The sequence below is a fragment of the Paenibacillus sp. TAB_01 genome, from assembly GCF_043945595.1.
In the GTDB taxonomy this organism is placed as follows: domain Bacteria; phylum Bacillota; class Bacilli; order Paenibacillales; family NBRC-103111; genus Paenibacillus_S.
Window position 1 is genome coordinate 527196 of sequence record NZ_JBIFNP010000002.1, and the last position, 115343, is coordinate 642538.

General features: G+C 49.0%; 97 protein-coding genes and 4 pseudogenes (2 of these 101 cut by a window edge). 16 read left to right on the forward strand and 85 right to left on the reverse strand.

The genetic code is table 11. The features are described 5' to 3' along the window. The 8 genes from ACHHV8_RS35815 to ACHHV8_RS35850 all read left to right on the forward strand — a co-directional run. Positions 1-1682 carry the 3' portion of an FG-GAP repeat domain-containing protein gene (locus ACHHV8_RS35815; RefSeq protein WP_395164189.1) on the forward strand. 1147 nt of this gene lie to the left of the window's left edge, so the window shows 1682 of its 2829 coding nt (coding positions 1148-2829); the start codon falls outside the window, past its left edge; it ends in the stop codon at positions 1680-1682. A 172-nt stretch (positions 1683-1854) separates the two neighbouring features. Then, positions 1855-2115, forward strand: a complete 261-nt coding sequence (locus ACHHV8_RS35820; RefSeq protein ID WP_395164190.1) for a hypothetical protein — start codon at positions 1855-1857, stop codon at positions 2113-2115. 81 nt (positions 2116-2196) lie between these two features. Next, a complete protein-coding gene (locus ACHHV8_RS35825) occupies positions 2197-2448 on the forward strand; it encodes an acyl carrier protein (RefSeq protein ID WP_395164191.1) in 252 nt (83 codons plus the stop codon). A 6-nt stretch (positions 2449-2454) separates the two neighbouring features. Beyond that, a complete protein-coding gene (locus tag ACHHV8_RS35830) occupies positions 2455-3003 on the forward strand; it encodes a hypothetical protein (protein WP_395164192.1) in 549 nt (182 codons plus the stop codon). Then, positions 2957-3652, forward strand: coding sequence for a class-II aminoacyl-tRNA synthetase family protein (locus tag ACHHV8_RS35835; RefSeq protein WP_395164193.1), 696 nt, complete (start codon positions 2957-2959; stop codon positions 3650-3652). Before ACHHV8_RS35830 ends, ACHHV8_RS35835 begins: the two co-directional genes overlap by 47 nt. 75 nt (positions 3653-3727) lie before the next feature. After that, entirely contained in the window at positions 3728-4645 is a 918-nt protein-coding gene (locus tag ACHHV8_RS35840; RefSeq protein WP_395164194.1) for a hypothetical protein, read from the forward strand. Positions 4646-4820: 175 nt separating this feature from the next. Continuing rightward, the gene (locus tag ACHHV8_RS35845) at positions 4821-5975 is read left to right on the forward strand and encodes an MBOAT family O-acyltransferase (RefSeq protein ID WP_395164195.1); all 1155 of its coding nucleotides are present in this window, start codon (positions 4821-4823) and stop codon (positions 5973-5975) included. A 417-nt stretch (positions 5976-6392) separates the two neighbouring features. Then, the gene (locus tag ACHHV8_RS35850; RefSeq protein WP_395164196.1) at positions 6393-6521 is read left to right on the forward strand and encodes a hypothetical protein; all 129 of its coding nucleotides are present in this window, start codon (positions 6393-6395) and stop codon (positions 6519-6521) included. Between the two features lie 41 nt (positions 6522-6562). Here ACHHV8_RS35850 and ACHHV8_RS35855 read toward each other — a convergent pair whose 3' ends face one another. Next, on the reverse strand, positions 6563-6901 hold the full coding sequence (locus tag ACHHV8_RS35855; protein WP_395164197.1) for a hypothetical protein: 339 nt from the start codon (positions 6899-6901) through the stop codon (positions 6563-6565). Between the two features lie 312 nt (positions 6902-7213). Between ACHHV8_RS35855 and ACHHV8_RS35860 the strand changes: the two genes are divergently transcribed. Further along, the gene (locus tag ACHHV8_RS35860) at positions 7214-8182 is read left to right on the forward strand and encodes a sugar phosphate isomerase/epimerase family protein (RefSeq protein WP_395164198.1); all 969 of its coding nucleotides are present in this window, start codon (positions 7214-7216) and stop codon (positions 8180-8182) included. A gap of 86 nt (positions 8183-8268) precedes the next feature. Here the strand turns inward: ACHHV8_RS35860 and ACHHV8_RS35865 are convergent, their stop codons facing one another. The 3 genes and pseudogenes from ACHHV8_RS35865 to uvrB form a co-directional block, all read right to left on the reverse strand. Continuing rightward, positions 8269-8484 (reverse strand): hypothetical protein, encoded by a 216-nt coding sequence (locus ACHHV8_RS35865; protein WP_395164199.1) that lies wholly within the window; start codon positions 8482-8484, stop codon positions 8269-8271. 477 nt (positions 8485-8961) lie between these two features. Further along, positions 8962-11845, reverse strand: a pseudogene (uvrA, locus tag ACHHV8_RS35870) (excinuclease ABC subunit UvrA). A 168-nt stretch (positions 11846-12013) separates the two neighbouring features. Then, on the reverse strand, positions 12014-14011 hold the full coding sequence (uvrB, locus tag ACHHV8_RS35875; protein WP_395164200.1) for an excinuclease ABC subunit UvrB: 1998 nt from the start codon (positions 14009-14011) through the stop codon (positions 12014-12016). A gap of 261 nt (positions 14012-14272) precedes the next feature. Here uvrB and ACHHV8_RS35880 point away from each other — a divergent pair, with 261 nt between their 5' ends. Continuing rightward, on the forward strand, positions 14273-15064 hold the full coding sequence (locus tag ACHHV8_RS35880; RefSeq protein ID WP_395164201.1) for a flagellar motor protein: 792 nt from the start codon (positions 14273-14275) through the stop codon (positions 15062-15064). Continuing rightward, positions 15048-15821: a flagellar motor protein MotB gene (locus ACHHV8_RS35885; RefSeq protein WP_395164202.1), complete on the forward strand. Its 774-nt coding sequence runs from the start codon at positions 15048-15050 to the stop codon at positions 15819-15821. The genes ACHHV8_RS35880 and ACHHV8_RS35885 overlap by 17 nt, the downstream gene beginning before the upstream one ends. 127 nt (positions 15822-15948) lie before the next feature. On the opposite strand, the gene ACHHV8_RS35890 is transcribed toward ACHHV8_RS35885, so the two are convergent. From ACHHV8_RS35890 to ftsE, 6 genes are all read right to left on the reverse strand, one after another. Then, positions 15949-16491, reverse strand: a complete 543-nt coding sequence (locus tag ACHHV8_RS35890; RefSeq protein WP_395164203.1) for a hypothetical protein — start codon at positions 16489-16491, stop codon at positions 15949-15951. Continuing rightward, positions 16488-17252 (reverse strand): hypothetical protein, encoded by a 765-nt coding sequence (locus ACHHV8_RS35895; protein ID WP_395164204.1) that lies wholly within the window; start codon positions 17250-17252, stop codon positions 16488-16490. Before ACHHV8_RS35895 ends, ACHHV8_RS35890 begins: the two co-directional genes overlap by 4 nt. Positions 17253-17431: 179 nt before the next feature. After that, a complete protein-coding gene (locus ACHHV8_RS35900) occupies positions 17432-18877 on the reverse strand; it encodes a S41 family peptidase (protein WP_395164205.1) in 1446 nt (481 codons plus the stop codon). Between the two features lie 92 nt (positions 18878-18969). Further along, positions 18970-20223, reverse strand: coding sequence for a murein hydrolase activator EnvC family protein (locus tag ACHHV8_RS35905; RefSeq protein ID WP_395164206.1), 1254 nt, complete (start codon positions 20221-20223; stop codon positions 18970-18972). Positions 20224-20268: 45 nt separating this feature from the next. Continuing rightward, positions 20269-21186 carry a permease-like cell division protein FtsX gene (gene ftsX / locus ACHHV8_RS35910; protein ID WP_395164207.1) on the reverse strand — a complete coding sequence of 306 codons (918 nt, stop codon included), beginning with the start codon at positions 21184-21186 and terminating at the stop codon, positions 20269-20271. Further along, positions 21176-21862, reverse strand: coding sequence for a cell division ATP-binding protein FtsE (ftsE, locus tag ACHHV8_RS35915; RefSeq protein WP_395164208.1), 687 nt, complete (start codon positions 21860-21862; stop codon positions 21176-21178). The genes ftsX and ftsE overlap by 11 nt, the downstream gene beginning before the upstream one ends. 238 nt (positions 21863-22100) lie before the next feature. On the opposite strand from ftsE, the gene ACHHV8_RS35920 reads away from it, so the two are divergent. Then, positions 22101-23618, forward strand: a complete 1518-nt coding sequence (locus ACHHV8_RS35920; RefSeq protein ID WP_395164209.1) for a VanW family protein — start codon at positions 22101-22103, stop codon at positions 23616-23618. A 707-nt stretch (positions 23619-24325) separates the two neighbouring features. On the opposite strand, the gene ACHHV8_RS35925 is transcribed toward ACHHV8_RS35920, so the two are convergent. Further along, entirely contained in the window at positions 24326-25801 is a 1476-nt protein-coding gene (locus tag ACHHV8_RS35925) for a sensor histidine kinase (RefSeq protein WP_395164210.1), read from the reverse strand. Then, positions 25798-26481: a response regulator transcription factor gene (locus ACHHV8_RS35930; RefSeq protein WP_395164211.1), complete on the reverse strand. Its 684-nt coding sequence runs from the start codon at positions 26479-26481 to the stop codon at positions 25798-25800. Before ACHHV8_RS35930 ends, ACHHV8_RS35925 begins: the two co-directional genes overlap by 4 nt. A 197-nt stretch (positions 26482-26678) precedes the next feature. Between ACHHV8_RS35930 and ACHHV8_RS35935 the strand changes: the two genes are divergently transcribed. The 3 genes from ACHHV8_RS35935 to ACHHV8_RS35945 all read left to right on the forward strand — a co-directional run bounded on the left by ACHHV8_RS35935 (position 26679) and on the right by ACHHV8_RS35945 (position 28717). Continuing rightward, the gene (locus ACHHV8_RS35935) at positions 26679-26978 is read left to right on the forward strand and encodes a hypothetical protein (protein ID WP_395164212.1); all 300 of its coding nucleotides are present in this window, start codon (positions 26679-26681) and stop codon (positions 26976-26978) included. Positions 26979-27077: 99 nt separating this feature from the next. Continuing rightward, entirely contained in the window at positions 27078-28136 is a 1059-nt protein-coding gene (locus ACHHV8_RS35940; protein WP_395164213.1) for an FAD:protein FMN transferase, read from the forward strand. Next, a complete protein-coding gene (locus ACHHV8_RS35945; RefSeq protein ID WP_395164214.1) occupies positions 28133-28717 on the forward strand; it encodes a ferric reductase in 585 nt (194 codons plus the stop codon). The genes ACHHV8_RS35940 and ACHHV8_RS35945 overlap by 4 nt, the downstream gene beginning before the upstream one ends. Before the next feature lie 79 nt (positions 28718-28796). Here the strand turns inward: ACHHV8_RS35945 and argH are convergent, their stop codons facing one another. The 12 genes and pseudogenes from argH to ACHHV8_RS36005 all read right to left on the reverse strand — a co-directional run bounded on the left by argH (position 28797) and on the right by ACHHV8_RS36005 (position 44123). After that, a complete protein-coding gene (gene argH / locus ACHHV8_RS35950; RefSeq protein ID WP_395164215.1) occupies positions 28797-30212 on the reverse strand; it encodes an argininosuccinate lyase in 1416 nt (471 codons plus the stop codon). 184 nt (positions 30213-30396) lie between these two features. Beyond that, positions 30397-31632 carry an argininosuccinate synthase gene (locus ACHHV8_RS35955; protein ID WP_395164216.1) on the reverse strand — a complete coding sequence of 412 codons (1236 nt, stop codon included), beginning with the start codon at positions 31630-31632 and terminating at the stop codon, positions 30397-30399. A 25-nt stretch (positions 31633-31657) separates the two neighbouring features. Further along, a complete protein-coding gene (gene argF, locus ACHHV8_RS35960; RefSeq protein ID WP_395164217.1) occupies positions 31658-32611 on the reverse strand; it encodes an ornithine carbamoyltransferase in 954 nt (317 codons plus the stop codon). Between the two features lie 87 nt (positions 32612-32698). Continuing rightward, a complete protein-coding gene (locus ACHHV8_RS35965; protein ID WP_395164218.1) occupies positions 32699-33895 on the reverse strand; it encodes an acetylornithine transaminase in 1197 nt (398 codons plus the stop codon). Positions 33896-33944: 49 nt separating this feature from the next. After that, entirely contained in the window at positions 33945-34736 is a 792-nt protein-coding gene (gene argB, locus ACHHV8_RS35970; RefSeq protein WP_395164219.1) for an acetylglutamate kinase, read from the reverse strand. Between the two features lie 212 nt (positions 34737-34948). Beyond that, a complete protein-coding gene (gene argJ, locus ACHHV8_RS35975; protein ID WP_395164220.1) occupies positions 34949-36175 on the reverse strand; it encodes a bifunctional glutamate N-acetyltransferase/amino-acid acetyltransferase ArgJ in 1227 nt (408 codons plus the stop codon). Between the two features lie 26 nt (positions 36176-36201). Further along, the gene (argC, locus tag ACHHV8_RS35980; protein WP_395164221.1) at positions 36202-37251 is read right to left on the reverse strand and encodes an N-acetyl-gamma-glutamyl-phosphate reductase; all 1050 of its coding nucleotides are present in this window, start codon (positions 37249-37251) and stop codon (positions 36202-36204) included. A 309-nt stretch (positions 37252-37560) separates the two neighbouring features. After that, on the reverse strand, positions 37561-38424 hold the full coding sequence (locus ACHHV8_RS35985; RefSeq protein WP_395164318.1) for a YitT family protein: 864 nt from the start codon (positions 38422-38424) through the stop codon (positions 37561-37563). Positions 38425-38659: 235 nt separating this feature from the next. Next, positions 38660-39780 (reverse strand): annotated as a pseudogene (prfB, locus tag ACHHV8_RS35990) (peptide chain release factor 2). 134 nt (positions 39781-39914) lie between these two features. Then, positions 39915-42419 carry a preprotein translocase subunit SecA gene (secA, locus tag ACHHV8_RS35995; protein WP_395164222.1) on the reverse strand — a complete coding sequence of 835 codons (2505 nt, stop codon included), beginning with the start codon at positions 42417-42419 and terminating at the stop codon, positions 39915-39917. Between the two features lie 194 nt (positions 42420-42613). Next, on the reverse strand, positions 42614-43156 hold the full coding sequence (gene hpf / locus ACHHV8_RS36000; RefSeq protein ID WP_395164223.1) for a ribosome hibernation-promoting factor, HPF/YfiA family: 543 nt from the start codon (positions 43154-43156) through the stop codon (positions 42614-42616). Positions 43157-43535: 379 nt separating this feature from the next. Next, positions 43536-44123, reverse strand: a complete 588-nt coding sequence (locus tag ACHHV8_RS36005) for a peroxiredoxin (RefSeq protein ID WP_395162872.1) — start codon at positions 44121-44123, stop codon at positions 43536-43538. Between ACHHV8_RS36005 and ACHHV8_RS36010 the strand changes: the two genes are divergently transcribed. Continuing rightward, a complete protein-coding gene (locus ACHHV8_RS36010; protein WP_395155790.1) occupies positions 44087-45538 on the forward strand; it encodes an IS1182 family transposase in 1452 nt (483 codons plus the stop codon). The genes ACHHV8_RS36005 and ACHHV8_RS36010 overlap by 37 nt on opposite strands. Before the next feature lie 198 nt (positions 45539-45736). Here ACHHV8_RS36010 and ACHHV8_RS36015 read toward each other — a convergent pair whose 3' ends face one another. From ACHHV8_RS36015 to ACHHV8_RS36315, 61 genes and pseudogenes are all read right to left on the reverse strand, one after another. Next, the gene (locus tag ACHHV8_RS36015) at positions 45737-45934 is read right to left on the reverse strand and encodes a cold shock domain-containing protein (protein ID WP_025847772.1); all 198 of its coding nucleotides are present in this window, start codon (positions 45932-45934) and stop codon (positions 45737-45739) included. Between the two features lie 313 nt (positions 45935-46247). Continuing rightward, a complete protein-coding gene (gene fliT / locus ACHHV8_RS36020) occupies positions 46248-46613 on the reverse strand; it encodes a flagellar protein FliT (protein ID WP_395164224.1) in 366 nt (121 codons plus the stop codon). A gap of 21 nt (positions 46614-46634) precedes the next feature. Continuing rightward, the gene (gene fliS / locus ACHHV8_RS36025; RefSeq protein WP_395164225.1) at positions 46635-47009 is read right to left on the reverse strand and encodes a flagellar export chaperone FliS; all 375 of its coding nucleotides are present in this window, start codon (positions 47007-47009) and stop codon (positions 46635-46637) included. 22 nt (positions 47010-47031) lie between these two features. Next, complete coding sequence (fliD, locus tag ACHHV8_RS36030) at positions 47032-48561, reverse strand: flagellar filament capping protein FliD (protein ID WP_395164226.1); 1530 nt, start codon at positions 48559-48561, stop codon at positions 47032-47034. A 39-nt stretch (positions 48562-48600) separates the two neighbouring features. Further along, a complete protein-coding gene (gene flaG, locus ACHHV8_RS36035; protein WP_395164227.1) occupies positions 48601-48972 on the reverse strand; it encodes a flagellar protein FlaG in 372 nt (123 codons plus the stop codon). A gap of 218 nt (positions 48973-49190) precedes the next feature. Further along, a complete protein-coding gene (gene rfbH, locus ACHHV8_RS36040) occupies positions 49191-50552 on the reverse strand; it encodes a lipopolysaccharide biosynthesis protein RfbH (protein ID WP_395164228.1) in 1362 nt (453 codons plus the stop codon). A 22-nt stretch (positions 50553-50574) separates the two neighbouring features. Beyond that, positions 50575-52221, reverse strand: coding sequence for a glycosyltransferase family 2 protein (locus ACHHV8_RS36045; protein WP_395164229.1), 1647 nt, complete (start codon positions 52219-52221; stop codon positions 50575-50577). 17 nt (positions 52222-52238) lie between these two features. Beyond that, entirely contained in the window at positions 52239-53708 is a 1470-nt protein-coding gene (locus ACHHV8_RS36050) for a methyltransferase domain-containing protein (protein WP_395164230.1), read from the reverse strand. Between the two features lie 290 nt (positions 53709-53998). Beyond that, positions 53999-54874: an NAD-dependent epimerase/dehydratase family protein gene (locus ACHHV8_RS36055; RefSeq protein WP_395164231.1), complete on the reverse strand. Its 876-nt coding sequence runs from the start codon at positions 54872-54874 to the stop codon at positions 53999-54001. Further along, a complete protein-coding gene (neuC, locus tag ACHHV8_RS36060) occupies positions 54874-56046 on the reverse strand; it encodes a UDP-N-acetylglucosamine 2-epimerase (protein WP_395164319.1) in 1173 nt (390 codons plus the stop codon). The genes ACHHV8_RS36055 and neuC overlap by 1 nt, the downstream gene beginning before the upstream one ends. 6 nt (positions 56047-56052) lie before the next feature. Further along, the gene (locus ACHHV8_RS36065; RefSeq protein ID WP_395164232.1) at positions 56053-57093 is read right to left on the reverse strand and encodes an N-acetylneuraminate synthase family protein; all 1041 of its coding nucleotides are present in this window, start codon (positions 57091-57093) and stop codon (positions 56053-56055) included. Beyond that, on the reverse strand, positions 57065-58843 hold the full coding sequence (locus ACHHV8_RS36070) for a thiamine pyrophosphate-binding protein (protein WP_395164233.1): 1779 nt from the start codon (positions 58841-58843) through the stop codon (positions 57065-57067). The genes ACHHV8_RS36065 and ACHHV8_RS36070 overlap by 29 nt, the downstream gene beginning before the upstream one ends. Positions 58844-58866: 23 nt before the next feature. Further along, complete coding sequence (gene rfbG / locus ACHHV8_RS36075; RefSeq protein WP_395164320.1) at positions 58867-59934, reverse strand: CDP-glucose 4,6-dehydratase; 1068 nt, start codon at positions 59932-59934, stop codon at positions 58867-58869. Continuing rightward, positions 59928-60701, reverse strand: a complete 774-nt coding sequence (gene rfbF, locus ACHHV8_RS36080) for a glucose-1-phosphate cytidylyltransferase (RefSeq protein ID WP_395164321.1) — start codon at positions 60699-60701, stop codon at positions 59928-59930. The genes rfbG and rfbF overlap by 7 nt, the downstream gene beginning before the upstream one ends. A gap of 126 nt (positions 60702-60827) precedes the next feature. Next, a complete protein-coding gene (locus ACHHV8_RS36085) occupies positions 60828-62681 on the reverse strand; it encodes a tetratricopeptide repeat-containing glycosyltransferase family 2 protein (protein ID WP_395164234.1) in 1854 nt (617 codons plus the stop codon). Between the two features lie 65 nt (positions 62682-62746). After that, positions 62747-64465: a flagellin N-terminal helical domain-containing protein gene (locus tag ACHHV8_RS36090; protein ID WP_395164235.1), complete on the reverse strand. Its 1719-nt coding sequence runs from the start codon at positions 64463-64465 to the stop codon at positions 62747-62749. A 167-nt stretch (positions 64466-64632) separates the two neighbouring features. Beyond that, positions 64633-64860 carry a carbon storage regulator CsrA gene (gene csrA / locus ACHHV8_RS36095; protein WP_395164236.1) on the reverse strand — a complete coding sequence of 76 codons (228 nt, stop codon included), beginning with the start codon at positions 64858-64860 and terminating at the stop codon, positions 64633-64635. Positions 64861-64864: 4 nt separating this feature from the next. Next, positions 64865-65317: a flagellar assembly protein FliW gene (gene fliW / locus ACHHV8_RS36100; RefSeq protein ID WP_395164237.1), complete on the reverse strand. Its 453-nt coding sequence runs from the start codon at positions 65315-65317 to the stop codon at positions 64865-64867. Positions 65318-65396: 79 nt separating this feature from the next. Next, a pseudogene (locus tag ACHHV8_RS36105) lies at positions 65397-65977 on the reverse strand (DUF6470 family protein). 12 nt (positions 65978-65989) lie between these two features. After that, a complete protein-coding gene (gene flgL, locus ACHHV8_RS36110) occupies positions 65990-66904 on the reverse strand; it encodes a flagellar hook-associated protein FlgL (RefSeq protein ID WP_395164238.1) in 915 nt (304 codons plus the stop codon). A 42-nt stretch (positions 66905-66946) separates the two neighbouring features. After that, the gene (flgK, locus tag ACHHV8_RS36115; protein ID WP_395164239.1) at positions 66947-68557 is read right to left on the reverse strand and encodes a flagellar hook-associated protein FlgK; all 1611 of its coding nucleotides are present in this window, start codon (positions 68555-68557) and stop codon (positions 66947-66949) included. 32 nt (positions 68558-68589) lie between these two features. Further along, positions 68590-69090, reverse strand: coding sequence for a flagellar protein FlgN (locus tag ACHHV8_RS36120; RefSeq protein ID WP_395164240.1), 501 nt, complete (start codon positions 69088-69090; stop codon positions 68590-68592). 36 nt (positions 69091-69126) lie between these two features. After that, on the reverse strand, positions 69127-69420 hold the full coding sequence (gene flgM / locus ACHHV8_RS36125; protein WP_395164241.1) for a flagellar biosynthesis anti-sigma factor FlgM: 294 nt from the start codon (positions 69418-69420) through the stop codon (positions 69127-69129). 626 nt (positions 69421-70046) lie between these two features. Continuing rightward, positions 70047-70859, reverse strand: coding sequence for a ComFC family protein (locus tag ACHHV8_RS36130; protein ID WP_395164242.1), 813 nt, complete (start codon positions 70857-70859; stop codon positions 70047-70049). 56 nt (positions 70860-70915) lie between these two features. Next, complete coding sequence (locus ACHHV8_RS36135; RefSeq protein ID WP_395164243.1) at positions 70916-72418, reverse strand: DEAD/DEAH box helicase; 1503 nt, start codon at positions 72416-72418, stop codon at positions 70916-70918. Between the two features lie 75 nt (positions 72419-72493). Continuing rightward, entirely contained in the window at positions 72494-72802 is a 309-nt protein-coding gene (locus ACHHV8_RS36140; RefSeq protein WP_395164244.1) for a hypothetical protein, read from the reverse strand. A gap of 31 nt (positions 72803-72833) precedes the next feature. Continuing rightward, a complete protein-coding gene (locus tag ACHHV8_RS36145; RefSeq protein WP_395164245.1) occupies positions 72834-73232 on the reverse strand; it encodes a glycosyltransferase family A protein in 399 nt (132 codons plus the stop codon). A gap of 110 nt (positions 73233-73342) precedes the next feature. After that, positions 73343-74068, reverse strand: coding sequence for a response regulator (locus ACHHV8_RS36150; RefSeq protein ID WP_395164246.1), 726 nt, complete (start codon positions 74066-74068; stop codon positions 73343-73345). 3 nt (positions 74069-74071) lie between these two features. Further along, positions 74072-75226: a sensor histidine kinase gene (locus tag ACHHV8_RS36155; protein ID WP_395164247.1), complete on the reverse strand. Its 1155-nt coding sequence runs from the start codon at positions 75224-75226 to the stop codon at positions 74072-74074. Positions 75227-75347: 121 nt separating this feature from the next. Continuing rightward, the gene (locus tag ACHHV8_RS36160; RefSeq protein ID WP_395164248.1) at positions 75348-77975 is read right to left on the reverse strand and encodes a stalk domain-containing protein; all 2628 of its coding nucleotides are present in this window, start codon (positions 77973-77975) and stop codon (positions 75348-75350) included. 173 nt (positions 77976-78148) lie between these two features. Then, on the reverse strand, positions 78149-79354 hold the full coding sequence (gene metK / locus ACHHV8_RS36165; protein WP_395164249.1) for a methionine adenosyltransferase: 1206 nt from the start codon (positions 79352-79354) through the stop codon (positions 78149-78151). Between the two features lie 206 nt (positions 79355-79560). Next, positions 79561-79827, reverse strand: a complete 267-nt coding sequence (locus ACHHV8_RS36170; protein ID WP_395164250.1) for an alpha/beta-type small acid-soluble spore protein — start codon at positions 79825-79827, stop codon at positions 79561-79563. Between the two features lie 86 nt (positions 79828-79913). Beyond that, positions 79914-80507, reverse strand: a complete 594-nt coding sequence (locus ACHHV8_RS36175) for a hypothetical protein (protein WP_395164251.1) — start codon at positions 80505-80507, stop codon at positions 79914-79916. A gap of 90 nt (positions 80508-80597) precedes the next feature. Then, the gene (locus ACHHV8_RS36180; RefSeq protein WP_395164252.1) at positions 80598-83999 is read right to left on the reverse strand and encodes an S-layer homology domain-containing protein; all 3402 of its coding nucleotides are present in this window, start codon (positions 83997-83999) and stop codon (positions 80598-80600) included. Between the two features lie 467 nt (positions 84000-84466). Further along, positions 84467-88270 (reverse strand): S-layer homology domain-containing protein, encoded by a 3804-nt coding sequence (locus tag ACHHV8_RS36185; RefSeq protein WP_395164322.1) that lies wholly within the window; start codon positions 88268-88270, stop codon positions 84467-84469. Positions 88271-88483: 213 nt separating this feature from the next. Further along, complete coding sequence (locus ACHHV8_RS36190; RefSeq protein WP_395164253.1) at positions 88484-89593, reverse strand: MraY family glycosyltransferase; 1110 nt, start codon at positions 89591-89593, stop codon at positions 88484-88486. A 128-nt stretch (positions 89594-89721) separates the two neighbouring features. Beyond that, on the reverse strand, positions 89722-90465 hold the full coding sequence (locus tag ACHHV8_RS36195) for a WecB/TagA/CpsF family glycosyltransferase (protein WP_395164254.1): 744 nt from the start codon (positions 90463-90465) through the stop codon (positions 89722-89724). After that, complete coding sequence (gene csaB / locus ACHHV8_RS36200) at positions 90462-91595, reverse strand: polysaccharide pyruvyl transferase CsaB (protein WP_395164255.1); 1134 nt, start codon at positions 91593-91595, stop codon at positions 90462-90464. The genes ACHHV8_RS36195 and csaB overlap by 4 nt, the downstream gene beginning before the upstream one ends. After that, entirely contained in the window at positions 91565-92665 is a 1101-nt protein-coding gene (locus tag ACHHV8_RS36205) for a DUF5693 family protein (protein WP_395164256.1), read from the reverse strand. The genes csaB and ACHHV8_RS36205 overlap by 31 nt, the downstream gene beginning before the upstream one ends. A gap of 13 nt (positions 92666-92678) precedes the next feature. Next, positions 92679-93635, reverse strand: coding sequence for a DUF5693 family protein (locus tag ACHHV8_RS36210; protein ID WP_395164257.1), 957 nt, complete (start codon positions 93633-93635; stop codon positions 92679-92681). A gap of 17 nt (positions 93636-93652) precedes the next feature. Beyond that, entirely contained in the window at positions 93653-95359 is a 1707-nt protein-coding gene (locus ACHHV8_RS36215) for a phospho-sugar mutase (RefSeq protein WP_395164258.1), read from the reverse strand. A 24-nt stretch (positions 95360-95383) separates the two neighbouring features. Next, positions 95384-95815: a 3-hydroxyacyl-ACP dehydratase FabZ gene (gene fabZ / locus ACHHV8_RS36220; RefSeq protein WP_395164259.1), complete on the reverse strand. Its 432-nt coding sequence runs from the start codon at positions 95813-95815 to the stop codon at positions 95384-95386. A gap of 153 nt (positions 95816-95968) precedes the next feature. Further along, a complete protein-coding gene (locus ACHHV8_RS36225; RefSeq protein WP_395164260.1) occupies positions 95969-96502 on the reverse strand; it encodes a CDP-alcohol phosphatidyltransferase family protein in 534 nt (177 codons plus the stop codon). A 114-nt stretch (positions 96503-96616) separates the two neighbouring features. Continuing rightward, the gene (locus ACHHV8_RS36230; RefSeq protein ID WP_395164261.1) at positions 96617-96850 is read right to left on the reverse strand and encodes a DNA-directed RNA polymerase subunit beta; all 234 of its coding nucleotides are present in this window, start codon (positions 96848-96850) and stop codon (positions 96617-96619) included. 29 nt (positions 96851-96879) lie between these two features. Then, on the reverse strand, positions 96880-97758 hold the full coding sequence (locus ACHHV8_RS36235; RefSeq protein WP_395164262.1) for a flagellar hook-basal body protein: 879 nt from the start codon (positions 97756-97758) through the stop codon (positions 96880-96882). Further along, on the reverse strand, positions 97755-98642 hold the full coding sequence (locus ACHHV8_RS36240) for a flagellar hook-basal body protein (RefSeq protein WP_395164263.1): 888 nt from the start codon (positions 98640-98642) through the stop codon (positions 97755-97757). Before ACHHV8_RS36240 ends, ACHHV8_RS36235 begins: the two co-directional genes overlap by 4 nt. Positions 98643-98802: 160 nt before the next feature. Next, the gene (mreB, locus tag ACHHV8_RS36245) at positions 98803-99801 is read right to left on the reverse strand and encodes a rod shape-determining protein (protein WP_395164264.1); all 999 of its coding nucleotides are present in this window, start codon (positions 99799-99801) and stop codon (positions 98803-98805) included. A 192-nt stretch (positions 99802-99993) separates the two neighbouring features. Continuing rightward, the gene (gene spoIIID, locus ACHHV8_RS36250; RefSeq protein WP_094014845.1) at positions 99994-100281 is read right to left on the reverse strand and encodes a sporulation transcriptional regulator SpoIIID; all 288 of its coding nucleotides are present in this window, start codon (positions 100279-100281) and stop codon (positions 99994-99996) included. 287 nt (positions 100282-100568) lie between these two features. Continuing rightward, positions 100569-101297: a peptidoglycan DD-metalloendopeptidase family protein gene (locus ACHHV8_RS36255; protein WP_395164265.1), complete on the reverse strand. Its 729-nt coding sequence runs from the start codon at positions 101295-101297 to the stop codon at positions 100569-100571. Positions 101298-101464: 167 nt separating this feature from the next. Continuing rightward, the gene (gene spoIID, locus ACHHV8_RS36260) at positions 101465-102514 is read right to left on the reverse strand and encodes a stage II sporulation protein D (RefSeq protein ID WP_395164266.1); all 1050 of its coding nucleotides are present in this window, start codon (positions 102512-102514) and stop codon (positions 101465-101467) included. Positions 102515-102677: 163 nt separating this feature from the next. After that, positions 102678-104003, reverse strand: a complete 1326-nt coding sequence (gene murA / locus ACHHV8_RS36265; protein WP_395164323.1) for a UDP-N-acetylglucosamine 1-carboxyvinyltransferase — start codon at positions 104001-104003, stop codon at positions 102678-102680. A gap of 291 nt (positions 104004-104294) precedes the next feature. Further along, complete coding sequence (locus ACHHV8_RS36270; RefSeq protein WP_395164267.1) at positions 104295-104546, reverse strand: DUF1146 family protein; 252 nt, start codon at positions 104544-104546, stop codon at positions 104295-104297. Between the two features lie 34 nt (positions 104547-104580). Next, positions 104581-106932, reverse strand: coding sequence for a S8 family peptidase (locus tag ACHHV8_RS36275; protein WP_395164268.1), 2352 nt, complete (start codon positions 106930-106932; stop codon positions 104581-104583). 580 nt (positions 106933-107512) lie between these two features. After that, the gene (locus tag ACHHV8_RS36280; RefSeq protein ID WP_395164324.1) at positions 107513-108988 is read right to left on the reverse strand and encodes an NADH-quinone oxidoreductase subunit N; all 1476 of its coding nucleotides are present in this window, start codon (positions 108986-108988) and stop codon (positions 107513-107515) included. Positions 108989-109031: 43 nt separating this feature from the next. Continuing rightward, entirely contained in the window at positions 109032-110660 is a 1629-nt protein-coding gene (locus ACHHV8_RS36285) for a complex I subunit 4 family protein (RefSeq protein ID WP_395164269.1), read from the reverse strand. Further along, entirely contained in the window at positions 110650-112545 is a 1896-nt protein-coding gene (gene nuoL, locus ACHHV8_RS36290; protein WP_395164270.1) for an NADH-quinone oxidoreductase subunit L, read from the reverse strand. The genes ACHHV8_RS36285 and nuoL overlap by 11 nt, the downstream gene beginning before the upstream one ends. Before the next feature lie 126 nt (positions 112546-112671). After that, on the reverse strand, positions 112672-112986 hold the full coding sequence (nuoK, locus tag ACHHV8_RS36295; RefSeq protein ID WP_395164271.1) for an NADH-quinone oxidoreductase subunit NuoK: 315 nt from the start codon (positions 112984-112986) through the stop codon (positions 112672-112674). Between the two features lie 2 nt (positions 112987-112988). Then, positions 112989-113512 (reverse strand): annotated as a pseudogene (locus ACHHV8_RS36300) (NADH-quinone oxidoreductase subunit J). Continuing rightward, positions 113512-113955, reverse strand: a complete 444-nt coding sequence (gene nuoI / locus ACHHV8_RS36305; protein ID WP_395164272.1) for an NADH-quinone oxidoreductase subunit NuoI — start codon at positions 113953-113955, stop codon at positions 113512-113514. The pseudogene ACHHV8_RS36300 and the gene nuoI overlap by 1 nt, the downstream one beginning before the upstream one ends. Before the next feature lie 130 nt (positions 113956-114085). Then, on the reverse strand, positions 114086-115117 hold the full coding sequence (gene nuoH / locus ACHHV8_RS36310) for an NADH-quinone oxidoreductase subunit NuoH (RefSeq protein WP_395164273.1): 1032 nt from the start codon (positions 115115-115117) through the stop codon (positions 114086-114088). Next, positions 115117-115343, reverse strand: partial view of an NADH-quinone oxidoreductase subunit D gene (locus tag ACHHV8_RS36315; protein ID WP_395164274.1) — the end only. Its footprint extends 874 nt past the window's final position; only the last 227 of its 1101 coding nucleotides appear in the window; its start codon lies beyond the right edge, outside the window; the stop codon is at positions 115117-115119. Before ACHHV8_RS36315 ends, nuoH begins: the two co-directional genes overlap by 1 nt.

Sequence of the window (115343 nt, forward strand, 5' to 3'; positions counted from 1 at the left end):
CCGCCTTCGCCGGAGAATCGCCGAACTCGTTTTACTCGAGCGGCACGCGGCTGATCAGTGACGGGAAGCCGGTCCAGCTGGCCAATTATCCCGATTACCGGTCGCTCGGCGATCCGATCCAGCTGCCTTACCGGGCTTATCCGGCGCTCGCCGACCTGAACGGCGACGGCCATGCCGACCTAATCGCCGGCTCCGCCGACGGCACGGTCTCGGCCTACCTGAGCCTCGGGGCCCAGCAGGGCGCTTATGCCGGGCAGCAGCTTCCCGGACCGGCGCCGGACGCCTTCGGCAAGCGCGAAGCGGTGCGGCTGACGAACGGACAGCCGCTGAAAACCGATGCGTACGCCAGCGTCGCTGCGTACGATCTCAATGGCGACGGGCGGCCGGATCTGCTTCTCGGCCGCTCGGACGGCACGCTGGCCGTTGCCTACGGCGCAGCCGGCGGCTCGTTCGATCCGCCCGCCCCGCTGACGGCTGGCGGCAAGGCCATTGCCGGGGCTGCGCCGATTGCCCCGGCCGTGGGCGACGTCACCGGCGACGGCATTCCCGACTTGATCGTCGGGGACGCCGCAGGCGCGGTGACGCTCTACCCCGGCCGCACAGCCGCAGGCGCGGCGGGCACCGGCTCCGGCTCAGCGGGAGCGCAGGCTGCCTTTGATCCGGGCCGTCAGCTGTTCCAGCTGACGGCACCTTTCGCCGCGCCGTCGGTGCACGACGTGAACGGCGACGGCCTGCCAGACTTGGTGGTCGGCAACCTCGAGGGCGACCTGCACGTCTATGCGCAGCAGACCGACGGATCGTGGCAGCCTTCGGGCGTCATCGAAGGCGCCACGCTGAACCAGCTCGGCAATCACGCCCTCGTCGGCGGACACAATTCTGTGCCGCTGTGGTACGACCTGAATCATGACGGCAAAGACGACTTGATCGTCGGCCAGCTGGAATTCGGCATGCCGACGACCGTCGATGACCCGAAATTCCCTTATGCCGAGCAGTTAAAGGCATTTATTCAATATAATAAGGATCACAGCCTGGAGCTGTATCCTCATGTATTCGTGCATAACTTCACAAGCGACCAGCAGGAGAAGGAAGAGCTGGAGCTGCAGCAGAAATCGTTCGACACGCTGGGCATCCCATGGCATATGCCCGGGACCAATCAGCATACATGGCGGATCAACAATCCCGATCCGACACAGACGCTGCGCAACGAGAAAGAAACCGGCATTTGGTTCAACCTCGGCTTCCGCCCGGCCAATATTCCGAACGAGCCGCGGCTCGGCGTCCAGTATAACTGGGGATTGCCGTTCCTCATGTCGGATCCGAAGACGGGCAAGCCGGCCGATCCGCCGATGCTGCTCTCAACGCCGGCTCCGGTGCTGAGGCTGGATCCGCAGTACTCTACGGAGGACTTGTTCCAGTCCTATATCGATAATGATTTGCCGATCGATTATTTCGAGCATATCGAGTATCATTTCCCGACACGGGTGAACGAGCTGCTTGAATTTGTCAAATATCTCGATACGGTCCGCAACCAGAACAGCTATAATTTCATGACGGAGAGCCAGCTTTCTCGTTCCGTGCTTAATGCCTTAACGACGCGCGTCGAGGTGTCCCGTCCTTGGCTGTACGCCCTGTGGCGACCGGGCCCGAAGCTTACTCGGCCTGCACAGCTCGCCGTCTATTAAGATCAAGCCGGTAACGGACGGCGTTCCCGTCCAGGCCGCCGAGTATAAAGGCACGCTGGGCCTCGTTATCGAGCGGGGACAGGCTTATGCCGACCGCCTGCCGGTAACGGACTCGGACGTGTACGATCTGAGAGGTAGCAAGCTTTATTTCGGAGTTCCGCAAGCTACGAGCGTGCAGTTTAAGCTTGCGCCCGTTCACGACCCTGTATCCGGTCCGCGCCTTCTCCGGTCTAATGTCCCTTACTCGCTCTCGAAGCAAAAGGATCAGTGGACTGTGGAGCTTCGTGCAGGCGGCATGCAGCAAGTTCAGCTGTGGAGCGATAAGCCCCTCACCATTGAGGGCGACGAGCTTCAGGTAAAGCATGATGAAGCTGCACAAACGTATACGATTACCCACTTCGGCGCATCGGCCAAGGCAACGATCCGGTTCTAATTCATGAACCGGCCCGTTCCTGGCCGTTCGCCTTTTGAACCCTAGTAGGACGAAATTTAGACAAGTCGAGGAGGAACTCTCATGCAAGACCTGCTTCAACAGCTCGAAGACCACATCCGCAGCCGGTATGAAATCGAAGCGGACGATGACGATTTTACGGTTGATGTCCATTTGTTCGACTATGGCTATATCGATTCCATCGGCGCCACGGCCTTGATCGCCCATATCGAGAAAACATACGGCATCCAAGTGACCAACCAGGATCTGATGCTTTATTCAATGAACACTGTGCGTGAAATCGCTGATTTCATCCAACAAAAGACTGCGAGGTAATGAATTATGGAATGCGTCATCTCCCTGGAAGGACTGGCCTCAAGCCAGCACGGTCAAGTTAAGTACGCCGCCGCTTTTATCGACGAGCATATCCGGGACATCCGGCTTGAGCATGAGCAGCTTACCATCGTCCACGAATCTCCGAAGGGCAATGAAGCCATTGAAGCGCAGGTGCGCCGTCTGATCGAACGTTTTTCCCATGGCGATTTCGGGTTTAAAGAGAACATTTTGTTCGAGCACAAGGTAGATACCCCTTATGAAGGAGATATCATTGCGGAGCTGGTCGACCGTAAAATCATCAAGGTGCTGGAGCCCGGATTATTTATTTTCCGCGAGCCTTTCTCGAGCCTGATGCGGTTTCTCGATTATTCGTTCGTCACCAAGATCGCCGGCCGTTTCCAAGGGGTAACCGAGGAATCTTATCCGGCTGTCATTCATGCCGACACGCTGAACAAAACGAACCATTTCACATCGTTTCCCGAGCATATTCATTTCTTGACGCATTTGCGTGACGAACCTGGATATCATCGAATCGTTCTCCCAGACGATCCGTGACGCCGGAGGATGGAAGCAGGAGGACGCGCTGGACTTAAATGCCGCGATGCCGAAGCCGAAATTCACGATGAACCCTTCGACCTGCTACCACTGCTATGAAGGTCTGCAGAACGAGACACTGGAAGGCGACGGCATCATCGTGACCGCCATTTCCAAATGCCATCGCTTCGAATCCCGCAACCATACGGATTTCGGGCGTCTGCTCGACTTCAGCATGCGGGAAATTATTTTCGTAGGGAAACCGGATTTTGTTAAAGAAAACCGTCTCCGCTCCATTGAGTATTTGAAAGAGCTTGCTGTGGAATGGAATGTGGACAGCATGCTGGAAATTGCGAACGATCCTTTTTTCACCAACGATTTTCAGGTCAAAGCTTCCTTCCAGCGTAATCAGGAGATGAAATATGAGCTTCGTTTGACGATCCCGCACGTAAAAAAATCGATCGCCTGCAGCTCGGTCAATTTTCACAGCAACACGTTCGGCAATGCTTTCAACATCCAGATGGGCAAACGCAAAGCCGTTACCGGCTGCGTAGGCTTCGGCATTGAGCGTTGGGCGTTCGCTTTCCTTGCGCAATACGGCTTGAATGAACAAGCCTGGCCGCAAGCCTTCCGCGAGCAGTACCATGCCTGGCAGCAAAAATCACTGTAAGCCTGATCGAGCGCTTAATGCCCGTTCGTTTTCCAAGCAGCAATACTAGAAAACAAGATAAGATGTGGTATCCTTATGAAACTATTCGCATGGCTGCGCCGCAACAGCTTCGTGCTGCTGCTGCTGGCCGTCTTTATTTGTTCGGACCTCGCCATCGCTTACTGGAATCCCATGGTGACGTCGCGGCGCTTTTACAAGAACGATTTCACCAAAACGCTCTATCACCATCAATGGACCGGCCATGGTCCTGTTTTCTTCGGCAACTCGGCGGTTACAGGCGCTTATATCGAGGAACAGTCCCGTTCCGGGTTGATCGAGATGGGGCTCTCCTACGGTAAATTGACGGACCTGCAGGCGATTCTGGACCGTCAGCTTTTTCATGTAGAGCAGGAGCTTGTCGTCGGGATAGACGTGCACACGATGATCGACAGCCTGGAGACAGATCCTACGTATCAATGGTTCAAGCCATGGTACCAGCCTTACGTCTATACTTACCGCGATTATTTCCGCGATTCCGGCACCGAATTTGTCAAGAGCTTGTATAAAGGCGTCATGGACCGTAAACCCGACGAGTTATTCGCTTATGTACCCCGTTGGATCGACAAGGAGCTTTACCCCGGTCAGATTGCGCCTGACGAGCTGGAGAAGAAGTGGGATGAGTACGATAAGCGGTTTGGCTGGATGACGCAGCAGGACTATAAGGACAATCTGCAGGCCGTCGATTACATGATCCGTTATGCGGAAGAACACCAATTAAAGCTGCGTGTCATCTGGATGCCGTGGAACAAAGGCTACGCGCTTCCCCGCTATATGCCCGGACTGCAGGAAGAAGTCAACCGGCGTCTGGCCGCACATCATATACCGGTGCTGAACTTGCTTCAATCCTACGATGCACGCTATTTCCACGATCTTGTCCATTTGAGCCGTGAGGGAGGCGCTCCCGTATTTACGAAGGAGGTGGACGCATGGCTCCAATCGCTCGCAAAATCCTAGAAATCTTGATTTATACGGCGATGCTGATCATGGTCCTCGTGTATTTTACCGGCAAAGGGCTGTTTATCTACGAGGGATTCTAGCGGCGGATTCGCAAACCTGACCATCGGTCCTGCAAACGATCTGCTCTTCTCTCCAAAAGACTGTCGCCATCTTGTCACAAGGGAGTTTCGCTATGTGGTATTTGAATATGAACGCAGTCATGGCCATGAGCGGCATGATTCTCGTTCTGGCTTTGACCCGGTGGTGGCCGCACAACAAGCGGGTGCTGCTGCTGGCGTTCAACCTCTGTTTCCTGCTGGTGTTCAGCAAGAAGCTGTTTGTCTTTTATCTTATCTATACGCTGGTCAACTATATCGGATTTCTGTTTCTTCGCCGTGTCACCAAATGGCGTCTGGGCTGGTTTATTACTTCGATCGTGCTGAACGTCGCGGCCGTCTCCTGCCTTCGTTTATTCGGAATGAACATACTCGAAAATCCCTTGTTCGATACGGTCATCCTGCTCGGACTCATCTATAACGTGCTTAAGGTTATCGATGCATACTATTTCGCCTATTTCTTTGGCAGGGATGCCCAGGCCAAGGCTATCGATTATGCCAATTTTATTTTGTTCGTACCTACCTTCACGTCGGGGCCGATTCTGAAGTTCAAAGATTTTATGGCGGATACGCGGCAGCCGTACCGGCTCAATGCCGCTCAAGTTGAGGATAGCGTCAAGCGGATTATTAAGGGGATGTTCAAGAAGATCGTGCTGGTCACCTGGATGCAGGATCTGTTCAACCATATGCAGGCTCAGGAGCTTCATACGCACCAGTCGCTCTTCCTGATGATCTGGTTCTATGCGCTGATCTTCTTCGACTTCTCCGGTTATTCCGACATTGCCATCGGCTTCGGAAGGCTGATGGGCTACAATATGCCGGAGAACTTCAAAAAGCCGTTCCAATCGCCTACGTTAACTCAGTTTTGGCGCAATTGGCACGCTACCTTAGGGGATTGGTTTCGAGAGCATATCTTTATGTTCTTCTCCAGACAGGCGCCAAGCCGCTGGACCGCGGCGGGCTTGTCCGTGCTCATCATGGTGCTGATCGGCCTATGGCACGGCTTCAGCTGGCTTTACTTTCTGTACGGCCTATACCATGGGATCGTCATGGCGCTGGAGAATTTGCTCGGCAAATCGACCGTCAATAAGAAAAAGGTATCCCGCGCTTACTTCTTCAGCCGTTGTCTGCTGACCCAAGCCATCGTTACTTTCTCTGTCATCGTATACAGCGGCAGTGAAGAGACCGTATTTAAAATTTACCGCGGCCTGTTTCACTGGCCATGGGCTTGATCGCCAAAAGAGTCTTTCTTCCGTCAGGGAGGAAAGACTCTCTTTTTTTAGTGCAAAGCCAGACTAATAAGAAACCGGCCGTCTTCACAAGCCCATATCGCAGGGACACGGTCATTATGCGAGACGAGATGACGGTATACCCATTTCCCTATGGTGCATCTAACGCACCAACTGCGCATAAACGCAGACCGCTCTGAGCCTGAGCTTCTGTCATCCTGCTTACGCAGAATGCTTGAAGGTAGGCTAGAGCGGCTCTATAAGCTTCGCAATACTTGGGAGCCTTACGCTGCTGCGTAAGCCTGAAAGGCTGCTTTCCCGGTCCCAGGTACCATCGTTATGTTCCAAAGCCAACTTGCTTGCTCCTAAAAATTAAGCGTATAAAGCTAGACACTTTGTGGCTTGAGTCGATGAGTATAAATGAGCTTCCATTCCGACAATCTCGATCCGTTCCAAGGCCTGTATGTCAAAACCGCCACCCGGTTCCATGCTTCCTTGCGAGGCACGCAGCGTTTGAATCAGCTGTGGGATCAATTTATGATCACTTGAAATAAAAGTTACCGGGATCTCCTTATCGTTAAAGCAAATTCTCACGCTGATTCCCCCTTATCCAATTCTTTTACCGCTTCCCCTTCCCCCAACGACTGAACCGGGCCTCGGATGACGTTGCCGACCCGCTCCTGCATCCAGCCTTGAACGGCCGTGCATTGAATTTGGTTGTTGCTTGCTGAGATGAACAATTCGCCGACGGGTTGATACACCTGGTTGTCGTCCTTCTTATGGACAAAGACACTGCCCGATTTACTATCGATATTGAGCGAAATTTGATTGGACAATTCGACCAAGCATGTGGACTTTTTAAAGTGATTGGGGAAACGAAGCCATTTTCCTGTAGTGGTTTCAACAATTTGAGTATCTTTGCTATACATATTTGATCCGCCCTCTCTTCAAAAAGTAGGTACCTTCCGCACGTTACCGACGCTTGAATCCCGGCAAATGGAATCGTTCCCTCGCTTTCTATTTTTTTTCGCGGCACTGTCTTTAGTGTATCTCTTTTGTCCTGCAAAGAAATGGGAACGATGTCGAGAGGGACTGTCGAAGCCCAAATTTTTTCAATATTTGCGCCGCATCCTTGTCCTGTCCTCATCTTGCACTTTGAGTTGTCCCAAAACAATGATATAATTTGGTGGAGTCGCGTTTACGTACACGCGTACATTTTCTACATTTTTCGGAGGTGTCGTATGAAGTTAGGCGTATTTTCTGTATTATTCGGACAAAAGCCTTTCGAAGAAGCATTGGATTACATCGCATCCAAAGGTTTGGATGCCGTAGAGCTTGGAACAGGCGGCTATCCGGGGAATGCTCACTGCAATCCGGAGGTGCTTCTGGCTGACGACAGCAAGCTGAAAGCGTTCAAGAAAGCCGTAGAATCCCGCGGTCTGATTATCAGCGCACTGAGCTGCCATGCCAACCCTCTGCATCCACAAAAAGCGATTTCAAAGGAACATCAAGACATTATTCTTAAAACCATCGAGCTGGCTGAAAAGCTGGAGGTTCCTGTTGTGAATACCTTCTCCGGCTGCCCTGGCGACCATGAGGATGCCAAATATCCGAATTGGCCGGTAGCCCCTTGGCCGCCCGATTATCAAGAAATTCTGGACTGGCAGTGGTCTAATAAAGTTATTCCTTACTGGACTGAAACCGGTAAATTCGCTTCCGACCGCAATGTAAAAATCGGCCTCGAGCTCCACGGCGGCTTCTCCGTACATACTCCGGCGACCCTGCTGCGTCTGCGTGAAGCAGCCGGCGAAGTGATTGGCGCCAACCTTGATCCTAGCCATATGTGGTGGCAGGGCATCGATCCGGTTCAAGCCGTACAAGTGCTTGGCCGTGCCGGTGCCATTCATCACTTCCATGCCAAGGACACGACGATCGACCCAGTGAACGTCAACAAACACGGCTTGACCGACATGCAGCCGTACACGGCGATGCTGGACCGTGCTTGGCAGTTCCGTACCGTGGGCTTCGGCCACGATCTGAAGACTTGGGCCGACATCATCAGCGCACTGCGTCTGGTCGGCTATGACTATGTCGTCAGCATCGAGCATGAGGACGGCCTGATGTCGATCGACGAAGGCTTCACGAAAGCCGTTCAAAACCTGCAGCAGGTTTTGATCAAGGAACCGCTTGGCGAGATGTGGTGGGTGTAATCCCTCCCCGGCCCGGCCATAGAAAAAACCCTTAAACCAACAGGTTTAAGGGTTTTTTGCCGATTCAACAGGAAATCCGATCCTGTTTATATTTTATCCACCCAGTGCATGACCATGACGACATCCATGATCAGAAATACGATCAAGCTCACCAATCCGAAGCCGATAGCAAAAGGATTCTTCTTCGCTGCTGCCAACAAACGGACGACACCGATCGCAATGACAATCGTAAACAAAATAACAAATATGTCAAAACCGTCAAAATTACTCGTTGCTTGTGCTGCCTCAGCCGCCAAAAACATCGAGAGACCTCCTTTATTATACAAAAATGCTTAACTTCTATCTTATCCTGAGTAGCTGTGAACTTCAAGCTGTAAAGCCCAAGTGTAACAAGTTTGTCAACTTTTGCCGTGAATATGCATAGGAGGGATCGATTACCTTATAGTTCTACTTCGAATAGAAGGAATCCTCCCGATAATTATAATCAAGCGTGCAACGGTTATCCATGTCGGCTGAACGGTTTCTTATCGGTCGAACAGCTGTTTCGCAAACCTTCCACGTAACTATAAATTGTCCATCTCTTCAAAAATTTATAACTCCCGTCCCAGAATTTCAATGCTAGACATCCTTCCGCGTCAGCGTGATCGGCCGGTTAGCAAGAAGCGAGAGCAGTCATTCAACACGCGCGATCCGGCAAAAGAACCCTGCTCCCCGTCAACCGGCGGAGCAGGGCTTGCTATTGTTGCACCATAGGCGGCATCCCGCCCGGCCGCCATTCGTTAAATAACGCTTTGCTCCATCTGCTCCAGCCGTTTCGCATAATCCTTGGATCGGACGGTGTCTCTCTCCAAGATCGGCTTCAGGTAACGGCCGGTGTACGAGCCCTCTACCTTTACCACATCCTCCGGCGTCCCTGTAGCTATAATCGTACCGCCCTTGCTGCCGCCCTCCGGCCCAAGGTCGATGAGATAATCCGCTGTTTTGATCACGTCCAGATTGTGCTCGATAACAAGCACGCTGTCTCCGTTCTCCACCAGCCGGTGCAGCACCTTCAACAACCGGTCAATATCGTGGATGTGCAGACCGGTTGTCGGCTCATCGAGAATATAGATCGTTTTGCCGGTGCTCCGGCGATACAGCTCGGCAGCCAGCTTCACGCGCTGCGCTTCTCCGCCTGAGAGCGTCGTCGCGGGCTGGCCTAAATCCATATAGCCCAAGCCGACGTCCAGCAGGGTCTGCAGCTTCCGGTGAATGCGCGGAATGTTTTTGAAAAACTCGCACGCATCCTCAATCGTCATACCGAGCACCTCGGAGATGCTTTTTCCCTTATAGTGAACTTCCAATGTTTCACGGTTATACCGCTTGCCCTTGCACACCTCGCACGGCACATACACATCCGGAAGAAAGTGCATCTCAATCTTAATAATCCCGTCTCCACGGCAGGCCTCGCACCGGCCGCCCTTCACGTTAAAGCTGAACCGGCCCTTCTTGTAGCCGCGGACCTTCGCTTCATTCGTGTTGGAGTACAAGTCTCGGATATCGTCGAATACACCGGTGTAAGTGGCCGGATTGGATCGCGGCGTCCGCCCGATCGGGGACTGGTCGATATCAATGACTTTGTCGACAAGATCCAGTCCGACAAAATCGCGGTATTCGCCCGGACGCACCTTGGCTCCGTTCAGCTCCTTGGCCAATGTCTTGTACAAGATTTCATTGATCAGCGTACTTTTGCCGGATCCCGAGACGCCCGTTACACATGAAAATACGCCTAATGGAATTTTCACACTGACATTGCGCAGGTTGTTTTCTTTGGCTCCCTTAATCTCTAGCCATTTGCCGTTCGGCTTCCGGCGCTCCGGCGGAACGGGGATGAACTTCCTGCCGCTCAAATATTGCCCCGTCAACGATTCCGGGTCACTCCATAATTTCCTTCGGCGTCCCCTGAGAGACGACCTTGCCGCCGTGAATACCGGCCCCCGGCCCGATGTCGATAATGTAATCGGCCGCCAGCATAGTGTCTTCGTCATGCTCTACGACGATAAGCGTATTGCCCAGGTCGCGCATGTGCTCCAGCGTCTGAATCAAGCGGTCGTTATCCCGCTGGTGCAGACCGATACTCGGCTCGTCGAGAATATAAAGGACGCCCATCAGGCTTGAGCCGATTTGGGTTGCAAGGCGGATACGCTGCGCCTCTCCGCCGGAGAGCGTGCCTGCAGCCCGGTGCATCGTCAAATAATCCAGGCCTACGTTGACAAGGAACCCCAGCCGCGCCTTGATCTCTTTCAAAATCAGATGAGCGATCTGCGTTTCCCGATCATTGAGCTCCAGCGATTCAAACCATGCCTGCGAATCGCCAATGGACAGCGAGGTCACATGCGCAATATTTTTGCCGTTAATCGTCACCGCCAAGGTTTCCGGCTTCAAGCGCTGCCCCTTGCACTTGCTGCACGGCTTGGAGCTCATATACGTTTCGATATGCTCCCGAATCCCTTCAGAGAACGTATCGCGGTACCGGCGCTCCAGATTATGAATGATCCCTTCAAAAGCAACCAGCGCTTCCTTCCGGTGACCCATATCGTTCTCATAGCGGAACCGCACCTTCTCGCCGCCGGTACCGTAGAGCAGCTTTTTCATCTGGTCGGCCGTCAGCTCGGAAACCGGCACGTTCCGCGGAATGCCGTAGTGCTCGCACACCGCAGCGAGAAACTGCGGGTAGTAATTCGACGTGCTTCCCGCCCAAGCTTCAAAGGCCCCTTCCTCGATCGACAGCTTCGTGTCGGGAACGAGCAGGTCGGGATCGACAATCATTTTACTGCCCAAGCCGTCGCATTCCGGACAAGCCCCGAAAGGGCTGTTAAAGGAAAACATTCTCGGAGCCAGCTCCTCAATGCTGAAGCCGCACTCCGGGCAGGCCAGGTTTTGGCTGAACAGCAGCTCTTCCTTCTCCATCACGTCCACGATAACGCGCCCGTTGCCGAGCTTTAATGCCGTTTCAAGCGAGTCCGCCAACCGGGACTGCACATCCGGCTTAATGACGATCCGGTCGACGACGACTTCGATGCTGTGCTTCTTGTTCTTGTCTAGCTCGATGGTATCCGAAATATCTCTTACTTCGCCATTCACGCGAACGCGAACGAACCCCTGCTTCTGAATATCGGCCAGCAGCTTGGAATGCTCGCCCTTGCGTCCAGAAATGACCGGACCCATAATTTGCAGTCTCGTCCGCTCCGGGTATTCCATAATCCGGTCGACCATTTGCTCCACGGTCTGGGATGTGATTTCAATCTTATGATCGGGACAATGAGGGCGCCCAATCCTCGCAAACAACAAACGCAAATAATCGTAAATCTCCGTCACGGTACCTACCGTCGAACGCGGGTTCCGGCTGGTCGTCTTCTGGTCGATGGAGATCGCCGGGGACAGCCCCTCAATGGAATCGACATCCGGCTTGTCCATTTGCCCCAGAAACTGGCGCGCGTAAGCGGACAGCGATTCGACGTACCTTCTCTGGCCTTCCGCATAAATCGTATCAAACGCGAGCGAGGACTTCCCCGAGCCGCTGAGGCCCGTCAGTACGACGAAACGGTCGCGCGGGATCGTCACATCGATATTTTTCAAATTGTGCGCTCTCGCGCCCTTGATAACAATATTGTCTCTTGCCACTTGCTTTCCACCATCCTCCATAATAAAACGGTCCATCGGCTCTCCCAGGTTACCTAATTGCTGATCGGTACCGCTCCCGTTCCTTTGTATATGAACATCCGCGGGGTTGTCATACTTCGCAAGAGAAGCAAGCCGCGGATGTTTGCACATTATGATTCAGTATATCCATTAAAGGTCGGCTTTTAACTCCAGCACGGCATCGCGCAGCTCCGCCGCCCGCTCGAACTGCAGATTTTTCGCCGCCTCCTTCATTTCTTGTTCTAAACGTTCGATGAGGGACATCCGGTCCTTCTTCGACATCTTCACTTCCTTCACATCGGTCAAATAATCCGCCTTCGATTCGGCTACCTTCACCGCCTCGATTACATCGCGAACCTTCTTCTGGATCGTCTGTGGCGTGATCCCATGCTTCTCGTTATAAGCAAGCTGGATTTCGCGGCGGCGGTTCGTCTCCCGGATCGCTTTGTCCATCGAGTCGGTAATTTTATCACCGTACATGATGACCCGCCCGTTCGCGTTCCGCGCGGCCCGGCCGATCGTTTGAATCAGCGAGCGCTCGGCGCGCAGGAAGCCTTCCTTATCCGCATCGAGAATCGAAACCAGCGATACTTCCGGCAAGTCGAGACCTTCCCTCAGCAGGTTGATCCCGATAAGCACATGAAACACGCCCAGCCTCAGCTCGCGCAAGATCGCCATCCGCTCCAAGGTCTTAATATCGGAGTGCAAATACCGGACCTTGATCCCGACCTCTTTCAAGTAATCGGTCAAATCCTCGGCCATCTTCTTGGTCAGCGTCGTCACCAGCACCCGCTCATCCTTACGGATGCGGTCATGGATCTCGCCCAGCAGGTCGTCGATCTGCCCTTTGGTCGGTCTGACCTCGATAATCGGATCGATCAAACCGGTCGGACGAATGATCTGCTCGACCATCACCGGGCAATGCTCCAGCTCGAACGGCCCCGGCGTCGCCGAGATAAATACCGCCTGATTCACCTTCGCCTCGAACTCCTCGAAGCGCAGCGGACGGTTATCCATCGCGGACGGTAGCCGGAAGCCGTGGTTAACCAGCACTTCCTTCCGCGCCCGGTCCCCATTGTACATCCCCCGGATCTGCGGCAGCGTCACATGGGATTCGTCCACCATCAGCAGCATATCGTCCGGGAAATAATCGAACAGCGTGTAAGGCGTAGCCCCGCGCTCGCGGAACGTCAGCGGTCCGGAATAGTTCTCGATGCCGGAGCAGAAGCCCATCTCCTGCATCATCTCAATGTCATAACGGGTCCGCTGCTCCAGCCGCTGAGCCTCCAGCAGCTTGCCTTCTTCCCGCAGCTCGGCCAGGCGCTCCTCCAGCTCGCGCTCAATGTTCACAAGCGCCCGTTTCATCGTATCCTCATGGGTGACGAAGTGAGAGGCCGGGAAAATAGCGATATGCTCCCGCTCGCCCAAAATTTCGCCGGTCAGCACATCAATCTCCGTGATGCGCTCGATCTCGTCGCCGAACAGCTCGACGCGGACCGCCTGCTCCCCGTGGGAAGCCGGGAAAATCTCTATTACATCGCCGCGCACGCGGAACGTGCCGCGGACGAAATTCATATCGTTGCGCTGATACTGGATATCGATCAGCCGGTGCAAAATGTCGTTGCGCGATTTCTCCATCCCGACGCGCAGCGACAAGACCAGGTTGCCGTATTCGATCGGCGAACCCAAGCCGTAAATGCACGAGACGCTGGCCACGATAATAACGTCGCGGCGTTCGAACAGCGAGCTCGTCGCCGAGTGGCGCAGCTTGTCGATCTCTTCATTGATGCTCGAATCCTTTTCAATAAACGTATCCGAAGACGGGATGTAGGCCTCCGGCTGGTAATAATCGTAATAACTGACGAAATATTCGACCGCATTGTTCGGGAAAAACTCCTTCAGCTCGGCACACAGCTGCGCCGCCAGCGTCTTGTTGTGAGCTATGAGCAGCGTCGGCCGGTTCAGTCTCGCTATGACCTGAGCCGCCGTAAAGGTTTTACCCGTGCCCGTTGCGCCAAGCAGCGTTTGATACCTCTGCCCCGTCTGAATCGAAGCGACAAGCTGCTCGATAGCCTGGGGCTGATCCCCCTGAGGAGCGAAGTCCGAGACCAGCTCGAACGGTTTATAACTCATCGGTACTTCGTTCATTTCATCACCCGCCTATTGAAAAAGATCATCTTCTATAAACTTTTACACTCAAATGTCCGATAAATACTATGCGCGTATCGACGCAGGTTGACTCCGTTCGACTTTTTCCTCTATAGGAATATTTGTTCCCATTTATTATACCTTTTTTCACCTTTTGTTGCAAACGGATATCGCTTCCACAGCGCCTGATTTGCAAGAATCGGCATGAAGGCATAGACGCGTCGGCGTCATTATTTTACTCATTGTAGGGGTGGTACGAAGGTGGATTTAACAACGATTATCGGTCTCGTAATAGGCTTGGGGGCCTTGATAGGCGGTTATATGTGGGATGGCGGCCATATCAGCGCCCTGATCGTCCCGAGTGCGATGCTGATTATATTCGGAGGCACGATCGGCGCCATTGCGATCAGCTTCCCTATGTCCCGCCTGAAAGAAATCGGCAAAGCGCTCAAAATGGCGTTCACCGAAACAAAGCGCGATCCGCGTTCGACGATTGACGAGCTGGTGGATATGGCCAGCATCGCTAGAAGAGAAGGCGTGCTTGCCTTGGAGCAGCGGGCTCAGGAGCATCCGAACAACTTCCTGCGCGACGGTTTGATGATGGTCGTTGACGGAACCGATCCCGAGCTCACCCGGCAAATTCTGGAGCTGGAGATGGATGCGCTGGAGCACCATCATGAAGGCTGGGCCAAAATTTTCGAAGCCGCCGGCGGCTTTGCCCCTTCCATGGGGATCATCGGTACGGTTATGGGCTTGATCCACGTTCTCGGGAACCTGTCCGATCCAAGCACCTTGGGACCGGCTATCGCCGTAGCCTTTACAGCTACGCTGTACGGGGTATCCTCGGCCAACGTCGTCTACCTGCCTATCGCGCAAAAAATCAAAATTCGCAGCAAAGAGCAAATTTCCGAGATGGAACTGATGCTCGAAGGCATCCTGGCGCTGCAGGCGGGCGAAAATCCGCAGCTGATCAAAAAGAAACTGAATTCCTTCGTGCATCAGGACCATAAGAAAGCGGAAAGCGAAGGTGATAACGGTGGCGAGGAAGTCTAAAAATCACGGCAATCACGAGAATCATGAACGCTGGTTAATTACCTATGCCGATTTGATCACGCTGCTGCTTATTTTTTTCGTTATTATGTACGCGATGAGCAAAATCGATAATGAAAAATACCAGGTTTTGGCGCAGGCGCTCAGCTTCGAGTTTAAACAATCCGAGTCCGTGCTTCCCATGGGCGAAGGCGTGCTGGGCCGCGTAAGTACGGCAAAAGCCCTAGACGGGGAAAAGACCCAGGACGACGAGAAGGACAAGAAAGAGAAGGAAGAAAAGGAAGAAAAGGAACAGCGCGAGAAGCAGCTGGAAGACTTGCTGAAGAAGGTCCAAACCTATATTGAGCAAAATAACCTGCAGGCGCAGGTTGCGGCAGCCAATACGCCGCGGGGTGTGGCCGTCACATTAAACGACCTGTTCCTGTTCGATCTCGGCAAAGCCGATCTGAAGAAGGATGCCTACCCCATTCTCGATCAGCTCGCCAGCTTAATCCCGACATTGAACACGACGATCAGCATCGAGGGCCACACCGATAACCTGCCGCTGGCTACCGGTTCGATTTACCGGGACAATTGGGGCTTATCCAATGAGCGCTCCTTGTCGGTGCTTCGTTACTTTATTAACAAGGAAGGGCTCGATCCGAAAAAGTTCATCTCTACCGGCTATGCGGATACCCGCCCTGTCGCAGACAATAACAGCGCCGAAAACCGGGCCAAAAACCGCCGCGTCGAAATCGTTGTGCTGCGGGAACCCAGTTAAAACGGCAAAAGCTGTGCAGACGCGCTCGAATTCGAATGCGTCAGCACAGCTTTTTTTAGATTGTAGGCAGCACAATTGCAGAACAGCAGGCTCTTTCTTATAGACAGCTGCTCAGTTGCCAGCCTTCTTACATCGGCTTCGTGCCTGTAGATGAAGGTTTGGTAAGTACGCCGACCAACTTGCGGCTCAAGTATGCAAAGAGATGCGTCTGGCGTTCCTCGGCATAATACATGGCCTCCTGATCGGGAGCCAGCAGAATGCCGAGCTGGTGATGCTCGTCGGAGAACAGCGCATGCTTCACGAATTTGCTCTCTCCCGCCAAGTTCAGCACCTCCAGCTTGCAGAAGGCGGAGTTCAGCTGCATCGCCTGATGAAGCTCACGCTTCGTGTGCACCGGCACGCCATTCACCTTGTGAATGATTTCACCGGCTTCCAGCTTCAGCCCTGCGGCTGCGCTGTTCCGCAGCACCGCCAGTATCTTCAAGCCTCGCTTATCATGGACGAACGCAGGGCTTCGCTTCGCCTCATCCCATCGGCTGTACACCAGCAGACCCTCGTGCAGCACAATGCACAAGAGCGAAGACAATATCATCAGCACAGGGACCAGCTTGGCGAGAATGGCCAGCAGCAGCACGGCTGCGGCATATACAGCCAGCAGCTTGGCGCTCATGCGCGCCTTCTCCTTCGGCAGCCGGGACCGGCGTGATCTCGGCGAAGCCGATCATGACCGGGAAGCCCACGATCGTCCAGCCTCCGCTCCAGAGATCCCCGCCGAGCAGCGGCGTCCAGGGCAGCGGCGAACCGGCCGCTCCCTGCATAGGGACGAGCAGAAACAGCGTCAACGGCCAAAATCCTTGCAGGTGATAGCCGCCGACGATTTTGCCGCGCTTGCTCTCGTAAAACATCGGCGTCGCGATTCGCGCCCCCTGCTGGCGGACGAACAGCGCCTCCACCAGGTGGAGGACCGGCGACGAGCGCAAGCAGCGCCGGCATGTTCAGGCCGCGCAGCGCGTCGGCGAACCATGCCCCCACGCCGCTGGCGCCAGCGCTCCACTGCGGGAACCAGCCCAGCACGGCTTGGGCCGCTCCCAAGAGACCGATAGCATACGCCCAGCAGAAGAATCGGACGCGGAACAGAATCAGCGCCAGCGATACGATCCAGAGCAGAATAATCGCCTCTGCCTGAATTGTCGCTCCGACAACGGCCATCAGGACGGAAGCCGCGATTCCTCCGATCCAGCCCCACAGGACCGTGCGCCACGTTTCGGACAGCAGCGAATGAAGCTTGGTATGAAACAGCTTGCGTTCAAATAAAATTTGTCTGCGGTACTGCAGCACAATAAATAAAATACCTATGTAGTAAAACGGATGCGAGAGGAGTTGAAGCAGGGCTTGGAGCCCTTTTTGCGCAACATCCATAAACAAGGTCATCGGACCGCTCCTTCCGGGATTTTACGGCTGTACACACAATTTTAACGCTGACTGCAAAAAAAGATTAGAAAAGCCGGACAAAGCCAGCCTTTCTAATCTTTTCGACGTACTGCCTGCGATTTCCTTCCAAACCCCCAACTTTCCAGTAAAAGGCAGGCGACGCCTTCGGAAACGCAGCCTTATTTCGAAAGCTGTGCTTGAACTTGCTGCACAGCCGCTTTCAGTTGCAAATCATTTTTCGGATCCTTGATCTCGGTCAGGATCGCTTTCTCCAGACGGTTCGCTGTCTCCACGTCCACCTCGCCGGTCATCGGAAGGCTCTGCGTCCGCTGGAAGGCCTTGACGGCCAGCGCTGTCTTTTCGCTAAAGTAGCCGTCCGTCCGATCGGGGCTCAGACCCAGGCCTGCGAGCATAATCTGCAGGTTCTTCACGTCCTCGGAGTTCGAGTCCGGCTTCAGCGTCCCCTTCTTGGTCAGCGGAGCGACTTTGAAATAAGCCGGCTGCTCCACCGGAACGTCTGCCTCGATCCCTTTCTTATGAATCCAGGTGCCGTTCGGCGTCAGCCATTTATACACAGTCATTTTAATGTTGCTGCCGTCACCCATTTCCTTCTCGAAGGTGACCTGCACGGTGCCCTTGCCGTAGCTCGTTTCACCGACCAGCTTGCTTCCCGCCGAATCATGGAGAGCTCCCGCCAAAATTTCCGATGCGCTGGCGCTGCCTTTGTTGATCAGCACGGTGACAGGGTAATTTTTGCCGGTGCCTTGGGAGTTCGTCGCTTCAATCTCGCCCTTGCGGTTCTCGATTTTCACGATCGGCTTGCCCTTCTGCACGAACGGCTCGGCAATCTCTACCACGGCGGACAGCAGGCCGCCCGGATCGTTGCGCACATCGATAATCAAGCCCTTCATGCCTTTGGCTTCCAGGTTGGCCAGCTCTTCCTTGAACCGCTTGGCGGTATTGCTTGAGAACTGACGGATTTCGATTTTGCCGATGTTGCCGGACATCATTTCCGCATAGACGGTCTCGACATCAATGTCGTCGCGTACGACGATCATCTGAATCGGGTCCTGCGTGCCCGGTCTGACGATTTCCAGCTTGGCTTGCGTTCCTTTCGGTCCGCGGATTTTCATGATCGCCTGATTGAGCGTCAGCCCGTCCAGCTTCTCGCCATTGACCGATACGATGACGTCCTTCGCATGCAGCCCCGCCTTCTCGGCCGGGGAGCCCTTGATCGGCGCCACGATCGTCACCTTGCCGTCGTCGGAGGAAACCTCAGCTCCGATTCCCTGGAATGAGGACGTGATGCTCTCATCAAACTGCTTCGCCTCATTCTGGTCCATGTACACCGTGAACGGGTCATCCAGCGTAGACAGCATGCCGTTGATCGCTCCGTTCACGACCTTCTCCTTGTCCACATCGGACAGGAACTTGCCCTCGATCAGCGAGTACGTCGTTGAGATCTTGTCTAAATCCTTCGTGGTCAAGCCCGATTTCGCAGCCGCCGCGCCTTCCTTGCCCGCCACCGCAAAAATGGACGGGTTCACAATCGTAAGCGTCATGATGCTGCTGGCGAACATAGCCAACAAAATAAATGCCAAAACCGTACGACCTTTAAATGTCATTGCTTCTTCCACACCGCCTTTATCCACTCGTCCCTATGAGGTCAACGCCCATTTGTATTATATGACAAGCTATTAGAAATTATTAACAGCGGTTAGCGCAAGTATGGTTTCGGATCGACCGGTTCCGAATTGATACGCACCTCAAAGTGCAGATGGTTGCCCGTTGATTCCCCTGTAGAGCCGACTTCAGCAACTTTCTGCCCTCTTTTGACGGTATCGCCCTTCTCAACAACCGTACCGCCGTTGCGGATATGCCCATACAGCGTCCAATAGCCGCCGCCATGGTCGATGATAACGGTATTTCCGTAGCCGCTCCACCAAGAGGCGACAATAACTACGCCATCGCCGGCAGCCAAAATATCGGTACCGTTCGGCATGGCCAGATCGATCCCTTTATGCAGCGTCTTCACGCCGGTAAACGGGTCGGAGCGATAGCCGTAGTCGGAGGACATCGGAGCGACTCTCGGAAGCGGATAGCCGAATTTGCCGCCGGATAAAGACGGCGTAATCAGCGGACCGCTGCTGCTTGCGCTGCCCGACTTGCTCTTCGAAGCAGCGGCACGGGCCGCCGCCTCGTCGGCTTCCGCCTTGCGCTTGGCCGCCATAAGCGAGGACTGCTGCTTGGCGAAAGCGATCATTTTCGCTTCCTCGTCATCGGAAATTTTCTCCTGCTCCTGCTGCTTCTGATCCAGGCTCGCTATGAGCACGTGCTTTTCTTTATCTTTTTGCTGCAGATCGGCATTGGCCACGGATTGCTGTTCATACAGACCGCTCAGCTGGTCCAGCTTGCTCTTCGATTGCGTTTCCTTCTCCAGCTTGGAGGTACGGTCTCTCTGATTATCCTCCAAAATGCGCTTATCCTGATCGGCAATCGATTTCAGCGCATACAGGCGGTCCAAAAAGTCGCCGAAGCTGGTAGAATTCATCAGAACGTCCGTATACGAGACCGTTCCGTTCATATACATAAGCCGAAGGCGGGATTTCAGCAATTCGTCGCGGGCTTCAATTTGAGCTTCCACCTCATCGATCTGCTGCCCGATTTCCTTCAAGTCCGCTTTCGTTGTATAAATTTGATCGTTCAAACCGTTCAGCTTCAGGTTGGATTCTTCAATCTGCTTTTGAAGCACTTTCAATTCGGCTTCAGCCTGCTGCTTATCTTTTTGCACTTTATTGATTTCATTTTGAGCACTGTTCGCTTTTTGCTGCGAATCGCCCATTTTTTTCTTCAGATCGTTCAACTGCTGCTCAATCTTCTGCGATCCGGAGACCGCATAGGTCAGCTGCGGTGTTACCAGTGTACCTATCAATCCTGTAGTGACGACGAGAGACAGAAAAGTCTTCTTCAACCTTCGTTTCCTCCCCTTACGGATATTACCATCCTAAACTGGCGGCTAAACACGCAAAAACTTGCGGACGGACAGCATGCTTCCCCAAATCCCTATCATGATGCCGATGCCCAGCAGCAAGCCCGATACGGTCATCGAAATTTGATGAAACGGCAGAAGCTTGATCATCAGCATGCTGAGATCCGTCTGCGTAAAGCTCATCAGCTCATAGTACCCATACAGCAGCAGCGCGACGGGAATCACCGAGCCCGTCACCCCAAGCAGCATACCTTCTATAAAAAACGGCCAGCGGATAAACGAATTCGTCGCCCCGACCAGCTTCATGATGGCGATCTCTCTGCGTCGTGCGACAATCGTCAGCTTGATCGTATTAGCAATGAGGAACATCGCCGTCAGAGCAAGCCCCGCGACCAGTATCAGACCGATATAGCGGACGATTTGCGTCACCTTGAACATCGTTTCCACCGTTCCCTGTCCATAGCTGACCCGATAAATCGGCTTCGCCGGCTTATCCGTGTTGATCGCATTGATCTTCTGCGCAACGGCTGCCACTTCTCTCGGCTCGGTCACCTCTACGGTAAACGAATCGTTCAGCGGATTGTTCTCGCCCTCATAGCCCTCCGTCAGCGACTTTCCGTTCTCGCCCAGCTTGTCCCGCAAATAACTAAGCCCTTCGTCCTTCGAAACAAAAGTGACTTTATCCACCTGCGGCAGCGCGGCGATTTCATTTTGCAGCGGAGCGATCTGTTCCTTCGGTACATTCACATCCAAATAGACCTTGATCTCTACCTGCTGCTCGATCTGCTGCGCCAAGTAGTTAACATTTAATGTAAGCAAAAGAAAGATGCCGAGAATAAACAGCGAGATGGCGATCGAGCTCACCGAGGCGAATGACATCCAGCCGTTGCGGATAACATTTTTGCCGCCCTCCCGCAGGTGGCGCAGCCCTGTGCTAATCCTCATAGCCGTATTCACCCCTTGCTTCGTCCCGCGCAATCTGGCCGTTTTCTATCGCCAGCACCCTTTTTCGCATTGTGTTTACAATTTCTTTATTGTGTGTCGCCATGATGATGGTCGTCCCCCGGAAGTTGATCTCCTCCATCAGCTTCATAATACCCCAGGACGTTTCGGGGTCAAGGTTACCCGTAGGCTCGTCCGCAATAATGACGGACGGGTTGTTCACAATTGCACGCGCAATAGCTACGCGCTGCTGCTCGCCTCCGGACAGCTGTGTCGGCAGAGAGCCGGCCTTATCCCGTAAATGGACGAGCTCCAGCACTTCCTGTACCCGCTTGCGGATCAGCTTCTTCGGCGCTTCGATAACTTCCATCGCGAATGCGACATTCTCTGCTACGGTAAGCTTGGGAAGCAGGCGAAAATCCTGGAAAATAACTCCGATGTTGCGGCGCACATACGGAATCTTGCGCTGCTTGAGCTTCTCCAGATTAAACCCGTTGACAAAAATACTGCCTTTGGTCGGTCTTTCTTCTCTATAAATCAATTTCATGAATGTCGATTTTCCTGCGCCTGAAGGCCCTACGACATATAAGAATTCGTTACGGTCGACTTTAACGCTGATGCCTCTGAGTGCGTGACCCCCGTTAGGGTACGTCTTCCATACGTCATGCATTTCAATCACATTATCACATCCTGAATTTTCTGTAGCTCATATAAGTTCGACATAAACAGGTAAAATCCTTTACTTCTAAAAGAAATTCAACACTTTTTTCACATTTTTCCTTCACAATTTGTTGAAAGAGCCCCGCTCCTTTCGAGGAAAGTTCTGTCTGAAGCGGCATATACATATAAGGTACAGGCAGGGCTTGTCATGAAAATTTGAATGATTTGTTAACAAGCGTCAAAAGGAGACGGATGAGATGGCTCGTCATTCTGTTATATTCCTGCGCCTGCTGGCAGGCTTGCTGCTGGCCGCTGCCTCAGCCTGCGGCACTGTTGCATGGTACGGCATGCAGCGGACGCTACCGGCCGGATTGACTGTCGACGGCTGGCCGATCGGCGCAATCACCATCGGTGCCTTCGAACAGCAGCTGGCTGAGCAGCGGCAGCGGCTGCTCGGCCAGGTTGTGCGCGTCGTCAGCAAGCAGGACGAGCTGCCGCTTGCGCCGGCCGACTGGACGCTGGAGCAGCTCGGTCTCAGCCTCCCGCTCGCAGAGGTGGAGGCGAAGCTGCGGCCGCTGAGCGTCGGCTCGCCCTTTGAGCGGGCGGTTTACCGCTACGGGCTGCGCGGCCAGACGTGGGAGCTTGCGCCGGCGTTCGACGCGGCCAAGCTGCATGACGCGCTGCGGCGGGGCTTCCCCGGCGTCTATGCGAAAGAGCCGGTCGACGCGCAGCGGATCGTCGGACCGCAGGACACGATCAGCTACGTGCCTGATACCGGCGTGCTGCGCATCGACGAGCCGAAGCTCCTCGAGCAGCTGCGCGCGGTACGGCCTACGCTGGGCGCCCTGGCCGCCGTACATGACGGGGCGGCAGCGGATCCCGCTCCGGATGCGGCGGGAGCCCTGCAGCCGATCGCGACCGTTCCGCTGGCGTTCTACCGGCAGAATGCCGCGGTCACCATGCAGACGTTGAAGGCCCAAGGCATCGAGCGGAAAATCAGCGAGTTCACGACAACCTACCCCGCGAACAGCGAAGGGCGGGTGCATAACATTTGCTCCACCGCCGCCTCGATTCAGGATCTGCTGCTCGCTCCCGGCGAGGTGTTCGATTACGCCAAATATATTGCCGATACCGAAGCGAAATTCGGCTTCAAGGAAGCTCCCGTTATTCTGAACGGCAAGCTGGTTCCCGGGATCGGCGGAGGGATCTGCCAGGTCTCCTCTACTCTCTATAACGCCGTGCTGCGGGCGGGACTTGAAATTGTCGAACGGCGCAACCACTCGCTGCCGGTCAGCTATGTCCCGCTCGGGCAGGATGCCACTTTTGCCAGCGGCTATATTAATTTTAAATTCCGCAACAGCACGCCCTACTACCTGCTGCTGCGCACCTCGGCCGATGAGAGCCGGCTCACAGTCAAACTGTTCGGACAAACTCCGACAGATGTGACCTACACCATCGAGTCGAAAACGGTCGAAACGTTGGCACCGCCTGTCAAATATGTGCTGAATCCGACGCTTCCTGCCGGAAAAAGCAAAAAGCTGACTACCGGCAAGCCGGGCTACATCGTGGAGACTTACAGATATAAAAAGCAGGACGGGCAGATCGTCGGCACGGAGCGGATCTCCCGTGACACGTACTCGGCCCAGCCGACCATCTACGAATCGAACCAAGGCGGATCCTCCTCGCCTACTAATCCAGCTCCTGCGCCACAGCCGGGACGCCAGCCGCAGGCGCCGCTCATTGAGGATGGCGTAAGGGGGCCCAGCTTCCCTTAGGCACGGCTTCGCCGAAAGGGCTGCATCCGGTGCGTCAGTTCGAACGGTCGCCATGCCACGCCAGGCATTCGTGCGTGTTGGAGCATCGGTCTCCAACACGCCGCTGCGCGCCGGAAAATAGGCGGCGCAGACGCTCCTTGCCTCAAACGAAATCCTTTCGTTTCGCCGTCTCGCAGCCTCTCACTGAACGCCTGGTTGCGGTTGCCGCCATCGGCGTGGTTCTTAACGCTAAGCGTAACCCTGCTCAACCAATCGCTCTCATCGCATGGCGGTGGCGGGGCTACCCTCACCGCTCCGGCACGCGAAAAAACACCGGCCTTCGCGTTATTCGCGAACTGCCGGTGTTTTTTCTCTGTCGTATCGCTTGCTTGCGAACACGCAGGTGTCCTCTTGGCTCTACGCATCGCTTGCTCGCGAACGCACAGGCGCTTTCTTTTGCCCCACGCATCGCTCTTATTCGAAAACGCGCAGGTGTGCTTTCTTTCCCTGCACATCGCTTGCTCGCACACGCAGGTACTCTCTTTGCCCTACGTATCGCTTCTCACGAACACTCTGGTGCTTTCTTTTCCCCACGTATCGCTCTTATTCGAAAACGCAGGTACTTCTTTGCCCTGAGCCCCTTCGCTCATGACATGCATATTCTTTACCCTACGCACCTCTTGCTCACAAACGCGCAGGCGCTCTCTTTAAAAAAGTACCAAATTCGTTCAAGCCTTAGGCATGCTGACGATAAAGGCACTCCCCTCGCCTACCCGGCTTTTTACCTGAATGCTTCCTCCATGAATGTCCACGATGGATTTGGTTATCGATAAGCCGAGACCTGCGCCGCCGTATTTGCGCGCACGGGACGTTTCGATCCGGTAAAACCGATCGAACAAGTGGGCTAGATGCTCCTCAGGGATCCCCGGTCCGTTATCTTTGACGGATAACCTGATCATTCCAGCTTGTTCATCCTCATCCAGCGCGACCTCAATCCTGCCCTGTGCGGGATCGGTATGCTGAATAGCATTTTGAAACAGGTTCAACACAACCTGCTTGATTTTATCCTGATTGCATACGGAACTTAGCTCGGGATGGACGGAAAAGTTAACTTCCCGGTTCCCGGCCAGCAGCCGAAGCTGCGGCTCCATGTCGTGCAGCATGCGGTCGAATCTTTCCGCCTTCATCTCAAAGGTCGGCGTCCGGTCCAGCCTGGCAAGCATGAATAAATCCTGCACCAGTTTATTAATCCGCTCGGATTCGCCGTACATGCTCTTTAAAGCTTTTTCCAGCTGGTCCGGATGGTTCGCCGCGCCGCGCAGCAATATTTCCAGGAAGCCGTGAATGGACGTTAACGGGGTTCTCAGCTCGTGGGAAGCGTCTGCAATAAACCGCCGCATCTGCTCCTTGGCTTCCTTCTCCGCCTCGAACGAATCCTCCAGCCGCTCCAGCATGCCGTTGAACGAGAGGGACAACCGGTCAATCTCCAGCTGCCCCTGACGGACGGGAAGCCGTTCGTTCAATTTGCCTGCATCAATCTGCTCCACGGTATCGACCATTGTGAACAATGGTACAAGCGTTCGCCTCAGCACCGGCAGGAACGTAACCAGACCGAAGAACATTGCTACCAAGGAAAGCCCGACAAACGTCATCAGCTGGCGAAGAAGCAAATCCTTGAGCGGACCTGTACTCGAGCTCACCTGAAGCATGCCGACGGGCCGCCCCCTCGGGCCTGCGGGCTGAAAAGCAACCAGCTGTTCCTCACCGCTGCTGTCTCTCAGCACCTGATAAGGGATTTTTTTGCCCTGTTGAACCTTTAACAGCTCCTTATATTCCTCTGAGGATAGCTGCGGCCCTTCCCCTGTGCTGTCCGGGGGGCGGGAGATCAGGTTGTAGTTGCCATCCGTATCGATAAACGCAACGGTCGTCTCCGGAATAAACAGCATCGGCCGGTCACGGCGCTGCGGATTGTCCTTATCCCTGTCTTTGTCAAATAGATTCCATGCTTCGCGGGGTAAAGAAATGACCTGACTCTGCATCGTTTCCGCTTTGTTTTTATACAAAAACTGCTGCATAAAGATGTATTGAAACACACCGATCAACAGCAGCAGTCCGGCCAAAATAAACAGCGAACGGGAGAGCAGCTGGTATCGCAAAGATTGCGGCGCAAACAAGCGGACCAGCCTTGTGCCGAACGTTTTCATGATAAATCCACTCGGTAGCCTGCTCCCCGCAGCGTTCGGATCAGCTTGTGCTCCCGGTCATTCAGCTTGTCGCGCAAGGAACGGATGTATACTTCCACGATGTTTTCTTCTCCCCCGAAGTCATAGCCCCATACCTTCTCCAAAATCATCGATTTACTAAGCACCAGCCCGTTATTAATGACCAGAAACTTCAGCAGCTCGTACTCGGTCGGCGACAGCTCCAGCACTTGGTCCCCGTAAGTGATCTCCTTGCGCCGGTCGTCAATTCGAAAAGGCCCCGCCACCACTTCGCCGAATAGATTAGGAAACTGGTTGCGGATTCTGGCGTGAATGCGGGCAAGCAGCTCCTCGAAGCTGAAAGGCTTGCTCATGTAGTCGTCTGCCCCAAGCGTCAGTCCCTTGATCCGGTCCTCTACCTCTTCCTTGGCGGTGAGCATAATGACGGCGATATTCTGGTTCTTTTTCAGCATGCGGCACACCTCGAAGCCGTCCATTCCCGGCATCATCACATCGAGAATGGCAACATGCGGCTGAAACTCTTTGGCCGCCGTAACGGCGGTGAAGCCGTCCGGCGCTGTCATTACCTCAAAGCCTTCGTTCTGAAGGCCAAACTCCAAAAACTGCAAAATATTCGGTTCGTCATCTATTAATAAAATCTTGATTCCTTTTAATTGGCGCATATGTTCATTCCCCTCCGCCCCCTATTGTACCTCATTTTTTCCGCGGCGCATCCCTCTTATCCAAGGTTTCAGCAAACTTTCAGCCATTGCTCAAGTTTGGCTCAGCTTATGGTTACATAATGTTCTCATAAGCACTCTAACTACAATTACAGGCCGGAATCAATCCAGTTTACTTAGGAGAAGGAGTCCGTATTGATATGAAAAAAAGACCGTCCAAATGGCTGAAATGGAACATAGGAGCCTTAGGGCTCCTCGGACTCGTCGTATTATTTCAGGAAGTAAAAGATAGCCCCGCCTTCGAACAGGCGTATGCTAATGCCTCTCCTCTCAAGGAGCAGTCGACGGGCCAGCAAAAAAGCCGCGATCCGGTAATCGGCGAATGGCAGCAGAGCCAAGCCTCCGGTTCCGGAGGAAGACAGGGAGCCTCCGCTCACAGGCACAGGCAGAACGGAACTTCCACGGACCTGAACGGAGGTCCGCCGGTAACGGCAGTATGAACACCAGCCCTGGAGACAGCTCGTCGGCCGTACCCAGTACTCGAACCGGCAGATCCTGATTAGCTTAGGGCACAGCAAGAAAAAAGGAGGTAACTTACCATGGCTTTAGATTCTAACCATCCTTCGCACCGTCTCTTTCATTTTCGAGCCATGAATACCCAAATTGAATTCATGGTTAGCGGGGGGCCGGAGGAGCCGGCTTACTATTACAATCTGGCTTCCGACTGGTTCCGCTATGCCGAGGAACGGTTCAGCCGCTTCCTGGAGAAAAGTGAGCTCAGCCATCTGAACCGTCTGGCCGGAGAAACCTGCCTCATCTCCGAGACGATGCTGGAGGTCCTCACGCTGGCTGATAATTACCGGCAGTTAACCGACGGCATATTTAACCCGCTCATTTATGAGGCGCTCAGCCGGTCGGGGTATGACGATACATTTGATCATATTCGTAATGGAACTGCGCCCAAAGCGCTGTCTTCTGGGCCTCCTGTCGAAACTAAGAATCTTGCATCCCTCAGCATTCAACCGGCTATGCGGTCCGTCCGGCTTCCCGCCTCATCCGGCATCGATCTGGGCGGCATCGTCAAAGGCTGGGCCGTCAAACGGCTGGCCGACTATTTCAAGGACACGCTGCAGGTGCCCCGCGGCCTCATTAATGCAGGCGGCGACCTGACGTTCTGGGGAGGGAGCGCGGAGGACGCAGCTCCATGGACGGTTGAAATCGAGCACCCGTGGCAGGAACAGACTCCCCCCGGACGCATCGTACGGGCCGATGGGGCTGCCGCCACCTCCAGCAAGCTGGGAAGACGCTGGAACACCGATCAAGGCGTCATGCACCACTTGATCGATCCGCGCACCATGCGTCCGAGCGATAGCGATGTGATCCAGTGCACCGTCAGCGGCGGTAAAGATTCGGACACGGTCGCTTGTGAGATTTGGGCGAAGGTTCTCTGCATCCTGGGAACGAAGGAAGGCCTCACCTTGTTAAGACGCAGGGCCGTCCCGTACGAGGCGCTGCTGTTTACGGCCGATCGCCAAACACATTTCTTAGGCAATCCGGATTCGCTCGGGACGATATGGCGGGAAGTGCCCGTTGATCATATCCATATCCATCGCGGTTCGGCGAACTATCCCCGTTATGAAGGAGGGACCAGAAGTTGATTGCTTTCATTGCAGCTCTGCCTTTATGGCAGGTGATCCGTGCGGCCGGATTGGTCTCCTTCGTGCTCCTGACGCTTGGGATCGGGCTTGGAATTAGCCACAGCTTTCCGTTCTGGGGCGGCAAGCTCAAAGGAAGGCTGTATAAGACGCATGTCTATTCAACCAACTCAGGTGTGGCGCTGGGCTTGTTTCACGGCATGGTTACCGTTATTGACACATACGCTCCGTTCAGCTGGAGCGATGTGTTTATCCCGTTTACGGCGCTGCGCTCGCCCATGCTCAACGGGCTCGGAACCCTGGCCGATTACGGCATGCTGCTTGTTATTTTCACCTCGGACCTTCGCAGCAAGCTGAAAAAAAAGCTGTGGTTCCTCATCCACCTGCTGTCGTACCCTATCTTCATGATGGCTTTCATTCACGGGTACTTCCTCGGAACGGATACGCAGTATGCAGGAATCCGCTGGCTTTACCTGCTGTCCGCACTTCTCGTTATCGGGTTGACTTTCATACGGCTTATCATCCCGAGCCGTCGAAGAGAGAATCGGCCTCCTGCAGGCCGCCGTATTTCCGCTTCCCGATAAATACAATAAAACCCGGCGAACCGGGCGTTGAAGACGCCCCGATCGTCGGGTTTTACTTTTGTTTGCTGCGGCATCCCGCTTATTTGCTTTGATTATAATACTGCTCGAACCATGCGTTCGTCTGAACCGCAACCGCCTCGGCACGAACAATAGCTTCGCCGACCTGGTTACTGGCCGTACCGCCGTATACGTTACGCGCATTAACGACCTGCTCCGGCTGCAATACTTGATAAATGTCCTGCTCGAACAGTTTGGAAAACTGGTGGAACTCCTCCAGCTTCAAGTCCAGCAGGAACTTGTGGTTCTGAATACAGTAAAGCACGGTTTTGCCGATCACTTCATGCGCCTGACGGAAAGGCAGGCCTTTGTTGACCAGATAATCCGCGATATCCGTAGCGTTGGAGAAATCCTGATTGACCGCCTGCCGCATCTGCTCCTTGTTCACCTTCATCGTGCTGACCATCGGAGCGAACAGCTGAAGCGCGCCTTGGAGCGTCTTCACGGTATCGAACATGCCTTCTTTGTCTTCCTGCATGTCCTTATTGTAAGCAAGCGGCAGAGACTTCAGCACGGTCAGGAGACCGAACAGATTGCCGTAGACCCGTCCTGTTTTACCGCGCACCAGCTCCGGTACGTCCGGATTTTTCTTCTGCGGCATAATGCTGCTGCCTGTGCAGAAAGCATCGTCAAGCTCGATAAACCGGAACTCGGTACTGGACGACAGAATCATTTCCTCGGAAAAACGGGATAAGTGCATCATGATCATCGACGCGTTGGACAAAAACTCAATGATAAAGTCGCGATCGCTGACCGCGTCCAGCGAGTTCTCATAGACGCCGTCGAAGCCGAGCTGCTGCGCCACATAATGGCGGTCGATCGGGAACGTCGTCCCGGCCAAAGCCCCAGCCCCGAGCGGCAGCACATTGATCCGCTTGTAGCTGTCCTGCAGGCGCTCAATATCCCGCTGGAACATCGAAACGTACGCCATCAAGTGATGGGCGAACAGAATCGGCTGCGCCCGCTGCAGATGCGTGTAGCCCGGAACAATCGTATCGATGTTATTCTTCGCCTGGGTCAGAAGCGCTTCCTGAAGCTTGCTCAGCAGGCCGACGAACTCCACTACGCGTTTGCGCAGATACAAGTGCATGTCGGTCGCTACCTGGTCGTTCCGGCTGCGTCCGGTATGCAGCTTGCCGCCGACCGGTCCTACTTCATCGATCAACGCTTTCTCAATGTTCATATGAATGTCTTCATCGCTCACGGAAAACTCCATTTCCCCGCGGCGGATGATATGCTGCACCTTCAATAGACCGTCCTTGATTTTCTCCACATCGTCCAGTGGAAGGATGCCGCATTTGCCAAGCATCGTCACATGAGCCAGGCTTCCTTGAATATCCTCTTCAGCCAGCTCTTTATCGAAAAGAATGGAAGCTGTATATTCCTCGACCAGCTGGTCGGTTTTCTTCGTAAATCGTCCACCCCAAAGCTTTGACAACGTGTTTGCCTCCTTATTGTGGCTTGTGAGAGGCGGGCTTGAGTTGCAATCCACTCAGCACAAGCTGAAACTTTCTTCGAAATTCGACATCGACCAAACATAGCAAAAGCGACGCAAGCTTTTCCCGGGGTCTGTGCCCCGGAAAAGCCGCTTCGCTGAATGCTTGCCGGCCTCATCGGCGAGATTACTTCGCGTTTTGCTGTACGCCGGAGGATACTTTCAAACGCAGCGCGTTCAGACGGATAAATCCGGCAGCGTCGCCTTGATTGTAAGCTTGGGTAGGGTCCGCTTCCATTGTAGCAATGTCCGGATTGTACAAGCTCACAGGGCTTTGCACGCCTGCGCCGATAACATTGCCTTTGTACAGCTTCAGACGTACCGTACCGGTGACGTTCTTCTGGCTTTCGTCGACCAGCGCTTGCAGAGCAAGACGCTCAGGCGCGAACCAGAAGCCGTTATATACGAGTGTCGCGTAACGGGAGATCAACGAATCGCGCAGGCTCATCACCTCGCGGTCCATCGTGAGCGACTCCATTTTGCGGTGAGCGGTGAACAGAATTGTACCACCCGGCGTTTCATATACGCCGCGGCTCTTCATGCCTACGAAACGGTTTTCCACCATGTCGACACGGCCGATTCCGTGCTTGCCGCCGAGCTCGTTCAAGCGCTCCATCACGGTAAGAGGGTCCATTTTGTCTCCATTTAGGCCGACACAGTTCCCTTTTTCAAAATTCAATTCCACGTATTCCGCTTGGTCCGGTGCATCCTCAGGGTCTACGCTCAACACGAACATATCTTTGTTGGATGTCGCGCTAGGGTCGAACCAAGGATCTTCCAGCATGCCGCTCTCGAAGCTGATATGCAGCAGGTTGCGGTCTGTGGAGTAAGGCTTCGCAGCGGATGCCGTTACCGGAATGCCGTGCTTTTCCGCATAAGCGATCATTTCCGCGCGGCCCGGGAAGGTTTCACGGAATTCCTCCAGACGCCAAGGCGCGATCACTTCCAGCTCAGGCGCCAAAGCAGCCGCCGTCAATTCAAAACGAACCTGGTCGTTCCCTTTGCCTGTCGCGCCGTGTGCGATCGCGGTTGCGCCTTCTTTACGGGCGATTTCGACCATACGCTTCGCGATCAAGGGACGGGCAATACTCGTACCGAGCAGGTATTGGCCTTCATATAATGCGCCCGCTTGGAACATCGGGAAAATAAAATCTTTGGCGAACTCTTCACGGAGATCGTCGATGTAGATTTTCGATGCGCCGGTTGCCAGAGCTTTCGCTTCCAGACCGTCCAGCTCATCCTTTTGCCCGATATCGGCAGTAAATGCGATAATTTCCGCATCGTATGTTTCTTTCAACCATTTTAAAATAATCGACGTATCCAAACCGCCGGAATAGGCCAGTACAATTTTTTGCTTTGCCATGTTCAAGTTCGCTCCTTAGAAAAAATTACATGATTGCTGCCATGATAGCTTTCTGTGCGTGCAGACGGTTTTCCGCCTGATCGAAAATAATCGAGTTCGGCCCGTCGATAACCCCTTCGCTGACTTCCTCGCCGCGGTGTGCAGGCAGGCAGTGCATGAACAGGTAGTCTTTGTTCGCGTAGCGGGTCAGCTCTTCATTCACCTGGAAGTTGGAGAACGCAATTTCGCGCTCCTTCTGTTCTTCTTCAAAGCCCATGCTCGCCCATACGTCCGTATAAACGACATCCGCATCGGCAATCGCTTCCTTCGGATCGTTGCCGACGTACAGCTTGGAGCCAGTCTGTGCGGCCACGTCTCTCGTCGATGCCACTACGCCCGAATTCGGCTCGTAGCCCTGCGGCGAAGCGCAGGCAAAATCCATTCCCAGCTTGGCCGCACCCATCATCAAGGAGTGCACCATGTTATTACCGTCTCCGATATAAGCCACTTTCAAGCCTTGCAGGCGGCCTTTGTGCTCCAGCACGGTTTGGTAATCGGCCAGCGCCTGGCAAGGATGAGAACGGTCGGTCAGGCCGTTAATCACGGGTACCGTCGCGCCGCGGGCCAGCTCAATGACCTTGCGGTGAGCAAAGGTACGGATCATAATCCCGTCCAAATAACGCGACATCACCTGTGCCGTATCCCATACCGTTTCCCCGCGTCCCAGCTGCAGATCGTTCTTGCTCAAAAACAGCGCATGCCCGCCCAGCTGGTACATGCCGACTTCAAACGATACACGCGTCCGCGTAGAAGATTTCTCAAAAATCATACCGAGTGTCTTGCCCTTGAGCGGCTGATACACTTCGCCTTCTTTTTGTTTGCGTTTCAGTTCAATCGCCAAATCGATTAAATATTGAAGCTCCTCCGGCGCAAAATCAGCTATGGAAAGAAAGTCTCTTCCTTTCAGATCGATTGCCAATTGTTGTTCAGTTCCTGCCAAGGATCTCGCCCCTTTCCTGTCGTGCCGGCTTCGCTCTTCAGCAAAGCCGGGGTCACGCAGCTATCAATAGTATTGTTGCTTTATGTTCTAGCCCTGCACAGCCGCAGCCGCTTGTTTGTTCAACAAATCGCTTACGGCCTTCAGACCGTGTGCCAAATCTTCTTTATCGATCAGCAGGCTTGGAGCCAGTCGGATGACATTCGGGCCGGCTGATACGACAAGCACCCCTTGCTCCTGCAGCTCGGCTATCAGGTCTGCTACCGGCTGCGTGCACTCGATACCGATCAGCATGCCGAGTCCGCGCACTTCCTTCACGAGCGGATTGTCCGCCAGCTGCTCCGACAATGTGCTCACAATGTAGTCGCCCAGCTCCTGCGCGCGCTCAGGCAGCTTCTCGGCCAGCAGCGTTTCTACTGTGGCGATTCCCGCCGCCGTCGACAAGTAGTTGCCTCCGAACGTAGAGCCATGGCTCCCTGCGGAGAAAGCCTCGCGCAGCTTCTCTTTCCCCAGCATCGCGCCGATCGGCATTCCGCTGCCGAGGCCTTTGGCCAAGGTGAAAATATCCGGCTCAATGCCGTAATGCTCGAAAGCAAACATTTTACCCGTACGGCCCATGCCCGTCTGGATTTCATCAATAATCAGCAGCAGTCCGTGCTGCTTGCACAGCTCAGCCACCTTGGTGACAAATGCCTGGTTCGCCCGGTTAACTCCGCCCTCGCCTTGAACCATCTCCAGCATAATCGCGCATGTTTTCGGCCCGATCGCCTTCTCAAGCGCCTCCGCATCGTTATAGGGAGCGTACACGAAGCCCTCAGGCAGCGGGGCAAAACCTTCTTTTACTTTATCCTGCCCGGTTGCCGTCAGGGTAGCCAGCGTACGGCCGTGGAACGACAGGTGGAAGGTAATAATTTCGTACTGGTCATTTTTGCCGAGCACCTTCTGAAAATACCGGCGCGCCAGCTTGATCGCCGCTTCATTCGCTTCGGCGCCGCTGTTGCAGAAGAATACCGCATCCGCACAGCTATTATCCGTCAGCAGCTTGGCGAGCTGCTCCTGGTTCGGGATATGAAACAGGTTGCTCGTATGCCAGAGCAGATCGACCTGATCCTTCAAGCGCTCCGCTACCTGCTTGGGAGCATGCCCCAGGTTGGTCACGGCAAGACCGCACATGAGGTCCAAATATTCCTTTCCGTTCTCATCCCACAGACGGCTGCCTTCCCCTTTCACAAATGCCAACGGGTAACGGCCATAATTCGGAAATAAAGAATTTGCTCCTTCTCCCATGTCGATCCACTCCTTTGTCCCTTGTATGATTTATCCGTTATTTCACGATCTATTTTACAATCCGCGTTCCGATTTCCGCGCCTTTGATGACACGGCTGAGCACTTCCGGCTCTGCGCCGTTTACGATAATGACTTCCCGTACTTTGCCTTGAATGCACTGCACTGCGGCCCGCACCTTCGGAATCATGCCACCGTAAATTTCGCCGCTGTTGATCATTTCGTCGATTTCATTCACCGTCACGCTCGGAAGCACGCGCTTCTCTCCGTCCACGACTCTCATGATGCCCGGTACGTCGGTAACGACGATCATCCGTTCAACGCCCAAGTGGGAAGCGACAGCGCCTGCCGCCGTATCCGCGTTAATGTTGTAACGCTGTCCGCCGTCCGCTCCCAAGCCGACCGGCGCGATGACCGGCATATAGCCCATTTTGACAACGCCCTGAATCAGCTCCGCATTGACATGCGTCACGTCCCCGACCAAGCCGACCTCGTTCGCATTCGCTACCGGTACCGCCTGGATGAGCTTGCCGTCTACACCGGACAATCCGAGCGCGCGTGCGCCGGACAGCTGGATTTTACGGACAATCTCCTTGTTGATCTGACCGGACAGCACCATCTCTACGACATCAAGCACCGCTTCGTTCGTCTTGCGCAGACCGCCGACGAATTCCGTCTCAATGCCCAGCTTGCCCAGCGTATCGGAGATCGCAGGACCGCCTCCGTGAACGATGACCGGAATAATAGCTTCATCCTGAAGCCCCTTCAAATCCTGAAAAAATGAATCAGGAAGCGCAGCCAGCGTACTGCCGCCGCACTTCATCACAAAACACATTGCGCTCATGCTTCGCTCCCCTTACGCATAGATTTGACCCTCCCAAACTCCCCCTGCTATGGAAGACCAGGACTCCAAGGGCTCTCACCCCTCTGGACAGACGAAGCTTGGAGAAAAACGGTCTTATTTACATTTGCGGTTTCGAACCGCTTTCGTCCATTTGGAACACATGTATTATATTTTCAGACTTCAAGCAAGCCCTAAAATCATTAAATCTATATTTACGTCCGATAAGCAGCATTAATCCGCACGTAGTCGTACGTCAGATCGCAGCCCCAAGCCGTCGCCGTCTCCGTGCCCATATGCAGGTTCACGTGAATTTGTACCAGCTCAGTTTTCAAGTAGGCTTCTGCAAGATCCTCGTCGAACTTGACCGGTCTGGATTGCTCGAGCACAGTAATGTCGCCCAGACGAATATCGACCGTCTCCGTATTCACCGGATAGCCCGCTCTGCCCACGGCCGCGATGATCCGGCCCCAGTTCGCATCTGCCCCGAAGCAGGCTGATTTAACCAAGCTCGAGCCGATGACGGTTTTCGCAATGGCGCGAGCCGCTTCCTGCGACTCCGCACCCGCCACGTTCACTTCGATCAGTTTCGTCGCGCCTTCGCCGTCGCGGGCGATAGCCTTGGCCAAATATTCTCCCACGTACCGGAAGCCCGCTTCGAACGCAGCCCAATCGGGATGATCCGGCGTTAAGTTGTCATTCTCCGCCTGACCGCTCGCCATAACCACGACCATGTCGTTCGTGCTCGTATCGCCGTCCACCGTGATCATGTTAAATGTCGTGTCGGTTACCGAGCTGAGCAGCTTCTGCAGCTGGGCGCTTCCGATATTAGCGTCTGTCGTCATAAAGCCGAGCATCGTCGCCATGTTCGGATGAATCATGCCCGAGCCTTTGGCTGCGCCGGCGATATGTACCGTCTTGCCGCCCACGGTTACCCGCACGCAGGTCATCTTCTGAACCAGATCTGTGGTCAGAATCGCTTGGCAAAAATCTTCGCCGCCGTCCAGCTTCACCTGCGCCGGCAGGCCGTCGATGCCGTTCAGCACCTTCGGCATCGGCAGCAGCTCGCCGATCACGCCTGTTGAAGTCACGCCTACGTGGTGCTCGGCTACGCCGAATGCCTTAGCTGCGGCCGCGCGCATCGCATAGGCATCTTCCTCGCCCTGCTTGCCTGTGCAGGCATTCGCGTTGCCGCTGTTCACTAGCATCGCCTGCAGCTTGCCGTCCACGGCAATGCTCTGCTGCGTGACGCGCAGCGGCGCTGCCTGAAACGCGTTAAGCGTATATACTCCCGCCGCTTCGGCAGGCTCATCGCATACGATGATGCCCAGATCGTAGCGCTCCGTTTTCTTCAAGCCGCAGTGCAGTCCCCCTGCGCGAAAGCCTCGAGGCGTCGTAATCGTACCGTCCGGCACGACAGTAAATGAATTGCTCACCGTCATCTTCTCCTCATCCATAACCTATTCGTTTAAGGATATACCGGGGTAAAGGCCAATCCGGTCGTCTCCTCCCAGCCCATCATCAAATTCAAATTCTGAATCGCTTGACCCGCTGCGCCTTTGACCATATTATCGATAACCGAAATAATCGTCAGCCGTCCTGTCCGCGAATCCAGAGAGAAGCCGATATCGCAGTAATTGGAGCCCCATACGTGCTTCGTAGCCGGCCAATTGCCTTGAGGACGAATTCTGACAAAACGGCGTCCTTCATAATACTGCTTATACAGCTCAATAACTTCCTCTTCCGAATGCTTCTCTTTCAGATTAACATACATCGTGGACAAAATCCCGCGCGTCATCGGCACCAAATGCGTCGTAAACGTGACAACCACGTCTTCTCCAGCTATACGTCCGAGCACCTGCTCGATTTCCGGCGTATGCTGGTGTTTATTGACCTTGTAAGCCAGGAAATTCTCGTTAATCTCCGAGTAATGAGCCGATAGGCTTAACCCTCTGCCTGCTCCCGATACACCGGATTTGGAGTCGATAATAATGGAAGATAAATCGGCCCAGCCCGCATTCACGAGAGGAATCAAGCCAAGAAGCGAAGCGGTAGGAAAACAGCCCGGGTTGGAAATAAACGCCGTCCCCTTCACTTCTTCACCGAACACCTCGGATAATCCGTATACCGCCTTCTCTACGTAAGCCGGATCTGCCGGCTTATGTTTATACCATTGCTCGTAGGCTTCGCCCGACTTCAAACGAAAATCGCCGGACAAATCGACGACTTTCAGTCCCGCGTCCACCAGCTGGGGAGCCAGCTCGGATGCGACGCCATGAGGGGTCGCCAGGAAGACCACGTCGGCTTGCTTGCTGATTTGCTGCACATCAATTCCGTCCAGCTTCTCCAGCATAATCTGATTCAGATGCGGAAAACCGTCCGCAATCGGCACACCCGCGCTCGATGACGAAATAACGGAAGTGATCTCAACATGAGGATGCGTCAGCAAAAGACGGATCAGTTCAACCCCACCGTACCCTGTCGCCCCGATAATAGCTGCTCTTAATTTGTTAGACATAACCGTTCCCTCCACATGCAAACTATGTATTATTATACATTCGACGGTATAATAATTCAATGGATTTTTTGCCGGGTTTTTCGATCCCCACAAGCCCGGTCACCTGAAAAATAATTGCTGCAACCCTGTATGAACTGCCGCAGTGTAAGCGGCACCAAGCAAGCCAAAAGTACAGCTTCAGCAAGGCACTTCACCGCTTCCTACGGTCCGCTCCCTATCACTTGCGGTTTCGTCTCCGGATATTTTCCATCATAACTCAGAAACCGTTCCTATTTCTATGGCCGCCGGACAAAATATAACAGGTTCTCCTTAAGGCGAACCGTGCAGCTTGAACCCTTCCCCCAATACTTCGTTCGTATCGTTTAAAATTACAAAGGCTTCCGGGTCTGTCGCCTTAACCAGTTCTTTCAGGCGGGTTACTTCATTCTGTCCCACTACCGCCATCAGTACAAGCCTTTCCTCCCCGGTATAGCCCCCTGTCGCATGCAGCTGGGTTAGCCCTCGATCCAGCTCGACGAGAATCGCCTGACGAATCCTCTCCGCCTCATTGGAGATAATGAAAGCCACCTTCGAATAGCTCAGCCCGAGCTGTACTACATTGATCGTTTTGCTTGTTACGAAAAGCCCGATCAGCGCATACATCGCTTTTTCCGGAGAAAGCACAAGCCCTGCCGTCAAAATCACGAGCCCGTCCAGCAGCGCCACGGCAAGTCCGAGACTTAAGCCCGTCAGCCGATGAATCATTTGGGCTGCGAGGTCCAAGCCTCCTGTGGAGGCACGTCCCCGAAACACGAGCCCAAGCCCCATGCCTACGAGCATCCCGCCGTAAATACCGGCCAGCAGCAAATTGTCAGTCAATGGAGGCAGTCCGCGCGTCAGCAAAATAAGCAGCGGGAGCAGCACCGAGCCCACCGCTGTCTTGACACCGAACTGGCCGCCTAATACCCAGGTACCCAATATAAATAAAGGGATATTCAAAGCCCATTGAGTCAACGCCGGCTCTAGGCCGAATACCTCCTGAACAATGATGCTGATCCCCGACACCCCGCCGGATGCCACTTGATTCGGGCTTAGAAACAGATTAAAGCTCAGCGCAATCAGCCCTGAGCCGATCATTAGCAGCACATATTCCATCACCTTGCGCCCCAGCGGCCGCTGAAGCCTGTGCTGCATAGTCGTTGAGGTGCGAAGCCTTTTTTTCGGGCGGTACGCCATTCCGGCCCCTCCTTCCTATAGCCTTTAGGATAAACAAAAAAATCCCGCAGCCTAAGCCGCGGCGCTTTGCATTCGGCAAGCCGGACTTTTTCTTTAAATAGTCCTTCTTAACTCGAAGCAAAACGCCTGGCAATAGGTGTAGGATTTGCTAGTCACGCTTGATTTATGAGAGCTCCGTCAGAGTCCACGCTCGTTACTCAGCAGCAGGATCCGACTTGATCTGCAGGCGCAGGAAGGCATCGATGAACATATCCAGATCGCCGTCCATCACCGCCCCGATATTCCCCGTCTCAGTGGAGGTCCGGTGGTCACTTCACCATGCTGTACGGATGGAAAACGTAAGAGCGTATTTGGCTGCCCCATGCGATATCGGACACTTCCCCGCGAATTTCAGCCAGATGCTTCATCTGCTCTTCGATTTTCTTCTCGTAGAGCTTCGAACGGAGCATTTTCATCGCCCGCTCGCGGTTCTTGATCTGCGAACGCTCAGTTTGGCAGCTGACCACTACGCCGGTCGGTAGGTGCGTAATCCGTACCGCCGAGTCCGTCGTGTTGATATGCTGACCGCCGGCGCCGCTGGAACGGTACGTATCCACTTTCAAATCCTCCGTGCGGATTTCCACTTCCACGTCGTCATCAATCTCCGGCATCACATCGCAAGAGACGAAGGAGGTGTGGCGGCGGCCCGAGGCATCAAATGGAGATATCCGTACGAGGCGATGCACGCCTTTTTCCGCCTTCAAATAGCCATAGGCATTGTAGCCTTTAATGAGCAGGGTCACGCTCTTAACGCCGGCCTCATCGCCCGGCAAATAGTCCAGCACTTCGACCTTGAAGTCCCGCTTCTCCGCCCAGCGGCGGTACATCCGCAGCAGCATCTCCGCCCAGTCCTGCGATTCCGTACCGCCTGCACCGGGATGCAGCTCAAGAATCGCATTCAGCCGGTCATACGGCTGGCTCAGCAGCAGCTGCAGCTCGAAATTTTCGAGCTTTACCACGAGCGCGGCAATTCCCTTCTCGATGTCAGCGGCCATGCTGTCATCCTGCTCCTCCTGCATGAGCTCGACCATCAGCTCCAAATCCTCGTATTCCGAGGATAACGCCTGGAATTGGTCCACGCTGCCTTTGATCGCGTTCATATCGGCGATGGTTTTCTGGGCGCTCTCGTTATCGTCCCAAAAATCAGGCGCAGCCATTTTTTCCTCGTAGTTCGCAATTTCCTCGAGCTTCAGATCTAAGTCAAAGAGACCCCCTAAGCTCAGCTAGTCTTCTAGCCGTTTCTCGTAAATCCTGCTTCACTTCTGGTTCTAACACAACGCTCACTCCTTCAGATTAAAGCCGCCCTTGCAGCTCTCCTTTGGTTCAAAAAAAGGGGGCCGGATGATTCCCGGCTTCCCTTTTTCCATTCTTCTATTCACACAGGTGGCTCACATGTCGCTCAAAAGTAGTTATGCACCGTGGCACTGCTTAAACTTTTTGCCGCTGCCGCATGGGCACAGATCGTTGCGTCCGGTAGGACTTTCGTTCACGACCGGCTTCTTCGGCACAGGCTCTCCATCGTTCATAACCAGGTTCGCCTCAATCACAGGCTGACGCTCAAGATTGGTTTCTATGTGGGCTTTCATAATGTACGTAGCCACTTCCTCTTGGATCGTCTGGATCATCTCCTGGAACATTTCAAAGCCCTCAAATTGGTATTCGCGCAGCGGATCGGTACCGCCGTAGGCCCGGAGGTGAATCCCTTGACGAAGCTGATCCATCGCATCGATATGATCCATCCATTTGGAATCGACCGCGCGCAGCACGATGACCTTTTCAAACTCACGGACGAACTCTTCTCCGATGGTTTGTTCGCGTTCTTCGTACAGGCGCATAACCAGATCCTTGATGTACTGCGCCATCTCATCCTTCTCTTTGCCCCACAGCTCTTCCGATGTCAGCTGTCCTTCGTGAAGGAACGTTCCGTTCGCATAATCTACGATCGCCTGCAGATCCCATTCCTCCGGAACCAGATCGGCCGGGCAGTGCGCCTCTACGATCCGTTCAACGACCGGCATAATCATACCGAGTGTAATATCCCGGATGTTATCGGATTCCAACACCTCGCGGCGCTGTTTATAAATAATTTCCCGCTGCTGGTTCATCACGTCGTCATACTGAAGAACGACCTTCCGCACGTCGAAGTTATTGCCTTCCACCCGCTTCTGAGCCGACTCAACTGCACGTGTAATCAGCTTGCTCTCAATCGGCTGATCTTCCTCGAAGCCGAGCTTATCCATCATGCCCATGATGTTCTCCGCACCGAAGCGGCGCATCAGCTCATCTTCCATGGACAAATAAAATTGAGAAGACCCTGGGTCGCCCTGGCGTCCTGCACGGCCGCGCAGCTGATTATCGATACGGCGGCTTTCGTGCCGCTCTGTACCTATAATATGCAAGCCGCCGATATCGTGTACGCCTTCGCCCAGCGTAATATCCGTACCGCGTCCCGCCATGTTCGTAGCGATCGTCACAGCGCCAGGCTCGCCTGCGCGGGATACGATTTCCGCTTCCTCCGCATGGTACTTCGCATTAAGCACCTTATGGGACACGCCTTTGCGCTTCAGCATCTCAGACAGCCGCTCGGAGTTCTCGATCGACACCGTACCTACAAGTACAGGCTGCTTGTTCTGATGGCGCTTGACGATCTCTTCCACGACCGCTCTGAACTTACTGTTCACCGATTTATACACAACATCCGGAAAATCCTGACGAATCATCGGACGGTTCGTTGGCACCACGATAACCTCGAGTCCGTAAATTTTCTTGAACTCTTCCTCTTCCGTCTTAGCCGTACCGGTCATCCCGGACAGCTTGCGGTACATACGGAAATAGTTCTGGAATGTGATGGTTGCCAGCGTCATGGACTCGTTCTGCACCTGCAGCTTTTCCTTCGCTTCGATAGCCTGATGCAGACCATCGCTGTACCGGCGTCCGGTCATCAAACGGCCGGTGAATTCGTCGACGATCACGACCTCTTCTTCCTGTACCACATAGTCCACATCGCGCTTCATGATCACATGTGCTTTCAATGCTTGCGTAAGATGATGATTCAACGTCACGTTGGCATGGTCGAACAGATTCTCGATCCCAAAAGCCTGCTCCGCTTTGGCTACGCCCGCTTCCGTCATCGATACGGAACGCATCTTGATATCCACGGTGTAGTCTTCTTCTTCTTTCAAGCGGCTCACAAACTGATCCGCCCGGTAGTACATATCCGTCGACTTGGCAGCTTGTCCGGAAATAATGAGCGGCGTCCGCGCTTCGTCGACCAGAATCGAATCCACCTCGTCAATGACGCAGAAATATAAAGGTCTTTGTACCATCTGCTCTTTGTAGACAACCATGTTGTCACGCAAATAGTCGAAGCCGAACTCGTTATTCGTACCGTACGTAATATCGCAAGCATACGCCTGCTGCTTTTCATGATGCTCCAGAGAATTCAAATTGACCCCGACGGTCATGCCGAGGAATTCGTATACTCTTCCCATCTCTGCGCTGTCACGTTGCGCCAGGTAATCATTGACCGTAACGACATGCACGCCTTTGCCCAGCAGCGCGTTCAAATACACCGGCAGGGTACCGACCAGCGTTTTCCCTTCCCCGGTCATCATCTCCGCAATACGGCCTTCGTGAAGCACCATACCGCCGATCAGCTGCACGTCATAGTGGCGCTTGCCCAGCACGCGCTTCGACGCTTCCCGAACCACCGCGAAGGCTTCCGGCAGCAGGTCGTCCAAGTCCTCGCCTTTCTCCAGCCGCTCACGGAATTCTACTGTCTTATTGCGCAGCTCTTCATCAGACAAAGCCTCTATGCTTGGTTCCAATTCGTTGATCGCTTCAACGGTCTTCCATAGTCTCTTTACTTCACGTTCGTTTGAATCACCAAATATTTTTTTAACGAGTCCTAACATGGGCTCATCTCCCTTTTATAAGAACGGTTTGCCTTAAATTGTAGCAGTTTGCGACAAGAGTCGCAAGAACTGAAGGATCGTCCATTATTTATCATGGTAAACTTGCGTTTCCTTTATGCGAAACACCGTAGAAGGAACCTCGATCTATACGTAAAAGAGAGCCTGCCCCTAAAGGCAAGCTCTCCGTTATCTATTTATACGGCCGGCTCAATCAAGCCATATTTGCCATCATTTCGTTTATATACCACATTCACTTGCTCTGTATCCATATTGGAGAATACAAAGAAGGTGTGACCTACCATATTCATTTGCAGAATCGCTTCGTCCACATCCATCGGCTTCAATGTAAACCGTTTGGTACGGACCAGCTCGTAAAAGTCTTCGTCCTCGAGCAAAGTCGGCGTATCTACCTTTAATATATCGCGTATACCGCCTTCTTCGCGGATTTTACGGTTGACCTTCGTTTTGTGCTTACGGATTTGCCGCTCCAGTTTGTCTACAACGACATCGATCGATGCGTACATGTCGGCGCTTTTTTCCTCGGCCCGGAGCAGAACCCGCGTCAGCGGAATCGTCACCTCGATGGCTTGTAAGCCTTTAATGACACTCAAAGTTACATTAACTTCGGAAGTAGGGGGATTTTCAAAGTACCTTTCCAGCTTGCTCAGCTTTTTTTCAACATAGTCTCTCAGTGCTTCCGTTACCTCGATGTGTTGTCCACGAATGTTGAATTTCATTGTACTTCTCCTCCTTTCATGTACCTATTATACTATATTCGGCGGCCTCATTCAAAAATCCTTCATATTTGTTCGCCGATTTGTTTAAATTTTCTTACAATTCTGTAAACGAGCTGACTTCCCTCTTGTTTTTGGAGAAACACGAACCACCACAAAAAACACCCTGGATTCAATCGAGGCCACTGAAAAAGTCATCGCTACGAGTACGGAACATTCTTCCGATCGCTGTTGTCCCTGGATTTCTTTGATTATCTTCCGCTTGTAGCGGTTGAAATCCAAGGACAAAGGCGAACGCTTTCGCTTCTACAGAACGATTCCGTGCTCTCCGCTAGTTTTTCAGTGGCCTCCGCTTAGGATGCCGGTTTTTTTGACACTGCAATTATCCGAGTGTTTTATCGCCTTTTTTCCAATTCACCGGGCACAAGCCGCCGGATTGAAGCGCCTCAAGAATGCGCAGCGTTTCTTCGACACTGCGGCCGACGTTCATATCGGTAACTACCTGGTAGCGAACTGCGCCTTCGGGGTCGATAATGAACAGACCGCGGTGCGCCGCGCCCGAAGCGTCGTCAAGCACGCCGTATGCTTTGGCTGTTTCTTTCTTGAAGTCGGACGCCAGCGGGTAGTTGATCGGGCCGATGCCCTGCTGGTCGCGCGGCGTATTGATCCAAGCACGGTGGGTATAGACGCTGTCCACCGAGATGCCTACGATATCGCAGCCAAGCTCCTTGAACTTATCTACGTTGTCGCTGAATGCGATAATTTCCGTCGGGCATACATACGTGAAGTCATAAGGCCAGAAGAACACCATTACCCAACGGCGAGGCCACTGAAAAAGTCCGTTAATGAAAAGGTACAGACTCTCAATATTTTGAGGGCGCTGTGCCTTTTTTCTTGTATACTTTAAAGTAATACGTCGGAAGGGTGAAGACCATGTTCCAGCCTCAACTTTCTTTTGCATTAAGCCCATACACAGCGCTATATGACCTCATCGTGCCGAAAGACAACATGCTACGCCAGATAAATGAGCTGGTTGACTTCTCCTTCGTCTACGACGAATTGAAAGCTAACTACTGTTTGGACAACGGCCGTAACGCCATCGATCCGTTGCGGATGTTTAAATATCTGCTTCTGAAAGCTATTTTCGAGGTGTCGGACGTGGATCTGGTCGAGCGCTCCCGGTACGATATGTCTTTTAAATACTTCCTTCAGATGGCTCCGGAAGAAGCCGTCATCGACCCGAGCTCCCTTACGAAGTTCCGCAAGTTGCGGTTAAAAAACATGGATCTGCTGGATCTGCTCATCGGCAAGACAGTTGAACTAGCTACTGCGCAAGGGATTTTAACGAGCACCTCCATCATCGTGGACGCGACGCATACAAAAGCCCGTTATAACCAGAAATCACCGAGGGAGATTTTACAGGACCGTTCCCGCAAATTGCGAAAAGCCATCTACTCTATCGACGAATCGCTGAAGGGGAAGCTACCTGCCAAGAACGCCGTGGATACGCTCGAGGCCGAGATCGACTATTGCCAGAAGCTCATCGAGGTTACCGAAACCGGGCTTGGTATCGCCCAACTGCCTAAGATTACAGAACCGTTGAATCTGCTAAAAGAGACCGTCGAGGATGACATAGAACAACTGCGCATCTCGCAAGATCAGGATGCGCGCGTCGGCCACAAGAGTGCAGATTCCTCGTTTTTTGGCTATAAGACGCATATTGCCATGAGTGAGGAACGAATCATTACGGCGGCAATTGTAACGACCGGAGAGAAGAACGATGGCAAGCAGTTGCAATCGCTCATCGAGAAAAGCAAGGCTGCGGGCATGGATGTAAAGACGGTAATTGGCGATATGGCCTATTCGGAAAAAGAAAACATCGCATACAGCAAGGAAAATCAGATTGAACTCGTCTCCCGGCTTAACCCACAAATCACCCAGGGTATGCGCAAAAAGGAAGATGAATTCGAATTCAATAAAGATGCAGGCATGTATGTATGCAAGGCAGGCCATATGGCGATTCGGAAAGCGCGGACAGGAAAAAAGGGAATCAGCAAAAACCAAAAGGACACTTACTATTTCGATGTGGAGCTATGCAAACGATGCCCCTTCAAAGAAGGATGCTACAAGGAGGGCTCTAAAAGTAAAACGTACTCGGTGAGCATTAAATCCGGGGAGCACGCCGAGCAGATGGCATTCCAGGAAACGGAGTATTTCAAAGAGAAGGCGAAAGAACGGTACAAGATCGAGGCCAAAAACAGCGAACTTAAGCACCGGCACGGGTACGACGTAGCCACGTCCTCGGGTCTGTTAGGCATGCAGATACAAGGAGCTATGGCCATATTCGCAGTAAACTTAAAGCGGATATTGAAACTGGCTGACTAAAAAATAGCGTAAAGCCCTATGAAAAATGCGGTACCCTCCGAGAAAATCGGAACAGGTGCCGCATTTTTTTCGCCTAACGCCTGGACTCACCGAAAAAACGTAAGTTCTTCAGTGGCCTCGATTCAATCCAGGGTGTAGCGGCTCTATCAGTTATGGATAACCAATCTATGCCATTCGATCCTTTGTATTAAGGATAAATTATAGCTTTACTACGTTAGCTGCTTGTGGTCCGCGTGCGCCCTCTACGATATCGAATTCAACCGATTGGCCTTCTTCCAATGTTTTGAATCCTTCGGATTGGATTGCGGAGAAATGCACGAATACATCCCCGCCGTCTTCGCGCTCGATGAAACCGTATCCTTTTTCTGCGTTAAACCATTTTACTTTACCTTGCATTCAAAACATTCCCTTCGTTATCAAGTAAATGCAGGCCATGCCCACAATTCGAATATATCACCCCCTCTTCCCGGCTGTCAATTGTATCCACACGTGAAACCGGAATTTTTAGAAAATTTCGGTATTAACATGCCGTTAATAAACTATTCACAGAGAAAAACCGCGTCACTGCGGCGTTTTTCGACATTTTTTATAAAGTTATGCACAAAGTTATGCACATTGTCCACAGGTCGTGTGTATACAAAAAGAACCCTCTCATGTTTATTCACAAGAGGGCTTAACTCATTTATTTTAAGTTATTCGTACGCAATCTCTATTTTCTTTTATCAAAAAATGCGCCATAAGCGGAGGTAGACCCGCCATATCCCCCGTACTGATCATTGGCTGCCTTGCTTTTCCGGAAATTAGCCATTTCCACTGCCAGCAGCTGTTTCTTGCGGTTCATGACGGGAATAAGGTTCATATCAGCCTCGGCCGCCGGTTGGAGATAGATTCGCTTTTGTTCGTCCGAAAGCGTTGCTCCTGCTTCAAACCGTTCATTCAGCTGTTGTATTACATTCTGCCGCTGATCCAGAAGATCGTTCCACTCTTCCGGCTCGGCATCCTCCAATAACCGGCTCTGCAGTCGTCTAGTATGCTCAAGCAATTCGTTCAGCAGTATATCCAAAGAGGCCGTCATAATTGTCCTAGTCCCCTCTCTCTATGCCTTTTGCTTGGAGAGAAGTATAGCTTCCTTCCACGTATCGCGGAACTGTACGAACAGCCCTTCCACCTCGTCGAGAATCGTGTCGTCCTTGTGGATGTTCGCTTCGATCAGCCGGCGGTTCATATAATCGTACATCGTCATGAGCTGCTCAGCGATTGGGTAAGAGCGGTCCAGCGTAATAATAAGCTCACTAATAATATCTTGTACCCGCAAATTGGATTGATTCGACTTCTCCCATTGCTTCTCGGCTAAAGCCGCTCTTGCCTGCTTAACAAATTTAATCGCCCCGTTAAACAGCATGAGAGTCAATTCGCCAGGAGTGGCCGTAGTGACTTGATTGTTTTGGTATTTTTGAGCAGCAGTTATCATGCTTCCTCGCTCCCTCTACTTTTTAACTTTGGGTCTGTTGTGTCAGCCAGCTGCTTTGGGAATTCGCCTTGCTTAACGCTGTCTCCATAGCAGTGAATTTAGCCCAGTAACGATCTTCAATATCCTTGAGCCTCGCCTGCCAATCTATGATATCCTTGCCGATTTGAGTTAAATCTTTACCTAAAGTACTGTTATCCGTAAGCGATGCTGCGCTACCGGCCTTATCTGTAATCTTGGTCATCGTGCTGTTAATCTGATCATAGAGACGCTGAGCTAGCCCGCTCTCTGCATATTTAGTAGAAGAGTCCGTAGCCGTGCTTGTTTTGGTAAACAAATCCATGACGGCCGACCCGTTCTCGGAGATCGCCTGACGCAGCTTGGTCTCGTCGATATACAGCTTACCATTCTCGTAATAGGACCCTGTCGTGATTCCGATCTCGCTTAGGGTGTTATGTTTATCATCAATTGTGCTTCCCGTTACTTGGCTGGAGAGTGACTGGCGCATTTGAGATAACAAACCGGAAAGGATCGGATCCTGTCTTAGCATACCGCTCTTGGCCTTATCTTCCCACTGCTCTACTTGCTTATCGGTCATTGCCGATTTCTCATCATCTAACAGAGGCTGGTAATCCCTGTATCGAGTCTCGCTAATCTTGGTGTTGAGTTTATCGATAACATCGTTATATTTGTCTATGTAAGTTTTAATCGAGTTATAGATGGCGTCCTCGTCCTGCTTCACATTAACCGTAGTGGGGCCTGTGCCCTTAACGTTGAACTCTATACCGTCAAATGTAAAAGTAGAGCTGGTGATGCCGTATGTGATGCCGTTGATTTTGACACTACCGGCTGTGACGTTCGTACCAGCCTTGTACGTACCCGCCGACCAATTAGTGCCGCCACCAGTTGTATCTCCATTAGATATTCCAAGTATATTAATATCATCACTAGTATCGCCAACCGTCGTATCACCAACGCCCCCGACATATACTGCTGAGGCTGCGCCTGCAGTTGTATTTGTCAAAGTTATAGATTTATCATCCTCAAGAAAGTTTGCCTTTACCCCCGTAGTTGAGGAAACCGCATTGATCCGGGCGATGACATTATTAATGGTGTCTTTGGGGTCCACTTTGATCTCTACTGCGTTCGCCGCACTGGAGCCAATCTTAAATGAAAAGGCAGTTCCTCCAATTTCAGTGGAACCATCCTTCACACTGTTATTCACAGTAAACTTAACTGATGCCGAGCTAGCAGCCGTGGGCTGACTGATTACATTCACATCATATGTAGTAGCCGTAGGGTACCCCTTTTGCTTGGCTGTCACGATAGAATCGTTATCAGAAGCCATCGTTTTTGTCTGGAACGTACCTTGTAGCTTCATGTTCGATGTCGCACTTCTTAAATCTAACAAGAGCGCATTCATTTCTCTATATTGGTCCCTTGTCCATTCTTCTGTCTGCTTTTTCTGCAAAAGCTTATTTAACGGGGCACTCTCCGCCTTCATCAAATTTTTGACAATGGAATCTGTGTCTAAACCTGAGACTAATCCGCTCATTCGCATCGTGGTTGAACTTGTACTAGTCACACTGTTCACCTACCTTTTTTCATCAATTAACAAACCGATCTTGCTTTTCATCTCGGCAACCATGTCGAGGATCTTCTTGGAGGGGATTTCTTTGATAACTTCATCTGTTTGATTATCTACAACCCGCACATAATATTCCTGTAGTTTTTCATGAAGAACAAAGCTCAAATGCGTATTATTAGGCTGCATCATTTTGTTCAATTCATCGACCGATTTCATCAATTCCTGCCTTGCCGCCTCTTTATCCGCCGCCGCTCCCGACAACTCCATTGAATCCGCCTTGCCGTCACTCCGTTCTCCCGCTGCTTTCACTGCGCCTGGAACTGTTGGAAACGATTGAGGATTAGCCCCTCCTGCCGAATTGGCAAAAGAAATGTCCATGACTACCGACCTCCATCTTACATCTAATACTAATAGTATCGGAAAGAAGTGATACAGAGTTTAGGAAGAATGCAAAAATAATCGAATTTCGTAATATTCAAGCTACAAATTAATAAAAGAGCCTCTCCGAAAAAGGGCTCTTTTAGCATATTTCAATGACAATATAGCAACAACTTATCCCCAAATGGAGATTGGGATATAACTGCTCAAGGTTCTCGCTACAGGGAGTCCTCCGCCATCGCAATATTCACAAACTGCTTTATACATGCAATCATATAATCCAACATTTCTTGTGTCATCCCAGGATAAACTCCTACCCAAAAGCTTTGGTTCATTGCAAAATTAGTATTGACTAAATTACCTATTTGCCTATACCCCGTCTGCTCATTTCTCATTTCATCAAAGCAAGGATGCATAATCAAATTGCCTGCAAACAACATTCTGGTCTGCACGTGATGCTCCTCAAGATATGAGACAATATCATCCCTTGTAAAGCCAGCATCCTCTTTTACTCCTATTAGAAATCCAAACCAGCTCGGCTTAGAATTCTCACTTGGCTCCGGGAGAACCAGTACATTACTCATCGGATCAAGCCGGTTCTTCAAGTAATTCCAATTATCAATTCTGGCCTTGATGAAATACTCCAGTTTATCCAACTGCGCGCAGCCGATTGCTGCCTGCAAGTCAGTTATTTTCAGATTATACCCAAAATGGGAATACACATACTTATGATCATATCCAAATGGAAGCTGACCGTGTTGTCCATTAAATCTGTTACAGCATGTGTTGTCTATACCTGACGGACAATAACAATCCCGTCCCCAATCTCTTAAAGACAAAATAATTTTCGCCAATAGGTGATTATTTGTATAGACGGCGCCGCCCTCTCCCATCGTCATATGATGAGGCGGATAAAAACTGGATGTTCCTATATCTCCGATCGTTCCAGTTAATTTCCATTCTCCGTCGATATAATACTCGGATCCTAACGCATCACAATTATCTTCAACCAACCATAATCGGTGTTTTTGGCACCATTGCTTAAGCTCTCCTAGGTTAAACGGATTTCCTAATGTATGTGCAATCATCACTGCTTTAGTTTTGTGGGTCAATGCTTTATCCAGCTGGGTACAGTCAATGTTGTACTGCGGTATTGTAATATCGACAAATACAGGTACGGCCCCATATTGAATAATGGGAGCCACAGTAGTTGGAAACCCCGCTGCGACAGTGATGACTTCATCACCCGGCAAAATCCTTTTCTCCTTTAGTAACGGTGAAGTAAGTGCCATGAATGCCAGCAAATTAGCACTTGAACCAGAGTTACATGTATAGCAATGCTTTACATTTAAAAAGCGCGCAAATTGTTTCTCGAACTGTTTGGTATACTTGCCTGATGTTAACCAGAACTCCAGACTCGCATCCATTAGGTTTACAATTTCGTTGTCATCATAAACCCTGCCGGCGTAGTGAATTCGTTGATTCCGGTTAACATCTATGCTATCTTCATGTTTCTTTGCGTGATAGTATTCTTTAGTTAATTGCATGATTTCAAGCCTGAGTTGGTCACTATTTTTCAATGCTTTACTCTCCTATTTCATATTAGTTAGTCCAGCAGTACCAATAACCAGTTATGCCTTGGATGGTCTTATCAGCATTATATTTTTTAAGTAATTCTACATCTTTATCATTTACGGCACATATAGCCAGTATCCCAGCTTTAGAGAGTTTACTTCTAAGGGTATCAAAGCTTTTCGGCATTTGAAGTATTTGTTCTATATTAGATTCCAATAAAATGTAGTCAAAAGAAATATTATCAAAAGCATCAATCGCGTTATCTTTGGCATGAATTACTTCTGTACTGTATACATCTAAATCAAGAATATACCGTTCGTCATCTGTAACATTATATAAACCTATGTCTTGGTTTCCTGCCTCTTTGTGAATTGTTTTAATCTTGAGAGGATTTGATCCAAATCCAGAATTTATACCCAAAATGTTAACTTGTCCTACAGCTTTGATAGCCAAGGACTGTATAAATTTTTCATCATAGCAAAACCCTATGCTCCATGCATCAACACCATGTCGCTCCATAAATAATTTGCGGCTTTTTTCAAGTGTATTTTCCTTAACTTGAGCTTCTTTAAGGGTCACACTTCCAAAATGATGGCAAAAGCAATCTTTAGCTAAAACCATTTTGTAACCAGCGCGTCTTAATCGCAGTGCTAAAGCATCATCACCGAATTCACTGTAAACGAAGTAACGGTCTATAGAACCTATACCACGTGATGAAAACAAGACATCACTTCTATATAGAGAAAGTGGATTACAGAGTCTTGTTCGTTCCTCCCAACGAGATGGATCTGAAATATTATTTGCTTTTGCAAAAGCATGCATTTCTTCAATAGAGGAATACTCTGCTGGTATGGTCTGATAGTTTGAGATATTAGGTGTTGTGGGCACTACCATTGCTATTTGAGGATCCGACTCAATACATTTAATAAGGTTATCCAAGTAATTCTCTGTAACGACAACATCATTCGAAATAGACAAAACATATCTTCCTTCACAAATCCGACGCGATGCTCTTATATCCGCGAAGCTGTTTTTCAATAGAGTGATTCCTTTATTACACTGAAGGCTGTCAAAATATTCTTGTGTATGGTCACTTGAACCATTATTAATAAAAAACAACTCATAATTTACATAACTAGGAGTGAACTTCAAAATACTTTCAATACACTGTTTTGTATATTCAAGTTTATTGTAGGCAAGGACATAGATGGACACATCATATTTATACTGATTTGTTTGCATACTTTCTTCTGTGTATGAGTTTATACCCATCTGAACAAATTCTTGAGCATAATGTAATTGTTCCTTATCTTTATTACCGAAGATACAAGTAAAAAAGTAAAAATCATAATAAAACTCTTGAATTATAGGAATAAGTTCAAATTGAATTTTTGATATGCCCTTATCTGACCGAGTCTTTAAAAACCTAAAAATATTATTTATGGAAAAAATCAAGTTTTCACAAGTTACTGGAGCGGAAATAAAGGGTATTTCCTCCTTTATTTTTTGAACAAGCGGGTATAAAGACTGTATCATATCCTTCATATCGCTTCCTGTTAATTCGATTTGACCATAATTTTTTGCGGTTGCACATTCAAGCATATATTGTGCCGCCTCCAATAAAGTTTCAATACACTCAAGAATTTGGATCGCTAACGCCTCATCCTTTAACACGAAATGCCTCCCTACTTCTAGATCCTAAAAATACCAAATTCGCGTAACTTGCCGGTGCCGGTAGTAATTGATAACTTCTGGTATTTTTTAAACTTAGTGTTTCTAATAATCAGTTCTTTTTCCAACTCTGGTTTGTCACCGGATTCCCATATAATCATTTCAGAAACCATACTATTCAATCGTTCAAAGAAAGATTCTAAAATTTCCGGTGTTTCAAGATACCAATACAGCACGGTCATTAACAAGGCTATATCATAGCTTTCTGTTGCCTCGATATCTTCAAACTTCCCATATACGTAATTAACATTCGTATTTTCTAGAACGCTTATAGCTTTAGCCAGTTCATATATATTTTTATCCATTTCAATTGCGGTAACCTTGAGTCCTTCTCTTGCAAACATGCGTGCATTGTATCCGTTATTACATCCTATATCGATTAACTTTTTCCCTCTCAAATTTATTCCTCGGAGTGCTTTAAACGCCAACTCTACTCTTGTCGGAAACACAATATCTCGAAGTGTTGAATACCTGTAAAAAGTAGGATGCAGAATGGATGTGTAGATGTCGTTTATTTTAAAATCGCCAAGAAGCTCAATTAAAGGTGAAATATTTGACTTATTAGTATAAGCATTATAATCGTTTAATGACATCATAGCATAAATATGTCTAACACCTTTACTATATAAAAATGTAGCTCTATGCAATCCATCGATAACGCTAAAAAAGCCTCTATTTTTATCGTACTTTACAGTTATAGGTTGGGTATGTTCTTTATAGTATGAAAAGCCTTGCTGTAAAATAGACATTTGCTTATCATAGAATTCTTTTCTCATCATAAGCACCTTCTCAGCTTGCGAATCACTCGTAGCCTTAAAAAGTTTAAGGTAGGCGCTAGGATAATTTTCGCTAGCTCCGCTTAGATAATCAAACAGTTCTGGATAATATGGTGATCTATAGATTTGATAATCTATAGGATTATTTTCTAAAAATTCGTCGGAAGCTGCTAATACACTATCTCCATTTGAATGTCTAAGTTCTGAATTTACCCTCAATAATTCGACAGGAATTTGCGTAATAATAGTATCATTCACTAAGTCATGTACAATTTCAGCATTACCGTACTTAGTTTCTGTACGGTAAGTTGAAGGTCTAGTAAGTACGGCGGTACGGTTCCCCCCCAACATCTTCCCAAAAAAATTAATATGTCCCTCTTCATAGCTAATAATGATTTTATTTACTGGTATTTTATATAAAAGTAGCTGGTTAGCCATTTCAACATAATTAGTACGGGATGTTATTAAAACATAGTCGAAATCTATATTTACGATTTCTTCAGGTTGTTTAATTATGATCCCGTAATATTCCTTACCTATCCGTGAAGGAGAATTATCGATGCTAGCAACAATTTTAACGTCTTTGTTAAAGCCACCAGTCTCAAATAGCAGGGTTGCGTTTATTGCCGTACCAAATATAACCAATTTTATCATTTGACACTCCACCTTAATTATAGTTACCATCTTTTGTGCCACTAATATTGAAATACCAAACCCCTAAATTAATGCAACAAATAATCAAAACTATAGGTAAGCGAAAACACGCTCGCTAATTTAATTAATTTATGAAAGTGCAAGTAACTGCAATGCAAGTAACTGCAATTAATTTTATAATCTTCGCTTTCGTTCCCAATATATTAGAGGAACATTCAACTAGGAGTACTTAAATAATTTGCCACTATTATGAGGCTGGTGTTACACAAATGTCCTATATTCGACAAATCTTAACGCTTCATCTTCCAAATTCCATTTAAAAAATTTATTTCAGGCTTCCAGCCCAGCTCTAATTGAATTTTTTTTACATCCACTTTAAGTTGAACAACGTTCACATCAGTTTCAACATTAAATTTCAAGGTAGAAGACGGGCTTATTAAATTTCTTGCCTCTACTATATACTCTTTAAGTGGCCGACTATCCCCCGAAGCTAGGTTAAAAAGCCCCGTTTTGCCTTTATCACCGAGCAAATACAGAGCATCAGCAGCATCATCAATATATAAATAATCCCAAATCTGATTCCCGCTTGTAAGTTCAGGGATTTTATTTTCTTTAAAACTTTTAAACAAATAGGAAATTAGAGTATTGGGATTGTCTCCTTCCCCGTAAACACTGAACACTCTTACCCATGTAAAGGGAATGTTTAACTGACTTGCTAAACTACTCAATATGTAGTAACAAGCTAGCTTACATGAACCATACGCTGTATTAGGAGCAGTAAGCGTATCTTCATTTATTTCATGATTAACAATCCCATATTCAGCTTGAGACCCGGTCACAAGAAACTGTTTAATCCCTATCTGATATGCAGCTTTCATAGCATTAACAGCTATATTTATATTTTTCATTTGACCCTGGAGGTCATTTCTAGTCCCCTCCCAAGCCAGATGATAAAATACATCGGCGGAGTTCACGTATTCAGACAAATCAAACTCCTCTTCCATGTCTACTTCAATGATCTTGATTCCGTCGATATGGTTTAAGCGTTCGCGTCTTTTTGAATTACTTCTGACCAGCACATAAACAAATACCCCGTTATTTAAGAGCGTTTTTAATAAACCAAACCCCAAGAATCCCGTTCCACCCGTTAGTACGGCCGTTTTCATTAGAAGCATACCTCATTAATATAATTTTGAATCGCTTGCTGGGTTACTCCAATATCAACAAACTTCTTTTGGGTTGATGCCTCATATTTAGACTTTAGATTTTCAACAAAAAGTTTTGAGCTATTTCCATCACCGAAATAATTCGAAGTAAACTTATAGAAGCCTGCTCGATGAATACAAGATAAAATTTTCTTGCGATTTTCTACCGTATGTTGAATATTCCTTAAGTAGGCCCTCTTATATCTACCCTGCTGTCTGGTTCCCAAATCAATGGCAGGAATTCCAAAAACGCAAGCCTCTCGTATTCCAACACTTGAATTACCAATAATAAATTGAGCATATTTTAATAAGCATAAGAAATTCTCAAAAGGCAAAGAGCGAAACAGCTTGTACCTATCATGATCTTTATATTTTTCAATCTCTCTAATAATGATATCACTGCCAAGATCGTTGTTTGGATATATCATGATATAGTTTTTCCCACTTGCCTCTGTTGCCTTTAAAAGTTCCTCAATATGATGTTGAATGTCCAAAAGCTCAGTAGTAACAGGATGATATATAAAAATTGCATAATCTTGAAAAAGAATACCATGTTCCTTCTTAACGCTATCTAATGGAGGTAAATCAGATGAAACCATGACATCTATGTCTGGTGATCCGATTACAAATACGTTCTCTTCTTTTTCACCTAGCTGGAGAATTCTCAGTTTCGACTCATAATTCGCCACAAAATGAAACTGCGCCATTTTACTGATCGAATGCCTTATTGCTTCATCAACAGTACCTGTTACTTCACCACCCTCGATATGTGCAATTAGAATATTATTTAGCATACCAGAAATAGCTCCAGCTAATGCTTCTACTCGATCTCCATGAACTACAATTAGGTTTGGATTTGCCGCTAATAAATAAGAGTTTAGTGCAACTATTGTACTGGCCAGGTCAACATCCATTTTCCTTGTATAATTTATTTCTGAAGCACAATATACATTTTCGTACCCATCATTAAGTACCTCTTGATAGGTTGATCCGAATTCCTCCAGCAAATGCATTCCACATACAAAAACAGATACTTTGAAAATCTTTTGCGTTTCTCTAATAAGTGGCTTCAACTTGCCATAGTCTGCTCTGGTTCCCGTTATGAATACAATATTTTCAATTTTACTCTTCATCACAATCTACAGTACCATTTCCCAAGAAATATGCGTATCTGCTTTAATATTGATTTTCGCTGTTCTACCGATCACCTTTTCATAATCAATAGCTTTAACTTCACCCGTTCCTGGCCTTTTCACCCAGAGATTCCCCATTGTAAACTTTTCACCAGCTTTAATATCCGCAACAGTTACTGCCGTTGCAAAGGCAAAATCCATTGTAACTTGTTCCTCCGCTAATGGGACTTTTTCTCCGCCGCGCATTTGAAATACTTCTTTCGAGGCATCCAACAATGCTTTTAATTGACTCTCATCCATAGAACAAACGATATCATTCCCCACTCTGTCCATCGTGTCAGTAAAATGACGTTCTACAATAGATGCACCTAAAGCCATTGCTGCGATACAAGCATTATTATTTGTAGTATGATCAGATAACCCAATAGGAACCCCAAACTCTCGCAGTCTTGTCATAGCACCAAGCCTAACAAATTTAGCTGGTGTTGGATATAAATTAGTCGTATGCAATAAGGCAAACTTACAATTATTCTTAATAAGAATATCAACAGCCCGACTTACTGATTCCATATCATTCATACCTGTAGACACAATCATGGGCCGACCCATTCTAGAAATTAAATCAATCAAAGGATAATTGTTCATTTCGCCAGAACCTATTTTAAAAGCGGAAACACCAAATTTATCGAGTCGCAAAGCAGCAGCCCGACTGAAGGGAGTACTTAGGAACACCATTCCCTTCGACTCAACGTACTCCATCAGTTCTTTCTCTTGTTCTTCGTTTAACGCACACTCACTCATAACATGATAGATCGATTTAGTTGAATTGCCTGGTATAACGCGCTTTGCATCACTACTCATTTCGTCCTCAATAACGTGTGTCTGATGCTTGATGATTCTCGCTCCTGCTCTTGCTGCAGCATCAACTATCTTAAAGGCCGTCTCCAAAGATCCGTTATGATTAATACCCATTTCCGGGATTACTAACGGTTCAAACTCTTCACCGATTGCTATATTTTCAATACTGAAACTTAGCATATTTTTCATACTCCTCCTGTGTTAAAAATGGAGATAAATCATCTATTGCCGGTGATATAATACTTCCATCAGGAAGCTTCTTGCTCATTACCTTAGGCTCAATAGGTTGCTTTGTATCCTGAATAATTTCACAGAGACCAAAAGAGTCCAAGGCTAACAACCAATCCAACCCATTGTCAATGTCATCATGACATGAAACTTTCTTGTACGGCAAACCATACGCATAACTAATCTTCTCGAAATCAGGGAAGCTGATCCCACTTTCCTTGGTGCATCCAGCCAAATCACCACCAAAGAAATTAGTTTGCGTTTGTACAATAGCTTGATAACCATAATTGTTAAATATAATAAACTTTACCGGTAAATTATTATGAACAATGGTTTGTAACTCCTGAATATTCATTTGGAAGCTTCCGTCACCAGTCGCACATAATACGGGCTTCCCAGATGCAACCGCTGCCCCTATAGCGGCTGGAATATCATATCCCATTGTTCCACAATTAACACTTCCAAAAAGTCGTTGCCCTCGTTTGGAAATTCCCATCTGTAATACTGAAACGCAAGCACAACTATTCCCAACTACTGTAATACTATCTTCTGCGAGCTTCTCAAGTAGTTTATGCGAGAAAAAGTAAGGGTTAACTGTTTCGCTTTCATAGGCATTTTCAGGTATAAGTGCAAATCTGGCTTTTAGTGTATTACAATAATCTATCCAACTACCTTTTAATGGTAAACAATCGGTCACTTGTTTATTTAAGGAAATAATCACATCTGTTAAATCTGCATGAATAGGCATATCAATTTTTATTGTATTCTTTTTAAGTTCTTCTCCATCAATATCTACCACTATTTTCTCTGCTTTAGGAGCAAACGCAGTAAAATTAAAACCAGTTTGTTTAAATGACATTCTAGCTCCAAGGGAAAATACCAAGTCAGCATTTTGTATAATAAAGTTTCCTGCTCTTCCACCAAAAACTCCAAAGTTGCCAAAGTATAGAGGGTGGGAATTTTCAAAAATGTCGGCAACACTTGTCGGACAAAGAACCGGTATATTCAATTTAGAAACGAGTTCATATACTACAGTTAGGCAACTAGATTGTCTAACAGCCGAACCTAATATAATTACCGGAGCTTTTGCCCTTTTAATTTTATTTAGTATAACACTACAATCGTCCTCGATTAATGAAGATTCCATCGGAGTAGGAAGACCAATTAATTCTGACTCCTCAATTAAAGCACCTTGAACGTCTAAGGGAATATCAATCCAACAAGGCCCCTTTCGGCCTGTTGTAGCTTCATAAATAGCCTTCTCCAAATGATACTTTATATCTTTTGGGTCTTTTACCATAACAGCATATTTAGTCATGGGTTTTACAGATTCAATAATATTATACTCCTGTTCACCAAACTGTCTTAGGTTAAGACCTGTACTCTCAACAGTTGTTGCATACCTCGTTTGTCCAGAAATAATCAACATTGGTATTGAATCTAACCACGAACATAACACCCCTGTGATGGCGTTTGTTCCGCCGGGCCCAGTAGTCACACATGCAACAGCCATTTTATTATGAATACGTGCATACCCTTCAGCTGCGATAGCACTCGCTTGTTCATGGTGGTTATATATACATTCTATGTTTTCATGTCTACCAAAGGCATCATTAAGATGCATAGCACCACCACCTACAACAGAAAAAACACTCGTTATTCCGTTTCGAACTAAAAGATTTGCTATATAATCAGCTACTCGGATTTTCACAATCTTACAACCACCTTACGGCCTTATGACCAATATTTATTAATCTGATTGCTTGTTACTGCTTTGCATTCCCGGTCATTATAAAAAGCTTGATACCATTCCACAGTCATCTCAACAGCTGTTTCGATTGAATAAGCAGGCTTCCACCCCAAAACCGTTTTTGCCTTCGAGCAATCTAGCTTTAATGTTGTCGCTTCATATGGACCTTCTTCAGAAACAGATACCCACTTTGCTTCTGGGCCCCATTTTTTGCAAAACTCATCAACTAAAACACCAGTATTTATACAGTCCATCTCATCTGGACCAAAGTTGTAGCTTCCCTCATACTTATCCTTATTTTGATCCTGTTTTTGCGCTAGGAGCAAATAGCCCGAAAGACAATCTAACACATGCTGATATGGTCTTATCGAATAAGAATTTCTAACAATGATATTTTCATGTAAAGTGACAGCTCTTACACAGTCGGGTATTATCCTATCGGCGGCAAAATCACCACCTCCAATTACATTACCCGAGCGTGCCGTTGAAATGGCTGGTAAGTTGCTATTGCGAAAAAAGGAATTGCTGTAACTTGAAGTAATCAGTTCACTGCAAGATTTACTGTTAGAATAGGGATCTTGACCACAAAGTCGATCATTCTCTCTATATCCCCAATACCATTCATTATTTTCGTATACTTTATCTGTTGTAACATTTACAAATGATCTGACGTTTCCATATTGGCGTATACATTCCAAAATGTTGACGGTCCCCATTACATTCGTCTCATAGGTATACACAGGATTATTGTATGATTCTCTAACGATAGGTTGAGCCGCTAAATGAAATACTATATCTGGTTTCGCGCTGTTGAGTGCTTTTTGTAAGCACGCAATATCTCTAATATCGCCATTTATCGAACTCATCTCTGCTGATAAGTTTAAAATTTCATAAAGATTTGGTTTGTTGGGATGAGAAAGTGCGTACCCAGTGACAATGGCCCCTGCATGCAGTAGAATACTTGAAAGCCACGATCCCTTAAACCCAGTATGACCGGTCAAAAAAACTTTTTTGTTTTTCCAATAGGATTGATCTATTATCGGGATCACCACACTTTCCAAGGAGCATTGCCGCTCTTCCACAAATTTTCCAAATACGACCTATCCCTCACCGTGTCCATGGGACTCCAAAACCCATGGTGCTTGTATGCTGCGAGCTTCCCCAGACTAGCAATCTGTTCGAGAGGTTCACGCTCCCAAATTGTATAATTCCCCTCGATATAATCAAAGACTTCTGGTTGGCATACAAAAAAGCCACCATTCACCCAACCTACATCCCCTCTTGGCTTCTCCTTAAATGAACTGATCATATTCCCTTCTTCAATATCGATTGCACCAAAACGTCCTGACGGTTGAACAGCCGTTAATGTAACAATTGCATCATTTTTAATATGAAAATTAACTAAAGAAGAGATATTCACATCAGCTAATCCGTCACCATATGTTAATAGAAAGGGCTCATTATTAATATATTTCTTAATATATTTAATACGACCTCCAGTTTGTGTATCAAGGCCTGTATCTATAACTGTAACTCGCCATGGCTCAGCAGTATTTTGATGAATCTCCACATCCCCCCCTTCACGAAAATCAAAAGTGATATCAGAAGTATGCAAGAAGTAATTCGCAAAATATTCTTTAATAATATTTGCTTTATATCCGCAACAAATAACAAAATCATTAAAACCAAATGAAGAATAATATTTCATAATATGATATAAAATAGGACTTTCACCAATTTCGACCATTGGCTTAGGCCTGAATATAGATTCTTCGCTGATTCTAGTACCGTATCCTCCCGCTAGAATGACAACCTTCATCATCATATATCCCCCTGGCTCATCATAAAACAGCTATCTTATTGATATTACATATATCGACATTTTTTTTGCGTAATGTTATAACAAATTCATGGAAATCAGTATTTCATGAATTTGTCGTACCAATTAAACTTTCATCCAGCATAAAAATTGGTCTATTTCATCCACAGAATATCCTTGTTCCTTGGCTCGCTGGAATGTTTCAACTGCATCCTTATATCTCAGAAGCTTATATTCGCAATATGCCTTCTCAAAATAATTATGAGCTAGCTCATTACCTTCTTCACTTAAAGATTCTTCCCATTGCTCCAAAGCTAAATCAAATCTGTTAAAATCATTTAATAAGCTTCCAATCTCCTTGGAAAGTGGTATATCAAACGCATTTTTTATTCTTAGTAGTCTCCCCAGAATTTGCTCCTCATCCAGAATGACAAGTTCTTTTAATATAGCAAGATAGCCCGGAACATCTTCTTGACCTAAAATCAAATCGAGGCCTCCGCCATAAAAAACACTCGCCAATCTCTGATAGTCTCCGGGAATAATATCATGCAAAACGCTCCTTTCGAGCTCAACATAACTAACCAAGGTACAAACGACAATAAACAAAGCAGCCCACTGACCCGCTTCTTCTTCTTGATAACAGCTTTGAAAATATCGTAATGCCTCTTCGTAATTCTTGCTTCCTAACAATGCAAACATGAACGTGCTATCACTCTGCCCAAAGGTTTTATACCAAATATTCCAGAAATATAGCAAGGTCTTACCCATCTTTAAGGCAGAGAGTTCTCTGACAACAAATTGGATATCATTTTCAACTGTAATATCATAGATCTGTTTGAGAAAAATAATAATATCCTCTGCCCTTTGCTGCTTAATCAATCGAATCAAGCAATGAAACGCACCTTCGTGATATCTATTTTCTGTCAGAGCCTTAAAATAATTATCTAAAGCCAATTCAGGCTGATTTTTCAACTCAAATATGCGTCCGATTGTGTAATAAATGTCAGTGAGTAAGCCTGGTATCGTATTAAGCTCAACATCGTTATAACTCGCATTAAGCTCAACAGTCCTTTGAAAGTAATTCAATGCCTGCTCATATTGCTTACTTTCTAAATATTCTACAGCTAAATATCTATAAAAGTCAGGATGATTCGGAAATCGCTCCATTGCTTTCTCTATTTCAACTATAATCTCTTTATGTGGAAAATCAGCAGCTCTCATAGAACGAATAATATTATGATAAGCCTTTGTATTAAAACCATAAGCCAAATCTCCAGATTCAATATACTTTCGAGCATTGAATATGGCCTCATTATATTGACTCAAAGTAACGTAACAATCAGATAGGTACATATAAATAATATTTCTTTGCTTATTAGAATTGGAGTGAAGCCGCTGTTCTTTTAGCAGCATTTCTAAATTACGTTCTGCCTTACTGATAATCCGGTCCGCAGAATAGCCTGTGTGATAAACTACCAAGTCATTCTTACTAACATTAAATAAGTTGATAGTACCTGTTTTTTTGTAAATACTCTCGTGAATACTGTTCTTGTATCGGATATTATTATTATTTCTGAAGATTCGAACTAAGGAATTAGATTGTATGGCTCGTTTAGTCAATTCATCTATACTAATATGATGAAGAAGTAACGCGTCTACCTTATCATTCTCGTGTACAAGCTTCAGCAAATCCGGAATTTTCTCTCCAGAATGTTGATAAAAGTATTCATCTGCATCTAGAAAAATAATCCAATCCCCGCTAGCCTTCTCTATCGCATAATTTTTTGCATCCGCAAAATTGTTGTTCCATTCGTAATGAAACACCTTAGCTCCTAGTTGCTGAGCTAATTGCACAGTTCTATCTGTTGAGCCCGTGTCCACTACAATTGTCTCATGCGCCGCTTCCTTGAAACTTTCAATACATCTCTGGATGTTCTTTTCTTCATTTTTCGTTATCAAACAAGCGGATATCTTAAACATTTGAGCACCTCAACTTATTAAAAAAGAGCCAGAATAACCATCTGGCTCTCTCTTTATATTTTCTATTAACGAAGCAATTGAAGAACACCTTGGGGTTGTTGGTTTGCTTGAGCCAACATAGCTTGTGCAGCTTGAGCAAGGATGTTGTTTTTCGTTTGCTCCATCATTTCTTTTGCCATATCTACGTCGCGAATACGAGATTCAGCAGCAGTTAAGTTCTCGGAAGAAGTTCCCAAGTTATTGATGGTGTGCTCCAGACGGTTTTGAACGGCACCCAACTTGGAACGCTCGCTGGATACAGAGTTGATTGCTTTATCCAACACTGCGATAGATGCTGCAGCGCCCTCTTTAGTGGAGATATCAAGAGCTGCTTCGGACTTCACATCGTTCGTTCCGTTAGTAACAGAATTCGTTTTCGTGAAACCTGCTTGGCCGGCATTACCTGTGATACCAAGTGCTGCGGAGCGCATGTCACCGATTGTCAAGGACATCGATTGACCGGAGTTCGCACCGATTTGGAATTTCGTGGAGAATCCGGAACCTTGTGCGCCAGCTCCAACCACTTGATCAACATTGCCAATTGTTTCGGAATTGTCATAACCAAGCGCTGCTAATGCAGATCCTGTCCCATCTTCTACCGTGATATCTTTGCCTGTTTCGGAAATAAATTGAACTTTATTGTCCTTGGACAAGGAAGCAGTGACTTTACCGTCTAGACCCGCTTGCTGAAGGGCAGCATTCAGATCTTTAATCACATCAGCCATAGCCGCAGCCTTGGCATTATCGTCAACGCCAGTATTTGTTTCATAAGTTTTATCCGTTGTTCCAGTGTTCAACTTCACTTCTACAGCACTGTCAGTGCCAATGGTAAGTTTAATTGTTGCACCAGAAACAATAGTTGTATCAGCCGAATTACCCAATGCATTTGTTCCTTCAAGTCCTGCACGTTCTACTGTAGTAGGATCGCCTTTCACAGCATTCGCCGCGCCTACACTAGCAGTAGTAAGACCCAATGTAGTATCAGGACCTGATGCTGTGAAAGAAATCGTGCTGGAAGCTCCCTCGGACTTTGCGGTAAATACTAAATGATTGGTTGAATCCAATGTGATATCAACCAAATCAGACAATTTAACGCCGCCGGAAGTAATGTTTCCTAATTCAGCAATAAATTCATCCTTGTCTTCTTGCTCAATAGAGCTGGTTGTTGCGCCTAATGCGGAATCCAAAGTTGCAGAGGAAAGATCAAACGTTTGGTTATCAACGGTGATTTTCACAGCGCCAACAGTACCTGTGGATGTCAATGCATTAGCCATTGTCGCTTTTGCACTTGTAGCTTGAGTAACTTTCGCTCCATCAGCAGAACCGATACCACCGTTCAACAGCTTCTGAGTATTGAACTCAGTTGTGTTACCGATACGGTTGATCTCGGAAGTCAACTGGTTCATTTCGTCTTGCAGAGCGCCACGGTCTGTATCTGTGTTCGTTCCATTCGCAGATTGAGTAGCCAATTCGCGCATACGCTGCAGGATGCTGTGAGTTTCGTTCAATGCACCCTCAGCTGTTTGGATCAGGGAAATACCGTCTTGAGCATTACGGCTAGCTTGGTCCAAACCGCGGATTTGTCCACGCATTTTTTCGGAGATTGCCAAGCCTGCAGCATCGTCGCCAGCGCGGTTAATGCGAAGACCGGAAGACAATTTCTCGATGTTTTTGTTCGTGTTAGCTGTGTTGATGGACAATTGGCGGTGAGTGTTCAAAGCCGCAATATTGTGGTTAATAATCATGTTTCTTCCTCCTTGAAGTTCGTAGCCCCACATCCATGTGGTGGCCGTTTTATCGTGAGAAGAGGAGGAGTTAGGTCGGCCGCCCTACCCTCCTTCTCGCTCTATTATATTTATCGTACCTTTCGACTCAAAAATGAATAGCGATTTCCGATAAATTTTCTTTTATTCTACTTTTTTTTCAAGAAATTTCTCAAGTGATCTACGTTAATCGCCGTTTTGGATGCTTCTTCATTAGATTCCTTCAATGCTACGTAGATTTCCTTGCGTAAAATCCGCTGCTGCTGAGGGGCAACCACGCCTAATTTGACCACATCCCCCTCTGTCCCAAGCACAACCAGTTCAATTTGATCTCCGATCATAATCGATTCACCTGTTTTTCTCGAAAGAACCAGCATCTTATCACTCCCCTTCGTCCTGAACAGCAGCCATCAAGTCATGTATAGCATGCTTGGTCCGATAGGCTGAGTTATGTAATATGATTTGCTTCGCATTCCGGTTCTGCTTATTGATAATAATCGGAGCCATTAAATTCATGGTAGCTTCTTGGATATGCTCGTTACCCGTGACGATTGACCATACCTCAACATCCGCTTCAGATTGGATCCCAAGCTCGGACTGGTCGGCAGCTTCGATTTTAAATTCATAGTTCAAATAAACCGTAAACGGATTAATAATGATAAAGTGAACTCTACTGTCATCCAACGATTGCAAGCAGCCAAGCGAGCTCTCTTCATCTATATTAATAATCAAGAAGCGGTGATATCCTTCAAATCCCGGAATTCCTTGTGGAAATGTAATCACATCTTGTTCATCATATGTCACGGTGCCTAAGGCTATTGTGTCTAACTGCATGCTTCAGCATCCTTCCGTATTTGATAAAAAAGGAAGCTATAGGCCCACAGGGCAGCTATAGCTTTTTATATAGGTCATATTAAATTTTCATATCCATTTGGGGAGCTGTAATCTCCAGTTTTGGGTACTGCAGCATATAAATATCCAGCTTCCCGCGGTGATAGTTGATAATAGGCGGATTGACGGTGACACGATGCTCTACTTTGGCCGGTTCGAATTGAATATGAAACGGCCCGGCTCATATTGAATATCTATATTGTCATAAGAAGCCTCGCCCATATACATAAACTCATAGAAATCGATGTCCTTCGTGCTCTCCTGGGCCAAGGCTGCAATAGCATTCTCTCCCGTATGGATAGCGGCCATCCGGTTTCCGTCCTCGACAATTTTGGCTATCCCCTGCATGGCAATATTGCGGCATTCCGAATAAATTCTGTTGAATGCCTGCAGCGTAGGGCCATGACCTAACGCATCATGCCACCCGCTATTGTCGATAATGAGCTGCCCGGGGTTCGCATCGATCTCGAGCTTAGCCGGCGTAGTGGTAAGCTCCTGCTTCGCTTTCGGCTGCTGAATATCGAGTTGACCCGGATCGGCATCGATTCCAATTCGCCCATACTGCTGGCTGATCTGTATTTGAGGAAGACGAGAAATTGCCATCCAGCCTGTCTCCTATCTTAGGAAATCGATAAGGCTTGCGCTAATAATCTTGGATCCAACGGATAGCGATGCTTGATATACATTTTCATCCGTCTTAAGATTTGTAATAACTTCGGATATATCCGCATCCTCAGTCTTGGATTGCAGCGACTGCAGATTAATGCTGATATCCTGCAATCGGGATTGGGCTAATTCAATGCGATTGGATTTGGCGCCCACATCGGCTCTGACTTCCAGAAATCTGTCATTTTGCGTATCTAATCTTCCTATAATATTGCTGACTTCTGTCGTATCTCCCGCCCCAAGAGCCGCGGATAAATCTTGAATCACTTTAAAAATATTATCTTTTGTCCCCGGATTGTTAGGATCATCCGCATCTCCAAACACCTTGTTGCCGGGAATGTTCGCGGCAAGCCTTACACCGGTTCCAATTTCGAATTTAATCTCACCTTGATCCACCGCATCCGTACTAGCCGTTGCCTCGGTATACGGCGGTTTATCGGTTAATTGGCCATTGAACACATATTTCCCGTTAAATTCGCTATTTCCAATGGTGACCATTTGCTTGTACAGCTGATCGATCTCACTTTTGATAGCATCGAGAGCTGTCTGTGGATTCGTATCGTTAGCCCCTTCTACTGCGAGCTCCCTAACGCGTTGGATGACACTATTCGCTTGTCCCAAAGTCGTATCAGTATAATCGAGCCATGAAATAGCTGCATCCACGTTGCTTTCATACTGTTCGTTTGCCGAGACCTCACTCCGATAGCGGAGCGAGAAGCTGATGCCCACCGGGTCATCCGACGGTTTATTAATTTTCCGGCCAGTCGATAACTGATTTTGTCCTTCATTCATGCGATTTAGGTTACTGTTAATATTTCGAAGCAACTGGGTGTTAAGCATTCCCTGGGTAACTCTAGTCGTCATAAATATATTTCACCTGCCTCTTTATATAATAAGGTCACCTATTTAACGTCCAACAGTCCCCATACCATTGATGATTTTATCCAAACACTCGTCGAACGTAGTGAGGGCTCTGGCAGCCGCATTGTAAGCATGCTGGAACTTAATCATATTCGCCATCTCTTCATCCAAGGAAACGCCGCTGACCGCCTGTCTTCTGGAATCGACTTGATCTACGAGGATTTGCTGATTCGTCGCTTGGCGGGTCGCCTCCTGGCTCTGTACACCCAGCTCTCCAACGATCGATCGGAAGAACTCGTCAAAGGTACCATCCATTAAAACCGGCTTGCCTGAGGAGGTAGGATCGAAATTCACCTTATTATTACGCACGCCAGCCAAGAGAAGGGCCATATCGTTATTCCCTTTGACGACTTTCTCCACACCGTCTGTATCTATAAAAGTCCTCGAGGAGGACGATATATTGCTGACATCACTTACAATATCCGGATTGACCGTAATGCTGCTTGCATCGAAGCTTGTCGTACCCGGCTTCAAAGTAAAGAATGGAACCCCTGATTTCAAAGGACTGGAGGAGGAATAGCCCAGCTCATGAAGTCCGTTAAAGCCTTTGACAATAACATCCGTATTAGCCCCTAACGTCCGTTCCTCTAAAGTCCCGTTGAATTGTTTCTGCGTAGTAGTCCCGTCGGCATTGACCAACGTTAGCGTAGTATCGGCCGGAACGACCATTCCCTCAGGAAGCGATGTCTTCAAATCACCCTGCACCAGCGTATTAATCATACTGTTCAGCTGGAATTGGTAATTGGACACATAATAATCGCGCGATTGGATCAAGCCGTAGATTTCACCGCTTTTTAAATCTCCGCCCGCGACAGCAGCCGCTTCAAGTGATCCTCTGGACAAAACGGTGCTCACATCTTTCCCCGTTACAAGCGGGGTATTACCCATAGATACATTGTACCCACGTTCATCTTCCGTATAACTAATGTTCACGATTTGTGAAAGGTTATCCATCAGCAGATCTCTCTGGTCCCGAAGGTCGTTTGCATTATCCCCCAGGCCCTCGACACGGTAAATCTCTTCATTCAAATGAGCGATCTGTGAAGTGTATTGATTCGCTTGTTTTACCTTTACTTCAATATTCTCCGTCAAATCGTTCGAAAGATCATTTAATTGGCGCGAGGTTTGATTAAACGCATCCGTCATAGCCAAGGCGCGTTCTTTAACCAAAGCCCGCGCTGTCGTATTCTCCGGAGTCTTGCTGAGCTCCTGCCATGCATTCCAGAACCCTTCAATCGTCTGGCGAATCCCTGTATCCGACGGCTCATTAATGATGGCCTCAAGCTTATCCAACGTATCTTTACGGACAGACCAATCGCCTAAATCCTTATTTTCATTCTGGAACTGGCTGTCCAGAAATTTTTCTCTAACCCGAGTAATGCTATTAAACTCGACCCCTTGTCCCATTTGTCCGGGGACTGTACTGTTCTGCAAGCCGGGGTATTCGATCGGCCGGGAAGCTGTCATGTTGACGACTTGCCGGGAATAGCCATCCGTATTCGCATTAGCTATGTTATGCCCTGTTGTATTTAAAGCCGCCTGCTGTGTAAACAGGGCGCGCTTTGAAATCTCAAGACCCGTGAATGTTGACCGCATAGACGAATCATTCTCCTCTCATGCTCTAAAAACTACGCTCTCGTATCGAACAGTCCCACTCTTCTGGAGCCTTGAAGCTGATGATGCGGATGCTGATAGGTCACTTCGTTCTCTGGCGGACCTGCAATGATATCTACGGAATAATCAATAAAAGCAAGCGAATGCTCAATAAGCTGCTGATTCAATTGATTGGCTTCCTTTAGTTTTCGAATCGCCGACAACAGCTGCTTCTGCAAGCCCAGAATCGTTTTCTTGTCCTCTATATTAAAAAGAATTTTCGTTAAATCGCTGACGGTCACCTTCGGGTTAGGCTTATATCCCTTCTCAATCATAATCCGTCCTATGGCATCAATTCGTGCCTGATCCAATTCATTAATTTTCTTGACCAGCTTGTTTTCTTGATTAACAATCTTCATTAACTGCTCAACATCATTTCGGATGAGCACCTGCTTCTTCTGCTCAGCCAGCTCTAATAAAGTCTCATGAATGTCGGTCAACGCTGTTAATACTTCCGCTAAAGCTTGAAATGCCATGCTCATCCACCTGTTTGATCAGATTGTAAAACGCTTTTATTTGATAAAAGGAAATATTTTTTCCGCAAGGGCTCTGGCATCGATCTTATACGTTCCGTCGGAAACCGATTTCTTTAATGCCTCAACCTTTTCTCTTGCCCGCTCCGCGGCTGCCGGATTCTGGCTTTCAAGCAGCTCCTTCGCTTCGTCCGATATCTCCACTTGGTCCTTCTTTCTGCCTGTTTTTCCGGCGCTTTGAGCGGTTAATGCGTCCTGCGACTTTTTATAGGGATTGACTGGGCCGACCGGATTGATTCCATTTATCTTCAAGCTTACCACCTCGTTCTCCATTAAAAATAACTCCACCGAAAAAGCGTTACTACTTTTATCGGTGGAGTTACATAGAAAGTTTATATTAAAATGTGATTATCATCACCGATGTCGATCACGCAATCGGTCTTTTATATTATAAGATAACGGGTTGCTCTGCTGCAACAAGGCCTGTCTCCGCTGCTCATCCTCATGAAGATTACTTGTATCCTTTGCAAGTTTTTGACGGCAGGACTCACACATCGTATGTGACCGAATCGGTTCATGGCATATTTCGCATTGATAGAACATATTGGGATTACTTTTTATAGAAATACGGCCTTCCTTTATAAACTTGGTGATTTGCTTAACCGAGACTCCCGTTGCCTCGCTCAACTCATACAATTGACAGCTTTTGTTTTCCCGTAAATATTCCAAGCATAGCTCATACTCGTTTTCAATGTTCCTGATACAGCTGCCGCAAAGCCCATAATTGTTCTTCACATATATTTTTCCGCAGCGTGGACAATTATCGACGTTTAAGCTCATCACACAGCTCCCCCTTCCGCATAACTCATATATCGGTTTATATTTATCTATAGTGTAGCTTAAGGCCTGACAGCTTGTACACTGAATTTTTATTGACATCTTTGTACCGAATCGCTTAGCTACCGAGCCCAGCAAATACCATATATTTTCATTGGAATGCCGCTAGTCATCATCGTTCGCGCGCACTCATTCAACGTGCTGCCGGTTGTATACACATCGTCCACCAAATACAATCGGATTTCCGATTCAACCTGAGCGGCATGCGCCCCCAGCCTCCACATGGATTCAGGCAGGAAGCGAAATACGCCTTGCAGATCCTCTAGGCGATCCCCTCGCGTTTTAAAGCTTTGCTTATCGGTATGGCGTACTCGTTCCAACGTGGGAAGCACCGGCAGTCCTGTCCTTTTCCCTAGTTCCTCCGCCATCTGCTGGGCTTGATTAAAGCCCCTTTCCGCCAGTCTCATGTCGCTTAGCGGCACATAGGTTATGTATTCATACAAGGCGGTACCTGCTGCTGTTGTGGAAATCTCTGGGGTAGAAGCCTGCTTATGCAGATGGTAAGCATGAAGCAGCATCGTTCCGATCAAGCCGCGAAGCTTTTCGTGCCCTCGGTATTTATAAAGAGCCAGCCATTCCTTCATTTGCGGACTGTAGCTGACGGCGCTCCGATTCTGCTCAATATAAGGTTGAGGCCTGCGCACACAGTCGGGACAATCACCCGGTCTTCCGCAGTGGCTGCACTTTACTTGGAGAATCCATGGAATGGCCCGCTCACACGCCTTGCACAAAGGCAGCTGCGGATGTCCGGCATACGACGCGCCGCAAGTGATGCAGTTCAGACGGGTAGGAACCAAAAGCGTCTCCGTTTTATTTATAAATGCGGTTATCCAGCTCATGAGCCTACTAACCGGGCTCTTAGACAGTTCTCCCACGATTTGCCCCCTTTTCGATTAAATATCCCTTCTTGCGGGCGAGACGGTTCATCTCGTTAATCTGTCTTATCGCCTCCTGCTGCGCTCTCGTCTTCTCTTTCGCTGCAAAATATACCTTCCCTGCCGGATCCTCTGCGGACCGTCCTGCGCGGCCGGACATTTCGGACCAGCGCAGCGGCATCGAATATCTGCTCATCCGCATCCACTATGAGCACATCGGACTTAGGGATCGTCACTCCCCGCTCCAAGATCGTGGTCGTTACAAGAATCCGGGTATCCTTGCCGCGAAAATCCATGACCTTCTCCGAACGCTCGTCATCCTTAGATGAAGTGCCTCTAGTGACCACTTGATGAAAGGCTTGACTCAAAAGCCTGTTAAGCGGCTCTACCATATAAATTTTAGGCACGAACACAAATAGCTGCGCGCCCCGATCCATAGAAGCTTGAATGATACGGAGGAGACGCTGATCCAGCGTTGCATTTTGAATTTGTTTTTTTAATGGGTGACTCCGTATGAGCACAGGCACCGGCAGCGGATGCCGATGATATCTTGCCGTGACTTTTACATGAGGCAAGCGGCCGCTGGAGGTCGCCTTCTGAAGATGATACGGAGGCGTTGCCGATAGGAGCAAGGTCATGCCTCCCGTTTTGCAAACCTTTTCTGCGGCGTATTGCAGCATAGGATTATTATGATAAGGAAAGGCATCCAATTCATCGATGATGACAAGGTCAAATGCCTGTTCAAACCGCATTAGCTGGTGCGTCGTTGCTATCGTAATGTCGCCGTTCCCCCACCGCTCGTCGCTGCCTCCGTATAAAGTAACGACCGAAGCGGAAAGGGCGGAGAACGCTTTTTCAATTCGCGGCTTCAGCTCTAACACCACATCCCGCCGCGGCGTAGCGATGACCACCTTGCCGCCTTGTGTGATCATATAATGAATCATCGGAAAGATCATTTCTGTTTTGCCCGCCCCGGTAACCGCCCAGATAAGGAACCGGTTTGGTGAATTCCTAATTTTTGTATGCTTATGTAATTCAATCCCTTTCATAAATGTGAGTGCTTGACCGGACGCTTCTGCCTGAATCTCGCTTAAGCCCCAGGGCCGAATAAATTGGTTTAAGTCTTCATCCTCCTCCATCATTCGCTTTTCTTGGTAAACGGCATAGCCGGATTGTACTCTCTCCCTAGGCGCCACAATCATCACTGTACAATACCGGGATCTGCCCATGGTGAGGCACTGCTCGCAATACGGACATACTGTCCCGCAATACAGGCACTCCGTCATAACCATTTGTGAAGACCCGCCGCCGCAGCGCCGGCATTCGTAGCCTGTCTCCTTGTTTATGAGAGAGAATCTTGCCTTATGTTTCTGATGAATGCCTTGATGAAGCTCCCACAGCCCCCGCAAATAACCGGTTTGCAAATAAATGAGCGGTTCCGCCGATACGTCCTTCAACTGATATTCATCCAGCAGCTGGCGGACCTCATCCAACAGCAGGCTTCTTCCTTGCATAAGGGACGCCACACGTTCAAGCATTTCTTCTTGTGTTCCTGACAAGCTCCCTCCATAAGTGCGCACATAGGCCGCCGCTTGTTCCCTTGTGCACTCCATCAGCCGAAACTGGATGGGTGGTCATTGTCCCTGCTCTTTCCATTGTTTTATCAAATCAGCCGCTTCCTTATGGAGCCTTTCGAGCACATGCTGATAGAAAGCAGACCATGAGGATTTCCCTTCCCTTACATACCGGACATTCCAAATGAGTCTATTCATCTTCTCTTTAAGCAGAATGGCTTGTCCAAAGGAAAGAGCCGGGTCCAGCATCAAAATCCGCTCCGGATTCTTTTGCCGCCCGAGCCAGTATGCAACATCCGCTCTAACATCTAATGTGACCTGCCACGAAATCATTTCTCCATCTACAACTGCATATAAGACTGCCTTCATTTCTCACCCGCACATTATCAGATTTAGCCGATCAGATTGTTCTGTAAGCGGTTACCAAACCATCTTGCTGGCTAAGCCGAACGACAATGACCTGTTCATCTTCATGCTCAGCGATCCATGCATCGAATGCATTCACGGAATCGAAATGACATATATCAAGATGAAGCTCCTGGCGGAATCGTCCGGCAATAGCCAAGGTATCATCCGACGAACCTTCATCGGCCAATGTAACGTGGATGTCTCTCCCTTTTAGCCGCGAAAAAAAGTATAACGAACGAATGTACCATTCAATCTGCGCTTGATTATTATGAGTAATTAACAAAACCTGCGTTACGGCGCGCAACTTCCTCCGTTGATCGCGATAATACCAATGCACCAAGGCGATACTTGCAGCATAAATGCCTAAGATCCATAGTAACCCTAATAACATCGCGGCTCCCTCCCTTAAAAGCAGTATATGCCGCCTTAATCGGGTTGGTTCCTTGTCCTAGGGAAAATAGATCATCGCCTCAATGTTGTAAAAAAAGGGGATGCGCCCCTTTACAGCGTTACCCAGCCATTCTTGATAGCAATAATAACCGCCTGCGTCCGGTCATCCACTTCCATCTTCTGCAGGATGCTGCTCACATGGTTCTTTACGGTTTTCTCGCTGATATAGAGGAATTCGCCGATCATCTTATTGCTTTTGCCTTCGGCCATCAGCCGCAGCACTTCCGCTTCCCGGCGGGTTAACGGACTGTTATCGCTATGTACATATTTTACGCCGGCTTCCTTCGCTTGTCCGCCAGAGCCTGCAATACCAACCTCGTCCAGGTAGGTCATCCGGCGCAGCTGATTAATCAGCTTCCCTGTTACCTTCGGATGGATGTAAGCATGACCGGCCACAACAGAGCGGATAGCGTTGATCAAAGACTCTGCTTCCATATCCTTGAGCAGGTACCCGGATGCTCCTTTACGAAGCGTTTCGAATACGTAGCTCTCGTCATCATGAATCGAAAGGATAATTACCTTAATATCTGGAAAAATATCCTTCAGCTTCTCGGTAGCGACAACCCCGTTCTCGATCGGCATATTGATATCCATCAATACGATGTCGGGCGTCAAAGTATTACACAGCTCAATAACCTGGATTCCGTCGCCACATTCGCCGACAACCTCCAGGTCGTTCTCCATATTGATGATCCGTTTCACACCTTCACGAAATAACTGGTGATCATCGGCTAGTACCAGCCTGATATTGCGTTTGGTATTTCCTATGATGTCCACTATTTATTCCTCCTTTGAGTCTGATTTAATAGGAATCAGAATCGATACCTTCGTGCCTGCATCTTTAGTTGATTGAATCTCTATCCGTCCCTCAAGCAGCTCCACACGTTCCCTCATACCAATCAAACCGTAGTGGCTGCCTTTTTCAATCTTCCTGTCAATATGATCCACCACAAATCCGACTCCGTTATCGATGACAACGATCTTCACCATCTGCTGCTGATAGGTCAGCTCCAACGAAACATGAGATGCTTGAGCATGCTTCAGCACGTTAGAAAATGCCTCCTGCACCAGCCGGTAAATCGCGACCTCCATACCGGAAGGCAGCCGGGCATCTTTGCCAATCAATTCAAACTTGGTATTAATCTTCGTTTTTTCTTCGTAATCCTGTACGAACTTGCGCAAAGCGGGAATTAATCCGAGGTCATCCAGCGCCATAGGACGAAGATTGAAAATGATTTTCCGAACCTCTTCAATGCCTCCCCGAACCTGACCCTTCAAATCCACAAGTTCTTCCTTAACGGAGGAGTATGCCTGTTTTGTCAGCATACGTTCCGCAATCTCCGTTCGCAGAACGACATTGGCCATCGTTTGAGCCAGACCGTCGTGTATTTCCCGGGCAATCCGTTTACGCTCATCTTCTTGGGCCAAAATGATTTTCAATCCCAGCAGCTGCCGGTTTTTGGCCGACTCCAATAGACGGGTCACCTGGTTCAGATCGCCCGACAAATACTCAAGCACTACGTTTACCTGGGTGACGACAGACTCTGCACGCTCCAGCTGCTTGTCCACGTTCTTGACACGCTTCTGCAGGTCATCTCTCCTCGTCTTCAGGTAAAGCTCTTTTTCCCTGTACATGGCAAGCTGAGTCTGCATCGTCGTCGCAAGCTCGTAAGCCGAGCGAATGTCTTCCTCCGTAAAGCGTTTAAAATCACGGCTCACCTCCGTCAGACGGATGCGAGCCTTACGATATTCCATCTCACAGTGATCGACCATGTCAATGGTCTTGGAGGTTTCCTCTAGAACTTGCTGCAGCTCGTAATTTAATGCATTGCGCTCTGACCGAACACTTTCACAGATTTCGAAAATCTGGTATTTACTACTCTCCATGACATCAATCGCATTCTTAATTATGCGGTCTAAGGCATCCCCTTGCATTCAGTCAGGTCTCCTCTTCAAAATATCCTTGTCGGAGTCTGTAGAGGATATGGGGCTCAGTACAGACTCCTAGCAATATAGTACCATATTTCGCATGGTTTGTAAGAGGAGTTAGGAACTATTATTGTAGTGTAATATGCTTGGTTTTCTCGTCCCAAGTCACTTTCCATCCAAGGTTTTCAGATAAAATCCGCAGCGGCACGACCGTTAAGTTGTTCATAATCGTCGGGGCTACTTCCGCGGTCACCCGCTGGCCGTTTGCAATCAATTCAGGACTATCTACCCAAAGATCAATCATTTTATTGCCTCGAATGACCGTTACCTTTCTCTCCTGATCATCCCAGCGAACCTCGCCGCCCAAAGCATCGGTAACAAAACGGATCGGAATGAGTGTATTGCCGCTTACAATGACCGGTGCCTGCTCTAATGTCATGTTCTTGCCGTTGACCGTTACTGCCGTTTTATTGATAGTCAGGCCAACACTGTTCTTGGAAGGCGTCGATACCTGCCCTTTATATGTGAACATAATGTCGTCAATGGCAACCGTACCTTTAGCTGCTCTTTCATCCTGACCAATCTCATCGTCAACTACATATACACTCTTTACGGAAATCGGGTATTTTAGACCTAAGCCGGACAAGTCCGCGGAGACCAGCTTCCAGCCTTTCCAATCGATCCGCGGTGCAAGCTCCACATAAAATATTTTGCCGCTGTTATCTTTAATTTCCGTTTTGAGTGCATTCAGGCTCTCATCGCCGTTCACCTTCATCTTAATAAACTGAGGCTCGCCCTCGATCTGAATCCCTGTGTCCATTTGAGCGTAAGCCCACTTCGTACCGGTTCCTTTGGTAAAATCATAATTCAGCTCAAGATACTTGTTATTGCTTGAATCCGGCTTAATATACACCGATGCTGTGACTTCCTCCGGTTTTGCAGCAGACATTGTCATGACCGCATAATTGTCCAGATCGTACCACATCTTATCTTGTCCGACCGCGATTGCTGCTATAGTGCTGTAACCGTCGTAAGTGGCAATAAGCTGTGCTTGAGATACGCCCGCTAAGCTGTCCACTTTCATGACGCCGTTTTGGATAACCGCTTTAATGCCGCTGACTTCCCAATGGATCAATTCCGGCGGAACCTCTCTGGTTTTTCCTGAGCGGGTTGTCGCAATTACCGGCAACCGGTACGATTCCCCTTCGGTTAAAGCAAGATTGTCCACGCTAATCTTGAGGCTTGCGATCTGATCTCTTCCAACGACCTCTACCTCGGAGGTTTGACTTCCTGATCCGGAGGCTGCGGTTACTTTGACCGTGCCGGTTTTGATCGGTGTAAAAATGTTATCCTTAAACGATCCGTACGCCGGATCGACGGACCACTTGGCGCTAGCCGCTGCTTTACCTGCATCCACGACCGGATTATAGTATTCGTCATATGCCTTGAAGCTTAAGGGTGCCTGTTCATTTAAAAATAATATGGGCGGTGCCTGAATGACCAAGTCCTTGACGGCACCCTGCGGCGCTAGAGAGTACACTCCGACACCGTTAACAACCAGCCGCTGAATACCGGTCTCCGTCTTGTTCACAAGTACAGGAGCTGTTTCTCCAAGCGGACGCGCAACCATCTGTGTCGAACCGCCGCCGTCCAGGTTCATCCCTTTCCATACGCCTACTTTAATCATGAACTGCTGAAGCTCCGTCATCGTCAGACCTTTGCTGTCGCCAGCGTTATCGGCTGTAATAATATAGGCCGTTTTCATGTCTTTGGAGTAACCGATAGCCGTTCTGGAACGAGTGCAGCACAGACTGGCGACTTCACGGGAAAAATCCGTCGGCTGGCCGCCGTCAACAAGAATCGTATGACCGCCTATCATCATTTTAAAATTTTTCGTATCATACGTTTTACTAGCATCCTGAGGGAGAATCTGATAATTATAATTTAGCGGATCGCCGACCTTCATATGCTGACGCACAAAATCAGCCGCTTTTCCCGACGCGCGTAAAATATATCCGTCCTTCGGAGCAATCATATCGATAATCCCATTATCGGCAATTTGTTTAATGATTCCGTTCTCAACCAATACTTCCGTAGGTACGGTAACCCCGTCATTCGAACGGTCTACCTGCCCCCACGTATTTGTATACATAAACATGGCATCGACCATGCTATGCTCGCCGCCTGGCTCAAACCAATAATACGTCTTGTTAATACCGCCCAGCGCAAACTTTGCGCCGTCCTTCGTCGTAACCGAGCCATCAAAAGTAAATAAATCAACGATAGGTACGTTATTCTTATCAATAGCAAAAGAGTAAAAACCCGGTAAATACGGTGGAGTCGCCATCAACTGCCCATTGGCAATTTCGGGTCCCATCGGTACGCCTTCCGCCTGTGTGTTATAAAAGTCTCCGTTTACACCGGCCACAGCTTTAGTTTCCGTCGCCATGCCGAGCACGCTTTGCTTCTTGGTAAATTGATTATTCGTTCCTGTCATGACATCAACTTTGATATTCGGGTTCGTCAGGTCAACCTCAATCACTTTACCATTGGTAGTGTACTCTTTATTGCTTCGTGTCGATTTCCATACATATGATTTCAGAACGGCACCCGACGTCAAAATCTCCTGGTTGGTTAAAGTAACAGTCGGCTCTGCCGCGGCAGCCGTATTCGAGATTGGCAAAAATGGCGATAATCCTATCATAGCGGACAAAATAACAGTAGATAGCTTGTACCATGCTTTATGTTTAATCACGTTGCGTTCTCCCTTCTATTTCCACTCTCCTCTATTATAGACTCCAAATCTTTCATAAAAGTTACGATACTATGAAGATAAAAATACAAGATTTACGCAAGACTTCGAGAAATGGACACAAAAAAAGCCCGACTCTCCAACGAGAATCAGGCTTTCAAATATCACTATTCCTATTATGCGAGGGCTTCCGTCTTAAGCACTTCCGCTTTGTCCGTACGCTCCCAAGGCAAATCTACATCTGTACGGCCGAAATGCCCGTAAGCAGCCGTTTGATTGTAAATCGGTCTGCGCAGATCCAATTGCTTGATGATACCTGCTGGACGCAGATCAAAGTGTTTGCGGATCAACTGAACCAGTTTCTCCTCTTCAACTTTACCTGTACCAAAAGTATCCACAGCGATGGAAACCGGTTGTGCTACGCCGATAGCATAGGCCAATTGAACTTCACAGCGATCAGCAAGTCCAGCTGCAACTATGTTCTTAGCAACATAGCGAGCTGCATAAGCACCGGATCTGTCAACTTTTGTTGGATCCTTACCGGAGAACGCACCGCCGCCGTGGCGTGCATAACCGCCATACGTATCAACGATAATTTTACGGCCAGTCAAACCGGCATCCCCTTGAGGTCCGCCGATAACGAAACGGCCTGTAGGGTTAATGAAGTACTTCGTATTCTCATCAAGGAATTTCTCAGGAACGATCGGTTTAATAACGTGCTCCTTAATATCCGCTTGGATTTGCTCCAAAGTCACTTCTTCACCGTGCTGAGTAGAAACAACGATCGTGTCAACGCGTACAGGTGTGTCACCATCGTACTCAACTGTTACTTGAGTTTTTCCGTCAGGACGAAGGTAAGGCAAGGTGCCGTTCTTACGAACCTCAGACAGACGGCGAGACAGTTGGTGAGAAATCGAAATCGGAAGCGGCATAAGCTCAGGTGTTTCATTCACCGCAAAACCAAACATCATCCCTTGGTCGCCTGCACCGATAGCTTCGATCTGCTCGTCCGTCATTTGACCTTCACGGGCTTCCAAAGCTTTATCAACGCCTTGTGCGATGTCAGGAGATTGTTCGTTCAAGGATACCAATACTGCGCAGGTTTTAGAGTCAAAACCATATTTAGCACGAGTATAACCGATATCATTAATTGTTTGACGAGCAATCGCTTGAATGTCTACATACTCCGATTGGCTCGTAATTTCACCAATTACGAGAACTAACCCTGTAGCTACAGAAACTTCGCAAGCTACACGAGCGTTAGGATCGTTTTTCAAAAATGCGTCAAGTACCGCATCCGAAATCTGGTCGCAGATTTTATCCGGATGTCCTTCTGTAACCGATTCAGATGTAAATAAGCGTCGACCGCGTGGAATAGACATACTATCGACCTCCTACAAGTAGTATTCATAATTATTAATAAAAGTACACATACAAAAAATCAACCTTTTCCGAGTGGAAAAGGTTACATTCGCACTTTCCGTCATTAAATTATCTTACTGGATTTGTCGAGTACTGTCAATAAAATTGCGATGAGTTCCCAAAAAATTAACATTCAAAGATCTATACTGTTTATTATAATTTACGCTTACAGGTTAAACATCATTTCCTCAGCTTTTCGGATCAAGCGACTTGTAATGGCCCCGCCTACGGCTCCTGCGTCTCTGGATGCAATGTGGCCCCAATAATCTTCCTTGACCGACTGTGCAGGAATAGCGCCTAGCTCTGTTGCAAATTCCACATTTGCATCAGCGAATGCTTTACCCACGGGTAGTCCCATCTCAGCAGCAATCTCATACTTGAGTACATCCAATGCTTGATGACTCTCCGGCACAACTTTTTTTGATTTAGCCATGAAGTGCACCTCCTAAGTGATGTACTGGTAGTATGTCCTTACGAAGGAGCTGAAACCGTATAAACCATTGTCAGATTGGGTAAAATTTATGATGTAGCCTTGGATCCGTCAGCATTCATTATCATGTAGCTTCCACGAACCATAACATAAATCTCAATCTTCGATTTAGGATCCGGCTTAATGCCTCGTCCTTCGCGAGGAACGATAAGCAGATGGTTCAGTTCCACCGGAGCTCCTGCAGTTATGTCCTTACCTATTGTGACATCGGCTAGTCCACTGTCATCCGAACTAAACACAGTTACTTTTCCTGTACGCACAATAATTTCTGATCCTGCACCGCCATAAAGGGATTGGCCGGGCTCCAGCTTAATGACATCAAGTGAAGCCGAGCCCTCCGCTGCCGGAGCTTGTACACTAGGAATAGATGGCTCTGGTGAATTTGTTGTAGGAGTAGTGGTGCCGCTGCCGGATCCCGAAGAGCCTTTCCCTCCTTGCTGCTTGGAAAGCTCATCTGCTATGTACTTGCTAATATTTTGCTCAAAATAACTCTTCGTAATGACAGGATCATCTACTGAACCTGGCTGCACTGAAGACGTGCCGCCATCAGCGCCTGCTGTGACAATGGTTGCTGCCCATAGGAGTACTCCGGACACGACAATCTTGATTCGTTGATTCGACATGCTTCACCTCTGTAGTAAGTTTGATGTCTATTAAGTATAGCTTTTTGAGATAAAAAAAGAAGACCCCGAAGGGTCATCTTTTAGTAGAGATTAGTTAGCAGCGCCAGTAACTGTCACACCAAATGCAGCAGTTACACCACTTGGTGCGATAACGTTAATTGTGAATCCAGAAACGTTAGATGCACTATTGAAGCTAATTTGACCTGTAGAAGGATCAATAGACACATCATTTGTAGTACCGCCAGTGATATCGGAGATGTAGAAGTTCAAGTTCAACACATCATTTGTATTTTGTCCAGTACCGTTAGCTTTAATCAAGAATTGATCAGCTGCATTAAGTTCTTCGTTAGTAGCACCAGGAGTGAACTCAGATACAACTTCATCACCAAATTGATCTTTTACAGTAATTTTTTCTGCAAGCTCTTTGGACCAGAGGTATTTGCCATCAATACTGTTACGGTCAACAGTTTTATCTGTTTTACGCAACGCAATGCTAGCAACAGCAGGACCTTCATTTTTAGTTGTTACATCAATAGTTTTGGATTCTTGGTCGCCTTTAGCGTTTCTATACAAGACACTAATTTTTGCAGTACCAGCTTCCAAACCAGCAACAAAGTTCTGTGCACCATTAGGAACATTAGCTACCAATGGATTGTTAGAAGTAACCGAGATAATCGAGTTAGCTGTGTTGGAGCTATACAAACCGGATGGTACTGCAACTTCTTCACCATTAGTCTTTTTAGCTCTCAGCTTAACTTCTTTTGTAAGCTTCTTATAGTTGTTGTACAAGTAAGTAGCTCCACTTACATTACCGTTAGCTACACCTTTGTTGTTCACATCGAAATAGTCATCAGCAGCAAGAATTGTGTTGTTTACACCTTTATCCAAGTAAGCTTCATAAGTCAGCTTGTTCTCAGATTTGCTTGGATCGATACGCTCAATCGTAGTGGACAATGTATCAAGCTCAATTTCTTTACCTGCATTTGAACCTGTTTTAGGAATTTTGATAAGTGTTGCTTTCAAAGTCCAAGTTCCTGTTGGAGAATTTGGAGTGGAATAGAATTTGAAAGACTTATCAAAGAAGTTATCCCATGGATCCAAAGTAGGATCTTTCACAGCATCAGTAGTAAAGAGAGGGAACTCTGCATATGTCGTTCCAGTCACCGTGGAAAGCTTAAATTTACGATTATTAGCATCAGATTTTTCTTTAGATGCCAGATATACATCTTCGCCGTTTTGTACTGTAGATGTTGGAGTACCAGAGTAAGACAATTTCACTTTGTAATCATTATCAGGATCAGTGGAATATTTCATCTCTGTTCCATTTTGATCGTAGATTTTATATTTCAATTCAGTATCAGTTCCACCTACAATGTATTTCTTAGGCGTAGTGGAGAACTTGATGCTATCAGCTTGACGAGCATCACTTACGGAGATATTCAGAGTAGCACTAACCTCTCTGTGATCTTCCAAGGATACTGTAATCGATTGGGAGCCTTTTCTATCTACGCTGGAAACAACGAGATATCCTTTGTAAGCACCTGTTGTGGCAATTTCCGCATTTTTGCTACCGCTCTTACCAAGTGTTAGACCACTAGTAGAACGAATATCAAATTTGCTGTCTTTATCGCCGTTGCTATATGCATCAACGATATCATCCGCATCCAGCAATTCACCCTTAGAATCTCTTGCAATCAAAGGAATATAGAACTTTTTGTCAACATCCTCATCACCAGTAAGTTCATCGCCCTCAGCCAAAGTATAGTTGTAAGAGCCGAACTCAACAGTTGCAGGGATTTTAGATGCATTTACATGAACTGTCTTAGTAGCAGAGTTACCACCACGCGCATACACAGTAATAGTAATATCTTTTTCTTCGTTGTTAGTCGAGCGAATTTGCATATCAGCAGCAGTGTCGCCGACAACATCATCTACGAATGGATCATTAGGTCTGTCACCAGTACCAGGACCTTCTTCGAGATCATTATCAGAGAAATTTACAGATACATCATCGTTCAAAACACTCTTATCTTCAACACGGAAACCATATTGGTCATAAGCTTTAATGTCCAGATAATTGTTAGTGCTGTTTGCTTCGATGTTATCAATTTTCACACCTGCAGCGTTGAGCAAATCGCCAATTTCCACTTTAGAAACGAGGGACTCGTCACCAACAGTAAAGATCTTATTAACTTGAACTCCGCTATCTTGGTGCATAACACTGATAGAAATTCTGTCATTTCTTTCAGTACCTTCTTCTTCACTTAGAAGAATCGCTTGTTCACCAGCGACATTGCTGAAAGTACCACCATTTACGCGAATATCAAAGTTGCTTGCATTCAAGCTTGTCTTTGCACCGTATTGGTTAGTTGCTTTGAAATCAATGCGTACCTTTTGAATCAAGTTGTCATTTTTGTCTCTCGTCAAAGGAATTGTATCAGAAGCTGTCAAAAAGTCGATTTTCGTGATTTTTTCAGGCGTTGTTGTTACGGAAGCAGTTTTCGCTGCATCATCAATGTTATCCAAACCACTGATTGTAACATCAAACTTGTTGTCTTGGAATTTCGATTCAAAAGTCAAAGTTGCTGTAGTTTTGTCATCGCTCCAAGTAGTAGTGTAGCCAGAAGTCACTACATTACCATCTTTCTTAACTTCTACTTTCAAGTTTTTAGCAGCATCTTCGGAAAGAGCGCCGTTCAATTGAAGAGACAATACATTAGCGTCAGTAGCTTTCAAAGAAGAGATAGCGTATTTGCCGCTGAATACTGGTTTGTATTGTTGTTTAGCTTCGTAAGATCCAAGAACCAGCAGATCACGAGTTGCTGCGGAAGTACCACCGAAAGTACCGTCAGTACCACTGGACAACAATTTCAATTGAAGTGCCAGAGCAACATAACCTTTAGCCCAGTCGGAAACTGTTTTGTCGCTTACGCCTGGAGTTGCTTGAGCTTCAGCATCTTTACCCAATCCACGGATCAAGAAAGTTGCCAGTTGTTCTTTAGTAACTTCACCAGCTGGGTTGTACTCGCCAGGAGCATAACCATCAGTGATGCCTGCTGCTTTAACAGCTTCGATGTAAGGAAGAGCGTATCCGTTAGCTGGATCGTCAGCTTGAACATCTGTGAAGCTGGAAGTTTTCAAGGAAGTGTCAACTTTCAATTTGAAGATCAACGCTGCAACTTTAGCGAATTGAGCGCGGTTCATTTTGTCTTTCAGACCAAATGTGCCTTCGCTTACGCCGTCAAATACACCAGCGGAAATCATTTCGTCAAACTTAGCTTTAGTAGCTGCATCCAGATCTTTCAGATCGCTGAAATCAGCAGACGATTTTGCAGCTTCTTCGCCAAATGCTACGGAAGAAAACATAGAGAATGCCATAGCAAGGGATAAAATTGTAGATAAACTTTTCTTCATAACCTTTTTTTCTCCTCCTCGAATATCTTTCGGTTTTTGAGAGTTTTGTTTAAATAAATTAGAGCTCGATTCCCTCATTAGCCGATTCACCCCCTTCCCAGAGTTGAGCGAATTAAGTATTATTAAGGTCTGCAACGTATAATATTGCAGAAACTAGTAAACAATAAAATAGTAAGTTAGACATTCGCATGCCCTCATACATTATACACCGCAAAGCTAGAGTGGTAAAGAGTTTATTTTGTGAAATAGTTCCAATAAATCCTTACTCCTACCGGCTTTGTTTGTGTTTTCAATGTATTAAACGCAGTGCATTTTAAAAAGTTGCGCTCCTTCGAAAAAACTTTTTTCGTTTTTTTCGAGTCGCCTCGTCGCTCAACTCAAGGAAGCTTTACGCGCCGTCTATCAACTCGGTATGTCCTATCGCTTACGAAACCTAGTATACAATGATCTATCAGTTGCGTCATTACTTATTATTTTCCATTGTTCGAACTCATTAAAGAAACCCGCGAGCGATGCAGTGCAGCCCACGGGTTTTTAAGCGTTAGTTACTTAGGTATTTTCTTAAGCTGCTTCAATACGCGGACTGCAATTGCAGCGGCTTGCGCTCTAGTGAAGTTGTCCGTCGGAGAGAACCTGTACGTTTCTTTCTTCTGACCTTCTAGGAGCGTATTCGCAATCCCATCGATATAGCCTGCTTTTACAGCAGCATCCACTGCAGGTCTTGCGTAGTATTCAATGCTGTTGGCATCGGTAAATTGCTTTTGCAAAGCAGCCAGCACTTTGGCGTCGTCGCTGTTCATCTTGAGATCTGCAGCTCTAGCCAGCATAACGGCTGCATCCTGACGCGTAATCGGCTGATCATGCCCGAAATAGCCCTCATTCGAGCCTCTGGCGATCCCCGCCCTAGCAGCTGCTTCAATATGCATGAAATCGTAAAGGCCGTTACTGTTCAAGGAATTGCCTCTGCGGACATCACTGAAGGTTCCGTCATAGTGCTGCGTATCATCTTGGTTAACTACACTCGTGCTCTTGTTTTCCAATGGAATATCAAAAATATCGACTAATACAGAGACAAATTCCCCGCGTGTGATAGCCTCATCCGGTCTAAACTCTTTCGGGAAGGTATCCTTGTTTCTCATGATTCCTTTGGAATACATAATATCAAGGTAATCGCGTGCCCATGGATGGCCCGTAACGTCTCTGAAGCTTGAATCCATGTACATGACCTGATAGTACCCGAACGAATCTACAGGAACCGTAATCGTATTTTTCTTCGGATCCACTACGCCCCCGATGTTTCTCCATTCCGTATTACCCGGAGAGTTGTAGTCACCGTTATTATTTGTATAGTTAGTGAAATGGTATACCGTCAAGTACTTCCAAGCATCGTCGCGAATGCTGTCATCATATTTGATTGTCAGCTCACCGCGCTTGGTCGGAACGACTTCGTCCCGAATATCCCTGTTATAATACTCGCCTGATCTGTACGCGCTATTCTCATCCTGCTCGTAAGGAAGGCGTCCAGAGCCATACATAGCTTCTTTCAAGTTCTCTGTGGACTGATCGTCTGCAATCGTTCCCGCATCAATCCAATAACGTTTACTTGCCGGTCTGAAATGCCCTGTCGGCTCATTCAACTTATCTTTGTAACCACGGCTTTCTTCAATTTTGTCGACCCGTCCATCCAGGTTGCTGGCAATACCAAATAAAAGACTGCGTTCCGATGTGATGTATTGATTTTCAGCAAACAGTTCATTTCTCATAAGCTTCGTGTCTTTAGGAAAAGACAGCTCCAGCTCACCGCTGAACACCTTCATTTTGGAGGCAAGCTTGGCTTTATACTGGCCGCCTTCATTCGGTGTATCTACATTATATAAAATAAAGCTTCCGTTTGTTTTGGCAGTGCCTCGTACGACGGTAAACTTAATTTCATTTTTACCGGCTTTTAAATTCAAAGCTTCATACTTAAACAGATCTTGACCATCTGTAGTCTTGGTCTTAACCGCCTCTTCTTTTCCAATTAGAACCGAGTCAGCTTTATCTGCAAGAATCTCAATCTTTTGAAAGTTCTTATTAATATTCGCTTGATCTACGCCATCCAGGTTTTTAATAAGATCCGGTTTTAAAATTTGATAAGACAACGGCTCTTTGGAAACTGTAATTGTACGCGAGGTGGATGCCCCCGATACGGTTGATACACTTAAATTAAAGCTGTGTACCCCATACTCCGTTTCTCCAATCGTCAGGTCTAAAGTGAAATCGATATAGTTAGGCCCCGCCGTAGTCGATAATGCAGGATTCGTTGAAGTCGTCGAACCTGGTTTGGTGTAATTGATTTTGATTTCCGATGGCTGAGCGTTATACACCCGACCCTTTAAAGTTAACTTGGTGGAAGTGGTCGAATAAGTATCCGGCTGCGTGCCCTTTTTATATTTAGGGTCGTTAGACAGGAAATCCAAATAATAAGAATCAATATAAGGAAGCTTATTTCTAAAAACAAAGATATCGTAGCTGCTTTGTACAACCGATCCCCCGATACTGATTTCGAACCGAAGGGTTTTCTTGCCGTCCGTTGCAAAAGCATTAATGAAATCTTGGTTTGGTGTGACCGTAAAAGCACCTGAGTTATCGGCATTAAATTGTAGTGTGGATGTGATATCCATATCATTAAGATATAGCTTTACCAGATTGCTAGCTACTGCACTGGACGGATTCGGCAGGTTTTTAATACTCCCCGTAATCATTGCCGGCAGCGGCTCCGAACATCCTGTAGTGCCTGTAACTCCACAAACCACTTGACCGTCATAAATTTCATTCAGCAATACATAGGCTGTTCCGTTAATCGTTAATTGATAAGATTTTTCGCCGGCCGTGAATTTATCCGTGCCGCTGTACGGAATCACCTGAATCAGGTTCGATCCATCTGTAACATTAATAAGATCAATGATCGCTTTATCGTCCGTCGTTGGGTAGTTGCCATAAAGCGTACCGTTAATATACACATCTACGCTTGTAGCATGCGGCGCATTGACTTGTAATTTGGAAGGCAGCACATTGATCTGAGTCGTTCCGACTTCAACAAGACTTTCCCATTTGCCTGGAACAGTCTCCCGTTCTACCGATTGAACGTAGGGATCGTTTGTCTTTACAAAGCTGAAAGTAAACTCGGAGGTCTCAACTTGCTTTGAGCCGTCACGCGGAGTAAAGGCCACGTAAATTTTTTGAGATCTCGTACCGACGTTAACGGGCAGATCGATCTGCACGCCATCGGCGATATATTTGCCATCCGGGTCACTGTATCGTCCTGTAAAGCTATGGGCTGCAGGGTCATTAGAGTTGAGCGTGCCGCCTCCAACTGTCGTTACACTGTTTGTCGCAAAATCATAATGAACCTTATAGTTGTTTACCAAATAAATATCAGCATATACGTAATCAGTTACCGAATTATTGAACGTATCCTTTGATAAGGCCGTTTTTAATAGCGCGGTAAACGTAACATTACGATTACCCTCTGTCTCGATGGTCGGAGTCTCTACAAGCGCTTTCGAAGCCGCCCCGTGGTATTCGGATACTCTGGCATTAAATGCAAATGCCTTACCATTGTCATATACAAACTTACGCTGCATCAAATAGGAATTCACATCGTTAGCGGAATAAAAAGAAACTTTATTGTCGCCAGGAATCAAATTCAAATCATTCGTTCTGCCTGTGTTAGCAATATAAGTGAACTTATTACGGTAGAAGCTGGTCGGCTGATAATCGTTACCGTTAAATGTAGCTTCAATCCCATTCGCATTATTGGCATTCCCTGTGATAGTCACACCCGTATAAGGAGGATTCTTCGGAAACATCCCCGTTCCATTAAAAGGGTACACCACATCGACTAAGGGATCCCCGTTAATCTGCAAATCGGAAATGTTCGTAGTAGAAGTATAGTATGCCCATGCAGGAACAGAACTAATAACCGTCGTATCTTGACCAAACTTTAAAGTGATTTGATTCAAGCCGTCAGTTAAGTAGACGTTATTAAAAGAAATTTCTTTTAAGTTCGAAGCATTTTGTACCGGCTTGTTGGTCTTCTCTTCATACGATATTCCTGTCGTTTTATTCGTAACTTGATAATAAACGTTCTTGACCTGATCATCGGCAATCCCATCGACAATAGCGGTAATGGTAATTCCGTTGGTCGTGAACTGGTCTACATTAGCGGAGGCCACGTTCCTAGGATCCTCTGCGCTTACGTAATTAAACTTCACGATAGTCAATGCGGCGGCAAAAGCCGATAACGGTGCCACTAGACTCAACATCATGGCTAATATCAAAGAAACGCTCAGCCACTTGAATTTCATCCGTTTCAATGTTTGTTTCCTCCCTATGTTTGAATTCCATTGCATGTCTGTTTAATGATTATCGAGCTTCGTTTCTCCCCCCATAAAAAAAGTTACGTGTACTTTAATTATCGGCTGCAACCTTTGAAAATGTTAGTCGAATCCTGAAATTATATGTACTTAAATAACCAAAAAATCCCAAACCTGAGGTTTGGGATTAAAAACTCGTCCTTATTACTTCATCATGCGTGAACGCGCACCGAACAGCACTTTAACCTTTTGCAAAAACCGAAGGACCGGCTTCTTGGTCTGGCTGATGATGCCAATAGCCTCCGCCCCCAAAACCAGCACGGCAATCAGAATAACAATGAGCAGCACCATACCCCAAATCGCTTCCTGTTCGGACATGTAGGAAAGCAGTACGGCAGATACGCCGAAGATAGAAGCTACTCCATAAATAATGAGTACGGTAAGACGATGACTAAAACCAAGCTGTAGTAAGCAATGATGCAAATGGCTTTTGTCAGGCTTGGAGATCGGGAGGTTGTTCACCCAACGTCTTAAAATTGCAAAGAATGTATCCGATAATGGGACCCCTAATATCATGATAGGAACCAATAAAGACAATACCGTAGCTTGTTTAAATCCAAGGATGGATAAGGTGGCTAAACTAAAGCCAAGAAACAGTGCACCGGAGTCTCCCATAAAGATCTTCGCAGGATGAAAGTTATAAAACAAAAATCCGGCGATGCTCCCTAAAAGAATAACACTTAACAGCACAACCGTAATGTTCCCCATCATAAGGGCAAGAATAAGAATTGTTGTCGTGGCAATACCGGAAACCCCAGCAGACAAACCATCCAGTCCGTCGATCAGGTTAATCGCATTCGTCACGCCGACAATCCAAAATATCGTTAGCGGAACAGCCAGCCAAGTCAATGAAATCGTCGTGTCGCCGAAAGGCACGTTAACCAAATCAATAACAACACCGGAATAAACGACAACACAGGCGGCAATAACTTGACCAAGCAGCTTCACTTTCGGAGATAAGTCAAACCGGTCGTCTAATGCACCTACCAAAACGATAATGGCTCCGCCCACCAATAAACCAAGAGCCACTTCCGAGTTAAGCGAATCAATAGCCGGCGCAATGATAAAGAACGCACCAACAAAAGCAATAAAAATGGCCAAACCGCCTAATCTCGGCATTATGCGGGTATGTACCTTCCGGTGATTGGGTGCATCCACCGCGCCTACCCAGAAAGCAAATTTTTTCACCAAAGGCGTCATTAGCAGGGCAATCAGGCACGCAGCAGCAAATCCAATTCCGTATAGAACATTCATCTTGTTTTCACAGCCCCTTTTATCTATAAAAAACCCCAAACACTACAGATTATACTCCGTTTATACCTGTAATACCACCACAATTTTCAGGAAAAATGCCGGGTTTTCGGGTGTTTTCATCTTGATTTTCAAGGTTTCTGTACGTTTTCTTTTTCACGGATTACTTTCACTGCGAATTTCGGCAAAACAAGCATCCGCTTGTACCGCCACGGTTCTTGCAGCAGCCGGTAAAACCATTCCAGCTTCAATTTTTGGAACAGCTTGGGCGCTCGCTTCAGCTTGCCGGAAATGACATCGAAGCTTCCGCCTACCCCCATAATAACCGGAACTTGAAGCTGCTCCTTATACTGCGCAATCCACGGCTCCTGCCCTGAGGCCGACCGTCCTACTAATAGAATGTCCGGTTCATGGGCACGAATATTCTCAATCACCGCATGATCTTCATCCGCTTTAAAGTATCCGTCCCGGTACCCGACAAGCTGGAGCTTGGGATACTTCTCCCTGATTTTCTGCACCGCCGCTTCCATTACTTCAGGTGACGCACCAACGAGGTATACCTTCCAGCCGTTGGACTCGCCCAGACGAAACAGCTGATTGATCAGATCAAATCCGGTAACCCGCTCCGCTACAGGATTACCCACATAATTCGCCGCCCAAACAACGCCAGCACCGTCCGGTACAATCAGATCGGCATGCTTCATCATTCGAAGATAGCCCGGGTCTTCAACAGCACTCATCACCATAATCGGGTTGGCGGTAATAATCTGATGCGGCTGTCGGGAATCGATCATTTGGGTAATAAGAGAAATCGTGTCCTTCATGCTCAGCTTTGAGAAGGGAACGCCGAATATAGATACTTTGGGTATGTTCATTGAGGATCCCTTCCTTTAGCAAAAAATAAAGCAATGGACTCCGCCGGCTTCTGCGCTTCGCTCTTCAGCTTCTTGATGATCGAAGCTTTCTCTGCCAGCCACGCTTCACGACCGTGCAGCAAACGGATTGCTTCCGATGCTACCGTTGCCGCCTGGATGGACTGTGTGCTGGCCGCGGCAGCCATCTGCAGCCGGTTCAAAAATTGATCGATCTTCGGATCATACGAAATCCCGAGCATCGGAACCTCCTGCGAAGCCGCATAGATTAAGGAATGGAGCCGCATACCGATCAACAGATCGCAGCGGCCGACTTCGCCCAGCATATGCTGAGGATGGGCAACGTTATCGGCAATAGTTATCCGATCGCGATAAGCCGCTCCCATCATCGAACGAACTTCCTCCGACGCTTGATGATCGGAAGGCAGATGAAAGGGAAGAAAACGCACTACGGCTTCCGTCTGATTCAATACCAACGTCAATGCCTCAGCTATTGCTTGCAGCTCGGAATGATCTGGGTTCCAATAGCGGACCGAGACGCCGATCACCGGCTTGTCATTCAGCTTAGCGCTTGCTTGCTGTTCTAAACTGCTTCCCAGAGGCAGCCCCATGACAGGATCGGGAACCACCGTAACCTCCTTGGAAACGTTCATCCGCTGCAGCAGCTGTTTGGATTCCTGATCGCGAACCGATATAAACCGGCTGCGATTGAACACGGATCGAATCCAACCGAAAAACAATCGTCTCTGCACGGGGCCGATCCCTTGAGAGTAAATAAAGGTCGGCTTGCCGAACCACTGTGCAATCTTCAAAATGGCTAAATAATAAGGAATCGTCTTTGCGCTTGTCGCATCCTGAAGCAGACTGCCCCCTCCGCTAATCAAGCCGTCGGCTCCTCGAATCGCAGAGATAACCCGCCCCAGCTTCATACGGTGCACGGCTTCCACGCCATAGGTCCGCTTCGTCTTATCGGGATCTACGGAGAGAACGACCGGCTCCAGCCGAACACCGTTCATCCTCCCCTGCTCCTCCAGCGCCAGCAAAATGGATAGCAGCACGGCTTCATCACCGCTGTTATCAAAGCCGTAGTATCCGGATATAACTATTCTTTTACCAGCAGCGGGGGTACCCAACGCTTCCAACTCCTTACAACAATCTCCCAAACGATAATTAACGCAATGCCGATTAATAGACCGAACGAAAGGCCATACACAATTCGCGTTAACGAAATTTGCAGCGGTGTATGTAAATGGGCAAACGTATCAACAATAGAAGCTTGTCCAATTACACCGATTAATAACAGAATGAGCGCGCTGCGGTATTTCACACAGAGATAGCCGCCCAATAAGAAAAGCGGATGCGCAATTAAAAACTCCTTCGTTCTCGGTCTGACGCCCAGCGTATTTTCCAAGAAGGAACGGAAATACCTTTCAAACGCCGACGCCTGTCCCTCGTTGCCCGTTCTAGACAAGTAGTATAAGCCTGCGCCTACAATGGCCGCAGCAGCAATAACCCACAGCACGCTAATATAGGAAGACAAGAGAGCTTTCCCTCTGCCCATAATTTCGCGATAGCTTAAGTTTTCACTGAATAGAAGCCAATACAGCGCCGCAAGCACGATTGGAAGCAAGTGTAGGATACTCACGCCCCGGAACTGATCGATAACGATCGAGAAAATAATCGAATTCAGCAGCCCAACAATGAAAAAGACGCCAATTACCGAAATCATCGAGGTGCGGATAAGCAGCCATACGGCAAAACCAATCCGAGAACCAACGGCAGTCGAACCCGTACCCAGCTTCTGTCTGCCCGTTCGAACGGCCTGGCAAATCGCCACGGTCGGCGCACTCGTCCCTGCCCCCAAGGCTAGCGCCTGGGCAAACAGGTTCGGCGACAACACGGACAGCCCTGCAGAACCGATCAAGCCAAGTACAAAAACAAGCAGTGTAAGCTCCGGAACGAAATACGAAATCATCAAGGAAATGAGCGCTACTGCACCGATCCAAACAAGGATCTTAGCGGCTTTCTGCCAGCCGGAATACATCGGCTGGAACCGTTCCGCGATACCGATGCTGTAGCCCGCCTTTTGAATACGCGGAACCGCGCCGTCTTCTCCCTTGAGACTTGCATAAATGGAATCCAGCGGATTCAAAATTTTGCCCTTGTCGATATTTTTAACGGCATGCGCATTGAGAAAGACCATACGGATATTGCGGTCACTTCACTGCCAGGACGAATCGGTCCGCTACGCCTTGAATCCGTTCCTTCAGCTCGGCATCCGTCAAGTTCTCGGTCAGCTTCTCGCCGTCCTTCTCGGTGAAGGAGTGCAAGCGCACTACGTTGTAATCCAATTTTTTGGCCAAATAATTAAAACCGCGCTGCTGAGCCTTTTGCAGCTCAATGTTGGCGAGTCCCATATGATGCTTGTTCATCAGTTCGGCCATCTGATCGAGATTCTCAAGGTTCGTCTCACTGACGAAGCCAGGTACCGTCTCTCCATCGACAATAAACCGTTTGATTCCATACTGCTGCAGCTGGCCGAGCAGGGTATCCATCTGCGCAGCGTCAAACGGCCTACGGTTGGACATCCGAACTACGATCTGGAACTTCTGATCCTTCAGCATTTGCAGCGTAATCGGATCGGGATCCATCGTTTTCAAGCCCGCTTCATCCATGCCCATTTCGATAATCATGCCGGGCTGATTTTTGAAGCTCCAAGGCCGCGTTTTTACATTCAAGCTGTTAAACGTATTCGTTATTAACGACTGCAGCTTCTCTTGCGACTCTTTCTCCGTAAACAAAACATAAGTGAAATTTTCGTTCGGAGAAATCGGGCTTTGCGTCAGCGCCGTCGCTTCGTGAGAAGAAAACACCTCGATGCGCCGGCTCAGCTTCAGCTCGTTAAGCGTCGACTCATACACCGCTACAGAATTGATACCGGCGCTTTTTAAATTTCTAAGCTGATCGGTAACAAATTTCCTCGGGTCGGTTTGCAAATCCGATATTTCCAGCAAATCGCGGTAATCGAATACAAACTCAACCTTGCGGCCGGTGTTATGCTCCATTTCATGTCTTTGATACGCGATGGGAAGGGAGGCCAGCATCCCAAGGATGACCAGCCCCCACAACCACTTGCTGAATTGCCTGTTCCATTGCAAGTAACGCCCGCTCAACACGTCCACTCCTACCGTTATTTATGATCTACCCGGCTCATGACGGCAGTAACCAATCCATGAATCGCGTCAGTGGCTGCCTGCGCGGAAACGCCGCATACAGCAAAATATACTTTGATTTTCGGCTCCGTACCGGAAGGACGCAAGCAGAACCAAGAATTGTCCGCCAGCGTGTACTTCAGCACATTTTCAACCGGCAAGCCATACAGGCCCTGCGAAAAATCTTCTACGCGGACAACCTGCTGTCCGTTAATAGCTGTCGGCGGATTCGTCCGCCAGTCCTGCATAATGCTCTGAATCTGCTTCACGCCGTCTTTGCCCTTCATGGTACGGGACTCAAGCTTCTCCAGGAAATAGCCATGGCGCTCGTACAGCTCCTGTAGCACTTCGTACAACGTCTTGCCTTGATTTTTATAGTAAGCCGCCGCTTCGCAAATAAGCATGGAAGCAATGACAGCGTCTTTATCCCGCGCGTAGTCTCCGGCAAGGTAGCCGTAGCTTTCCTCGTAACCGAACAAAAATTTCGATTCGCCGGTAGATTCAAACTGGGTCATTTTCTCGCCGATATATTTAAAGCCGGTCAGCGTATTGAGCGTAGCTACACCGTAATGAGCCGCAACGGCTGCTCCCATTTCACTGGTTACAATCGTTTTGATGACAACCCCGTTCGACGGCAGCGTCCCCCGCTCCTTCAGACTGCTCAATAGGTAATCTACCATAATGGCGCCGGATTGATTGCCTGTCAGCACAAAGTATTCGCCGGAAGCATCCTTGACCACCGCTCCCATCCGGTCGCAGTCCGGATCCGTTCCGATAATAATATCGGCGTTAAGCTCTTTGGCTTGGCGAATAGCGAGCGTGAATGCTTCTTTCTCCTCCGGATTCGGCGACTTCACGGTCGAGAACTGCGCATCCGGCTGCTCCTGCTCTGCGACAACATGCACGTTATCAAAACCAACCGACTTAAGGACGGCGCGAACCGACAAATTACCTGCACCGTGCAGCGGCGTAAACACAATACGGAAATCGTCATTAATTTGCTTAACGATATCTCCATTCAAGCTGACAGCTGTGACAGCCTTCACATAAACCTTATCCAACTCTTCGCCGATCCATTCAAGCAAACCGGCTTCCTCGGCTTGTGCACGCGTCTCACGCTTCACATCGGCAAAAGATTGCACCTGTTGAATCTCGGCAATAACCTGCTCGGCCTGATCGGGAACAAGCTGACCGCCGTCCGACCCGTAGACCTTGTATCCGTTGTATTCCGGCGGATTATGGCTAGCCGTCACCACGATCCCAGCCGTCGCCTTCAGCTCGCGAACCGCAAAAGACAGCTCTGGCGTCGGACGCAGCGACTCGAACACATAAGCTTTAATTCCGTTCCCTGCCAAAACCTTGGCAGCTTCCAATGCGAATTCCGGCGATTGATTCCGAGAATCATAAGCAATGACAACCGATGGGCTGGCAGCCCCAGTCTTAAGAATAAATTGCGCCAAGCCTTGCGTAGCCCGGCCAACGGTGTATAAGTTCATCCGGTTCGTTCCCGCGCCGATGACGCCGCGCAAGCCTCCGGTTCCAAACTCCAGATCGCGATAAAAACGATCCTCGATCTCCTTCGGCTGGTCGCCGATGGCTTTGAGCTCGTTTTTGGTATCCATATCAATAGCGGGATCCTGCAACCATAGATCATATTGTTCCTGAACGCGAACTTGTGTACTCATACTCCATCTCCTTTTGCTGGGCAACTATTTTTTATCGGACAGAGCGAACATTAATTCGCCCTCTGCCACCACTTTATCGCCGACCTTGGCTACGGCCTGGCCTTTGCCAATACTTCCTTTCAGCCGGGTAATCGTGACCTCGAGGATCAAAGTATCCCCTGGTACCACTTGTCCGCGGAAGCGGAAATCGTTAATGCCGGCGAAGAAACCGAGCTTGCCGCGGTTTTCCTCAACCTGCAGCATGGCAACGGTACCGACCTGCGCCAAGGCCTCAACTATTAATACCCCCGGCATGACCGGATAAGACGGGAAATGGCCCGCAAAAAAAGATTCGTTGGCGGATACATTTTTGAGGCCCACCGCTCTCACGCCGGCCTCTACCTCGAGAATGCGATCCACCAGCAAAAATGGATAGCGATGAGGGATAATCTCTTGAATTTGCATAATATCTAACACGTATAAGACTCCTTCCGCATTTTAGTATAAAAACAATCCATTCAACTTACACTATAATTATCCTTCATGATCTGCAGTAATGAAGGTTGATATAAGGGAGCTTGCGTGCAGAGGGTCATCAGAAGACCTGCTGTGCGCCGGCTCTTTTTCCTTTTATAAAGGCATATTCGATTTCGGCTGCCGCTTGTTCAGCAGATTAAACTGAACAATGTAAATAATCAAAGTCAGGAAGGACAATAGAATCACGAGCCACAATATCACGTGCGCATAGGGCAGCTGAAATATGACAAGAAGGATCGCTATGTAAAATAACACCGTCGTCAGCTTCCCCATCCCATTGGCCGGTACGGTCCGCTTGCCGCGAAAATGAAACACCGCCGATCCTACAATCATCCCCGCATCCCGTAAAAACATCGCTAACGCCGCATTCCAGTTCAGGATACCGGCGAAAACCAGCGAAAGAATGACGGCTATCATCATCAGTTTGTCCGCCAGAGGGTCAAGCATACTTCCGAGCTGGGTGACCTGTTTCCGCTTGCGCGCAATATAGCCGTCCAACACATCGGTACATCCCGCCACTAGAAAGACGAGAAACGCCGTTTTCGTGTACCCGGCTTCGAACACAAGCAAGTATACGGGAATTAACAAAAACCGGCCCAATGTCAGCAGGTTCGGCACATTCCACACGCAAAAGACGCCCCCTCCACGTGATTTGGGCACTCGTCCCATCCATACATTATACCGTTCTTATGGCAAAAATAAAACTCCCTGCATCAGGGAGCCCTTTGTCCAAATCAATTATCAGGTTTGGGAAAATACAAGATCGTAAATATGCCGCCAAGTATCGAACTCATACACCTCGTCCATCGGCCGCTTGCCTAAATAAACATAGCCGATGACCATACCGGCGCCAAGACCGACAACACATAAAAAAGGGATGCCCAGCCACTTGCAGGCCAGAAACAAGGAGCGTTTCCACCTTTTGGGCCGAACCTCGGCTTTCTTCGTCTTCTTTTCTTCCTCGTTCTCTGCCATGCGTATATCTACCTCACTTCAAGGAAACGTTAGCTGCGCAGGCTGTTAGCCATACCCATCATCGTATCCGACGAGCTGACCGCACGAGAATTCAATTGAAATGCCTTTTGAATTTGCAGCAGCTCCGTCATTTCATCGGCCAACGTTACATTTGATTGCTCAAGAAAGCCCTGCCGAACCGAAATCGGATCGGTCATATTATTCGTCGCAGCTTCAGGCGCGGTTATGTTTTGCAAAATATCTTGAGGATTGTTCGTTCCTGCAGCCAGTGCATACAGATTATCGCCTACTTGCTGCAGTAACTGGGGCCGCAGTACACGAAGCACTTTAATTTGGCCAATCTGCTCAGGTATCGCTCCCTTGACCCCGTCATCGGTAGCCCATACCGTACCGTCCGCTTCAATCTTCACATGATGATTGGCCGGAACGCGTACCGGCAGATCGTCCGTTCCCATCACGTAGCGCCCGTCTTTCGCGGTAAGAAACCAATCTGGATCGGCCGGGTCCGTCGAAGGACTCAGCTGAAACGATCCGTTGCGCGTATATTCCGTAAGCGTCGTCGGGTTGTTGTTGCCGTCCCGCGTTACGCTGTTCACTTCAAAAAGGCCGTTGCCCTCAATCGCCAGATCGAGCGGACTCTCCGACGCTTTGAGCGTCCCCTGTGCCAGATCGAGTTGGGCTTGCACCAGCTTCGCTCCCCATCCCTGGCTGTAGCCGAGGGGAGACAGCCGGCCTTCCTTCTGAAAGCCTGCAGGCTGCTGCTTCAAGCTGGTAAGCACGTCCTGAAAAGAAGCGTCCTTCCGCTTATATCCCACCGTGTTGCTGTTCGCCATATTGTTGGCGACCATGTCCAGCTTTTGCTGCAGCGCATGCATGGAGACGGAGGAGTTAATCATGGAGTTATTCATACTCGGCCCACCTCGTTAACGGCTTTGTCCATACTTTTATCATAGAACTGAACGACCTTCTGATTCGCCTCATAGGCTCGCACCGCTGTCATCATGTCTACCATCGACTGGGCGGGATCAACATTCGAACGTTCAATAAAGCCCTGCCGTACCTCTACCTGATCCTGAGGATTGACCGGTCGCGCCAGCCCTTCTTGTCCTTCGTTCAAACGGTATAAGCCGTTGCCTTCGCGGACGAGCTGATTCGGATCCTCGATCCGGCTGAGCAGCAGCTGAACCGGCTGGTTGTTCGCATTTTGTATGGCATTGCCGTCCGCATCGGTGAATTGTCCGTAATTGGTTATACGGAAATTCGTAATCGGCTCCTGGGTCGCAGGATCGCGCAGCACGATCGGTTGATTATCCGCCCCCAATACCTGATAACCGTCCGTAGTAATCAAGGTCCCGGCATCGTCGACCGAAAATTTCCCGTTGAGCGAGTAGCGCTGCTCACCGTTCGGATTCTGAACTGTAAATAAAGCCTGCGGCTGGTTGATCCGCTGTCCGTTCGCATCAACATATTTGCCGGATTCGTCAAATTGAGCGCCTGGCACCTGAATGTTCGAGATCAGGGCAAAATCAAACGGGTTGTGCGTCTCTTGAATATCGCCCTGCGTATGAACCGATACGTTCTCCTCCGCCATTACACCTGTATTCAAGCGGCCAACCGAATCAACTTGTCCGTCACGGATACGGGAAATCAGCATCTCCGGAAAAGAGCGGTTAATGGCATCTCCCTGTTTAAAGCCCGGCGTATTGATGTTGGCTATATTATTCGTTACAATGTCATGCTTGCGCTGCTGCGAAATCATGCCTGACGCCGCCGTATATAGACCTCTTAGCATTGTACTGAACCCTCCCGTGCTAGCTTGCTTGGATGTTGAAAAAAGACCCACCCGCTTCTATATTAAGTATATCGGCAGCATGGAGTCTTTTTTCAACATGACGTATGGATCATTTCGGCCGGGTCTAACGAATGAGGCTGGACCGGACGGAATGAACGGTTTAAAACTTTCGCTTCGAAACCTTGTCAAGGTTGTCCAGCATAATACCCGTCCCTTTAACGACGCAATGCATCGGATCTTCCGCAATCAGCACAGGCACCTTAAGCTCGTCCGCAAGCAATTGATCGATACCATGAAGCATGGCTCCGCCGCCTGTCAAAATGACGCCGCGGTCGATAATATCCGCCGAAAGCTCAGGCGGGGTGCGCTCAAGCACCGATTTGGCCGCTGCGACGATGGAAGAAACGGGGTCCCAGAGCGCTTCTTGAATTTCCTGCGAGTCGATCGAGATGGTCAACGGCAATCCGCTCACCATGTCCCTGCCGCGAATATCCATCGTATCCCTGCGGCCGTCCGGAGACACCGTTCCGATCTTTAGCTTAATGTCCTCGGAGGTCCGCTCGCCGATCAGCAGTTTGTACTTGCTCTTAATGTACTTCATGATGGAGGAATCGAACTTGTCCCCCGCGATTTTAATAGAAGAGGAGGTGACGATATCGCCCATGGAAAGCACAGCTACATCCGTCGTCCCTCCGCCAATATCTACAACCATGTTACCGCTAGGCTGATAAATATCCATGCCTGCGCCGATAGCAGCCGCCTTTGGCTCCTCTTCCAAAAAAACCTCGCGCGCCCCGCTTCGCTCCGCCGCCTCACGAATCGCCTTCTGCTCGACAGACGTAATATTAGTCGGAGCGCAAATCAGGATGCGGGGATGGCTGTACCACTGCTTCCCTCCAACTTTATTGATGAAATACTTGAGCATGATTTCCGTAATTTCGAAGTCGGCAATGACGCCGTCCTTCAGCGGGCGAATGGCCACGATATTTCCAGGTGTACGCCCCACCATACGGAACGCTTCCTCGCCGACAGCCAGCACCCGCTTCGTATCGCTTTCAATTGCGACGACAGACGGCTCATCCAGAACAACACCGCGTCCTTTCACATGAATCAGGACGTTCGCTGTCCCCAGATCTATGCCAATATCCTTGCTTAACATTGAAAATTTCCTCCCTAACCCAAACCGTCCATTCCTTCAACAGAAGCGGCACCTCTATGATAATTATTAAATTAAATAGTTCGATATAAAAATGAAAATTCCTCTTTTTCAGATGAATTTTTTCGACATAAATCGCTTCTTCGTGTCGGTTCGGATCGGTTTGTAGGAGCCTAACTCGATAACCGTACGCACTTACTTGGCCGTCACAAGCTTATCCTGGGATTTTGGGCTGCGAGTCTTGCGATACTTAATCTTGGTCGCTTCCCCTCCGCGCAGGTGACGAATCGATTTGTGGTATTCCAGGATATGCTTCACTTGGTTCGCCAGATCCGGATTAATCTCGGGCAACCGCTCCGTTAAATCCTTGTGCACTGTACTTTTCGAAACGCCAAATTCCTTCGCAATAGTGCGAACCGTGTGCTTCGTTTCAACAAGGCAACGTCCGATTTTAATGGTTCGCTCTTTGATGTAATCGTGCACTCCCCTCGCCTCCCTACTCGAGTTAGTTTGGTACATTATATGAGGGGCCTTAACTTATATTCTTTGTTTCCAAGCGTGACAAGCCTATTCCGGTCAATTATTTTCAAGGACAAGCGCTCCAAGGAGGCGAAAGCGCAAGAAAAGCACCCTTGCAGATACAATTCACTCGTGAGAACCGGATGGCATGCTCAGATGAGTTAGAGTCCTGGGATAGCCCGTTTCTGTTCTTAATATAAAAAAAGGGGGCGTCTCAAACGCCCGCCCCCTGCTCCATGTCTATCGGTTGATTAGTGACCGGAGATAAACGTCTCAGGATTCAATGCTGCGCCGCCTTGGCCTTGACGAACCTCGAAGTGCAGGTGATTCCCCTGATCCTTCTCCAGCTCGTTGCGGCCGGCTTTGGCGATGACATCGCCTTTTTTCACTTCCGCATCTTTAGCCACTTTGACATCGGCCAAGCTTTGGTACACGGTAACCAGCCCATTCGGATGCGTGATTTCCACCAGGTTGCCGACGACCGGATTTTTCTCGACAGCCGTCACTTTACCGCTCATTGCAGCCATAACATCAAACGCTTGGGCATCCGGTCTTGCAAAGTCGATCCCCATATGAGGCGTGAACTCTTGACCGTACTCCACCATAGCGGCTTGACGCACTTCATTCGAAGCCTTGCTGTCGAAGTACTGCATTACAACCTCAAGCTCATTGCGGTCTTTGAACGGCCATTGCATCGTCTCAGTGTTGGCATTGACACTCACAGCAGCATCGGGGCCCATCACGTTGTCGGTTACCGTAGGGGTGCTGTCCATTCCCACATCTTTCAGGGAGGACTTGCCAGCATCCTGGTAGACCCACATTAACGTTAAGATAATTGCCGCAGCTGCCATGTACGTCGCAGGAAACACCCATTTCTTAGCCAGTAGTTTTTTCCATGCGGACGTCGAACTGCTTTGCGCTCCATCCATTGGTTTTGGAGCTTCTTCTTTGGTCTGTAAATCTCTCTTTTGATCATTCATAGATTTATCACCTCGCTAATCATTGTTGCCACGGATACGAGTTTTATACGCGAGGTGATCTATTTTTTTAGCTGTATTTGAAAAAAATAATAGTTTTCATTTCAACGCATAATCCAGATGGATCAACGCCTCCGGCGGGCTATCCCTTGCTGGCCCGTTTCCCCCTTTTAAGAGGGCTTTGGTAGAAAGGAAGCATCCTGTTGAAGGGCAATGCCTTTATAATAGTATTTTACGATCTCTTCCGCCTTGCGCCCTTCCATTGCCATCCCGTTCGCTCCCCATTGGCTCATACCGACGCCATGTCCATAGCCGAATGTTGTTATTGATAAGCTCTGGCCCTTCCAGCTCCATTGAAACTGGGAGGAAGCCAAGCCGAGCTTTTCTCTGAGCTCCCGCCCGGTGAATGTTGTTCCGCCCACCGTCATCCTTTTGATACGGTGGCCCTGCGTCGTTTCCAGCACCTTCATACCGCCTCCGGCTCCGGCCGATGCCGGGATGCTGCTGCGCAAGCCAAGCTTGGTCTGCAGCTCCTTGGCCGTCAAGGTTACCGTTTCCTTGTAGCGCGGTGACAACGATACGTCCCAAGGGCTCGGTACGCTGCGAAGATAAGGAATATACTCGTTCCAATAATCCTCCGAGTTTTCGGTGTAGCCGTTGCTTGTCGAGAAAAAAGTCGCTTCAATCGGTTTTCCCTCATAAGTAAGAATGAAGCCCTTCGTTTCATTCACAGCCCGGTTCAGCTTGTCCGCATTGTCCGCGTAAGCCTTACCCCACCGCTCCTTCAACTCCTCATCCGACACATAGGCTTGATGCGCCACCGTGTCCGTGACCCAGGCCCCCGCCGCTTTAGCGGGCACGCCAGTGAAATCCTGCTCCGCGATCCTTCTCACGATATAGGTTCTCGCAGCCATCGCTTGGGCTTTCATTGCCTCCAGCTCAAATTCAATGGGCATCTCGGCTGCCAGCACGCCTCTAACATACGATTCCAGCGGAATCCGTTCTACCTTCTTCTGCTGGGTCAAGTAGACCGGAACCATCACCTGCTCCTCTGTTGCCCGATCGGAAGCGATTATCTCCTGTCCCATCCTTTCTATTGGGACCGCCGAGGGGCCGTGGCTTTTTACGAGAATCGCGGGGACAAGCAAAATAACCGCGGCAAAACTCGACAGGCATACGGCCACCCATCGGATCCACTGTCTTCTATGCGTACGAATCATTCCTGCTCCTCCATCTTCTGCCGGCTCTTAGACTGCATGCACCTCGTGACTGCAGGTATCATCATCTTATGAACCGGAAAGATAGAATAGAACCCGTACAAGAGAAAAGAGGAGCCTCTCCCATATTCAAATGAGAGAATCTCCTCTAGTGTTCCTGTTCATATTAGGCTAAGCTTGGAGCTGCCGCAAAAATCGAAATTGATTCGTCCGACGGCTCATAGTCGGCAACCTCTGCGGGAAGCCGTTCGATCTCGGCGCCAAGCTGCCGTAATTTTTGCGTAATGTCCACATAACCGCGGTCAATATGATGGATACCGGTAATTTCCGTTTCACCATCAGCCACAAGCGCAGCCAGCACCAGCGCGGCACCGGCACGAAGATCCGTGGCGCAGACCTTACCGCCCTGCAGCTTAGCTCCGCCGCTGATGACGGCGCTTCGGCCCTCCACCTTGATCTGCGCATTCATATGGGCCAGCTGTTCCACGTGCATAAACCGGTTCTCAAACACCGTCTCGGTTACAATACTTGTGCCTTCCGCCGTTAACAGCAGCGCCATCATTTGCGACTGCATATCGGTAGGAAAGCCGGGATACGGCAGTGTCTTCACATCGACGCAGCGAAGCGGCTTGTCGGTATATACGCGAAGGCCGTTTTCGTCCTCTTCAATATGAACGCCCATTTCTTGCAGCTTGGAAATGACCGGACGCAGATGGTCGCCAATGGCTCCATCAATATACAAGTCGCTGCCTGTAATGGCAGCCGCCATCATGTAGGTACCCGCTTCAATCCGATCCGGTATGACCGTATGTACCGCGCCGACCAGCTTCTCCACACCGTCGATCCGGATTAATCCGGTACCGGCACCGCGGATTTTGGCGCCCATTGCATTTAAATAATTGGCCAAATCGACAATTTCCGGCTCTTTGGCCGCATTTTCGATCGTCGTCGTGCCTTCCGCCAGTGAAGCCGCCATCATGATATTCTCTGTAGCCCCTACGCTTGCGACATCGAGATATACCTTGGCGCCTTTCAGGCGACCGGCCACCTTCGCTTCGATATAGCCTTGACCCAGCTCGATCTCAGCGCCCATGGCCTCGAAGCCTTTGAGATGCTGGTCGATCGGACGGGTGCCTATCGCGCAGCCGCCGGGCAAAGAGATTCTCGCTTGACCCATCCGGGCCAATAAAGGTCCCATCACAAGAAAAGATGCCCGCATTTTACGAACCAGCTCATAGGAAGCCTCGCAGGTGCGGATATTTGTCGCGTTGACGCGCACGGTTTCATCTTTATAGTCAATTTGTATACCTAAGCTTTCCAAAACCTGATTAATGACAATGACGTCGTCCAGTGGAGGTGCGTCGTGAATGACACTGTCTCCTTCTGTACCTAATATAGAGGCTGCAATGATCGGCAGGACGGCATTTTTGGCGCCGTGTATTCTGACTCTGCCGGACAATCGCTGGCCGCCGCGGACGATAATTTTGCTCATCATGGTCCCCCTCCGCGCTGTTTTCTCTGCACACTGTTCCTAGTTTAGCATCGAACCTTCAGCATGTAAATTTTCATTTGTGAGTACTATCACGATACTATTCGGAGCTACTCGGGAATTTACAACGGTTGTACTATCCATTGTTGACAATAATCCCCTCGGTTATTCTTCTGACTGCCTGAAAAGTCCCGGAATCTGCCCCTTGCGGGCTACTCCGTCCGTGCCTAAACTGCAGAACAGGTCACATGGCCAAGTCCTCCTGCTTCAGAGGAGCTGTCGGTTACAGACGAATTAAAACATGCCGGGGAGCCAAGTGAACCATTGAAAATAATCAATTACGAATTTGGCCACCTGATACCCTAATGCAACCGAAAGCAAAATCTGAAGCACCTTGCTCTGCGTGCTTCGCGGCCGCTTCGTTAATTTATCGAATTGCAGCTCCTGCAGTGCCCACCACGAGCAGCCGATGCAGATAAGCACAATGACAATATTCAGCAGGCCGTTCATGCCCATCGAAGATTTCATTTGTTCCACATAATCCATACTTGCTCTCTCACCTTTCTTCAATTAAAGCCCATTAAGGCAGCATCTTGGCCAGCATGGAGACGAATTCCGCACGCGAAGCCTGCTGATCGGGACGGAAGCTTCCGTCGGCATAGCCGTCAATCCATCCCTCGGCCTTCATCTGCTTCAAAATCCCGACGCCCCAGTAATCATCATCCACGTCGCTGAATGGAACGGCTCCCCGCTTCTTGCCTGTCTTGTTCAACCCTTTGGCAATCATCGCGATCATCTCCATTCGGCTTACCGGCTGGTCCGGCGCGAAGGATCCGTCAGGATAGCCGTCGATAATGCCGCTTTGCGCCGCCCTGGCGATATAAGAATACGCCCAATGGCCTGCGGATAGATCGCTATAAGCGATATTTTTTTCCTTGGATAAATGAAGGGCTCTGCTTAGTAAAGTCGTAGCCTCCGCCCGCGTTATCGCGTAATTCGGCCGGAAGGTGTAGTCGTCATATCCGTTAATGATCTGCTTGCCGCTCATCTCGAGGATGTTATCCAGCGCCCAATGCCCGTCAATATCCGAATATCCGCCGACCAGCGGCTTAGCTCTTATGTTCAAACGATACAGATTGTTATCGAACGCTTGGCTGGCTCCGAGCTTCACATAGTAGGTACCCGCCGGGAGCCGCTGCAGCAATTGAATCGCCTCGCTTCCGGAGCTGTTGGCTAACGACTGCATGGTGCCATCATAAAGGGTCATCCCCATGCTGACTCCATAAGGTATATCTCCCAGATCCATTTGGACCAGCGAATCGCCGTTCAGCGAATACTGGAACCAGTCGATATCGTCGCTTTTATCCATCAGTCCGTAATAGTCTGTATTCAACGAAACGGTTGTCGCTTGATAAGAACGATTGTTCGGCTCATTCGGATCGATTTGTTTAGCATTATATTCAATAGTTAAAAAGTATTCGCCGACTACGGCGTTCGCATACTCTTTTACATTACTGACTCTAATATAATAGCTGCCCGGGAACACTTCAGGAAGCTCGAGCGTCTCGCCCGCTCCATCCTCCCCGTCGTCCACAAGGACCGCTTTCTCTCCCTGCTTCTGTACGTACAGAACAGGGTCGATCCTAGCCGTATCGGTCGAAAGCCGAATGTTCAAGGAACCGGATTGCATCACCGGAAACTCGAACCAATCCTGATCGTTCTGCTGATGGAACGTTCCCTTGATCGTTTGAGTCCGTGAAGGCAGCACATACGCTTTATACTGCTTGTCGTTATCCTCGAATTGATCGCGATAGATTTCAAAAGAGGTGGTCATCTGATAGGGCGTTTCCGTTTTCACGCTTCGGTTGCCTAGCTGCAGCTGGATATAACTGCGTCCTTTGGTCACCGGAAGCGCTGCGGAGCCGCCGGCACTAACCGTTTGACTGCTGAATGCCCCGGAAGCATCCGTATGCTGGAGCGTTACCGGCAAGCCGCCCTCCAGCTGGAACGAAACCTTGACCGTGCCGTCATAGGGAGCATCGAAATAAAACCAGTCCTGATCCGAACCCCCGTTAAACGAGGCCGCAACGGATTTGCTGACCGCAATAGATTTCGCCTGATCCTTTCGGCCGTTCGGCTCATACATATCGAGCAGCGGCATTTCGGTTAAAGCGCGGTCTGCACGCACCAGGCCATAGCCTGTTGAAGCATCCCAGCCAGGCGTCCCCAAATCGTCTGCCGTTTGCCGCAGCAGCTGACGAATCTGAAAAGCCTTCAGGTCCGGATACTTCTTCCAGGCCAAGGCTGCCACAGCCGCGACCTGCGGGGCGGCCATCGAAGTGCCGTCCTTATTCTCGTAGGAGCCGCCCAGCGCCGTTGTAAACACGTCCCAAGGGGCGACAAGGTCCACTTCGGGACCTGTGTTAGAACGCTTGTCGGCCGTCCGCTCGGCCGTCATACCTCCGACCGCGAGCACAGTAGGATACGCTGCCGGATATTTGACCCGGTTGCCCTCATTTCCGGTAGCCGCAACCAAGAGAACGTCGCGTTCCTCCGCATAACGTACAATTTCGTCCATATAAGTCGAATATTTATTAAGTCCCAACGACAGCACGACAATTTTGGCGCCATGGTCCACTGCGTAGCGAATGCCTTCGCCCAGCTTCGCCTCTCCGCCTGAACCGTCCGCTTCGAGCGCCTTGACCGGCATAATTTTGGCGTTCCACAAAATGCCGGAGACGCCTCTGTCGTTATTCGTCACCGCCGCCAGCACGCCTGCCACATTCGTTCCGTGCCCGTTGTCGTCGCGAGGCGGAAGACTTGGATTCACCAGATTGATCCCATCGACCAAATTCGGCTGCAGGTCGGGGTGGCTGAGGTCAACCCCGGTATCGACAATAGCGATGGTAATGTTGGAATTGCCTTTCTCCACGTCCCATGCTTCATTTACGTGAATTAGCTTTAAATAGGATTGTTTCTCGCCAAAAGGGTCGTCTGCCACGGCAGCAGCCCGGACGGATCGGACCTTGTTCTTGGGCCTGAACCGCGCCAGTCATCATAAGCAGCAGCACAAGCCCTGCAATCCAGTGAACAAGTAGAAATGTACCCTTTGTCTGCCTCATGTCCATGGTTCCTTTACGCTGATTTCGATAGCTTTACTTGATTCTATAACCATACTACATTTCCCTGCATAAGCTATACATTTGGAAGAAGTAAATAATGGATGTTTTATGAACGTTACAGCGCTGGCAGAACCATCAGCTTGCCCGGACAAAGCCTGCTGGTACGAATTCCTCCCGCTTCCCCACCCTGCTATCGAGTCCGCTCTGTGGAACCGGCGGGAATTACCAGTTATTACCCCCATCCCCTGCAGCACAAACATAGCAGCACCTTGAAAATACAGCGGCTTGGACGAGCATAAAAAAAGTCCGGGGCTCCGCATCTGCTGCGGTTTCCGGACCTTTTGCCCACGCTGGGCGAGCGTTATTTTCCATGAAACAAAGACAAAGAGATTAGCTGAGAAAAAATAAATCTTGCGTTAACGAGAAGATGCGGTCGATCCAGCCAAGCACGACATGAGGGATGACTCCAAGCACCACACTAATAGCTGCGCACAGCCAGACGGTTATACCCAACGGAATCGGTACCCGTACTCCCTTCGACTCGATATCCGAGCGCATGAACATTTGCCGGATGAAGCCGAAGTAATAATAAAAGGATACGACGCTTGTCAGCATCATCACGCCGGCCAGCCAATAATGCTGCGTGGCGAGCGTCCCCAGTAAAATGAACAGCTTCCCGAAAAAGCCGCCCGACAAGGGAAGTCCCGCCAGAGACAGAACAAGCAATACGGTAGCCGCAGCCGTCCACGGCGCCCTGTAATACAGTCCCGCCAAGCCGCCGATCTGCTCATCGCCTGTGGAATGCTCCAGTATCATCAATACGGCGAAGATACCAATGTTCATAAACAGATAGGCAATGAGATAAAAAGCAAACTCGGAGAAATTGGAGTAATGCACCATCGAGAACTGTGCTGCGATCGGAATCAGCAAATAGCCCGAGTTGGCGATACCTGAGTAAGCCAAAAGCCGCTTCAGGTTCGTTTGGCGCAGTGCGGTGAAATTCCCCATGATCATCGCAGCTGCAGCTACAATCATCAAAATGAGCAGCACATCCTCATGGAACGGCAGACTCATGAGCGAACCTATCGCGAATACTCCGTACATGACACGAAATAAAATGGCCAGCGCCGCGCCTTTGGAGACGACCGCCAGAAATGCCGTAATCGGTGTAGAGGCCCCCTGATAAACATCCGGAGCCCACATATGAAACGGCGCCGCCGCTACCTTAAAGCCGAAGCCTGCCAGCAGCAGGAAGAAGGACAAATAAATGAACGGCAGCGCGGTCTCCGCATGCTCGCCTAATGCCGTGTTAATCTCCGCAATTCCCGTGGAGCCCGATAAGCCATACAGAAAGGACATCCCGTACAGAATGACCGCGGAGGAGATCCCGCCCAGAATGACATACTTGAAGGCACTCTCGTTGGATCGCAGATCCTTTTTCCGCATGGCTACCAGAATATACGAGGTAATGCTCAGCAGCTCCAGACCGACATACAGAGTGATCAAATCCCCTGAGGACGCCATAATCATACCGCCCAAGGTTGCGGGGAGGAGCAGATAATAAAACTCTCCGAGGTGCGGCACTTCTTCTTCCTTCACCGAGCCTATGCTCATGAAGGTAACCAAGCCGGCCCCCGTCAGTAAGATAAGCTTCATGATATTGGCGAAGTCGTCGATGCGATAGCTGAAATTCAGCAGCTGCTTCGGCTCCGCCGGATTCAGATAACTAACGACGAAGAGCCCGGAAATGATAATACTGATCAGTGACAGCCAGCTTAGCGACGTTCGGTTTACTTGCTTAGGCAGCAGCAGATCAAGAACCGACAGGACTACCGCAGCGATGACCAGTGTCAGCTCCGGTGCCATGAATCCGAGATCGCTCCATTGGAGACGTAGTTGTTCCACCGGTCTAACCCCCTATCTTCGCGACGGTATGTATGAATTGATCGAAGCTGCCGACCGTTTGCTGCAGCGGCGCGCTTAACACCGCCGGATAAATCCCCAGAACGACAATGAAGGCAACGAGCACAATCATGGGAATCGCTTCGATCAGCCTTGCATCCTTGATGGTCTCCGTCTGTACCTTCAAAGGACCATAGGTGATACTGAGCACCCCGCGCAGCACATAAACGGCTGTTAGAATGACGCCCAGCGTTGCGATAACGGTCAGCACTTTCTTGGTCTCGAACAAACCGACGAATGCCAGAAACTCGCTGACGAACCCGGACAGCCCCGGCAGTCCCAGCGATGCCATACCGGAAACGAGCAAAATGCCGGAGATAAACGGAATTTTGGCGGCAAGACCGCCCAGGTGATCCAGCATGGTCGTTTGTGTCCGCTCGTAGATAGCGCCGACCAGCAGAAACATAAGCGCCGAAATGAGTCCATGGGACACGAGCTGGAAGACGGCGCCTTCGAGTCCCGTCGTGTTGAACGCAGCAATCCCGAGCAGGACAATGCCCATATGGCTGATACTGGAGTAAGCCAGCACAAGCTTGAAATCTTTTTGTACGAGCGCCAGTACGGCTCCGTAAATGATATTAATGACCCCTAGAACCGCCAGCACCGTCGCCCACTGCGTGGCCTGCTGCGGAAAGAGCAGTACGCCGAAGCGGATAAATCCGTAGGCGCCCATTTTCAGCAGAATGCCGGAGTGAATCATAACAACCGATGGTGGCGCTTCGGTATGAACCTTCAGCATCCAGGTATGGAATGGAAAGATAGGCAGCTTGATGCCGAAGGCGACAAGCAGCATCACGAACAGCGTCCATTTCATCGCAATGCTCAGGAAGAAGGGATTGCCTCCCTCGACATCCGCCTGATTCACGTACGAGCCTTCTCCGAAAAGGTGGCTGGAGATGACGCTTAAATCCCCGCTGTAAAAAATGGAGGTTCCGCTGTCATTGGATACCTGTCCGAAGCCGGCGGTCGTCACCAAAATGAAAAAGGCGATGAGCATAATTGCCGAACCGATACCATTATAAATGAGAAATTTGTTCGCCGCCCGCTCGCGCTCCATGTAGCCCCATATGCCGATCAGGAAGAACATAGGGATGAGCGTAATCTCGAAAAAGATGAAGAAAAGGAACAAATCCTGCGCCATAAAGACGCCGAACATGCCGGTCTCCAACAGGAGAAACCAAATATAATACGATTTCCAGCGCTTTTTGATATAGACCGAAGCAAGGGCCGCCATCGTTGCCACCAGCGCGGTAAGAAACACCAGAGGCAGCGAGAGCCCATCTACCGCCATCGTATATTTGAACTGGAGATAGAACGAGGTCAGCTGGTTTAATCCCTGCGCTTCATGATTCAGCGGGACGGTAATCCAACCCAACTCTTCCTTGAACTGCATCCCCTCCAGCTGCTGGTTGAAAGCCGAATACAGCCAAGCGGAAAGGGCGAGCGGGATTAAGGTTGCAATGATCGCTACCGTCTTGATCCACATTCCCTGATGCTTCGGCATAAAGAGAAGGACCAGCACGCCAAGCAGCGGCGAAAAGGCAATCAGCGATAAAATGTATGAACTATCCTGCATGGACGAACCTCCTTACGGCGATGGCCGCCAAGGCCAGGATGACCAAGCCCAAAAATCCCAGTATGGTGGCCAGACCGTAGGACTGAACCTGACCGTTCTGCAGGCGGGCTCCGATTCTTCCGATGCCTACGACCGAGTAGCTGGCGAACTTAACGACACCGTCGATGACGTACTTGTCAAACAGCGCCAGCACATTGCCGATAATTTGGAGCGGTTGGACGATAACGGTTTGATAAATTTCGTCGATATAATATTTGCGGTTCAATAGCCGATAAAGCCATGGAGCCCGGAGAGATACGGCGTCGCTAGGGAATGTCTTCTTCCAATAGACCAAGTAACCAAGCCCGATCCCAAGCAAACCGACCAGCGTCGACACAATCATAACCACAGCATTCGCATGCTCTTCTTCCGCTTGACCGGTCAGCCATGTGCCGAGCCAAGGAGTAAATGGTGTGAATACAAAGCCTGCCACCACAGCCAATACTGCCAGAATGATAAGCGGTATCGTCATAACTGAAGGCGACTCATGGACATGAATGTGATGCCGCGGCTTGCCCAAGAACACGAGAAAGAATAATCGTGCCATATAAAATGCCGTGAAGAACGCCGCGATAACGCCTACCCAGAACAGCAGCATGTTGTGATTGTAGGCCTCGGCCAGTATCGCGTCCTTAGACCAGAAGCCTGATAAAGGCGGAATGCCGGACAAAGCCAGCGCGCCAATACCGAAGGTCCACGCTGTCACCTTCATCCTGCTGCCGATGCCGCCCATTTCGTGAATATTCTGCGTTTGTACGGAATGGATGACGCTGCCCGCCCCCAAGAACAAGAGCGCTTTGAAGAAAGCGTGAGTGAACAGATGGAAAATACCCGCCGTATACGCAACCGTCGTGCCAATGCCGAGGGCCATCATCATATAGCCCAGCTGGCTGACCGTGGAATAAGCGAGTATCCGCTTAATATCGTTCTGCGCCGTGCCGATCGTCGCTGCAAAAATAGCCGTAAACCCGCCAATGCAAGCAACGACGGTCAATGCCGCCGGCGATGCCTGAAAAATATCGAAGGTACGCGCTACCAGATATACGCCCGCCGCTACCATCGTCGCTGCATGAATCAATGCGCTGATCGGCGTCGGCCCTTCCATAGCATCCGGCAGCCAGGTATGCAGCGGGAACTGGCCCGACTTGCCTACCGCCCCGACAAAGATCAGGATGGCAATCCAGGTGGCGATATCCCCGGATATTTTGCCGCTTGTAAAAGCATTATGTATGGAAGTAAAATCCAGCGCATGGTTCGGCATCGCCCAGAACAGCAGCAGAATAGCAATCAACAGACCGACATCGCCGATCCGCGTAACGATGAATGCCTTTTTGGCGGCGGCCCTAGCCTCCGGTTTAAAGTACCAGAATCCGACCAGCAGAAAGGAACATACCCCTACGAGCTCCCAGAAGATATACAGCTCCAATAAATTTTCGGAGATGACCAACCCGAGCATCGAGAAAGTGAACAATGCAATATAAGCAAAAAACACATGGATTCGCTCGTCCCCATGCATGTAGCCTTTGGAGTACAGATTGACCAGCAGACTAACGGTAGTCACGATCACGAGCATCAGAGCGTTGAGATTGGTAATCTCGAACCCCATGGAAAGCGAGCCCGTACTCAGCTTGATCCAGGTCAGCTTATTCCATGTGTAATCCTCGATTTGTCCTCCCAACCGCTCGATAAAAATCAGCAGCGCCACAACAAATGAGGCGAATGTCGCAATAATGCTGATATAGATGCCTGCATCCTTCAATTGGCGCCCCATTGCCATCAGTATGAGAAATGCAAGCAGCGGGAACAACGGAATAAGCCAGGCATATTGCGAATAAGCCGATATCATCAGTTTTGTCCTCCTTAAAGCCCGCCATCGGACAGGCTCTCTTCAAAAGCACCCGCTAGGCCGGGTCCATGACAGCCCGGTTTCCAAATCCGCCGTTCTCCATAGACCGAACCAAGCCGGACGGTGCTATCGTTTTAACGAATCCATCTCATTCACGTCCGTTGTTCCTTTGATGCGGTATAACGTAATGAGAATCGCAATACCTACCGCGACTTCGGCAGCGGCTATCGTAATGTTGAACAGCGAGAAAATTTGACCTGTCAAGTTCGGCTGAACGCCCAGCTTGGAGAAAGCGACAAGATTCAAATTGACCGCGTTCAGCATGAGCTCGATAGACAGCAGCACGATGATCGCGCTTTTTTTGGCCAATGCTCCGTACAAGCCGATACAAAATAGAATCGCCGCCAAAGTCAGGTAAGGGGTTGCTAATCCGACACCCATGGTTAGTCCTCCTCCCGTTTGGCGATGACGATCGCACCGATAAAAGCAACGGTCAGCAGTACCGACATCAGCTCGAATGGAATCACATGCGCGCTAAAAAGCAGCTTGCCGATTTCCAGCGTGTTGTCCTCCGCCGCTTTAAATTCCCCAGCAGGAAGCGTTGAGTTCTGAATGCAGTAAAACAGACCCCGAACATAGCTGCGGCTCCTATAAACAAAAGCACGTTATGAACAGGCCGCTTGGGCTCTTCCTCCTCGCCCTGATGCTTCGTCATCATAATCCCGAAAATCATCAGAATCGAGATCGCTCCCGCATAAATCAAAATTTGCACGAAAGCCACGAACTCCGCATTCAGCACAACGTACAGGCCGGCCATGCTGATGAAGGTCAGCGCCAGCGCCAATACCATATGCACGACCTTATTGAAGCTGATCATAAAGATCGCGCCCCCGATCGCCATCAGCGCGAAGATGAAGAAGGCGATATTCTCACCGCTGGATAGAAACGACATGATATTCCCGAACATTACTTCGCCCCACCTTTCGGCATCGCGGAATTGTTCTCCTGCCGTATGTGCTGGTTGTTTTCATTCAACCACTGCAGGTTTTTGAACAAATCGTCCCGGCTGTACGTGCTTAATTCAAAATTATTTGTCATGACAATCGCTTCCGTAGGACATACCTCCGTGCACAAATCGCACAAAATACATATTTCGAAGTTGATGTCATACGTATCGATGACCTTGCCCTTTTTCTCCGGATCCGGGTTCGCCTTCCCTGTCAGATTGATGCATTCCGTAGGACAGATGCGGGCGCATTGATTGCAGACGATACATTTATCCGGGTCAAAATGCTGAATTCCCCTAAACCGGTCCGGCATCTCCAGAGGAACGTCCGGATAGGCGTAGGTTACTTTTTTCTGGGTCATGGCTTTCAGGGTAACACCAAGGCCTTTCACGATGCCTTTCATAAGCTTTTCACCCTTTTCCAATGCGTTTAGTCCATTGCGTTATTTAGAAGATCACCGGCTCTTACGTCCTAAGTCAACGGCGGTGCCGGCTCATCCGGTCGACGGTCCAGCAGAGCTTACAGATGGCCGCTTATTTCAAAAAATAAACCGACAGCATCGGTCCGATACTCATATATACGGCCGTTACGAAAATGTTGACCAGCGCCAGCGGCAGCAGCACCTTCCACCCCATGCCCATCAGCTGATCGACCCGAATCCGCGGCAGTGTGGCCCGAATCCAGAACAGGAAGAACACAATCGCAGCAAATTTCAACAGGAACCAGATCAGCCCCGGGATAAAATCTAGAAACGGAAACGGCGCGTGCCAGCCGCCCAGGAACAACGTCGTCGTCAGTCCCGCAATAGCGAACACATAGACGTATTCAGCCAGCATGAAGAAGGCAAACCGGAAGCCGCTGTACTCGACATGATAGCCTGCGACCAGCTCCGACTCGGCCTCAGGCAAGTCGAACGGCGTACGATTTAACTCGGAAACGCCGGCAATGATGAACACGACGAAGCCGATAATTTGCGGGAGGAAATTCCAATGCCAGAATCCTCCGGCTTGGTGCTCCGCAATAACATTAAGGTTCAAGCTGCCGCTCGTCATAATGACGCCGATCACGGAAATGACCAACGGAATTTCATAGCTGATCATCTGCGCCGCGGAGCGCATACCGCCCAGCAATGCATACTTATTGTTCGAAGCCCATCCCCCGAGAACGATACCGATCGTAGAGATGCCTGACAGCGCCACATAATACAACAGCCCGGCATTCAGATTCGTACTGATCAGCTTATCCGTAAAGGGGATAACTGCGCAAACGGCAAAGGACGGAATAAAGGTAATGACCGGAGCGAGAATGAACAGCTCCTTCTCCGCCTTCCGTGGAATCGTATCCTCCTTGATCAGCAGCTTCATGACATCGGCTACGCTTTGCAATAAACCTAGCGGCCCCGTCCGGTTCGGACCGATCCGCAGCTGCATCCAACCGATAACCTTGCGCTCGAAGTAAATGGCATAGGTAACGAACCCGAGAATAACCAGCAGCATGACGACGCCCCACGCGAAGAAAATAGCGAAGTTCGCCCAAGTCAGCTGCTGCTGCAGCAAATTAACCATCAGCAGTCCACCTCCCCGACGACGATATCGATACCTCCGAGGATGGTGATGAGATTCGTCATCGTTTCCCCGACCAACAGCTTCGGCAATATTTGCAGGTTCACGAAGGACGGCCTGCGGAACTTCAAGCGGTACGGCTTATCCTTCCCCTTCGATGCGATAAAGCAGCCAATCTCCCCCCTTGGGGATTCGATACCGGCATAGACCTCGCCCTCCGGCGCCCGCA

Coding starts and splice junctions, on each gene's coding strand:
- nuoI (WP_395164272.1), bottom strand. CDS start 113,955: ATGAAAGGCATCGTGAAAGGCCTTGGTGTTACCCTGAAAGCCATGACC.
- ACHHV8_RS35840 (WP_395164194.1), top strand. CDS start 3,728: ATGAAACTATTCGCATGGCTGCGCCGCAACAGCTTCGTGCTGCTGCTG.
- argB (WP_395164219.1), bottom strand. CDS start 34,736: ATGAGCGCAATGTGTTTTGTGATGAAGTGCGGCGGCAGTACGCTGGCT.
- nuoH (WP_395164273.1), bottom strand. CDS start 115,117: ATGGTTAATTTGCTGCAGCAGCAGCTGACTTGGGCGAACTTCGCTATT.
- ACHHV8_RS35925 (WP_395164210.1), bottom strand. CDS start 25,801: ATGAAAACGTTCGGCACAAGGCTGGTCCGCTTGTTTGCGCCGCAATCT.
- ACHHV8_RS36235 (WP_395164262.1), bottom strand. CDS start 97,758: ATGAATAACTCCATGATTAACTCCTCCGTCTCCATGCATGCGCTGCAG.
- ACHHV8_RS36120 (WP_395164240.1), bottom strand. CDS start 69,090: ATGGCATTTCAAGCTTTAGCGGAAGTATTAACAGCGTTGACCGACATT.
- ACHHV8_RS35955 (WP_395164216.1), bottom strand. CDS start 31,632: ATGGCAAAGCAAAAAATTGTACTGGCCTATTCCGGCGGTTTGGATACG.
- ACHHV8_RS36180 (WP_395164252.1), bottom strand. CDS start 83,999: ATGAGGGAATCGAGCTCTAATTTATTTAAACAAAACTCTCAAAAACCG.
- rfbF (WP_395164321.1), bottom strand. CDS start 60,701: ATGAAGGTTGTCATTCTAGCGGGAGGATACGGTACTAGAATCAGCGAA.
- spoIID (WP_395164266.1), bottom strand. CDS start 102,514: ATGATTCGTACGCATAGAAGACAGTGGATCCGATGGGTGGCCGTATGC.
- ACHHV8_RS35965 (WP_395164218.1), bottom strand. CDS start 33,895: ATGGGAGAAGGAGCAAATTCTTTATTTCCGAATTATGGCCGTTACCCG.
- ACHHV8_RS36005 (WP_395162872.1), bottom strand. CDS start 44,123: ATGGGCTTAATGCAAAAGAAAGTTGAGGCTGGAACATGGTCTTCACCC.
- ACHHV8_RS36050 (WP_395164230.1), bottom strand. CDS start 53,708: ATGATAAAATTGGTTATATTTGGTACGGCAATAAACGCAACCCTGCTA.
- ACHHV8_RS36145 (WP_395164245.1), bottom strand. CDS start 73,232: ATGTTATTAGGGTTACTATGGATCTTAGGCATTTATGCTGCAAGTATC.
- ACHHV8_RS36090 (WP_395164235.1), bottom strand. CDS start 64,465: ATGATTATTAACCACAATATTGCGGCTTTGAACACTCACCGCCAATTG.
- ACHHV8_RS36055 (WP_395164231.1), bottom strand. CDS start 54,874: ATGAAAACGGCCGTACTAACGGGTGGAACGGGATTCTTGGGGTTTGGT.
- ACHHV8_RS36175 (WP_395164251.1), bottom strand. CDS start 80,507: ATGTCGAATCAACGAATCAAGATTGTCGTGTCCGGAGTACTCCTATGG.
- ACHHV8_RS35985 (WP_395164318.1), bottom strand. CDS start 38,424: ATGCAGCACAGGCTTCAGCGGCCGCTGGGGCGCAAGGTGATGGAATAT.
- ACHHV8_RS36065 (WP_395164232.1), bottom strand. CDS start 57,093: ATGAAAAATATGCTAAGTTTCAGTATTGAAAATATAGCAATCGGTGAA.
- ACHHV8_RS36185 (WP_395164322.1), bottom strand. CDS start 88,270: ATGAAATTCAAGTGGCTGAGCGTTTCTTTGATATTAGCCATGATGTTG.
- ACHHV8_RS36280 (WP_395164324.1), bottom strand. CDS start 108,988: ATGGCACCGGAGCTGACACTGGTCATCGCTGCGGTAGTCCTGTCGGTT.
- ACHHV8_RS35865 (WP_395164199.1), bottom strand. CDS start 8,484: ATGTTTTTGGCGGCTGAGGCAGCACAAGCAACGAGTAATTTTGACGGT.
- nuoL (WP_395164270.1), bottom strand. CDS start 112,545: ATGATATCGGCTTATTCGCAATATGCCTGGCTTATTCCGTTGTTCCCG.
- ACHHV8_RS35920 (WP_395164209.1), top strand. CDS start 22,101: ATGGCTCGTCATTCTGTTATATTCCTGCGCCTGCTGGCAGGCTTGCTG.
- ACHHV8_RS35890 (WP_395164203.1), bottom strand. CDS start 16,491: ATGAGCGCCAAGCTGCTGGCTGTATATGCCGCAGCCGTGCTGCTGCTG.
- hpf (WP_395164223.1), bottom strand. CDS start 43,156: ATGAAATTCAACATTCGTGGACAACACATCGAGGTAACGGAAGCACTG.
- flgK (WP_395164239.1), bottom strand. CDS start 68,557: ATGCGGTCAACATTCACGGGTCTTGAGATTTCAAAGCGCGCCCTGTTT.
- ACHHV8_RS36155 (WP_395164247.1), bottom strand. CDS start 75,226: ATGCAAGGGGATGCCTTAGACCGCATAATTAAGAATGCGATTGATGTC.
- ACHHV8_RS35940 (WP_395164213.1), top strand. CDS start 27,078: ATGGCTTTAGATTCTAACCATCCTTCGCACCGTCTCTTTCATTTTCGA.
- fliD (WP_395164226.1), bottom strand. CDS start 48,561: ATGAGCGGATTAGTCTCAGGTTTAGACACAGATTCCATTGTCAAAAAT.
- ACHHV8_RS36015 (WP_025847772.1), bottom strand. CDS start 45,934: ATGCAAGGTAAAGTAAAATGGTTTAACGCAGAAAAAGGATACGGTTTC.
- mreB (WP_395164264.1), bottom strand. CDS start 99,801: ATGTTAAGCAAGGATATTGGCATAGATCTGGGGACAGCGAACGTCCTG.
- ACHHV8_RS36010 (WP_395155790.1), top strand. CDS start 44,087: ATGTTCCAGCCTCAACTTTCTTTTGCATTAAGCCCATACACAGCGCTA.
- ACHHV8_RS36140 (WP_395164244.1), bottom strand. CDS start 72,802: ATGAAGGCAGTCTTATATGCAGTTGTAGATGGAGAAATGATTTCGTGG.
- ACHHV8_RS35845 (WP_395164195.1), top strand. CDS start 4,821: ATGTGGTATTTGAATATGAACGCAGTCATGGCCATGAGCGGCATGATT.
- ACHHV8_RS36240 (WP_395164263.1), bottom strand. CDS start 98,642: ATGCTAAGAGGTCTATATACGGCGGCGTCAGGCATGATTTCGCAGCAG.
- ACHHV8_RS35900 (WP_395164205.1), bottom strand. CDS start 18,877: ATGACATTTAAAGGTCGTACGGTTTTGGCATTTATTTTGTTGGCTATG.
- ACHHV8_RS36085 (WP_395164234.1), bottom strand. CDS start 62,681: ATGTTTAAGATATCCGCTTGTTTGATAACGAAAAATGAAGAAAAGAAC.
- flgL (WP_395164238.1), bottom strand. CDS start 66,904: ATGACGACTAGAGTTACCCAGGGAATGCTTAACACCCAGTTGCTTCGA.
- csrA (WP_395164236.1), bottom strand. CDS start 64,860: ATGCTGGTTCTTTCGAGAAAAACAGGTGAATCGATTATGATCGGAGAT.
- ACHHV8_RS35830 (WP_395164192.1), top strand. CDS start 2,455: ATGGAATGCGTCATCTCCCTGGAAGGACTGGCCTCAAGCCAGCACGGT.
- argC (WP_395164221.1), bottom strand. CDS start 37,251: ATGTCTAACAAATTAAGAGCAGCTATTATCGGGGCGACAGGGTACGGT.
- ACHHV8_RS36215 (WP_395164258.1), bottom strand. CDS start 95,359: ATGAGTACACAAGTTCGCGTTCAGGAACAATATGATCTATGGTTGCAG.
- ACHHV8_RS35850 (WP_395164196.1), top strand. CDS start 6,393: ATGAGCTTCCATTCCGACAATCTCGATCCGTTCCAAGGCCTGTATGTC.
- ACHHV8_RS35855 (WP_395164197.1), bottom strand. CDS start 6,901: ATGTATAGCAAAGATACTCAAATTGTTGAAACCACTACAGGAAAATGG.
- fliW (WP_395164237.1), bottom strand. CDS start 65,317: ATGCAGTTAGACACAATAGCCTTAGGCACCGTGACATATGATGAACAA.
- ACHHV8_RS35860 (WP_395164198.1), top strand. CDS start 7,214: ATGAAGTTAGGCGTATTTTCTGTATTATTCGGACAAAAGCCTTTCGAA.
- ACHHV8_RS35895 (WP_395164204.1), bottom strand. CDS start 17,252: ATGACCTTGTTTATGGATGTTGCGCAAAAAGGGCTCCAAGCCCTGCTT.
- murA (WP_395164323.1), bottom strand. CDS start 104,003: ATGAGCAAAATTATCGTCCGCGGCGGCCAGCGATTGTCCGGCAGAGTC.
- ftsX (WP_395164207.1), bottom strand. CDS start 21,186: ATGAGGATTAGCACAGGGCTGCGCCACCTGCGGGAGGGCGGCAAAAAT.
- ACHHV8_RS36205 (WP_395164256.1), bottom strand. CDS start 92,665: ATGGTCTTTCTCAATGCGCATGCCGTTAAAAATATCGACAAGGGCAAA.
- ACHHV8_RS36270 (WP_395164267.1), bottom strand. CDS start 104,546: ATGGATTATGTGGAACAAATGAAATCTTCGATGGGCATGAACGGCCTG.
- ACHHV8_RS36285 (WP_395164269.1), bottom strand. CDS start 110,660: ATGCAGGATAGTTCATACATTTTATCGCTGATTGCCTTTTCGCCGCTG.
- ACHHV8_RS36230 (WP_395164261.1), bottom strand. CDS start 96,850: ATGGCAGAGAACGAGGAAGAAAAGAAGACGAAGAAAGCCGAGGTTCGG.
- uvrB (WP_395164200.1), bottom strand. CDS start 14,011: ATGAACGAAGTACCGATGAGTTATAAACCGTTCGAGCTGGTCTCGGAC.
- secA (WP_395164222.1), bottom strand. CDS start 42,419: ATGTTAGGACTCGTTAAAAAAATATTTGGTGATTCAAACGAACGTGAA.
- ACHHV8_RS35825 (WP_395164191.1), top strand. CDS start 2,197: ATGCAAGACCTGCTTCAACAGCTCGAAGACCACATCCGCAGCCGGTAT.
- ACHHV8_RS35930 (WP_395164211.1), bottom strand. CDS start 26,481: ATGCGCCAATTAAAAGGAATCAAGATTTTATTAATAGATGACGAACCG.
- fliT (WP_395164224.1), bottom strand. CDS start 46,613: ATGACGGCCTCTTTGGATATACTGCTGAACGAATTGCTTGAGCATACT.
- neuC (WP_395164319.1), bottom strand. CDS start 56,046: ATGAAGAGTAAAATTGAAAATATTGTATTCATAACGGGAACCAGAGCA.
- flgM (WP_395164241.1), bottom strand. CDS start 69,420: ATGGAGAACGAGGTGGTAAGCTTGAAGATAAATGGAATCAATCCGGTC.
- nuoK (WP_395164271.1), bottom strand. CDS start 112,986: ATGGGTGTCGGATTAGCAACCCCTTACCTGACTTTGGCGGCGATTCTA.
- ACHHV8_RS36190 (WP_395164253.1), bottom strand. CDS start 89,593: ATGAATGTTCTATACGGAATTGGATTTGCTGCTGCGTGCCTGATTGCC.
- ACHHV8_RS36195 (WP_395164254.1), bottom strand. CDS start 90,465: ATGAACATACCCAAAGTATCTATATTCGGCGTTCCCTTCTCAAAGCTG.
- ACHHV8_RS36255 (WP_395164265.1), bottom strand. CDS start 101,297: ATGAATGATCAAAAGAGAGATTTACAGACCAAAGAAGAAGCTCCAAAA.
- argJ (WP_395164220.1), bottom strand. CDS start 36,175: ATGACGGTGAGCAATTCATTTACTGTCGTGCCGGACGGTACGATTACG.
- metK (WP_395164249.1), bottom strand. CDS start 79,354: ATGTCTATTCCACGCGGTCGACGCTTATTTACATCTGAATCGGTTACA.
- ACHHV8_RS35935 (WP_395164212.1), top strand. CDS start 26,679: ATGAAAAAAAGACCGTCCAAATGGCTGAAATGGAACATAGGAGCCTTA.
- ACHHV8_RS36170 (WP_395164250.1), bottom strand. CDS start 79,827: ATGGCTAAATCAAAAAAAGTTGTGCCGGAGAGTCATCAAGCATTGGAT.
- fliS (WP_395164225.1), bottom strand. CDS start 47,009: ATGATAACTGCTGCTCAAAAATACCAAAACAATCAAGTCACTACGGCC.
- flaG (WP_395164227.1), bottom strand. CDS start 48,972: ATGGACATTTCTTTTGCCAATTCGGCAGGAGGGGCTAATCCTCAATCG.